The 115,343-nt window shown below is 61.1% G+C and carries 103 protein-coding genes, 3 tRNA genes and 1 pseudogene (1 of these 107 running past the window's edge); 27 read left to right on the forward strand and 80 right to left on the reverse strand.

Features of this window, described 5'->3' with window-relative positions; all coding sequences use genetic code 11:
* The 7 genes from M2A_RS04905 to dusB all read right to left on the reverse strand — a co-directional run.
* Positions 1-995 (reverse strand): potassium transporter TrkG (locus M2A_RS04905; RefSeq protein ID WP_045443869.1); only part of this gene is annotated, 995 nt, incomplete at its 3' end.
* A 6-nt stretch (positions 996-1,001) separates the two neighbouring features.
* Positions 1,002-2,378 carry a Trk system potassium transporter TrkA gene (gene trkA, locus M2A_RS04910; RefSeq protein ID WP_045443870.1) on the reverse strand — a complete coding sequence of 459 codons (1,377 nt, stop codon included), beginning with the start codon at positions 2,376-2,378 and terminating at the stop codon, positions 1,002-1,004.
* 31 nt (positions 2,379-2,409) lie between these two features.
* Positions 2,410-3,804: a nitrogen assimilation response regulator NtrX gene (gene ntrX / locus M2A_RS04915; protein ID WP_045443871.1), complete on the reverse strand. Its 1,395-nt coding sequence runs from the start codon at positions 3,802-3,804 to the stop codon at positions 2,410-2,412.
* A complete protein-coding gene (locus M2A_RS04920) occupies positions 3,794-6,139 on the reverse strand; it encodes a sensor histidine kinase NtrY-like (RefSeq protein ID WP_052379222.1) in 2,346 nt (781 codons plus the stop codon). Before M2A_RS04920 ends, ntrX begins: the two co-directional genes overlap by 11 nt.
* Positions 6,140-6,329: 190 nt before the next feature.
* Positions 6,330-7,772, reverse strand: coding sequence for a nitrogen regulation protein NR(I) (gene ntrC / locus M2A_RS04925; protein WP_045443872.1), 1,443 nt, complete (start codon positions 7,770-7,772; stop codon positions 6,330-6,332).
* Between the two features lie 9 nt (positions 7,773-7,781).
* The gene (locus M2A_RS04930) at positions 7,782-8,954 is read right to left on the reverse strand and encodes a two-component system sensor histidine kinase NtrB (RefSeq protein ID WP_045443874.1); all 1,173 of its coding nucleotides are present in this window, start codon (positions 8,952-8,954) and stop codon (positions 7,782-7,784) included.
* Positions 8,951-9,952 carry a tRNA dihydrouridine synthase DusB gene (dusB, locus tag M2A_RS04935; RefSeq protein WP_244444386.1) on the reverse strand — a complete coding sequence of 334 codons (1,002 nt, stop codon included), beginning with the start codon at positions 9,950-9,952 and terminating at the stop codon, positions 8,951-8,953. The genes M2A_RS04930 and dusB overlap by 4 nt, the downstream gene beginning before the upstream one ends.
* Positions 9,953-10,113: 161 nt before the next feature.
* Here dusB and M2A_RS04940 point away from each other — a divergent pair, with 161 nt between their 5' ends.
* Genes M2A_RS04940 through M2A_RS04950 form a run of 3 tightly spaced genes read left to right on the forward strand, consistent with a single transcriptional unit; the run spans position 10,114 to position 12,253 of the window.
* On the forward strand, positions 10,114-11,283 hold the full coding sequence (locus M2A_RS04940) for a bifunctional 2-C-methyl-D-erythritol 4-phosphate cytidylyltransferase/2-C-methyl-D-erythritol 2,4-cyclodiphosphate synthase (protein ID WP_045443876.1): 1,170 nt from the start codon (positions 10,114-10,116) through the stop codon (positions 11,281-11,283).
* Complete coding sequence (locus M2A_RS04945) at positions 11,280-11,741, forward strand: phosphatidylglycerophosphatase A family protein (RefSeq protein WP_045443878.1); 462 nt, start codon at positions 11,280-11,282, stop codon at positions 11,739-11,741. Before M2A_RS04940 ends, M2A_RS04945 begins: the two co-directional genes overlap by 4 nt.
* A gap of 11 nt (positions 11,742-11,752) precedes the next feature.
* Positions 11,753-12,253 carry a CinA family protein gene (locus M2A_RS04950; RefSeq protein ID WP_045443880.1) on the forward strand — a complete coding sequence of 167 codons (501 nt, stop codon included), beginning with the start codon at positions 11,753-11,755 and terminating at the stop codon, positions 12,251-12,253.
* On the opposite strand, the gene M2A_RS04955 is transcribed toward M2A_RS04950, so the two are convergent.
* The 8 genes from M2A_RS04955 to M2A_RS04990 form a co-directional block, all read right to left on the reverse strand.
* Positions 12,246-12,701, reverse strand: a complete 456-nt coding sequence (locus M2A_RS04955; RefSeq protein WP_045443882.1) for a type II toxin-antitoxin system RatA family toxin — start codon at positions 12,699-12,701, stop codon at positions 12,246-12,248. The genes M2A_RS04950 and M2A_RS04955 overlap by 8 nt on opposite strands.
* Before the next feature lie 5 nt (positions 12,702-12,706).
* A complete protein-coding gene (gene lipA, locus M2A_RS04960; RefSeq protein ID WP_045443884.1) occupies positions 12,707-13,669 on the reverse strand; it encodes a lipoyl synthase in 963 nt (320 codons plus the stop codon).
* A 115-nt stretch (positions 13,670-13,784) separates the two neighbouring features.
* Positions 13,785-14,519, reverse strand: a complete 735-nt coding sequence (locus M2A_RS04965) for a TerC family protein (protein WP_045443886.1) — start codon at positions 14,517-14,519, stop codon at positions 13,785-13,787.
* A gap of 10 nt (positions 14,520-14,529) precedes the next feature.
* On the reverse strand, positions 14,530-15,927 hold the full coding sequence (gene lpdA, locus M2A_RS04970; RefSeq protein WP_045443888.1) for a dihydrolipoyl dehydrogenase: 1,398 nt from the start codon (positions 15,925-15,927) through the stop codon (positions 14,530-14,532).
* Positions 15,928-15,934: 7 nt separating this feature from the next.
* On the reverse strand, positions 15,935-17,242 hold the full coding sequence (locus tag M2A_RS04975) for a pyruvate dehydrogenase complex dihydrolipoamide acetyltransferase (RefSeq protein WP_045443889.1): 1,308 nt from the start codon (positions 17,240-17,242) through the stop codon (positions 15,935-15,937).
* Between the two features lie 10 nt (positions 17,243-17,252).
* Positions 17,253-18,653: a pyruvate dehydrogenase complex E1 component subunit beta gene (locus M2A_RS04980; RefSeq protein WP_045443890.1), complete on the reverse strand. Its 1,401-nt coding sequence runs from the start codon at positions 18,651-18,653 to the stop codon at positions 17,253-17,255.
* Entirely contained in the window at positions 18,654-19,781 is a 1,128-nt protein-coding gene (gene pdhA / locus M2A_RS04985; protein ID WP_045443891.1) for a pyruvate dehydrogenase (acetyl-transferring) E1 component subunit alpha, read from the reverse strand.
* Positions 19,782-19,911: 130 nt separating this feature from the next.
* The gene (locus M2A_RS04990; RefSeq protein ID WP_081875400.1) at positions 19,912-20,241 is read right to left on the reverse strand and encodes an FtsB family cell division protein; all 330 of its coding nucleotides are present in this window, start codon (positions 20,239-20,241) and stop codon (positions 19,912-19,914) included.
* Positions 20,242-20,409: 168 nt separating this feature from the next.
* Between M2A_RS04990 and M2A_RS04995 the strand changes: the two genes are divergently transcribed.
* Positions 20,410-20,793 carry a VOC family protein gene (locus M2A_RS04995; RefSeq protein ID WP_045443892.1) on the forward strand — a complete coding sequence of 128 codons (384 nt, stop codon included), beginning with the start codon at positions 20,410-20,412 and terminating at the stop codon, positions 20,791-20,793.
* A gap of 93 nt (positions 20,794-20,886) precedes the next feature.
* On the opposite strand, the gene M2A_RS05000 is transcribed toward M2A_RS04995, so the two are convergent.
* The 3 genes from M2A_RS05000 to M2A_RS17155 all read right to left on the reverse strand — a co-directional run bounded on the left by M2A_RS05000 (position 20,887) and on the right by M2A_RS17155 (position 24,106).
* Positions 20,887-22,107, reverse strand: coding sequence for a TIGR03862 family flavoprotein (locus tag M2A_RS05000; RefSeq protein WP_045443894.1), 1,221 nt, complete (start codon positions 22,105-22,107; stop codon positions 20,887-20,889).
* Between the two features lie 19 nt (positions 22,108-22,126).
* Positions 22,127-23,404 carry a phosphopyruvate hydratase gene (gene eno, locus M2A_RS05005; protein ID WP_045443895.1) on the reverse strand — a complete coding sequence of 426 codons (1,278 nt, stop codon included), beginning with the start codon at positions 23,402-23,404 and terminating at the stop codon, positions 22,127-22,129.
* Positions 23,405-23,521: 117 nt separating this feature from the next.
* Complete coding sequence (locus tag M2A_RS17155) at positions 23,522-24,106, reverse strand: PadR family transcriptional regulator (protein ID WP_052379223.1); 585 nt, start codon at positions 24,104-24,106, stop codon at positions 23,522-23,524.
* A gap of 281 nt (positions 24,107-24,387) precedes the next feature.
* On the opposite strand from M2A_RS17155, the gene M2A_RS05015 reads away from it, so the two are divergent.
* The 8 genes from M2A_RS05015 (at position 24,388) to M2A_RS05050 (ending at position 32,077) form a co-directional block, all read left to right on the forward strand.
* The gene (locus tag M2A_RS05015) at positions 24,388-26,301 is read left to right on the forward strand and encodes a DUF1302 domain-containing protein (protein ID WP_045443896.1); all 1,914 of its coding nucleotides are present in this window, start codon (positions 24,388-24,390) and stop codon (positions 26,299-26,301) included.
* Between the two features lie 151 nt (positions 26,302-26,452).
* Complete coding sequence (queC, locus tag M2A_RS05020) at positions 26,453-27,202, forward strand: 7-cyano-7-deazaguanine synthase QueC (RefSeq protein ID WP_045443898.1); 750 nt, start codon at positions 26,453-26,455, stop codon at positions 27,200-27,202.
* Positions 27,195-27,836 carry a 7-carboxy-7-deazaguanine synthase gene (gene queE / locus M2A_RS05025; protein WP_045443900.1) on the forward strand — a complete coding sequence of 214 codons (642 nt, stop codon included), beginning with the start codon at positions 27,195-27,197 and terminating at the stop codon, positions 27,834-27,836. The genes queC and queE overlap by 8 nt, the downstream gene beginning before the upstream one ends.
* Positions 27,836-28,201 carry a 6-pyruvoyl trahydropterin synthase family protein gene (locus tag M2A_RS05030; protein WP_045443902.1) on the forward strand — a complete coding sequence of 122 codons (366 nt, stop codon included), beginning with the start codon at positions 27,836-27,838 and terminating at the stop codon, positions 28,199-28,201. Before queE ends, M2A_RS05030 begins: the two co-directional genes overlap by 1 nt.
* 11 nt (positions 28,202-28,212) lie before the next feature.
* Positions 28,213-28,674: a preQ(1) synthase gene (gene queF / locus M2A_RS05035; RefSeq protein WP_045443905.1), complete on the forward strand. Its 462-nt coding sequence runs from the start codon at positions 28,213-28,215 to the stop codon at positions 28,672-28,674.
* Positions 28,675-28,724: 50 nt separating this feature from the next.
* Entirely contained in the window at positions 28,725-29,630 is a 906-nt protein-coding gene (locus M2A_RS05040; protein WP_045443907.1) for a phytanoyl-CoA dioxygenase family protein, read from the forward strand.
* A 175-nt stretch (positions 29,631-29,805) separates the two neighbouring features.
* Positions 29,806-31,200: a sensor histidine kinase gene (locus M2A_RS17160; RefSeq protein ID WP_052379224.1), complete on the forward strand. Its 1,395-nt coding sequence runs from the start codon at positions 29,806-29,808 to the stop codon at positions 31,198-31,200.
* Positions 31,201-31,291: 91 nt separating this feature from the next.
* Complete coding sequence (locus M2A_RS05050; RefSeq protein WP_045443908.1) at positions 31,292-32,077, forward strand: ZIP family metal transporter; 786 nt, start codon at positions 31,292-31,294, stop codon at positions 32,075-32,077.
* A gap of 7 nt (positions 32,078-32,084) precedes the next feature.
* Here the strand turns inward: M2A_RS05050 and kdsA are convergent, their stop codons facing one another.
* The 4 genes from kdsA to tpiA all read right to left on the reverse strand — a co-directional run bounded on the left by kdsA (position 32,085) and on the right by tpiA (position 36,091).
* Complete coding sequence (gene kdsA, locus M2A_RS05055) at positions 32,085-32,915, reverse strand: 3-deoxy-8-phosphooctulonate synthase (protein ID WP_045443910.1); 831 nt, start codon at positions 32,913-32,915, stop codon at positions 32,085-32,087.
* Between the two features lie 101 nt (positions 32,916-33,016).
* Positions 33,017-34,642 carry a CTP synthase gene (gene pyrG / locus M2A_RS05060; protein ID WP_045443913.1) on the reverse strand — a complete coding sequence of 542 codons (1,626 nt, stop codon included), beginning with the start codon at positions 34,640-34,642 and terminating at the stop codon, positions 33,017-33,019.
* Between the two features lie 87 nt (positions 34,643-34,729).
* Positions 34,730-35,125, reverse strand: a complete 396-nt coding sequence (gene secG / locus M2A_RS05065) for a preprotein translocase subunit SecG (RefSeq protein WP_045443916.1) — start codon at positions 35,123-35,125, stop codon at positions 34,730-34,732.
* Positions 35,126-35,281: 156 nt separating this feature from the next.
* Positions 35,282-36,091, reverse strand: a complete 810-nt coding sequence (gene tpiA / locus M2A_RS05070) for a triose-phosphate isomerase (RefSeq protein ID WP_081875401.1) — start codon at positions 36,089-36,091, stop codon at positions 35,282-35,284.
* 328 nt (positions 36,092-36,419) lie between these two features.
* On the opposite strand from tpiA, the gene M2A_RS05075 reads away from it, so the two are divergent.
* Positions 36,420-38,303 carry a peptidylprolyl isomerase gene (locus M2A_RS05075; protein WP_197052845.1) on the forward strand — a complete coding sequence of 628 codons (1,884 nt, stop codon included), beginning with the start codon at positions 36,420-36,422 and terminating at the stop codon, positions 38,301-38,303.
* A gap of 84 nt (positions 38,304-38,387) precedes the next feature.
* Positions 38,388-39,902: an anthranilate synthase component I gene (gene trpE / locus M2A_RS05080; RefSeq protein WP_045443921.1), complete on the forward strand. Its 1,515-nt coding sequence runs from the start codon at positions 38,388-38,390 to the stop codon at positions 39,900-39,902.
* 38 nt (positions 39,903-39,940) lie between these two features.
* Here the strand turns inward: trpE and M2A_RS17165 are convergent, their stop codons facing one another.
* Positions 39,941-41,122 carry a divergent polysaccharide deacetylase family protein gene (locus tag M2A_RS17165; protein WP_052379225.1) on the reverse strand — a complete coding sequence of 394 codons (1,182 nt, stop codon included), beginning with the start codon at positions 41,120-41,122 and terminating at the stop codon, positions 39,941-39,943.
* 309 nt (positions 41,123-41,431) lie between these two features.
* Between M2A_RS17165 and M2A_RS05090 the strand changes: the two genes are divergently transcribed.
* The 7 genes and pseudogenes from M2A_RS05090 (at position 41,432) to lexA (ending at position 46,887) form a co-directional block, all read left to right on the forward strand.
* A complete protein-coding gene (locus tag M2A_RS05090) occupies positions 41,432-42,022 on the forward strand; it encodes an anthranilate synthase component II (RefSeq protein WP_045443924.1) in 591 nt (196 codons plus the stop codon).
* 38 nt (positions 42,023-42,060) lie between these two features.
* Positions 42,061-43,083, forward strand: coding sequence for an anthranilate phosphoribosyltransferase (gene trpD, locus M2A_RS05095; RefSeq protein WP_045443928.1), 1,023 nt, complete (start codon positions 42,061-42,063; stop codon positions 43,081-43,083).
* Complete coding sequence (gene trpC / locus M2A_RS05100) at positions 43,080-43,886, forward strand: indole-3-glycerol phosphate synthase TrpC (protein ID WP_045443931.1); 807 nt, start codon at positions 43,080-43,082, stop codon at positions 43,884-43,886. The genes trpD and trpC overlap by 4 nt, the downstream gene beginning before the upstream one ends.
* Positions 43,887-43,890: 4 nt before the next feature.
* Positions 43,891-44,400: a GNAT family N-acetyltransferase gene (locus M2A_RS05105; protein ID WP_045443932.1), complete on the forward strand. Its 510-nt coding sequence runs from the start codon at positions 43,891-43,893 to the stop codon at positions 44,398-44,400.
* A 2-nt stretch (positions 44,401-44,402) separates the two neighbouring features.
* On the forward strand, positions 44,403-44,882 hold the full coding sequence (gene moaC, locus M2A_RS05110; RefSeq protein WP_045443934.1) for a cyclic pyranopterin monophosphate synthase MoaC: 480 nt from the start codon (positions 44,403-44,405) through the stop codon (positions 44,880-44,882).
* A 10-nt stretch (positions 44,883-44,892) separates the two neighbouring features.
* Positions 44,893-46,095 (forward strand): molybdopterin molybdotransferase MoeA, encoded by a 1,203-nt coding sequence (locus M2A_RS05115; RefSeq protein WP_045443936.1) that lies wholly within the window; start codon positions 44,893-44,895, stop codon positions 46,093-46,095.
* A 90-nt stretch (positions 46,096-46,185) separates the two neighbouring features.
* Positions 46,186-46,887, forward strand: a pseudogene (gene lexA, locus M2A_RS05120) (transcriptional repressor LexA).
* A 29-nt stretch (positions 46,888-46,916) separates the two neighbouring features.
* On the opposite strand, the gene M2A_RS05125 reads toward lexA, so the two are convergent.
* The gene (locus tag M2A_RS05125; RefSeq protein ID WP_052379226.1) at positions 46,917-48,971 is read right to left on the reverse strand and encodes a ComEC/Rec2 family competence protein; all 2,055 of its coding nucleotides are present in this window, start codon (positions 48,969-48,971) and stop codon (positions 46,917-46,919) included.
* 345 nt (positions 48,972-49,316) lie between these two features.
* Here M2A_RS05125 and gltX point away from each other — a divergent pair, with 345 nt between their 5' ends.
* Positions 49,317-50,729 carry a glutamate--tRNA ligase gene (gene gltX / locus M2A_RS05130; protein WP_045443941.1) on the forward strand — a complete coding sequence of 471 codons (1,413 nt, stop codon included), beginning with the start codon at positions 49,317-49,319 and terminating at the stop codon, positions 50,727-50,729.
* A 131-nt stretch (positions 50,730-50,860) separates the two neighbouring features.
* The gene (gene gltA / locus M2A_RS05135) at positions 50,861-52,174 is read left to right on the forward strand and encodes a citrate synthase (RefSeq protein WP_045443944.1); all 1,314 of its coding nucleotides are present in this window, start codon (positions 50,861-50,863) and stop codon (positions 52,172-52,174) included.
* 63 nt (positions 52,175-52,237) lie between these two features.
* On the opposite strand, the gene lpxB is transcribed toward gltA, so the two are convergent.
* From lpxB to M2A_RS05245, 22 genes are all read right to left on the reverse strand, one after another.
* Positions 52,238-53,419, reverse strand: coding sequence for a lipid-A-disaccharide synthase (gene lpxB / locus M2A_RS05140; protein WP_052379227.1), 1,182 nt, complete (start codon positions 53,417-53,419; stop codon positions 52,238-52,240).
* Positions 53,416-54,282, reverse strand: a complete 867-nt coding sequence (locus M2A_RS05145) for an LpxI family protein (RefSeq protein ID WP_045443947.1) — start codon at positions 54,280-54,282, stop codon at positions 53,416-53,418. The genes lpxB and M2A_RS05145 overlap by 4 nt, the downstream gene beginning before the upstream one ends.
* Before the next feature lie 23 nt (positions 54,283-54,305).
* The gene (lpxA, locus tag M2A_RS05150) at positions 54,306-55,103 is read right to left on the reverse strand and encodes an acyl-ACP--UDP-N-acetylglucosamine O-acyltransferase (RefSeq protein WP_045443950.1); all 798 of its coding nucleotides are present in this window, start codon (positions 55,101-55,103) and stop codon (positions 54,306-54,308) included.
* Between the two features lie 2 nt (positions 55,104-55,105).
* A complete protein-coding gene (gene fabZ, locus M2A_RS05155) occupies positions 55,106-55,597 on the reverse strand; it encodes a 3-hydroxyacyl-ACP dehydratase FabZ (RefSeq protein ID WP_045443952.1) in 492 nt (163 codons plus the stop codon).
* Between the two features lie 67 nt (positions 55,598-55,664).
* Positions 55,665-56,699 carry a UDP-3-O-(3-hydroxymyristoyl)glucosamine N-acyltransferase gene (gene lpxD / locus M2A_RS05160; protein WP_045443954.1) on the reverse strand — a complete coding sequence of 345 codons (1,035 nt, stop codon included), beginning with the start codon at positions 56,697-56,699 and terminating at the stop codon, positions 55,665-55,667.
* Between the two features lie 31 nt (positions 56,700-56,730).
* Entirely contained in the window at positions 56,731-57,312 is a 582-nt protein-coding gene (locus tag M2A_RS05165; RefSeq protein WP_045443956.1) for an OmpH/Skp family outer membrane protein, read from the reverse strand.
* 25 nt (positions 57,313-57,337) lie between these two features.
* Positions 57,338-59,656 carry an outer membrane protein assembly factor BamA gene (bamA, locus tag M2A_RS05170; protein ID WP_045443958.1) on the reverse strand — a complete coding sequence of 773 codons (2,319 nt, stop codon included), beginning with the start codon at positions 59,654-59,656 and terminating at the stop codon, positions 57,338-57,340.
* Between the two features lie 22 nt (positions 59,657-59,678).
* Positions 59,679-60,848, reverse strand: coding sequence for an RIP metalloprotease RseP (gene rseP / locus M2A_RS05175; RefSeq protein ID WP_045443960.1), 1,170 nt, complete (start codon positions 60,846-60,848; stop codon positions 59,679-59,681).
* Positions 60,849-60,952: 104 nt separating this feature from the next.
* The gene (locus M2A_RS05180) at positions 60,953-62,155 is read right to left on the reverse strand and encodes a 1-deoxy-D-xylulose-5-phosphate reductoisomerase (RefSeq protein WP_045443963.1); all 1,203 of its coding nucleotides are present in this window, start codon (positions 62,153-62,155) and stop codon (positions 60,953-60,955) included.
* Complete coding sequence (locus tag M2A_RS05185) at positions 62,146-62,985, reverse strand: phosphatidate cytidylyltransferase (RefSeq protein ID WP_045443966.1); 840 nt, start codon at positions 62,983-62,985, stop codon at positions 62,146-62,148. The genes M2A_RS05180 and M2A_RS05185 overlap by 10 nt, the downstream gene beginning before the upstream one ends.
* Positions 62,972-63,706, reverse strand: coding sequence for an isoprenyl transferase (locus M2A_RS05190; protein WP_045443969.1), 735 nt, complete (start codon positions 63,704-63,706; stop codon positions 62,972-62,974). The genes M2A_RS05185 and M2A_RS05190 overlap by 14 nt, the downstream gene beginning before the upstream one ends.
* Positions 63,707-63,766: 60 nt before the next feature.
* Positions 63,767-64,330, reverse strand: a complete 564-nt coding sequence (gene frr, locus M2A_RS05195) for a ribosome recycling factor (protein WP_045443972.1) — start codon at positions 64,328-64,330, stop codon at positions 63,767-63,769.
* 65 nt (positions 64,331-64,395) lie between these two features.
* Positions 64,396-65,139, reverse strand: coding sequence for a UMP kinase (gene pyrH, locus M2A_RS05200; RefSeq protein WP_197052846.1), 744 nt, complete (start codon positions 65,137-65,139; stop codon positions 64,396-64,398).
* Positions 65,140-65,363: 224 nt separating this feature from the next.
* On the reverse strand, positions 65,364-66,290 hold the full coding sequence (tsf, locus tag M2A_RS05210) for a translation elongation factor Ts (RefSeq protein ID WP_045443981.1): 927 nt from the start codon (positions 66,288-66,290) through the stop codon (positions 65,364-65,366).
* Positions 66,291-66,388: 98 nt separating this feature from the next.
* Entirely contained in the window at positions 66,389-67,171 is a 783-nt protein-coding gene (rpsB, locus tag M2A_RS05215) for a 30S ribosomal protein S2 (RefSeq protein ID WP_045443985.1), read from the reverse strand.
* 326 nt (positions 67,172-67,497) lie between these two features.
* Complete coding sequence (gene dnaE / locus M2A_RS05220; protein ID WP_081875405.1) at positions 67,498-70,974, reverse strand: DNA polymerase III subunit alpha; 3,477 nt, start codon at positions 70,972-70,974, stop codon at positions 67,498-67,500.
* Between the two features lie 193 nt (positions 70,975-71,167).
* The gene (locus M2A_RS17955) at positions 71,168-71,308 is read right to left on the reverse strand and encodes a hypothetical protein (protein ID WP_156101674.1); all 141 of its coding nucleotides are present in this window, start codon (positions 71,306-71,308) and stop codon (positions 71,168-71,170) included.
* Positions 71,309-71,463: 155 nt separating this feature from the next.
* Entirely contained in the window at positions 71,464-72,186 is a 723-nt protein-coding gene (locus M2A_RS05225; protein ID WP_045443987.1) for an ABC transporter ATP-binding protein, read from the reverse strand.
* Positions 72,179-73,480 carry a lipoprotein-releasing ABC transporter permease subunit gene (locus tag M2A_RS05230; RefSeq protein WP_439645654.1) on the reverse strand — a complete coding sequence of 434 codons (1,302 nt, stop codon included), beginning with the start codon at positions 73,478-73,480 and terminating at the stop codon, positions 72,179-72,181. The genes M2A_RS05225 and M2A_RS05230 overlap by 8 nt, the downstream gene beginning before the upstream one ends.
* Before the next feature lie 40 nt (positions 73,481-73,520).
* Entirely contained in the window at positions 73,521-74,840 is a 1,320-nt protein-coding gene (gene proS / locus M2A_RS05235) for a proline--tRNA ligase (RefSeq protein WP_045443991.1), read from the reverse strand.
* 140 nt (positions 74,841-74,980) lie between these two features.
* The gene (locus tag M2A_RS05240) at positions 74,981-76,678 is read right to left on the reverse strand and encodes a hypothetical protein (protein WP_156101675.1); all 1,698 of its coding nucleotides are present in this window, start codon (positions 76,676-76,678) and stop codon (positions 74,981-74,983) included.
* Between the two features lie 194 nt (positions 76,679-76,872).
* Positions 76,873-77,235: a hypothetical protein gene (locus M2A_RS05245; RefSeq protein WP_121878889.1), complete on the reverse strand. Its 363-nt coding sequence runs from the start codon at positions 77,233-77,235 to the stop codon at positions 76,873-76,875.
* A gap of 275 nt (positions 77,236-77,510) precedes the next feature.
* On the opposite strand from M2A_RS05245, the gene M2A_RS05250 reads away from it, so the two are divergent.
* A complete protein-coding gene (locus M2A_RS05250; RefSeq protein ID WP_045443996.1) occupies positions 77,511-78,830 on the forward strand; it encodes an NCS2 family permease in 1,320 nt (439 codons plus the stop codon).
* Between the two features lie 282 nt (positions 78,831-79,112).
* Here M2A_RS05250 and chrA read toward each other — a convergent pair whose 3' ends face one another.
* The 22 genes from chrA to M2A_RS05365 form a co-directional block, all read right to left on the reverse strand.
* Complete coding sequence (chrA, locus tag M2A_RS05255) at positions 79,113-80,324, reverse strand: chromate efflux transporter (RefSeq protein ID WP_045443998.1); 1,212 nt, start codon at positions 80,322-80,324, stop codon at positions 79,113-79,115.
* A gap of 74 nt (positions 80,325-80,398) precedes the next feature.
* The gene (locus tag M2A_RS05260; protein WP_045444000.1) at positions 80,399-80,683 is read right to left on the reverse strand and encodes a DUF1467 family protein; all 285 of its coding nucleotides are present in this window, start codon (positions 80,681-80,683) and stop codon (positions 80,399-80,401) included.
* A 10-nt stretch (positions 80,684-80,693) separates the two neighbouring features.
* A complete protein-coding gene (gene mce / locus M2A_RS05265; protein WP_045444002.1) occupies positions 80,694-81,098 on the reverse strand; it encodes a methylmalonyl-CoA epimerase in 405 nt (134 codons plus the stop codon).
* A 78-nt stretch (positions 81,099-81,176) separates the two neighbouring features.
* Positions 81,177-82,844, reverse strand: coding sequence for a ribonuclease J (locus M2A_RS05270; RefSeq protein ID WP_045444004.1), 1,668 nt, complete (start codon positions 82,842-82,844; stop codon positions 81,177-81,179).
* Positions 82,845-82,871: 27 nt separating this feature from the next.
* Positions 82,872-83,639 carry a biotin--[acetyl-CoA-carboxylase] ligase gene (locus M2A_RS05275; RefSeq protein WP_045444007.1) on the reverse strand — a complete coding sequence of 256 codons (768 nt, stop codon included), beginning with the start codon at positions 83,637-83,639 and terminating at the stop codon, positions 82,872-82,874.
* Complete coding sequence (gene nuoN / locus M2A_RS05280; protein WP_045444010.1) at positions 83,640-85,094, reverse strand: NADH-quinone oxidoreductase subunit NuoN; 1,455 nt, start codon at positions 85,092-85,094, stop codon at positions 83,640-83,642. It abuts the gene before it with no gap.
* A 20-nt stretch (positions 85,095-85,114) separates the two neighbouring features.
* On the reverse strand, positions 85,115-86,665 hold the full coding sequence (locus tag M2A_RS05285; RefSeq protein ID WP_045444013.1) for an NADH-quinone oxidoreductase subunit M: 1,551 nt from the start codon (positions 86,663-86,665) through the stop codon (positions 85,115-85,117).
* Complete coding sequence (gene nuoL / locus M2A_RS05290) at positions 86,665-88,596, reverse strand: NADH-quinone oxidoreductase subunit L (RefSeq protein ID WP_045444016.1); 1,932 nt, start codon at positions 88,594-88,596, stop codon at positions 86,665-86,667. Before nuoL ends, M2A_RS05285 begins: the two co-directional genes overlap by 1 nt.
* Positions 88,597-88,600: 4 nt before the next feature.
* The gene (nuoK, locus tag M2A_RS05295; protein WP_045444019.1) at positions 88,601-88,909 is read right to left on the reverse strand and encodes an NADH-quinone oxidoreductase subunit NuoK; all 309 of its coding nucleotides are present in this window, start codon (positions 88,907-88,909) and stop codon (positions 88,601-88,603) included.
* A 32-nt stretch (positions 88,910-88,941) separates the two neighbouring features.
* The gene (locus M2A_RS05300) at positions 88,942-89,559 is read right to left on the reverse strand and encodes an NADH-quinone oxidoreductase subunit J (protein ID WP_045444022.1); all 618 of its coding nucleotides are present in this window, start codon (positions 89,557-89,559) and stop codon (positions 88,942-88,944) included.
* A gap of 39 nt (positions 89,560-89,598) precedes the next feature.
* Positions 89,599-90,090 carry an NADH-quinone oxidoreductase subunit NuoI gene (gene nuoI, locus M2A_RS05305; protein ID WP_045444025.1) on the reverse strand — a complete coding sequence of 164 codons (492 nt, stop codon included), beginning with the start codon at positions 90,088-90,090 and terminating at the stop codon, positions 89,599-89,601.
* Between the two features lie 26 nt (positions 90,091-90,116).
* Positions 90,117-91,142 carry an NADH-quinone oxidoreductase subunit NuoH gene (gene nuoH / locus M2A_RS05310; RefSeq protein WP_045444029.1) on the reverse strand — a complete coding sequence of 342 codons (1,026 nt, stop codon included), beginning with the start codon at positions 91,140-91,142 and terminating at the stop codon, positions 90,117-90,119.
* Complete coding sequence (nuoG, locus tag M2A_RS05315) at positions 91,135-93,198, reverse strand: NADH-quinone oxidoreductase subunit NuoG (RefSeq protein WP_045444032.1); 2,064 nt, start codon at positions 93,196-93,198, stop codon at positions 91,135-91,137. The genes nuoH and nuoG overlap by 8 nt, the downstream gene beginning before the upstream one ends.
* A 3-nt stretch (positions 93,199-93,201) precedes the next feature.
* A complete protein-coding gene (gene nuoF, locus M2A_RS05320) occupies positions 93,202-94,491 on the reverse strand; it encodes an NADH-quinone oxidoreductase subunit NuoF (protein WP_045444035.1) in 1,290 nt (429 codons plus the stop codon).
* Complete coding sequence (nuoE, locus tag M2A_RS05325) at positions 94,491-95,105, reverse strand: NADH-quinone oxidoreductase subunit NuoE (RefSeq protein WP_045444038.1); 615 nt, start codon at positions 95,103-95,105, stop codon at positions 94,491-94,493. Before nuoE ends, nuoF begins: the two co-directional genes overlap by 1 nt.
* A complete protein-coding gene (locus M2A_RS05330; RefSeq protein WP_045444041.1) occupies positions 95,102-96,280 on the reverse strand; it encodes an NADH-quinone oxidoreductase subunit D in 1,179 nt (392 codons plus the stop codon). The genes nuoE and M2A_RS05330 overlap by 4 nt, the downstream gene beginning before the upstream one ends.
* A 2-nt stretch (positions 96,281-96,282) precedes the next feature.
* Positions 96,283-96,894, reverse strand: coding sequence for an NADH-quinone oxidoreductase subunit C (locus M2A_RS05335; RefSeq protein ID WP_045444044.1), 612 nt, complete (start codon positions 96,892-96,894; stop codon positions 96,283-96,285).
* A 50-nt stretch (positions 96,895-96,944) separates the two neighbouring features.
* Complete coding sequence (locus tag M2A_RS05340; RefSeq protein ID WP_439645655.1) at positions 96,945-97,514, reverse strand: NuoB/complex I 20 kDa subunit family protein; 570 nt, start codon at positions 97,512-97,514, stop codon at positions 96,945-96,947.
* A 66-nt stretch (positions 97,515-97,580) separates the two neighbouring features.
* A complete protein-coding gene (locus tag M2A_RS05345; RefSeq protein WP_045444050.1) occupies positions 97,581-97,946 on the reverse strand; it encodes an NADH-quinone oxidoreductase subunit A in 366 nt (121 codons plus the stop codon).
* A 334-nt stretch (positions 97,947-98,280) separates the two neighbouring features.
* Positions 98,281-98,357, reverse strand: a tRNA-Asp gene (locus M2A_RS05355).
* 286 nt (positions 98,358-98,643) lie between these two features.
* Positions 98,644-98,719, reverse strand: a tRNA-Val gene (locus tag M2A_RS05360).
* Between the two features lie 137 nt (positions 98,720-98,856).
* A complete protein-coding gene (locus M2A_RS05365) occupies positions 98,857-99,987 on the reverse strand; it encodes an SMP-30/gluconolactonase/LRE family protein (RefSeq protein WP_156101676.1) in 1,131 nt (376 codons plus the stop codon).
* 77 nt (positions 99,988-100,064) lie between these two features.
* On the opposite strand from M2A_RS05365, the gene M2A_RS05370 reads away from it, so the two are divergent.
* Together M2A_RS05370 and M2A_RS05375 are read left to right on the forward strand one after the other, a co-directional pair.
* On the forward strand, positions 100,065-100,460 hold the full coding sequence (locus tag M2A_RS05370; protein WP_158597141.1) for a winged helix-turn-helix transcriptional regulator: 396 nt from the start codon (positions 100,065-100,067) through the stop codon (positions 100,458-100,460).
* Positions 100,461-100,626: 166 nt separating this feature from the next.
* On the forward strand, positions 100,627-101,931 hold the full coding sequence (locus M2A_RS05375) for an MFS transporter (RefSeq protein ID WP_045444059.1): 1,305 nt from the start codon (positions 100,627-100,629) through the stop codon (positions 101,929-101,931).
* 91 nt (positions 101,932-102,022) lie between these two features.
* Here the strand turns inward: M2A_RS05375 and hbs are convergent, their stop codons facing one another.
* The 4 genes from hbs to M2A_RS05395 all read right to left on the reverse strand — a co-directional run bounded on the left by hbs (position 102,023) and on the right by M2A_RS05395 (position 107,440).
* On the reverse strand, positions 102,023-102,298 hold the full coding sequence (gene hbs / locus M2A_RS05380; RefSeq protein ID WP_045444062.1) for a non-specific DNA-binding protein Hbs: 276 nt from the start codon (positions 102,296-102,298) through the stop codon (positions 102,023-102,025).
* A gap of 234 nt (positions 102,299-102,532) precedes the next feature.
* Complete coding sequence (gene lon / locus M2A_RS05385) at positions 102,533-104,986, reverse strand: endopeptidase La (protein WP_081875407.1); 2,454 nt, start codon at positions 104,984-104,986, stop codon at positions 102,533-102,535.
* A gap of 284 nt (positions 104,987-105,270) precedes the next feature.
* Entirely contained in the window at positions 105,271-106,545 is a 1,275-nt protein-coding gene (gene clpX / locus M2A_RS05390) for an ATP-dependent Clp protease ATP-binding subunit ClpX (protein ID WP_045444065.1), read from the reverse strand.
* Positions 106,546-106,801: 256 nt separating this feature from the next.
* A complete protein-coding gene (locus M2A_RS05395) occupies positions 106,802-107,440 on the reverse strand; it encodes an ATP-dependent Clp protease proteolytic subunit (protein WP_045444068.1) in 639 nt (212 codons plus the stop codon).
* 216 nt (positions 107,441-107,656) lie between these two features.
* Here M2A_RS05395 and M2A_RS05400 point away from each other — a divergent pair, with 216 nt between their 5' ends.
* A complete protein-coding gene (locus M2A_RS05400; RefSeq protein WP_045444071.1) occupies positions 107,657-108,181 on the forward strand; it encodes an EF-hand domain-containing protein in 525 nt (174 codons plus the stop codon).
* A 27-nt stretch (positions 108,182-108,208) separates the two neighbouring features.
* Here the strand turns inward: M2A_RS05400 and M2A_RS05405 are convergent, their stop codons facing one another.
* From M2A_RS05405 to M2A_RS05445, 8 genes are all read right to left on the reverse strand, one after another.
* Positions 108,209-109,345 carry a type III PLP-dependent enzyme gene (locus M2A_RS05405; protein WP_439645657.1) on the reverse strand — a complete coding sequence of 379 codons (1,137 nt, stop codon included), beginning with the start codon at positions 109,343-109,345 and terminating at the stop codon, positions 108,209-108,211.
* Positions 109,346-109,649: 304 nt separating this feature from the next.
* On the reverse strand, positions 109,650-109,940 hold the full coding sequence (locus M2A_RS05410; protein WP_045444074.1) for a YrhK family protein: 291 nt from the start codon (positions 109,938-109,940) through the stop codon (positions 109,650-109,652).
* 102 nt (positions 109,941-110,042) lie between these two features.
* The gene (tig, locus tag M2A_RS05415) at positions 110,043-111,608 is read right to left on the reverse strand and encodes a trigger factor (protein ID WP_045444077.1); all 1,566 of its coding nucleotides are present in this window, start codon (positions 111,606-111,608) and stop codon (positions 110,043-110,045) included.
* A gap of 68 nt (positions 111,609-111,676) precedes the next feature.
* Positions 111,677-111,761, reverse strand: a tRNA-Leu gene (locus tag M2A_RS05420).
* 170 nt (positions 111,762-111,931) lie between these two features.
* Positions 111,932-112,906, reverse strand: coding sequence for a carbon-nitrogen hydrolase family protein (locus M2A_RS05430; RefSeq protein WP_045444397.1), 975 nt, complete (start codon positions 112,904-112,906; stop codon positions 111,932-111,934).
* Between the two features lie 160 nt (positions 112,907-113,066).
* Positions 113,067-113,564, reverse strand: coding sequence for a GNAT family N-acetyltransferase (locus M2A_RS05435; protein WP_045444083.1), 498 nt, complete (start codon positions 113,562-113,564; stop codon positions 113,067-113,069).
* A gap of 120 nt (positions 113,565-113,684) precedes the next feature.
* Positions 113,685-113,918, reverse strand: a complete 234-nt coding sequence (locus M2A_RS05440; RefSeq protein WP_045444085.1) for a hypothetical protein — start codon at positions 113,916-113,918, stop codon at positions 113,685-113,687.
* A 333-nt stretch (positions 113,919-114,251) separates the two neighbouring features.
* On the reverse strand, positions 114,252-115,343 hold the 3' portion of the coding sequence (locus M2A_RS05445; RefSeq protein WP_045444086.1) for a bifunctional ADP-dependent NAD(P)H-hydrate dehydratase/NAD(P)H-hydrate epimerase. It continues 375 nt past the right edge of the window; 1,092 of the gene's 1,467 nt are visible here — the last part of the coding sequence; the start codon falls outside the window, past its right edge; it ends in the stop codon at positions 114,252-114,254.

Genomic DNA, 115,343 nt, shown 5'->3' on the forward strand with positions numbered 1-115,343 from the left:
AGAAAAACAGGGGACGTGCGTTCGATCCAGGCCGCTTCATGGGGCAACCAGCCCGTGGTCGTCACGAGCGAAATAACGGCAAAGAGCGTCGACAGAATGTCCCCGTGACCTGGCGCCTGGATGAGCGTCACAACCCAGATCACCAGCGTTGCCGCCAGAACCAGATTGAAAAAATAGAGAACTTCCGGATCCTCCCGCACGGCGCGAAGCCCCGTACGCACCACCTGGCGGTGCGTGGCGAAACTGATGGCGCCAAGGCACATCAGCACCATGAGCCAGAATTTCGGCGCCACACCTTCATAGGCCGACAGGCCCGCATCGGTTGGCACGAACCCGCCGGTCGAAACGGCAGACAGGGTCAAGCAAACCGCATCGAAGGCGGGAACGCCGCTTGCCCAAATAACCAACAGCCCGACCAATGTCAGTGTCGTATAGATCCGCCCGATCTCCGTTGCCGTCGACCGCAGGCGCTGCAAGGGATTGGTGGTCTCCCCCCGCGTCAAGGGAGAAAGCCGCAGCGACATGCCGCCGATCCCGAACGAGGCAAAGACGGCCGCCCCCAGAAAGACACTGCCCCAGCCGCCCAGCCATTGCAGGATGGCCCGCCAGAGAATGAGAGCGCGGGATTTGTCGTCCAAAGTTTCGAACACCGTCGCGCCGGTCGTTGTGATGCCGGAGACGGATTCGAAAACCGCGCCGGTAAAGCTTGCATCCGGATGAATGGTAAAAAACGGCAAGGCGCCGAAGAAGGACATGGCTGCCCAGCCGGCTGCGATGAAAGGCAAAAGATCGCGCTTTGTCAGCGAGGCTTCCGTCCCCCTGAACGCCATGATCAAACCGCCCGCCGAAAAAAGCGTGAATAGAAAGCTGAGGCTGAAAGCGGAGAAGGCTTTAGCGTCGGCGCTTGCAAAAGCGAAGACCAACGGCACGGCCATGGCGACGGCGATCACAAGGATCAACCAGCCCAGCGCATGCAGGATGTTGGAATAAACCATCGCGCGTCAGAAGAATTCGAGGCTGACCCGGAACATCTGCTCCACGGTCGGCACCTGGTCCGCCCGGGCAAAAATGATCACGCGGTCTTTCGCCGCCACTTCCGTACTTCCCCGCGGGATAACGATTTCCTTACCGCGCACGATGGCGCCGATCAAAATACCATCGGGAAGCTGCACATCGCGAAGCGGCTTGCCGACCAGCGGCGAGGTTTCGAGCGCCTCCGCCTCGATCACTTCCGCCGCGCCGTCATGCACCGAATGGAGGCCGCGGATACGGCCCCGGCGCACATGCTGCAACACGTGCGAGACGGTCGTGGCGCGCGGATTCAAAAAAGCATCGATGCCGAGCGAGCGCATGAGCGGCGAATACGTACGGTTGTTGATCAGGCTCATCGCCCGGCTGCAACCTTCGCGCTTCGCCAGCACACAGGTTAAAATGTTCGCCTGATCGTCATTCGTGAGCGTGACGATGGTTTCGGTGTCGCTAATTCCCGCTTCGCGCAGCAGCTGCGGATCGAGACCATCGCCATTCAGCACAATGGTGCGTTTCAAATGGTCGGCGGCATAGACGGCGCGCTGGCGGTCCCGCTCCACCACCTTGACACGCACGCCGGACTCTTTTTTCTCCAGTTCCCGCGCTACATAGAGGCCGATATTGCCGCCGCCGACAATCAACACCTTGCGGGCCTGTTTTTCCTCATGACCGAAAATGGCAAGCGAGCGTTTGACGTCGCGCGCGTCGGAAGCAAGATAAACCTCGTCCCCGACAAGCATCTGATCGTCCCGGTGCGGCACGAAAAGCGAACCGTTACGCACGATCCCCACGACCCGGGCACGCAGGTCCGGGAACAATTCCGTCAGCTGCTTGAGCGGTGTGTTGACGATGGGACAGTCATCTTCAATGTTGATCCCGACGACATTGACCCGCCCTTCGGCAAAATCAACCGTCTCGAAAGCGCCGGGCATGGCCAGGCGGCGCAGCACGGTGCGGCCGACTTCCAGCTCGGGCGAAATGATCACATCGATCGGCATGTGATCGCGGGCGAAAAGGTCTTGCCAGACAGGCTGCAAATAACTTTGCGCGCGGATACGGGCGATCTTCGTCGGTACGTTGAAGACGGAATGGGCCACCTGGCAGGCCACCATATTCACTTCATCATGGAAGGTAACGGCAATCAGCATATCCGCGTCACGCGCCCCTGCCCTATCCAGCACATCCGGATGCGCGCCGTGGCCCACAATGGCGCGCACATCCAGACTGTCGCTGATGGACTGAACGAGATTGGGCGACTGATCGACGACGGTGACGTCGTTCTTCTCGGCAGCAAGCTGCTTGGCAATGCCAAAGCCGACTTGGCCTGCGCCGCAAATAATGACTTTCATAAGAAAGACCTCATGCGCTCTTGCGCGATACCTATTGAGCCATATCCATGCGCGCTGGAGCCGAAACGCCGAGCGACTTGAGCTTCCGGTGCAGCGCTGAGCGCTCCATACCAATAAATGCGGCGGTGCGCGAGATGTTTCCCCCGAAGCGGCTGATCTGCGCCATCAGATATTCCCGCTCGAAGGTTTCCCGCGCCTCGCGCAGCGACATGGCCATGATGTGCTCGCCGCCCGAGCCATTCATATTCACCGAGGAAGAATTGCTGACTTCGGAGGGCAGCATTTCCGCGCTGATCAGCGTATCGGGCCCGCCCGACGTCAGGATCATCACTCTTTCGATATTGTTGCGCAGCTGGCGCACATTGCCGGGCCAGTCATGGGCTTGAAGCGCAGCCATGGCATCGTCAGAAATGCGCCGGCGCGGCAATCCCGTCGAACGGGCGATCTGCTCGATGAAATGGTTCACGAGTTCGGGAATATCGTCCCGGCGCTGGGCGATGGGCGGAATGGTGATCGGCACCACATTCAACCGGTGAAACAGGTCCTCGCGGAAATGCCCGTCGGCGATCTCCTTGCGCAGATCCTTGCTCGAGGATGAAACCACGCGCACATCCACGCTGACTTTGTTCGCGCCGCCGACGCGGGTAAATGTCTGATCCACGAGAACGCGCAAAATCTTGCCCTGCGTCTCCACCGGCATATCGGCCACTTCATCGAGGAACAATGTGCCGCCATGCGCCTGTTCGAAAACGCCGACCTTACGCGGCCCGTCGTTTCCCTCTTCGGTGCCGAACAGTTCTTCTTCCACCCTGTCGGGGGCCATGGAGGCGGCATTGATGACGACAAACGGATTTGCCGCGCGCCTTGACTGCGCGTGCAAAAGCCGCGCGGCCACTTCCTTGCCCGAACCGGCAGGGCCGGTAATCATCACGCGGCTGCCTGTCGGCGCCACTTTTTCGATGGTTTGGCGGACCTGCACCATGGCGGTGGAAGAGCCGATCATATGGCTGTCGACACCTGCCTTGATTTTCAGTTCTTCGTTTTCGCGGCGCAGCCGGAACGCCTCGATGGCCCGGCGCACAACGAGAATGAGACGGTCCGCCTTGAACGGCTTTTCAATGTAGTCATAAGCACCGATCTTGATGGCGCTCACGGCGGTTTCTACATTGCCGTGCCCGGAAATGATGATCACAGGAAGGTTCGGAAACCTCTCCTGCAAAATACCAAGCAGCTCAAGCCCGTCGAGACGGCTGCCCTGCAACCAGATATCCAGTACGACGAGTGTCGGCACACGCTCTTCAATTGAGGCAAGCGCGCTGTCGCTGCAGCGGGCTGTGCGCGTGCCATATCCTTCATCCGCCAGAATACCGGAAATGAGTTCCCGGATATCCGCTTCATCATCAACTATCAGAATATCAGACGCCATTTGCGGCCTCTTTCTCCTCTGTCGTCAAAACCCGCGCCTCTTCTTGCGCTGCGCGGCTCTCCCCAACGTTTGACTCAAGACCCCGGCTCTGACCGTGAGATGGCAAGGGAAAACGGAGCAATACCTGCGCGCCCGTCTTGCCGTCCGCGCTTTCCGGCGCGTCCCTCATTTCCAGAATCCCGTTATGGTCTTCCATGACCTTTTTGACAATGGCAAGGCCCAGCCCCGTTCCTTTTTCACGCGTCGTGACATAAGGCTCCGTCAGACGCTGGCGGCTTTCTTTCGGCAAGCCGCAACCTGTATCGGTAATCGTCACGACCGCTTCCTGACCGCTCACCTCGACACGCGCCGATATCTTGCCGATCTTCTCTCCCGGCTCCACTTCGCTGCGCCCGGTTTCTTGTTCATGATGCGCGCGCACGGCCTCGAAAGCGTTTTTCAGAATATTGGTCAAAGCCTGGCTGATCAGCCGTCCATCGGCCTCCACCTGCACCGGGGCTGATGGCGGCTCGAACTCATATTGAATTTCCGTATGCGCAACCCGCTGCAAGAACACGGACTGGCGCACCACTTCGCCAAGATCCGTTTCCCGCATCACGGCGCTCGGCATCCGCGCGAAGGACGAGAATTCATCCACCATGCGGCCGATATCGTTTACCTGGCGCACGATGGTTTCCGTACATTGCTCGAAGACATCCGGATCGGTGGTGATTTCCTTGGCGTATTTACGCCGCAGCCGCTCGGCCGATAGTTGAATGGGAGTGAGCGGGTTCTTGATTTCATGGGCGATGCGCCGGGCGACATCCGCCCACGCGGCGTTGCGCTGCGCCAGCACCAGTTCGGTAATATCGTCGAAGGTAATGACATAACCTTCAATGTCGTCCCCCGACAGCTCGCCCGCCACCCGCACATTCAGCGTGCGGTCCTGGCCGCCCACGGAAAGAGACAGCTGCTCCTGCGCCGATTTCTTTTTCGCGCCGGATGCCGCGGCCACCACCTGCGCCATGGCAGGCAAAACCTCAACGAGCGGTTTGCCGTAAAATGCCTCGAACGAGCCGCCGAGAAAACGCTGCGCGGCCTTGTTGGCGTGGTTGATGCGCCCTTCCGCATCGAGGCCGATAACCCCGGCGCTCACCCCGGCCAGCACGGCTTCGGTGAAGCGGCGGCGTTCATCCATCTCGTGGTTTGCGGAAATCAGATCGTTACGCTGTTCCTCGATCTGCGAGGTCATGCGGTTGAAGGCGCGGGACAGCCGGTCGATCTCATCATCATCCCCCGCTTCCTCCACCCGGGTGGAAAGATCGCCGGTGCGCACCCGCTCGGCCGCGCCCATCAGGCGGCCCAACGGCTCGACAATGCGGTTTGCCGCCCAAAGGCCGAGCCATATAGCGGCCAGCAGCACGACAAGCGCCACGGCGATATAGATCAGCGCGAAGGTGACTTGCACCCCCTTCTGGCGGCCTTGCAAGCTCTTATATTCGCTTACGGCGGCCTGCGTCCGGGTGAGGTGATCAAGCACGCGTGAATCGATAAAACGGGCGGCATAAAGATAAGCGCCATTGACGCCCGGCAGTTCCAGAAGCGCGCGGATCTGGTTGCCGTCGCGCACGGTGAAGAGCACGACCTGCCCTTCTTCTGCCTGTTCGAACTGCTCATCCGTCGGCAGGTTCAAAGAGGGGGCGACGCTTGCCGTGGCGCGGGAGAGAATTTTCCCCTCCCGAGAGATGATATAAGCGGCATTGAGTGCGCGCAGCGCCGCCTGGGTGGCGAGCAGTTTTTGAAAGCGCTGCGGGCTCGTCGACAGCGAGGTCGCCTCCCGGCTCAAATCGTTCGCCATCAAGGTGACTTCCGAGCGCAGCACCTGGCTGTGCTCTTCCAGATAGGATTCGGCGACTTCCAGCGAATTGCCGATGATTTCGCGCGTGCGCTCGCCAAACCAAATGTCGAGCCCACGGTTGAGCGTGACGGTGGCGAAGACAGCAACGATAATGGCGGGCATCACCGCAACGACTGAGAACATCGTCACGAGACGGGCATGCAGCTTGGCGCCGGCAATGCCGCTGCGCCTTGCCAGAATGATCCGCCCCACACGCCAAAAAATGAGCGCGCACAGGGTCAGAACGACCGCAAGATTGAGAATCAGGAGGATCAGGACGACGCCGTCATCAGGGGTAAAAGGCGTCGCGCCCGTCAGGATCAGATAGGTGAAGGAGCCCAGAAACACCCCGGCCACGACAATGGCGACCGCCAGAATTGCCGAGATATTGCGCCGCTGGATGAAGCTGAAAACCCGCCTATCCCAGCGGACACCGGTGAGCTGATCAGTCGCCGACATAATGTTTCTGTCCTGCTCCCAACTCATGCCCCCCGAAACCGGCACTGCCAAGCTGTCCTGCCCCCCAATGGCAAGTGTGCTCTGCCGGTCACGGCTGAGGCCGGACTGGCCATATAGTGACCCTTGGGAAGGTACACATCAACAACAATGTGGCAAGTTTACATCAGAAGCACTGCCAGACCGCCTGGCCTCAGCCCAACCCCCGCATCACATGCACGTCAAGTTCGCGGATCTTCTTGCGCAATGTATTACGGTTAATGCCAAGCAGATGCGCCGCCTTGATCTGGTTTCCCTTGGTCGCGGCGAGGGAGAGAGACAAAAGCGGGCGCTCGACATCGCGCAGGATGCGCTCGTAGAGACCGGCGGGCGGCAGGTCTGCGCCGAATTTGGCAAATTCGCGCCCGATGATTCGTTCCACGGCGGAACTCAAGGTTTCCTCGCCCAGCTCGATTTCCACAGCCGGGCCGACGGAGGGCTCGGCAAGCTCCATTTCGATGACCTGCGAGCCGATGCTTTCTTCCGTATAAAGAGCGGCGAGCCGGCGCACCAGATTTTCCAGCTCGCGCACATTGCCTGGCCAGCGGTAGCGCTTGAGATATTCCATGCCTTCCGCATCGATGGTCTTGTGCGGCAGGCCTTGCGCCTCGCCCTGTTTGAGGAAGTGGCGCACGAGATCGGGAATATCTTCGGCCCGCTCGCGCAGTGGCGGCAGGCGGATCGGCACCACGTTCAGGCGGTAATAAAGGTCCTCGCGGAAAAGTCCCTGATTGATGAGCTGGCGCAAATCGCGGTTTGTGGCGGCAACGATCCGCACATCCGTCTTGATCGAGGTGCGCCCGCCCACGGTCGTATATTCGCCTTCCTGCAGCACGCGCAAAAGCCGGGTTTGAGCCTCCATCGGCATGTCGCCGATTTCATCGAGGAAAAGCGTGCCCCCTTCCGCCTGCTCGAACCGGCCGGCATTGCGCTGGCTGGCGCCCGTGAACGCGCCTTTTTCGTGACCGAAAAGCTCGCTTTCGATCAGCTCGCGGGGAATGGCGGCCATGTTGATGGCAACGAAGGGCCCATGGCGGCGCTTGCCGTAATCGTGCAGCGCGCGGGCGACAAGCTCCTTGCCCGTGCCGCTTTCCCCGGAAATCATCACCGTCAAGTCGGTCTGCATCAGGCGCGCGAGAACCCGGTAGATTTCCTGCATCGCCGCCGAGCGGCCGATCAGCGGCATTTTTTCTTCTTCATCGGATTTGGCGCGCGGCAGCGCCGATTCCTTCGGCTCCGACATCGCCCGGTCGACGACACGGATAAGCTCGTTGAGATCGAAGGGTTTGGGCAGATATTCGTAAGCGCCGCGCTCGGCCGCCGTGATCGCCGTCATCAATGTGTTCTGCGCGCTCATCACGACGATCGGCAGATCGGGCCGCGCCCGTTTGATGCGCGGGATCATGTCGAAGGCGTTTTCGTCCGGCATCACCACATCCGTGACGATGAGGTCTCCTTCGCCCTGGCTCGCCCAGCGCCAGAGTGTGGCGGCATTGCTCGTCGCGCGCACGTCATAGCCCACACGGCCCAGCGCCTGGCTGAGCACGGTGCGTATCGCGGTATCGTCATCGGCAATGAGAATTGTTCCGCTGGGCATGGGGACCTCTTATCGGTTGAGCTGGAACTGGGGGGCGGGCACAGCTTTATCTTCGGGCGCGGGGCCTGAATGCATGGGCAGCAGCACGCGGAAAACCGTACGGCGCGGGCCGCTGTCGCATTCGATGATCCCGCCATGATCGCCGACGATTTTTGCGACCAGCGCCAGGCCAAGGCCTGTGCCGGACGATTTCGTCGTCACGAAGGGATCGAAGAGATGCGCCTTGATGTCTTCGGAGACGCCGGGACCGTTATCGATGACGCAAATTTCAAGCGGCAGGCCCACACGTTCCTTCGTGCCGGGAACGGAAATGCGCACGCCGGGGCGGTACGCGGTCGTCAGAATGATTTCGCCGTCATGAGTCCCTATCGCCTCGGCCGCGTTTTTCACGAGATTGAGGAAGACTTGCACGAGCTGGTTCCTGTCGCCCAGAACCGGCGGCAGCGAGGGGTCGTATTCCTCGGCGATCTTGAGATTGCGGGCAAAGCCCTTCTCAGCAAGCTGGCGCACATAGCCGAGCACGGCATGAATATTCACCGCCTCGCGCGGCACCGGGCGCTCATCGGAGAAAATCTCCATCCGGTCCACAAGCTGGCGGATGCGGTCCACCTCATCGCAAATCAGTGTGGTGAGCGTGCGCTCGTCGGGCTCCGCCGTCAGCTCCAGAAGCTGGGCCGCGCCGCGAATGCCCGAAAGCGGGTTCTTGATCTCATGGGCCAGAACCGCCGCCATGCCGACGACGGAGCGCGCCGCGCCGCGATGGGTGAGCTGGCGGTCCATCTTGTGGGCCATGGTCCGCTCTTGCAGGATGACGAGCACCTGCCGCTCCCCTTCTTCCGTGTCACCGATCGGAGTGACCTGAATGTCGACGGATTTTTCACCGAAGCGCGGCGAGGCCAAGTCGACCCCGTATTCATTGACCGAGGCCGCGTTTTCCATCACCTGATCGATCAGGGTGAGAAGCGGACTTCCAAAGGGCACGAATTCGGAAAGCGGGCGGCGGGTGAGCACGGCATCGGAAGACTGGAAAAATTGCTGCGCCGCATCGTTTGTATAATGGCACTTGCCATCGGCTGCGACGACGAGAACCGGATGCGGCAACGCATTCAAAATGCTTTCAGGGCCGGAGCCCCCCGCTCCCGGCCACCCCTTGCCGGGCTTTGCCGCCGTTTTCACGTTCATGCAGCCAGCCTTTCCATCTCATCCATATAATGACGCTCCAGCGCCGCGAGGACTTTGTCCGGTTCGGTTTCCCGCAGCACCGCCGCCTTGATGGGGCCGCTCTGCGTCCCGGCTTTCGCCGCCAGTTCGTCCAGATACCAGGCAAGATGTTTGCGGGCGATGCGGTTGCCGAGCGCCGTGCCGTAAAGGGTGAGCGTGTCTTCGTATTGCGTGCGCACCATCTCCCATTGAGCGGCAAGGGAAGGCTCGGCGGGCACGCTGCCCGTTTCGAGGAATTCGGCAACTTGAGATAAAAGCCAGGGCCGCCCATTCGCCCCCCGCCCGATCATCACGCCGTCGGCGCCGGAAAGCTCGAGACAGCGCGCGGCATCTTCAAGGCTCAAAATGTCGCCATTGGCGATGAGCGGAATGGAGACGGCCTCCTTCACCGGGCGGATCGCCGCCCAATCGGCATTGCCTTTGTAAAACTGGCAGCGGGTGCGCCCATGCACGGTCACAAGCTGCACCCCTGCCGCCTCGGCACGCCGGGCAAGCTCGGGCGCATTCAGCGAGTTTTCATCCCAGCCAAGACGCATTTTCAGCGTTACCGGCACGCGGACCGCCCCCACTACGGCCTCGATAAGCTGCTGGGCATGATCGAGGTCGCGCATCAGGGCGGAGCCGGAAAGACCCGTCGTCACTTGTTTGGAGGGGCAGCCCATATTGATGTCGATAATGTCAGCGCCGGCCGCCTCGGCGAGCGCCGCGCCCTTGGCCATCCATTCCGCTTCCCGCCCGGCAAGCTGAATGACGAGCGGGCCCTCCAGCCCCTCGCCCGCCGCGCGGCGCACCACATCAGGGCGCGCCCTGACCAGCTCCTCGCTTGCCACCATTTCCGACACCACGAGCCCGGCTCCCAGCCGCTCGGCCAGCCGCCGGTAAGGCAAATCGGTTACGCCGGACATGGGCGCCAGGAAGACTGAATTGCGGGCCTCGACAGGGCCAATCTGAATATGCATGGATGGGGCCGCTTTTTTGGGCATATTAATTCACTGCCTATCTATTATGCAATGTACGGTGGTTTTTCCCGGCTGGCAAGGGTTTCCACGGGCGAAACCCTCACAGATCCCCGCCTGCCAAGCCTCTTGCCAAGCGGGGGCTGCCATGGGAAAGGAATACCATGACCGCAGCAGCCCTCATCGTGGCCGCCGGCCGGGGCACCCGGGCGGGAGGGCCGCTTCCCAAGCAATATTGCCCCATTGGCGGCAGGCCGCTGCTTTATCACACCTTGGCGCGTTTTGCCGCCCATCCGGCCATTTCACATATTCAAGTCGTGATACACGGCGATGACCGCGCGCTTTATGAAGAAGCGGCCAGCGGCTTGCCCCGCCTTTTGCCGCCGGTTCCAGGCGGCGCGACCCGGCAGGCCTCGGTTCTCGCCGGGCTGGAAGCGCTGGCAGCACAGTCCCCCGCCCCGCGGCAGGTGCTGATCCATGACGGTGCGCGGCCCTTCATAAGCGCCGGTCTCATCTCCCGCGTGCTTGATGCGCTGGAAGAAGCGCCAGGCGCCCTGCCCGCCCTTGCCGTGACGGACACGCTGCGCCGGGGCGAAAACGGCTTTTGCGGCGAGACGGTGCCGCGCGAGGGGCTCTGGCGCGCGCAAACCCCGCAAGGCTTCCGCTTTCCCGATATTCTGGCCGCGCACCGCGCAGCAGCAGTCAACGACATGAGCGATGATGTCGCTCTTGCCAGCGCAGCGGGCCTTAAAGTGCGTCTCGTCGAAGGCTCGGAGACGAATTTCAAAGTAACGCAGGCAGAAGACTTTGCCCGCGCGGAAACCTATTTGGCGGCACATATGGAAACACGGACCGGCTCCGGATATGACGTTCACCGCTCTTCGGAAGGCAGCGAGGTCATGCTCTGCGGCATTGCCGTGCCCCATAGCCAAAGCCTTGCCGGTCATTCCGACGCCGATGTCGGCCTCCATGCGGCGACGGATGCGCTTTTGGGCGCGCTCAGTGACGGGGATATCGGCAGCCACTTCCCGCCGAGCGATCCGCAATGGAAGGGCGCGGCCTCTCATCTCTTTCTCACCCATGCCGCGGAACGGATGCGGGCACGCGGCGGCGCGCTGCTTCATCTCGATGTGACGCTGATATGCGAGCGCCCGAAAATCGGCCCGCACCGCGAGGCCATGCGCGCCCGCCTTGCCGAAATTCTGGACGTGCCGCTGCACCGCATCTCCGTTAAGGCAACGACGACGGAAGGGCTCGGCTTTACCGGCCGCCAGGAAGGCATCGCGGCGCAGGCTACCGCCACCATCCGCCTGCCTGCGGATGAGTTCTCATGAGGAAGCAAATCGCCTTCCTGCTGGCCACCTGGTTCGGCGCCGGGCTTTCCCCCGCCGCGCCGGGGACGATGGGCTCTATCGCCGCGCTGTTTTTCGCATTACCTGTCTATTGGCTCGAGCTTTCCCCGCTCCTTCTGCTTGGTGCCGCAGCGCTTCTTCTTCCCATCGGCATTTGGGCAAGCGGTATTTATGCAAATGAAACCGGCGCGGATGATCCCGGCGCCGTCGTCATCGATGAAGTCGCGGGTCAATGGATGGTGCTGGCGCTGGCGCCTCTCACCCCGCTTGGCTGGCTTGCCGCCTTTGCGCTGTTCCGGTTCTTCGACATTTTGAAACCCTGGCCCGTCAGCTGGGCGGACCGCACCCTTGACGGGGGCACCGGCATCATGATGGATGACATTCTTGCCGGGCTTTACGGCATGGCCGCCATGGCCCTGGCCACTCATTTTCTGTTCTAAGCGAGCACGACATGGTTTTTCTGCCCAAACATATTCATCTGGCCGAACTGGTGCTGGCCGATTGCGGGGAACGGAAACTCATGCTGGCGACGGCGGAATCATGCACCGGCGGATTGATCGCCGGTCTCCTGACGGAAATTGCCGGGTCTTCTTCCGTCGTCGAGCGCGGCTTCGTTACTTATTCCAACGATGCCAAGCGCGATCTTCTGGGCGTGCCCGGCGACATGCTGGCCGATTTCGGCGCGGTGAGCGAGCCCGTCGCCCGCGCCATGGCCGAAGGCGCGCTCAATCATTCCAAAGCCGATATTGCCGTCTCCGTGACGGGCATTGCAGGGCCCGGCGGCGGCACGCCGATGAAACCCATCGGCCTTGTGCATATCGCCTGTGCCTGCCGGGGGCAAAACATGATGCATGAGATGCACCGTTTCGGGGATATTGGCCGCGGGGAAGTGCGCATGGCCGCGCTGGAAGCAGCGCTCAATCTCGTACGCCGCCAGCTTGGCGCTAGTTAGCGCCCTCGCCGTAAAGCACATAGGCCCGCTCGATAAAGGCTTCCACCATACGGTCCACGGCCTTGGCGAAAACGCCCGCGATCAAAGCTTCGAGCGTGCGGCTCTTGAATTCGAAATCCACCGAGAAATGCACGAAGCAGCCGTTCTCTGCCGGCTCGAAATGCCAGTGATTATCGAGATGATGGAACGGGCCTTTGACGTAGTCGGCATCCACCGTCATCGCCGCCCTGTCCGCCGTCACCCGGCTCGTGAACCGTTCACGGAACATTTTGTACGCGATGAGCAGATCGGCGAGGAGGATTTCCTTATCGCCGGAAATTTCGCGTGAGCGCACCCGTGCGCCATGGCACCAGGGCAGGAACTCGGGATACTTGTCCACGGCAGCGACCAGCGCGAACATGTCGCTGGCGGAAAAGGGAACGTGGCGCGTTTCTTTGTGGGACGGCATGGAAATCAGCGCTGTTTGCTAAGCGAGGCTTCCCGCGCTTCGCGCAGGCGGACGAAATCCTCATCCGCATGATAGGAAGAGCGCGTCAGCGGGCTTGAGGAGACAAGCAGGAACCCTTTCGTCCGCGCGATCCGCTCATAAGAAGCGAATTCTTCCGGCGTCACGAAGCGGTCGACGGCAGCGTGCTTACGCGTCGGCTGCAAATATTGGCCGATGGTCAGAAAGTCGATATCCGCCGAGCGCATATCGTCCATGACCTGCAGAATTTCTTCGCGGCTTTCGCCAAGCCCTGCCATGAGCCCCGACTTCGTGAAGATCGTGGGATCGACCTCCTTCACCCGCTGCAACAGACGCAGCGAATGAAAATAGCGCGCGCCGGGGCGGATGGACGGATAAAGCCGCGGCACGGTTTCCAGATTATGATTGAAGACATCCGGCTTTGCCTCGGCCACTTTCTCGATCGCGCCTTCCTTGCGCAGGAAGTCGGGGGTGAGAATTTCGATCGTGGTGCCGGGCGCGCGGGCGCGGATCGCGCCGATCACATCGACGAAATGCTGCGCGCCGCCATCGGCAAGATCGTCCCGGTCAACGGACGTGATCACCACATGTTTCAGGCCGAGCTTCTCGACCGCACGGGCGACATTTTCCGGTTCTTCTGGATCAAGCGGCTTCGGCAGGCCCGTCGCCACATTGCAGAACGCGCAGGCGCGGGTGCAGGCCTCCCCCATGATCATCATGGTGGCGTGCTTCTTCGACCAGCATTCGCCGATATTCGGGCAGCCCGCTTCCTCGCACACGGTCACAAGGCCGTGGTCGCGAACGATCTTCTTGGTTTCGGTATAGACGGGCGATCCCGGCGCCTTGACGCGGATCCATTTCGGCTTGCGCAGGACAGGCGTATCCGGCCGGTTCGCCTTTTCCGGGTGCCGGGGCCGTTCGCCTTTAACCGTGTCGAGTACCGTTACCATTCTGGTCTCCTCAGGAGCCATTTATCGAGGGCGATGGATAAGCCGCGCCCCCGCTTTTGGCAAGGCCCCGTCCCTCTTCAGATAGAGCCCTTTCCCGTTCATTCCTAGGCCTTTGTCAGCCTGGATTCTCTATTTTCCGCCGTTTGCGCCGGGCCGCCACCCAGAGATTGAGGCTTTCCACCGTGATGGAGAAGGCAATCGCTGCGTAGATATAGCCGCGCGGGATATGGAAATGCAGGCCATCCGCCATCAGCGAGACGCCAACAAGCAGCAGGAAGGCAAGCGCCAGCATCTTCACGGTCGGATGCGCCAGCACGAAATCACCGACCGGTTTTGCCGCAAAGAGCATGACCGCCATAGCAATCACGATGGCGAGCACCATGATCTCCAGATGCTCGGCAATACCGACGGCAGTGATCACGCTGTCGAGCGAGAAAACCACATCGAGCAGCATGATCTGCACGATCGCCGCGGCCATGGTCGTACCGGCTTTGGCTTGCGGCCCGTCATCCGCCCCTTCGAGCATGTGGTGAATTTCCGTCGTGCCTTTGGCGAGCAGAAAAAGCCCGCCGCCGAGAAGCACAATGTCGCGCCAAGAAATGCCGAGATCGAAGACTTCGAACAGCACCGTCGTCAGGCTCGCCATCCAGGCGATGGAAAAGAGCAACGCAAGGCGCATCAGCAGCGCGCCGGCAAGGCCGATCTTTCTGATTTTTTCGCGCTGATGTTCCGGCGCGCGGGCGGCAAGGATCGACAGAAAAATCAGATTGTCGATGCCGAGCACGACTTCAAGCACGGTGAGCGTGAGAAGGCTCGCCCAGGCTTGAGGATCGGTAAGAAGATCGAGCATGGAAGTCCAATCAGAAATTAAGCGGCCGGCCGAAAGCGTCCAGCACCGATTCGTGCATATGTTCGCTCAAAGTCGGGTGCGGGAAAATAGCCGCCATCAAATCGGCTTCCGTGGTCTCGAGCTGGCGGGCCACCACATAGCCCTGAATGAGCTCGGTCACTTCCGGGCCGATCATGTGGGCGCCCAGAAGCTCCCCGGTTTTTTCGTCGAAAACGGTCTTGATGAAGCCGTCCGTCTCGCCGAGCGCAATGGCCTTGCCGTTAGCCTGAAAGGGCGCGCGGCCGACCTTGACCTTGTAGCCTGCTTCCTTTGCCTTCGCTTCCGTCAGGCCCACGCTTGCGACTTGCGGATGGGAATAGGTGCAGCCGGGCACTTTCGTCACATCGAGCGGATGCGCGTCTTTCACGCCGGCAATGCGCTCAGCCGCGAGCACGCCTTCATGGCTGGCTTTATGCGCAAGCCAGGGCGCGCCGACGAGATCGCCAATGGCATAGATACCCTTCACGTCCGTCTCGCACCATTTGTCCACCACTACATGGCCCTTCTCGATCTTTATGCCCATATCCTCGAGGCCGAGATTTTCTACATTGCCGGTGATGCCGACGGCGCTGATGACGCGGTCCACGGTGATTTCTTCCGTGCCCTTCTTCGTCTTCACATGAACGGTCACACTGTTTTCGCCCTTGTCGAGCTTCTGCACTTCCGCGCCTGTGATGATCTTGATGCCGCGCTTTTTGAAAGCGCGTTCGGCCTGTTTGGAAATTTCTTCGTCTTCCACCGGCAGGATGCGGTCCAGCACTTCCACCACCGTCACGTCCGCGCCGAAGCTGCGGTAGAAGCTCGCAAACTCGATGCCGATGGCACCGGAGCCGATCACCAGTAGGGATTTCGGCATCTCCTTCGGCGTCATGGCGTGCTTGTAGGTCCAGATCAGCTCGCCGTCCGCTTCCATACCTTTCAGCTCCCGCGCGCGGGCGCCGGTGGCAAGGATAATGTTCTTGGCCTTGATCTTTTCGGCCTTGCCGTCTTTTTCGACCTCGACGATGCCCTTACCGGCGAGCTTCGCCGTGCCTTCGATGACGCTCACCTTGTTCTTCTTCATCAGAAACTGGATGCCGCTTGACAGCTTGTCCGCCACTTTGCGGCTGCGCTCCACGATCTTCTTGCCATCGAAACCGATCTTTTCCGCCGACAGGCCGAACTCTTCGGCCTGTTCCATCAGCATGTAAACTTCGGCGGAGCGCAAAAGCGCCTTTGTGGGAATACAGCCCCAATTGAGGCAAATGCCGCCGAGCTTGTCCCGCTCGACGATCGCCGTTTTAAGGCCGAGCTGAGACGCCCGCACCGCCGCGATATAGCCGCCGGGGCCGGAACCGATGATCACCACGTCAAAAGATTCATCTGCCATGGCGCCCTCACATCAACATGGTGGCGGGAAATTCCACAAAGCCCTTGAAGGCATCGAGGAAGCGCGCGCCGAGCGCCCCGTCGATCACGCGGTGATCGCAGGACATGGTGCAGGTCATCATTGTGGCGGCCACAAGTTCATCGCCTTTCACGACCGCGCGTTTCTCCCCCGCACCGACCGCCAGGATGGCTGATTGCGGCGGGTTGATGACGGCGGTGAAATTCTTGATGCCATACATGCCGAGATTGGAAATGGAGAAGCTGCCGCCTTCATATTCCTGCGGCTTCAGCTTCCTGTCCCGCGCGCGGGCGGCAAGGTCCTTCGACTCGTTTGAAATAGCAGCGAGGCCCTTTTCATCCGCCTTATTGATGATGGGCGTGATGAGCCCGCCCTCGATGGCAACGGCAATGCCGACATTGGCGTGTTTGTGCATAAGCAGATTGTCACCGGCAAAACTCGCATTGACCTCCGGCACTTTTTTCAGGGCCAGCGCGGCGGCTCGGATGAGGAAATCGTTGACCGACAGTTTCACGCCCTCAGGTGCCCGCTCGTTGAGCTCCTTACGCACGCGCAAAAGCTCGTCGATCTCGCAATCCACGGTGAGATAATAATGCGGGATTTCCTGTTTGGATTGGGTGAGGCGCTTGGCAATCGTCTTGCGCATCTTGTCCATCGGCACTTCCTCGTATGTGCCTTTTTCGAAGAACGCGCGCGGATCGACGGAGGGCGTGAGGCTCGGACCGCCGGCAGATGCTGCGGCGGCTTTCGTGCCGGGCTTTGCCTCTTCCACATCCTTTTTGACGATGCGCCCGCGCGGGCCGCTGCCGGAAAGCGCGGCAAGGTCGATGCCTTTGTCTTCGGCAATGCGCTTTGCGAGCGGACTTGCGAAGATGCGTTTACCGTCCGGTTTCTCAGGCGCCGCTTCCTCTTTCTTCGCAGCTGGCTTCGCAGCCGGTTTTTCTTCCGGCTTTGCCTCTTTCTTTTCTTTCGGCTCGGGCTTCTCCTCTGCCGCCTTTTTCGGCGCAGGCGAAGCTGCTTCCGGATCGAAATTGTCCAGCGCGGATTTGTCCTCGCCTTCTTCCAGAAGCACGGCGATCACTTTGTTGACGGGCACGCCCTCCGTGCCTTCGTCCACCAGCAATTGGCCGACCGTGCCTTCATCCACGGCTTCGACTTCCATCGTCGCTTTGTCTGTTTCGATTTCCGCGATCACGTCGCCGGGGCCGACCTTGTCGCCCTCTTTGACGGACCATTTGGCAAGCGTGCCCTCTTCCATCGTGGGAGAGAGCGCCGGCATGGTTACGGGTATCGGCATGGCTCCCTCCTTAAAGGTAACAGACGGCTTTCACCGCCTTCACCACATCCTTGGCGCTGGGCAGCGCCAGCTTTTCAAGATTGGCGGCATAAGGCAGCGGCACGTCCTTGGCACTAACCCGGGCAACCGGCGCATCGAGATAATCGAAGGCACGTTCCATGATCTGCGCGGCGATTTCCGCGCCCATGCCGCAGACGGGCCAGGTCTCTTCCACCGTCACCACGCGGTTCGTCTTTTTCACCGATTGAATGACCGGCTCAAGATCGAGCGGGCGCAGCGTGCGCAGGTCGATCAGTTCGGCGGAGATGCCCTGCTCTTCCAGCTCCTTCATCGCCTCCAGGCAATAATCGATGCCGCGGCTGAAAGAGACGAGCGTTACGTCGCTCCCCTCTTTCATGACTTTCGATTTGCCGATGGGCACGACCCAATCATCCATGTCCGGCACGTCGAAGGAGCGGCCGTATAGGATTTCGTTTTCAAGGAAGATGACGGGATTGGGGTCGCGGATCGCGGCTTTCATCAGGCCTTTGGCATCCGCCGCCGAATAGGGCGCGACGACTTTGAGCCCCGGAATATGCGCATACCAGGCCGAATAGTCCTGGCTATGCTGGGCGGCCACGCGCGAGGCAGGCCCGTTCGGCCCGCGGAAAACCATGGGGCAGCTCATCTGCCCGCCGGACATGTAGCGTGTCTTCGCAGCGGAATTGATGATCTGGTCCATCGCCTGCATGGCGAAGTTGAAGGTCATGAATTCGACGATGGGGCGCAGCCCGCTCATGGCCGCGCCAATGCCGAGCCCGGCAAAGCCATGTTCCGTGATCGGCGTATCGACCACGCGTTTGGCGCCGAATTCATCGAGAAGGCCCTGGGTCACCTTGTAAGCGCCCTGATATTCGGCCACTTCCTCGCCCATGACGAAGACGCGTTCATCGGCGCGCATTTCCTCGGCCATCGCATCGCGCAAGGCCTCGCGCACCGTCATTTCCTTCATCTTCGTGCCTTCCGGCACGTCAGGTTCCTTAAGCTCGATTTTTACTTCCGGTTTGCCGCCGTCTTCCTCGTCCTCACCCCCATCTTCATCGCTTTCGGCTTCTTCCTGCTTTTTGGCTTTTTTCGGGGCGGGTTTTTCGGCTTTTGTCTCGGCCTTATCGAGATCGCTTTCGTCTTCGCCCTCTTCCAAAAGCAGCGCGATCACGTCATTCACCGGCACGTTCTCCGTGCCTTCCTCGATGAGAATCTTGCCGATCGTGCCTTCATCGACCGCTTCAAGCTCCATCGTCGCCTTGTCGGTTTCGATCTCGGCAATCACATCGCCGGGCGCCACCTTGTCCCCCTTCTTCACCAGCCATTTGGCCAGCGTGCCTTCTTCCATCGTGGGCGAGAGCGCGGGCATGGTTATGTTCTGCGGCATTTAAGCGGCCTCCCCGTCGCTGAGCACATCGGTCCAAAGCTCCTTGGCATCGGGCTCCGGGCTTTCCTGGGCAAAATTCGCCGCTTCGGAAATGATGCCGCGCACCTTCTTGTCTATGGCTTTCAGATCGTCCTCGCTCGCATGTTTGCCTTTCAGAAGCCGCGCGCGCACCTGCTCGATCGCGTCATGCTCTTCGCGCATCTTGTTCACTTCTTCCTTCGCGCGGTATTTCGCCGGGTCGGACATGGAATGGCCGCGATAGCGGTAGGTCATCATTTCAAGGATGTAAGGACCCTTGCCGGCGCGGCACCATTCGGCGGCGCGCGCGCCTGCTTCTTTCACGGCGCGCACATCCATACCGTCCACCTGCTCGCCGGGAATATTGAAGCTGATCCCGCGTTTCGACAGATCCGTCTGCGCGGAAGAGCGCTTCACCGATGTGCCCATCGCATATTGATTGTTCTCGATGATGTAGATGACCGGCAGATCCCAAAGCTCGGCCATGTTGAAACTTTCATAGACCTGCCCCTGGTTCGCCGCCCCGTCACCGAAATAGCAAAGCGTGACGCGTCCGTTTTCTTCATAGCGGTTGGCGAAGGCGAGCCCGGTGCCGAGCGGCACCTGCGCGCCGACAATGCCGTGGCCGCCATAGAATTTCTTTTCCACGGAGAACATGTGCATGGAGCCGCCTTTGCCCTTGGAAAAGCCACCCTCGCGCCCCGTCAGCTCCGCCATGACGCCTTTCGGGTCCATGCCGCAGGCGAGCATGTGGCCATGGTCGCGGTAGCCGGTGATCACCTGGTCGCCTTCCTCGATGGCCATTTGCATGCCCACCACCACGGCTTCCTGACCGATATAAAGATGGCAGAAGCCGCCGATGAGGCCCATCCCGTACATCTGCCCCGCCTTTTCCTCGAACCGGCGGATGAGCAGCATGTCCTCGAAGGCCTTCATTTCCTGCTCAGGCGTGAACTCAGGCACCTCGGGTTTTCCGCTGCCCGGGCTTGCGCCGCCCGCGCGTTTGCGCGCCGGGCTCTTCTTCGCCGCCGTTTTTTTGGCTGCGGTTTTCTTCGAGGCAGATTTCCGGGACGCGCTTTTGGTTTTCGGCGCCGCACGTTTGGCAGACATTGGGGGGCCTCCCTTTCAAGGCGTGCTCATGCTCGTATGAACGCACGAATACCTTAAAAGTTAGGCATTAAAAGTTTGATTTGCATAAAGAAATTATGACTTAACCGTTTTTCAGTTAAGTGCCGTAACGTCAGCGCAGGTCACGGAATATCGTAATTTCGTCGGGGCGCGCATAGCCGAGCGAGGCGCGGGCCCGCTCATCCAGCAAATCCGGATCGAGACTTTCCGGGCGCAAGAGCGCCACATGCCGCTCCAGTTCCTTGCGGGTCTGGCGCTTGGTTTCCAGCTCCTCTTCAAGGGCAGAAAGCTCCTGCTCGTTTTCCAGATATTTCTGCACGCCCTGGCCGCCGATCGTCGCGTGATACCCGAAATAAAGCGCCAAAACACCGCCGAGAACCGGCAAAAGCAGGTATCTCAGACGAAGCGGTTCACGGGTGCGAATCAGTTCAAAGCGGCTCATAAGGCTAGAGAATCACAGAGTGATTCTCCCGGTCAAGATTCGAGATTCGCTTTTGGAGTCAAGGATTCGATTTTTCTGTGGAAAGCCGCTTTTCCGCAAACTGGCGCATTGCCCAAGCCTCCCCATATCTACTCTCAGCCGCAATCAGGTCAGCAAATGGGGGCTCTCATGTTCAGTCACGTCACGCTCGGCACGAACGATTTTGCCAAGGCACTTGTCTTTTACGACGCCGTTTTCGGTGCGCTCGGCATTCCGAAATTCTTCGAGGTGGACGGTTCCGCCGCTTATGGCGAGGAAAAAGGCCCGAAGGTTTTCATTCTCACGCCCTTCGACGGCAATCCTGCGAGGCCGGGTAACGGCGTCCATGCCGCCTTCCTCGCCAAATCCCGCGCGCAGGTCGATGCCTTCCACGCCGCCGCCCTTGCCCATGGCGGCAGTGACGAAGGCGCGCCGGGGCTCCGCCCGCATTACCATCCAAATTATTACGGCGCCTATGTGCGCGATCCGGACGGCAATAAAATTCAAGCCGTCTGCCACAGCTCGAAGGGGTGAGGCCAAGCGGGGCGCCCCGCGCTTTATTTATTCCTGTCATGGCCCGGTTTATCCGGGCCATGACAAAGGGAGAAGTAAAGAAACAAAAGAAAATTAGTCAGCCAGCCATCTTGCCGCGCCCTCGCCCGCTGTCCGCCCTGTAGCGAAAGACGCGGTGAGCAGATAGCCGCCGGTCGGCGTTTCCCAGTCCAGCATTTCACCGGCGCAAAAGACGCCCGGCAGTTTCTTCAGCATGAAGCGCGTTCCCATTTCACTGAAAGGCACCCCGCCCGCACTGGAGATCGCCTCGTCAATGGGGCGCGGGCTTAAGAGCGGCACCGGCAAGTGTTTGATCGCGGCGGCAAGGCGGGCCGGATCATCGAAAACATGCTTACCCGTCGTTTCCCGCAAGAGCGCCGCCTTGGCGCCGGCAAGGCCGAGCTTGCGCTTCAAATGCGTGGCCATGGATTTCTTGCCGCGCGGCTCGCCAAGACGTTCGGCCACCTCGCGCTCGCTGCGCCCCGGCAGAAGATCGATTTCCAGCACCGCTGTCCCGTCCCGCTCCAGCGCCTCCCGCAGAGCGGCGGAGAGCGTATAGACCGCGCCGCTTTCAAGCCCGTGCTGGGTGATCACGCATTCACCCTTCACTTGGCGGCCGCCAAAAGAAAGCGTGACGGGTTTGAGCGGCGCGCCCGCGAAGCTCTCTTTCAGATGCGCGCTCCAGGCGACATCGAAGCCGCAATTGGCCGGGCGGAAGGGCGAAAGCGCGATGCCTTTTTCCTCAAGGTGCGGCGCCCAGGCCGCGTCCGAGCCAAGCTGCGGCCAGCTTGCCCCGCCGAGCGCCAGCACCACGGCGCGCGCTTTGACGGTGCGCTCGCCTTCGGGTGTTTCAAACAAAAGCGCGCCGTCTTCCCGCCAGCCTTTCCATTTATGCCGGACATGGGTGGTAAGCCCGTTCGCCCGCAAACGCCGCAGCCAGGCGCGCAGCAGCGGCGCGGCTTTCATCTCTGCTGGAAAGACCCGGCCCGATGTGCCGGTGAAAGTCTCCACGCCAAGGCCGTAAGCCCATTCGCGCAGGCGCTGCGGGGAAAGCGCGCGCAAGGGTTCGTCCAACGGCGCATTGGCCGCTCCGAAGCGCGTCAGAAACGCTTCCAAAGGTTCGGCATGGGTGAGGTTGAGGCCGCTCTTGCCCGCCATCAGAAATTTGCGGGCAAGCGAGGGCATGGCGTCGTAAAGATGCGGGACGATGCCCCGTTCCGTCAGCGCCTCGGCGGCCATCAGCCCCGCAGGGCCGCCGCCGATGATGACAACAGGCAGCGGCTCTTGCGTGGTCATAGGTTTTCCTTCGGCTCTCTCAGCCCTTTAGGATGGAACGGCCGGCATATTCAGCGGCCGGGCCAAGCAGCTCTTCGATGCGAATAAGCTGATTGTATTTCGCCAGCCGGTCGGAACGGGCAAGCGAGCCGGTTTTGATCTGGCCGCAATTCGTCGCCACCGCAAGATCGGCAATCGTCGCATCTTCCGTCTCGCCGGAGCGGTGAGACATGACGGCGGTGAAGCTTGCCTTATGCGCCATCTCCACCGCTTCCAGCGTCTCGGTCAGCGAGCCGATCTGGTTGACTTTGACGAGGATGGAATTGGCGACCCCCTGTTTGATGCCGTCGGCAAGGCGCGCCGGATTCGTGACGAAAAGATCATCGCCCACAAGCTGCACCTTATCGCCGATCTTTTCGGTCAGCAGTTTCCAGCCTGCCCAATCGTCTTCGGACATGCCGTCTTCGATGGAGATGATCGGATAACGGCCAACAAGGTCCGCCCAATAATCGGCCATCTGTCCGGCATCGAGCTTTTTGCCTTCGCCTTTCAGGTCGTAGATGCCGTCCTTGTAGAATTCGGTCGAGGCTGCATCGAGAGCGAGATAGATGTCCTCACCGGGCTTGTAGCCGGCTGCCTCGATGGCCTTCATGATGAAGCCGATGGCGGCATCGGTAGAAGCGAGGTTCGGCGCGAAGCCGCCTTCATCGCCCACATTCGTGTTGTGGCCTTCGTCCTTCAGGCCCGCCTTCAGCTTCTGGAAGACTTCCGCGCCCATGCGCACCGCGTCCGCCACGTTTTCGGCGGCGACGGGCATGATCATGAATTCCTGAATGTCGATGGGATTATCCGCGTGCTCGCCGCCATTGATGATGTTCATCATCGGCACCGGCAGAATGCGCGCGGCAGGACCGCCGAGATACCGGAAAAGCGGCAGGCCGGTCGAATCCGCCTGCGCCTTTGCCAGCGCCAGCGAGACACCCAGAATGGCATTGGCGCCGAGGCGGGCTTTGTTCGGCGTGCCGTCGAGCTGGCACATGATCCGGTCGATCGCCACCTGCTCGCCCGCGTCCATGCCGGAAATGGCGTCGAAGATTTCGCCGTTCACCGCTTCCACGGCCTTGCGCACGCCCTTGCCGCCGAACCGGGACTTGTCCCCGTCGCGCAGCTCCACCGCCTCATGGGCGCCCGTGGAGGCGCCGGAGGGCACTGCCGCCCGGCCCACCGCGCCGTCATCCAGCACCACATCGACCTCGACCGTCGGGTTGCCCCGGCTGTCCAGAATTTCACGTCCGATAATGTCGATGATGGCTGCCATGGGTGCCCTGCTCCGCTTTAATGAATTCGCGGGCGATACATACCCAAGGAAGGGGCGCTGGAAAAGCCTCAAATGCCTCAAAGCAGTTTGGGGACCGCTCTTGCGATCCCCAAACCGTTAAACGCTCACCCTTTCGCGCTCACGCGCAATGTTTGGGGGCGCCTCCTCCCAGCGGTGGGTCAGTGCCGCGGACAGCTTGCCCCGTTCCTTTTTGGCATAATCCATAATGGCATCCATGGATGCCCGGGACATGCCCAGAACGAAGCGCAGCCCTTCGCGGTTTTGCTCCTCCGCCTCCTCGATCATCGATTCGACCGTATCGAGCCGGTCCACAGAGAATTTGATCCATTGATCGAGAATCTGGTCGACCCGTTCCGGCGGCATATGCTGCGCAACCGTGAGGATAAAAAAGACTTCCGAATGGAAACTGTGCCGCAACTCGACGGAATTACAGGCCACATCCAGGAATTTCTCCTTACCGGCCTGCGTGACTTCGTAGATCTTCTTGTTCGGCCGGCCCTCCTGCTCGACCTTTTTGAACGTCACCAATCCCTCTTTTGCCAGATCGTTCAGCGCCGGATAGACGCCGCTTGCACTCACATCGAGAAACGGTGACAGAACGAACTCAAACTCTTTTTTTATGTCATATCCAGTGGCCGGGCCGCGCATCAGCACTGCCAGGACCATTTCCTTTGCATTCACGAACGAGTCCTCCCCGACTGTTCTACTAACGCGGTTATTGTGACCAGCATTTCCGTCACAATCAACCTAACTGCATTTATCCCTGAGAATTGGGGATACACAATTTTGCATTATGCTATTTTTATATGAGATATTTTATGATATCAGCGCGCCTGACTAAAGGCGAAGCTTCTCCTCCTCCTCCTCGATGCTTTTCCTTCAGTCGCATTCCTCTGGCGGGCGGCTCCCCCTCGGGCCGCCCGCATCAGATGAGAACAATAACGGGTAGTGGGTGAGGTAACATGCGTAACTACAGCTTCGCGCAGGAGCGCCATAAGGCGCGTTCCGCCGCGTATTTTGCCGGTCTTTTGGCCGGTGTTTCGTTTCTGGCTCTCAGCGGCCAGGCTTCCGCAGAAAGTTTCGAGATCGGCAATGTCGACGTGAATGTCGATTCCACCGTCTCCCTCGGGGTCTCCTTGCGCGCCAGCGACCGGGACTGCGAGATGGTCAATGTCGTCAATGGCGGCTGCCGCACGGCAAATGGCAGCACGCAGAGTGTCAATTCCGATGACGCAAATTTGAACTTCGACCAGTGGGATTTCACCTCCATCACGGCCAAGGCGACTCACGACATTTCCGCCAGCTGGCAGAATTTCGGCGCCTTCGCGCGGGTGAAATATTTCTACGACCATGTCTATGCGCAAAACGACATGCGTCACCGCAAGCTCAATCACGATGCGCGCCAGCGGCTGAACAACGGTATCGATCTGCTCGATGCCTTCGTTTACACCGACTTCGCCGTGGACGATGTTTTCGTCACGCTGCGTGCCGGCAAGCAGGCGCTCAACTGGGGCGAGAGCCTTTTCATTCCGGGCGGCGTCAACGCTTTCCAGGCGGTGGACGTGGCCGCGCTGCGCACGCCGGGCTCGGAGCTCAAGGAAGCCTTCCTGCCGATGCCGATGCTTTCCGCGCAGCTGGCTTTCCCGAACAATCTGTCGATGGAAGCCTTCTGGCAGTTCGACCATGTGGAAACGGAACTCGACCCGGCCGGTTCCTTCTATGCGACGACGGATATTGCCGGTCCCGGTTCCCTGCCCGCGCTTTCCGCCGCGCAGGTCGATGATCTGAGCGCTTTTGCGGGCGCGGGCGCCTTTCCGCCGAACCCGCTTCTGCCCATCGCGCTGCCGCGCGGGGAAGATCAGGGCCGCAACGACACGAACCAATATGGCCTCGCGCTGCGCTACTATGCCGAAGACGTCAATCAGGGCACGGAGTTCGGGCTTTACTACACCCATTACACCTCCCGCCTGCCCTTCCTGACCTTCCGCAACGGGCCGCAGAACTTCGCTCAAACCTGCACGGCGCTTTTCGGCAGCCCCACCTGCCTGAACAACGCGGCAGCCATTCAGGGCGCCTTCTCTTACGGCGCGAACCAGGGCACCTATTTCTATCAGTTCCCTGACAGCATCGAGACGTTCGGCGCGAGCTTCAGCACGCTTTTCGACGGCACCGCCGTTGCTGGCGAGCTGGCCTTCACGCCGCGTATGCCGCTGGCCACCACGGACCAGCAGCAGAATGCCAGCCAGACGGACGGCCAGGGCGCCACGCCCTTCCTGACGGGCGGCGCCGCCACCACGACGAGCCGTCTCGATCCGGTCGGCCCCGGCGAGGCGACACAGGCCATCGTCTATGAGGAAACGCTGACGGGTCAGATCAACACGATCGACTCCTTTGCAACCAGCCACTGGCTGCCGCAGTTCATCGGCTCGGACAATGCGACCTTCCTCACCAATGTGGGCTTCATGTATGTGCCGGATGCCGAAGACCATCCGCTGAACCGCTCCGGCTCGCTGCGCGGCATCGAGAACCCGTTCGGCGCGGCGCTCTTTGCCAATGGCGTAACGGAAGTTCAGTACGGCACGGCGTTCTCCGCCGGTTACCGCCTGGTGGTGGCCGCCGATTACAATAACGCCTTCGGCCTGCCGGTGACGCTGAGCCCCAATGTCGCCTGGCGGCATGACGTGACGGGCTACTCGCCCGGCCCCATCGGCCCCGGCTTCGTCTCGGGCCTGAAGGCGGTGACACTCGGCCTCAACGCCTCCTATCAGAGCGCCTGGCGCGCCTCGCTTGGCTATACGAACAGCTTCGGCGGCGGCTTCCGCAACGCGCTCAACGACCGGGATTTCGTCTCGGCCAGCATTTCCTATGCCTTCTAACGGCTTCTGACAGGGAAGGCGCAACATAAGCGCTGCAAAGCCCCGGCGGGTCCGCTTGCCGGGGCTTTTTCATGCCCGCTTGTCCCCCGCCCCTCTCGTTACTTGACGGATGCGCCCCCATCTGCACAACAGCGGGAGGAAAGGACGAGCCATGACCTCAAAAGCGAGCCCAACGGAAAGCCCCGCAAAAGACGGCGCAAAACGTGCCCTGGTGCTGTTTTCCGGCGGCCAGGATTCCACCGTCTGCCTCGCCTGGGCCCTACAGCGCTTCGAGGCGGTGGAAACGGTCGGCTTTTCCTATGGCCAGGCCCATAGCGTGGAAATGACCTGCCGGGAGAAGGTGCGCGCTGAGATCGCCCGGCACTTTCCGGGTTGGGCCTCCCGGCTCGGGCCCGATCATGTACTGGACCTTGCCGAGCTTGGCCGGATTTCCGAGACGGCACTGACCAGCGATATGGAAATCGAGATGGGCGAGAACGGCCTGCCCAATACCTTCGTGCCGGGCCGCAATCTGCTGTTTTTGACTTACGCAGCGGCGCTGGGCTACCGGCGCGGCGCGCAGGCGCTGGTGGGCGGCATGTGCGAGACCGATTATTCGGGCTATCCCGATTGCCGCGCGGCTACCATGAAGGCCATGGAAAGCGCCCTGAGCCTGGGCATGGACAAGGCCTACACCATCGAAACGCCGCTCATGTGGCTCGACAAGGCCGCGACCTGGGCGCTGGCGGAGAAGCTGGGCGGGGAAACACTTATCGAGATCATCCGCGAGCAGACCCATACCTGCTATCGCGGCGAGCGGACGCATCGCCATGAATGGGGATATGGCTGTAATGATTGCCCGGCCTGCGCGCTGCGCCGGCAGGGATATGAAGCGTGGATGAAGCGGCAGGCTCATGTATAGCGTCAAAGAAATCTTCTATACGCTGCAAGGCGAAGGCGCCAATGCCGGGCGTCCCGCCGTCTTTTGCCGTTTTGCCGGGTGCAATCTGTGGACCGGGCGCGAGGAAGACCGCGCCAAAGCCGTCTGCACCTTTTGCGATACGGATTTCGTCGGCACGGACGGGCAAAATGGCGGCAAATTCGCGGACGCCGAGGAACTGGCCGCCCGCATCGCCTCCTTCTGGCCGACGGACGGGGCCCGGCCCCAAGGCGCGCCGCTCGTCGTGTGCACCGGCGGAGAGCCCTTGCTTCAGCTCGATGAACCCCTTATTGAAGCGCTTCACGCGAAAGGTTTTTCCATCGCCGTGGAAACCAACGGCACGCTTGAAGCGCCATCCGGCATCGACTGGATTTGCGTGAGCCCGAAAGCGGATGCGCCCCTCGTTCAGCGCAGCGGACAGGAACTTAAACTCGTCTACCCGCAGGAAAAGGCGCGGCCGGAAGATTTCGACGCGCTCGCCTTCGAGCATTTCTTCCTGCAGCCCATGGACGGGCCCGGGAAAAAGGAAAACACGAACGCGGCTGTGGCCTATTGCATGGCCCATCCCAAATGGCGGCTCAGCCTGCAGACACACAAGTTCATCGGGATCGACTGATGCGTATCTATAAAGAGTTCACTTTCGAGGCAGCCCACTACCTGCCCTCCGCCCCGCCCGGCCACCCGAACAGCCGGCTGCACGGCCATTCCTTCCGCGCCGTCGTCTGGCTGGCGGGCACGCCCGATCCCGAGACGGGGCTCATCCGCGAGTTTTCCGAATTCCGCGACGCCTTGGAAGATGCGCGCCAGGCGCTCGACCATCACTGCCTCAACGAGATCGAAGGGCTGGCCGCGCCGACGCTGGAATGCCTGACCATGTGGATCTGGCGGCGGCTGAAAAACTCCCTGCCGCAAATCGCGCGGGTGGAAGTTCACCGGGACACCTGCAAGGAAGGCTGCGTCTATGAGGGCGAAGCCGATTAGGAGATAGTCCGATGGCGGAATATACCAAAGACCTGACGCAGCTCGGCGCGAAAACCGCCGCTCCCGCGACCCCCGAAGAAGCGGAGCTGGAGCGCGTGCCCAACCCCCATGCCGACACGGATTATCTTGCCCGCTTCACCTGCCCCGAATTCACCTCGCTTTGCCCGGTAACAGGGGCGCCCGATTTCGCCCATCTCGTCATCGACTATGCGCCGGGCGACTGGCTCGTGGAGTCGAAATCGCTGAAGCTCTATCTCCAGTCCTTCCGCAATCACGGCGCGTTCCATGAAGATTGCACGGTCGCCATCGGCAAGCGCCTGGCCGAAACGCTGAAACCCAAATGGCTGCGCATCGGCGGCTACTGGTATCCGCGCGGCGGCATCCCCATCGATGTCTTCTGGCAGACGGGCACCCTCCCCGAAGGACTCTGGGTGCCCGACCAGGGCGTTTCGCCTTACCGGGGCCGGGGCTGAATTTCCGTTTCTCTCAGCTTCTTGCTACAAAGAAGCGGGAGGAACGCATTATGCCAAAGCTCGAAACCCTGCCCGCCAATGCGCCGGCGGATGACATTCTCACCATTCTCAAGCGCGACGGAGCGCTCATCCTGAAGGATGTGCTCAGCCCCGATGAGGTAAAGGCGGCGCTCGGTGAGCTCATGCCTTACATCGAGGCGACCGATTACGGGCGGGACGATTTTACCGGCCGCAAGACGACGCGCACCGGCGCGCTTGTCGCCCGCTCCCAAAAGGTGCGGGACATGGTGATGCATCCGGCGATCCTGGAAGCGGCTCAAAGCTTCCTCAAACCCTTTTGCGAGCGCATCCAGCTCCATCTCACCCAGGTCATCCGCATCCGGCCCGGCCAGCCCAAGCAGCCCATTCACCGGGACCGCTGGGCCTGGGGCACTTACATGAAAGACCTGGAGCCCCAGTTCAACACGATCTGGGCCATGACGGATTTTACGAAGGAAAACGGGGCGACGCAGGTTTGCCCCGGCTCGCTCGGCTGGCCCGATAATTACCAGCCGAAAGATGAGGAAATCGGCTATGCGGAAATGAGCGCAGGCTCCGTGCTGATTTATTCCGGCGGGGTCTTTCATGGCGGCGGCGCCAACACCTCGAACGGCGACCGGATCGGCATCAACCTCACTTACACGCTGGGCTGGCTCCGCCAGGAAGAAAACCAGTATCTCTCCTGCCCGCCGGAAATCGCCAAGACCTTGCCGCCTGAGCTCCAGGCCCTGATCGGCTATGCCATGGGCAGCTATGCGCTGGGCTATTACACCCCGCCCCTGCCCGCTGGCGAAGGGCCGGAACTGGTGCCGCCGGATTTTGCGCTTGGCAAGATGGACGGCACGAGCGCCCAGTTCGGCTCCGATGAGCTGCGCGAACTGGTCGGCGCTTCCATCCGCGGGGAAGAGAAAGCCTGAATTCCTAACGCCCGTTAGGCATAAAAGCCGTGGCTATAAAATAGCCAGGCGCGGCTGCGCGCTCAGCTTTTCAGCACACCAAGTATTCGCAAATCGCGATTAGGATTCTTTCAATATTGATCTTGCTAGAATTGCCGGACCGGTATGATTTTATGCCGACGGCGCGAGACAGCGAATGAAAGAGACCGCACCTAACAGCGCTCCAGAGGTTGAAGAAGCCATTACCGGGGACGCAGCGCCTGCGGCCCATGCCACGCAGCAGGACTTCAACGAGATTTTGCGCGACGGCCTCTGGCTGATCTTCGCCTTTGTAGGCGCGGCTTATCTCGGCATCACGTTCATGCATATGACCTTTCTCGAGCCGGCCATGGCCAAGGTCATGATCCCGATTGCCGCGGCCAGTTCCACTCTCGGCTTCGGCCTGTCTTTTCTTCTCAAGCGGCACACGGTTCCCCATCAATGGGCGCATCCGCTGCTCTGCGCCGGCACGCTCATTCTGGCCTGCAATGTTACGGCCCATGTCGCCGTGTCGCAGGACCCGGCGGAGCTCACCAATTACCTTTTCATCATGGTGGCGATCGGGCTCTTTTTCCTGTCGCCCTTCTGGCTGGCGCTCAGCATTTCCGTCTATGTCGGCCTATGGACGCTTGCCGCCTTTGCCGTTGCCTCGAACGATGTGCTGATGAGCCATCTCTATTTTGAGTTCAACGCCTTCGTGCTCACCATTGCCGCCTTCACGATCCGCCGCCGTGCACACCGGCGCAACATCATCCTGCAAAAACAGATCATGGCGCGCGAGCAGGAACTGGAAGGCGCGCTGCGCCAGGTTTACCTGCAAAACATGGCCGAGAAACACAGCCGGGCAAAAAGCGAGTTTCTCGCCAACATGAACCATGAGCTGCGCACGCCGCTCAATGCGATTATCGGCTTTGCTGAAATCATGAAGGGGCAGATGTTCGGTCCCCTGAGCGAGCGCTACCGGGAATATGTGGACGACATTCTCATGTCGGGCCGCAACCTGCTCAATGTCGTCAACGACATACTCGATCTGTCGAAAATCGAAACGGATGCCGCCGATTGCGAGACGGAACCCTTCGATCTCAGCGAGCCGCTCGAAAGCTCGCTGAACCTTGCTCAATCCCGGCGCCGGGCGAGCGATCTGACCTTCGTCTTCGAGCCCGGCCATCATGCCGCGACCGTTTATTCGGACCGCCGGCGCCTGAAGCAGATACTGATCAACCTGCTTTCCAACGCGGTGAAGTTCACCCCGGCGGGCGGCACCATCACGCTGCGCTCCAGCGAGTTTTCCGACGGGCGCATCCTTTTCGAGATCGAGGATACCGGCATCGGCATGAGCGAGGAACAGATTGCCATGGCGCTCGACCCGTTCTGGAAGGCGGATTCCGCCTATGCCACGCAGTTCGGAGGCACCGGGCTCGGCCTTACCATCGCCCACCGCTTCGTGCGTCAGCTCGGCGGTGATCTGACGATCCACAGCACACCCGAGCACGGCACCAATGTGCAATTCTGGCTGCCCATGCAGCGCCCGGAGCTTGCCCAAGCCGGATAAGGCGCCGGCTGCGAGGCCGAATTAGAGAGTTTGGGCTTCCCCAATCGCGATTGTTATAATATAACGCCCGCACATTACCGGGAAACGGCGCGTGCTTGGTGTTTTTCAACAATATGGCGTCTTGGCGAGCTTCGTTGCCGCCTTTATCAGCCTATGCGGGGTGGCAAGTGTCTGGCTTGCCCGTGAGCGCGTACTCGGCTGGAGCAATTTGCTCGCCGCCTTCGGCGCGGGGCTGCTGCTCACCACGGTCCTGACCCACCTCTTCCCCGAAGCCATGCAGAGCACCTCCCATGCCCCGCTTTATGCGCTGGGGGGCTATGTGCTTTTGCTGCTGATTGCGGGGCTGACGGATTCGCTGTTTCCCCACAGCGCGCATCACCACCCCGCCGTCTCCATGCCAGCGCTCACCGCCTGGCTCGGCATTGCCTTCCACTCCTTCGTAGATGGCGCGGTCTATACGGTGACCTATGAAAGCGGATTGGAAACCGGGCTGATGACGATGGGCGGGCTGACCGCGCATAAATTCATCGACGCGGTCATTCTCTTTGCGCTGATGAGTTTTTACGTCTCCGCCCGCCGCGCGCTGATTTATACCGTGCTCGGCGCAGTTTTGATGACGCCGCTCGGCGCGGTGCTTACGGTTCTCTGGCTGGACGGCGCGCATTACGGAGCAGGGTTTGCTGCTCCCTTAACGGCCGCACCGCACGATCACGGCGCGATGCTCGGGCCGCTGCTTGCAGCCGCAGGCGGCACGCTGCTTTATGTCAGCGCCTCGCATCTCGTGCCGCATATGCTGGAGGCAAAGCGCCGCCTGGCGCTGCCGCTTTTTCTCATCGGCTGCGCGCTCTCGCTTTTCATGGAGCACGCGCTCCACTAGAGGCGGCTTAAAGCTGCTTGGAAAGTTCGTCGAAGGCTTTCAGGTTTTTCAAAAGCGCTTCCATATCGCTGAGGTAAACCGCGTTCGGCCCATCGGACGGTGCATTGTCGGGATCGTCATGGGTTTCCATGAAGACACCGGCCACGCCCACCGCCACGGCGGCGCGTGCCAACACCGGCACATATTCGCGCTGCCCGCCCGTGGAAGCGCCCTTGCTGGCCGGCTGCTGCACGGAATGGGTGGCATCGAAAATCACCGGCGCGCCGATCGAGGCAAGCTCGGGCAGCGCCCGCATGTCCGAAACCAGCGCGTTATAGCCGAAGCTGACACCACGCTCAGTCGTCATGACATTGGGATTACCGGACTCCGTTACCTTCTCCACAACATTTTTCATGTCCCAAGGGGCAAGGAACTGGCCCTTCTTCACATTGACCACTTTGCCGGTTTCTGCGGCCGCAACCACAAGATCCGTCTGGCGGCACAGGAAAGCCGGGATTTGCAGAATATCGACGACGCTTGCCACTTCCGCGCATTGCTCGGGGCTGTGCACATCGGTGAGCACCGGCACGCCGAACTCTTTTTTGATTTCCTCGAAGACCGGCAGCGCATTGGCAAGACCAATGCCGCGCGCGCCCTTGATGCTGGTGCGGTTCGCTTTGTCGAAGGACGCTTTGAAGACGAAACCGATGCCCAGCTTTTCCGTGATCTCCTTGAGCGTGCCCGCGATCATCATCGCATGTTCGCGGCTTTCCATCTGGCAGGGGCCGGAGATGATGCTCAAAGGCTTGTCATTGGCAAAATGCACATTGCCGACGGTCACGGTACTGTTGGGTTTCATAAATCTCGACCTTTAAGCCCGCTTGGCGGGCATGTCCTCACGAGTGCCGGCAGATCCGGCCCGCCCCACTCTAATGCAAAACCGGGCCGATTCCACCATGCTCACACGAGGCGGCTCTGCGCCAAGGCCGCTTCGACGAAAGATTTGAAGAGCGGATGGGGATCGAAGGGCCGGGATTTCAACTCCGGGTGGAACTGCACGCCGATATACCAGGGATGATCCGGCAGCTCGACGATCTCCGGCAGGAGCCCGTCCGGCGAGGTGCCGGAGAAGAGCAAGCCCTTTTCCTCCAGCCGCTCCCGGTAAGCCATGTTGACCTCGAAACGGTGACGGTGGCGCTCACTGATCTCTGTGCCGCCGTAAATCTCCGCGACTTTTGAGCCGGGCTTCAGCGCCGCATCGTAAGCTCCGAGGCGCATCGTGCCGCCGAGATCTGAATCATAGCCGCGCTTGACCAGTTCCTCGCCCTGCATCCATTCGGTCATCAGGCCGACCAGCGGTTCTTCCTGCGGGCCGAACTCGGTGGAGCTCGCCTTCTCGATCCCGGCCATATAGCGGGCCGCCTCGATGACGGCCATCTGCATGCCGAAGCAGATGCCGAGATAAGGCACGGCGCGGGTGCGGGCGAAATGCGCCGCCGCGATCTTGCCTTCCGAGCCGCGCTCACCGAAGCCGCCCGGCACGAGAATGCCGTTCACATCTTCCAGGTGATGCATCTGCTCCGGGTCTTCGAAAATCTCGGATTCCAGCCATTTGATATTGACCCTCACCTTATTGGCGATGCCGCCATGGGTGAGCGCTTCGATCAGCGACTTATAGGCGTCTTTAAGGCCGGTATATTTGCCGACAATGGCAATGGTCACTTCGCCTTCCGGCTCGCGGATGACATGGGAAATGTTCTGCCAGCTCGTCAGGTCCGGCACCGGCGCCTCGATGCCGAACACGCCGAGCACTTCGGTGTCGAGACCTTCCAGGTGATAGCGATAGGGCACGTCGTAAATCGTATCGACATCGATGGCCTGAATGACCGCCGTCTCGCGCACGTTACAAAAGAGCGCGATCTTGCGCCGCTCTTCCACCGGAATGGGCCGGTCGCAGCGGCACATCAGAACATCGGGCTGAATGCCGATGGAGCGCAGTTCCTTGACCGAGTGCTGGGTGGGTTTCGTCTTCATTTCCCCGGCGCTCGGAATGAAAGGCATGAGCGTCAGGTGGATGAAGCAGGTGGCGCCGCGCGGCAGCTCGTTGCCGAGCTGGCGGATCGCCTCGAAGAAAGGCAGTGCCTCGATATCGCCGACCGTGCCGCCGATCTCGCAAAGCACGAAATCGACCCCCTCATTGCCGTCGAGAACGAATTGTTTGATGGCGTCGGTCACATGCGGGATTACCTGCACCGTGCCGCCCAGATAATCGCCCCGGCGTTCCTTGGCGATAATGTCCTGATAGATGCGGCCCGTGGTGATGTTGTCGCCCTTCGAGCAGGGCCGGCCGGTAAAGCGCTCATAATGGCCGAGGTCGAGATCTGTCTCCGCCCCGTCATCGGTGACGAACACTTCCCCGTGCTGGAACGGGCTCATCGTGCCCGGATCGACGTTGAGATAGGGGTCCAGCTTGCGCAAGCGGACGGAAAACCCGCGCGCTTGCAGAAGCGCGCCGAGTGCTGCGGATGCAATGCCTTTCCCTAGGGAAGAAACCACGCCGCCGGTGATGAATATATACCGCGTCATGGACCCTTATCCTATACGAAGCCAATGCGATTCGAAGCGCGGAAATAGCTTTCGCACGTCAAAAACTCATTTCTTGGAAAACGTCGGTTAATCGGCGCTCGGCACCTGCGGTTCTTCGGAAACCGGCGCGGCGGGCGCCGCCGCCCCCTCGCCTGCCTCATCCGCGGAAGGAACGCCGGGAACCGGCGTTTCAGGCGCTTCGACCGGCTCCTCGCTCACCCCGGCAGGAACCTGCTCGAGAATGGACGAGCCTTGCTTTTCCGCCTGGGCAAGCAGCGTTAGGCCGATGCTGGTCGCAAAGAAAAGCGCGGCCAGGACCGCCGTGGCCCGGGTCAGCGCATTGCCCGCGGCCCGGTTGCTCACCATGCCGCCGCCGCCACCGCCACCGATACCCAGCGCGCCGCCTTCCGACCTTTGCAAAAGGACGGTTGCGACAAGCGATACCGCAATCAGCAGATGTATAACGATCAAAATGGTGGCCATGACGACGTATCCTTTGCCCGCGGGCCTGACAGATGCGGTGTTTACGCAGATGCCGCGCTTTTAAACCAAGACCCGGCGGAATACCAGCCCGCGAATAGCGTTAATCGAGCCGAAACGGCGCTTTTGCGGGAGGCAAAGCGCCGAACCTCCCGGAAATCAGAGATAGGCGCCGATAATCCCGAAAAAGTCCGCCGCCTTGAGGCTCGCCCCGCCGACCAGCGCGCCGTTGACATTGGGCACGGCCATCAGCTCTTCGGCGTTGGAGGGTTTCACCGAGCCCCCGTAAAGGATGCGGATTTTCGCGCCTTCTTCCCCGAAACGGGCGACGAGACGCTTGCGGATATGAGCATGGACCTCCCGGACCTGCCCGGCGGTGGGCGTGCGGCCCGTGCCGATGGCCCAGACGGGCTCATAAGCGATAACGGTGTTCTTAGGCGTCACCTGATCTGAAAGCGAGCCTTTGAGCTGGGCGGTGAGGACTTTCAGGGTCGCGCCCTGATCACGCTCGGCTTCCGTTTCCCCGATGCAGACAATGGCCGTGAGACCGGCCCGGTAAACGGCCTGCGATTTCTCCCGCACATCCTTGTCGCTTTCCCCGTGGTCGGTGCGGCGCTCGGAATGGCCGACAATGATGAATTTGCCGCCTGCATCCTTAACCATCTCGGCGGAGATATCCCCGGTATGGGCGCCCGACTCCTTGGCGTGGCAATCCTGCGCGCCGATTTTCACGGCGCTACCCTTGGCCGTATCGGCCAGGGAGGCGATCAGCGTGGCGGGCGGGCAGATCAGCACCTCGCAAGGCACGCGCCCGGCGCCCGCCAGTTTTTTCGCCAATGCCGCCACTTCCCGGCGGCTCGCTTTCAGCCCGTTCATCTTCCAGTTGCCGGCAACAAGTGCTTTGGGCGGCCTTGCCTGCCGCTGCGGTGCCTTTTTCGCGGCGCCATTCGCCGATTTGCTCGCTGCCATGGTCAACTTATCCCCTCTGGCCGGTACGGATGATAGAACGGGAAGCGCTCAAGCGGTCACGCGATGGGCGCCGCGACTCTCCCCCGGAACTTTGCTTAGGCGCCGTTTAGCAAACCGCCGGGAAAAGGCCAATAGGTTAAGTGGCTCAAGAGCTTGTGCCCGCACACGCCCGCCCCTATCATGCCCGGCCTTGCGGGGGATTTTCTGACGCGGGAACATGACGGCCTGATTGCGGAATGAAGGGCGCGGCCCTTTACCCCTTTCCGGCGACCTATCCGTCCGGGCAGCGATGCTGCGAACCGGCCGGGGCAACACCAGGGACCTATCAATGCTCGACACGTTACGTAAAAACGCCAGCGGCTGGGTTGGGATGATCTTCATCGGCCTTATTGCGCTCAGCTTCGCCGTTTGGGGGGTCGCGGATATCTTTCGCGGGTATAGCAGCGATGTGGTCGCCGAGGTGGGCACGCAGGAAGTTCCCGCCAACCGGTTCCGGATCGAATATCAGCAGCAGCTCGAAGAGCTTTCCGACCGGCTGGGCCGGCCCATCGGCCCGGTGGAGGGCCGGGAATACGGGCTCGACCGGCAGGTGATCGCCCGGCTCGTGGGCATGGCCGCGCTGAACGCGCAGGTCGAAGAGATGGGCCTTGCCGTGGCGGACGAAACCGTGGCGAAGGATATTTACGAAGACCCGAGCTTTCACGGGCCCTTCGGCCGCTTCGATCAGCAGACCTTCGATCTCATTCTGGCGCAGAACCGGATCGACGAGCGCACGATGATCAACGACCGGCGCGAGTTCCTGGAACGGGACCAGCTTTTGAGCGCGGCGATTTCCGGCACCCATGTGCCGGACGCGCTGACGGAACTGATCTACGGCTACCGCAATGAAAAGCGCCTGGCCGAATACATTATCCTGACCCCGGACATGGCGAGCGATCCGGAACCACCCACGGAAGAGGAAATCGAAGAACTGCACGAAAAGGCCGCGGCAAACTTCTCTACGCCCGAAACACGCAGTTTCGATGTGTTGGTGATCCGCCCGGAAACCATCACCGCCTCCATCGACATCAGCGAGGAAGCGCTGGCAGACGCCTTCGAGGAACGGCGCGACCAATATGACGAACCGGAAACGCGCACGCTTTACCAGATCCCTTTCGCGGAAATGGAAGCGGCGGAAAAAGCCGCCTCGAACTTGCGCCAGGGCGACACGCTTGAAAACGTGCTGGCGCCCACCGGCCTTTCCGAAGAGGACGTGCTGCGCGAGAACCTGACCCGCGGCGATCTTCTGAGCAAGGAGGTGGCGGATGCCGCTTTCGCGCTTGAAGAAGGCGCAGTGAGCGAGCCGCTGCAAGGTGCGCTCGGCCCCGTGGTCATCAAGGTTCTCTCCGTCACCCCGGCAAAGCCCGCCAAACTTGCCGATGTGCGCGAGGAATTGACCAAGCAGCTTGCCTCGGAGCAAGCCGTGCAGGACGTTTTCGATATCTATAACCGGGTGGAAGATGAGCGCGCCGCCGGCGTGCCGCTTGCCGACATTGCCGCCCAAGTGGGCATTCCGCTCGAACGGGTGGAAAGCGTGACGCGCGACGGGCTGAAAGCAAACGGCGAGCCTGCCGACATCCCCGATCTCGTCAAACTGCTCGAAACCGCCTTCTCCATGGAAGAAGGCGAAGAGGTGGATGCCATCGAGACGGAAGACGATGGCTATTACTGGATCGATCTGACCGGCGTGAACCCGCCTGCGGTCAAGCCGCTGGAGGAAGTGCGCGATCAGGTCGTCGAGCTGTGGATGCGCGAAAAGCGCCGGGGCGAGCTTGTCGAGCTGGCCGAGAGCCTTTCAGCGCGCGGCAATGGCGGCGAGCCTTTCGAGGTAATCGCCGGGGAATTCGACCGGGCGGTGCTCACCTCCCCGCCGCTTTCCCGCCGCTCCAGCAACGAGACCTTCTCGCGCTTTGCCGTTGCCAATCTCTTCGGCACGCCGGAAGGCAAGTTCACCTTCGGCTCCGTGGGCTATGGGGACAGCCTGCTTCTGATGAAGGTGAAAGAGGTGCGCACGCCTTCGGTGGAAGACAACAAGGAAGCCGTCGCCTCGCTGGAAGAAACGCTGCGGGAGACCATGCAGGACGATATTGTGGGCACGCTCGTTGCGTCCCTGCAGGAGAAATACGGCATCAGCGTCAACCAGACCCTGATCAACCGCATCATCGGAAACTAAGTGCAACGGGCGGTATTTCTGCTAGAAAGCCGCCCGTAGCGCACACCTGAGTATAAGGGATGCGGGGCCCCGCATCGACTCGTCATGATTGAACCCGATTTCGGCAGCTTCGAGACAACCTATCAGGCCGGGAAACCCCAGCTTGTGTGGACGCGCCTCGTTGCCGATTTGGAAACGCCGGTCTCCGCCTATCTGAAGATCACCGCGAATGCGCCGAACAGCTTCCTGCTGGAATCGGTGGAAGGCGGGGATACACGCGGGCGCTATTCCATTATCGGGCTGAACCCGGACATCATCTGGCGTTCCAAAGGCAATAAAGCAGAAATCAACCGGAAGGCGGCGTTCGATGCGAAGGCGTTCGAGCTTTGCGCGGAGGACACGCTGACCTCGCTGCGCGCACTTCTTGAGGAAAGCCGGCTCGACATTCCCGAAGTCCTGCCGTCCATGGCGGCGGGGGTTTTCGGGTATCTGGGCTATGACGCCGTGCGGCTGATGGAGCATCTGCCGGATGAGAACCCGGATGCGCTCGGCCTGCCGGACGGGCTTTTCGTGCGTCCGACGGTGATCGCGGTGTTCGATTCCGTCAAAGACGAAGTCATTCTGGTAACGCCCGTGCGCCCCGACACCTCGGTGAACGCGAAAGCCGCCTTTGTGCGCGCCAGCGAGCGGCTGAACGCGGTGATCGAGAACTTCGACCGCCCGCTTGCGCATGTCGAGGAGGCCGCCGATGCAGCGGCCATTCCCGAGCCCGCTTCCAACACGCCGAAAGAGACGTATTTTTCGATGGTCGAGCAGGCGAAGGAATATATCCTTGCCGGCGACATCTTTCAGGTCGTGCTCAGCCAGCGCTTCGAGGCGCCGTTCGATCTGCCGCCCTTTGCGCTTTACCGCGCGCTGCGCCGGATCAACCCCTCGCCTTACCTTTACTTCCTGAATTTCGACGGCTTTTCCATCGTCGGCTCGAGCCCGGAAATTCTGGTCAAGGTGCATGACGGCGAAGTCACGATCCGCCCCATTGCGGGCACACGCCGGCGCGGGGAAACCCGCGCGGAAGATGCGGCGATCGAAGCCGATCTTCTTTCCGATCCCAAGGAGCGGGCCGAGCATTTGATGCTGCTCGATCTCGGGCGCAACGATGTGGGCCGTGTCGCCAAGATCGGCACGGTGGAAGTGACCGACCAATTCGCCCTGCAATATACGTCGCACCTCATTCACATCGTCTCGAATGTGCGCGGCGAGCTCGATGATGCCCGCTATGACGCGATTTCCGCGTTGATTGCCGGTTTTCCGGCAGGCACCGTCTCGGGCGCGCCGAAAGTGCGGGCGATGGAAATCATCGACGAGCTCGAACTTGAAAAGCGCGGGCCTTATGCCGGTTGCGTCGGTTATTTCTCGGCGGGCGGCAACATGGATACGTGCATCGTGCTGCGCACGGCCATCGTCAAAGACGGCAAGATGTATGTGCAGGCGGGCGGCGGCGTTGTCGCCGATTCCAGCCCCGAAGGCGAATATACGGAAAGCGTGAACAAGGCGAAGGCGCTTTTCCGGGCCGCCGAAGAAGCGGTGCGCTTTGCCTCGCAAACGGGCCGCGGGCAGTAAGCCGGCAACAATTAAAGAATAGTCAGGGTAAAGAGCGCTTAGCCGCGCGCAGCGCTCTGCGCAATGATTTCGGAGGCCGGCACAAGCCTGATGCCCTTGGCAGCCAGGCTGCGCACCCAGATGTCCAGCATTTCAAGCGTCAAATCGTGCGGATGGGCAATAGCGACGGCCCGTCCGTTTTTACGCGCCTTTTCTTCCAGAAGCTGCAACTGGTGCAGCAAATGGTCCGGCCCTTCGGCATGGTCGAGGAAGACATCGCGCGCCATGCCCGGCACGCCCGCCATACGCCCGACTTCCCCGGCGCGGGAGCGTTCGCTGGTCAGCGAGTCCACGAAAAAGAGACCCTTTTCGCGCAGCACCCGCATGACGGGGATGAGCGCGCGCACATCTTCGGTGAAGCGGCTGCCCATGTGATTGTTGACGCCGCTATAGCCGCTGAAGGCAGCGAGATTGTAGCGCACCGCCTCCTCGATCTCCGCCGGGCTCATGCCGGTGGTGAGCGCCTTGGGGCCGGGGTCTTCATCGCCCAGCGGCTCCATGGGCAGATGCAGCATCACCTCATGGCCTGCCTCGCGCGCCTCGGCGGCAAGGCGCGAGGTCGCCTCCCCATAGGGCAGGAAGGAAAGCGTGACGGCTTTGGGCAGCTTCAAGGCGCGGCGCGCGGCGGCCGCATTCAGCCCCAAATCATCGAGGATGAGAGAAATCTGCGGCGCGTCCGGCCCGAGAAGCGGCGTTTGCTCCGCGATGGCTTCGTTGGCGGGCGGCGCAAGGGCCGCGACCTGTTGCTCTTCTAAAGGCGCGGCGGCCGGTGCGCTTGGCGTCTTGGTGACGGAACCGGTCACAAGCTCGCCCTCCGGCAGACGGTCTTCAAAGACGGCAGCGACCTGCTGCTCTGCCGGTTCTTCGGCTGCAGGCTGCGCGGCGGGAGATGGAGCGGCCCCGCCTTTAAGACCAGCGAAGCGCAGGCCGCCGAGATCGCCTTTACGGTGGCGCAGCGGCTCGGCGATCAGGAAGGCCGGTTCGACGGCATTGGCAGGCTCGATGACACGGGGGAGCGGCAGAATATCGGCGGACGCAACTTGCGGGCCGGGCGCCAGCGGCACGGAGAGCGAGGGCCCCTCTTTCTTCAAACCCAGAGCCATCGCCACATCGGGAAGGGCAAGACCGATCCCCGCCCCGGAGATGAGCCCCACGGCGAAAAGCAGCGCGGCAAGAAGCAATGCCTCCTGGGCCAGACCGGCGCGCCGGCTGGTTCTCCTCAGATTTGGCCCGGGCTGCCGCCTTTGCCCCGGCTGGGTGGCCCCCATATACTGTGTCATGTCACGCGGATAAGACCATATTTAGAGGCGATCCGGCAAGCGCCGCACCGCCCGGTATCTGTGGATTTCTTACCCCATTGACCCTTAAAATCGCCTTAGCGCCTTGTGCCCGGCCATGGAGCGCACCTATAAACGGGAACCTTCCGCCCCTATATGCATTTGGCCGCTTTTGCGGAGGTCCGGCCCATCTAATTCTGAGCGAGTACGCCCATGCTCCTGCTGATCGATAATTACGACAGCTTCACTTACAATCTGGTGCATTTTCTCGGCGATCTGGGGGTCGAAACCGAAGTGCGCCGCAACGACACGCTGTCGGTGCGCGACGCGCTGGCGCTGAAGCCGCAGGGCATCATGATTTCGCCGGGCCCGTGCGATCCGGATCAAGCGGGTATCTGTCTCGATCTCATCAAATCGGCCGCCGGGACGTTGCCGATCTTCGGTGTCTGTCTCGGCCATCAGGCGATCGGCCAGGCCTTCGGCGCGAAGATCGTGCGCGCGCCCTCGCCCATGCACGGCAAGATCTCGCCCGTTCATCACACGGGCAAAGGCGTCTTTGCCGGGCTGCCGAGCCCGCTGGAAGTGACACGCTATCATTCGCTGACCATAGAGCCGGAAAGCCTGCCGGACTGTTTGGAAGTCACCGCGAAGACCAATGACGGCGTCATCATGGGGGTGCAGCACAAGGAACTGCCCATTCACGGCGTGCAGTTTCACCCAGAAAGCATCGCCTCACAGCACGGGCACGACATTTTGCGCAATTTCCTCGAGCTTGCGGGTATTGCCGTTACCGAAACCGCCTGAGACCCTGCCGCCCAAAGACCAGAAACAAAGAAGACCCCATGACGGATTTCAAAGCGCTGATCGCGAAAGTCGCCGACGCCCATCCTTTGACTGCTGACGAAGCGACGGCGGCCTTCGAGGCGATGATGACAGGCGCGCTGACCCCGGCGCAGATCGGCGCTTTTTTGATGGCGCTGCGGGTGCGCGGGGAAACGGTGGAAGAGATTGCCGCGGGCGCGGCGATCATGCGCGCCAAGGCGACGCATGTGAACGCCCCGGAAGGCGCCATCGACACCTGCGGCACGGGGGGCGATGCCTCCGGCACCTACAACATTTCAACCGCGGTTTCCTTCGTGCTTGCCGGCTGCGGCGTGCCCGTTGCCAAACATGGCAACAAGGCGCTTTCCTCACGCTCCGGCTCGTCGGAAGTTCTGGAAAAGCTCGGCGTCAAACTCGACATTACGCCCGCCCATATCAGCCGCTGCATCGAGGAGACGGGCATCGGCTTCATGTTCGCCGCTTACCATCACGCGGCGATGAAACATGTGGGTCCGGTGCGCGTGGAACTTGGCACACGGACGATCTTCAATCTGATGGGCCCGCTTTCCAACCCGGCAGGTGCGAAGCGCCAGCTGATGGGCGTCTTTGCGGAAAAATGGGTGGAACCGCTTGCCCATGTGCTCAAGAAACTCGGCTCGGAACATGTCTGGGTCGTGCATGGCTCGGACGGGCTCGATGAGATCACCACCACGGGGCCGACCCATGTGGCGGAACTGAAAGACGGCAAGGTGCGCCGCTTCACCGTGACGCCGGAAGAGGCAGGCCTGCCACCCGCCGACCCCGAAGCGCTGAAGGGCGGCGATCCGGCGGAGAATGCGGGCGCGCTGACGCGGCTCCTCGACGGGGCGCCCGGCGCCTACCGCGATATCGTGCTCATCAACAGCGCGGCGGGATTGATCGTTGCCGGAAAAGCGCAAAATTTGAAAGAAGGCGTTGCCATGGCCGCTGCATCCATCGATGAAGGCCGGGCGAAAGAGGCACTGAAACGTCTCGTCGCTGTATCGAACGAGCTTGAGCCATGAGCGATATTCTGGAGCGCATCGGCGCCTATAAACTGGAAGAGATCAAGGCAGCGAAAGCGACCAAACCCTTAAGCGCGCTTGAAGCGGAGATCGAAAGCCAATCGCCGGTGCGCGGGTTTTACAAGGCGCTGCAGAAGACGGAAGCGCAAGGGCGTTATGGGCTGATTGCCGAGATCAAGAAGGCAAGCCCGTCCAAAGGTCTTATCCGCGAGGACTTCAACCCGCCGGAACTTGCCAAGGCTTATGAAAAAGGCGGGGCGGCCTGTCTTTCCATTCTCACCGACACGCCTTCGTTCCAAGGCGCGCCGGAATATCTCGTCGCCGCCCGCGCGGCAACCGCCCTGCCCGTCATCCGCAAGGATTTCATGTACGACACTTATCAGGTGGCCGAGGCGCGGGCGCTGGGCGCGGATTGCATTCTCATCATCATGGCGGCGGTCAGCGACGCACAGGCGCTCGAACTTGAAAGCGCCGCGCATGGCTATGACATGGACGTGCTGGTGGAAGTGCATAACGAGGAAGAGCTGGAACGCGCAGGCGTGCTTTCCTCGCCGCTGCTCGGCATCAATAACCGGAATTTGAAGACCTTTGAGACGACATTGGAGACGACTAAGCGTCTCGTACCCTTTGTCCCCAAAGGCAAACTGATTGTCGGGGAAAGCGGCCTCAACACGCCCGCCGATCTTGCCATGCTTTCCGCTTGCGGCGTGAACAGCTTCCTGATCGGGGAAAGCCTGATGCGTCAGGCGGATGTGGAACAGGCAACGCGCGCATTGCTTCGCAAAGAAGAGATGAGAGCCTGACCCGATGAGTTACCAAATCCGCCTTGCCACGCTTGACGACGTTCCCGCTCTCGGCCCCGTCGAGGTGGCGGCGGGACAGCTCTTCAAGACCGTCGGCATGGGGCATCTTTCACATAAATTCATGGAACCGGAAATGGCGGCCGCCTTCGTGCGGGCGAAAGGCTGTTTCGTGGCCGAGGCGGAAGACGGCGCGCTGGCAGGCTTCGCCATGTCTTCGCCGCTCGACCATTCGGTTTTCGTGCATGAAATATCCGTCGATCCGGCACATGGCCGGCGCGGAATTGGGCAGCGGCTGTTAAACGCCGTTTCCGATTGGGCCAAAGCGCTCGGCAAACCGGCAGTGACGCTTTCCACCTTTAAAGACGTGCCCTGGAACGCGCCTTATTATGGCCGCCAGGGATTTGCGGTGGTAGAGCGGGAAGACTGGTCGCCGGCCTTTTTCATCATTCACGCGCATGAAGAAGAAAGCGGCCTTCCCATCGACCGGCGCTGTTTCATGCGCAAGGAGCTTTAAGCATGGCGGGCAAGCTTTCCCATCTCGATGACAAGGGCGCGGCGCATATGGTCGATGTCTCGGCCAAGGACGTGACGCAGCGCACCGCAACCGCCAAAGGGCGCATCGAAATGGCCCCCGAAACGCTTGCCCTCATTCTCGACAACAAGATCACCAAGGGAAACGTCATCGAGATCGCGCGCCTTGCCGGGATCATGGCGGCGAAAAAGACCGCGGACCTCATCCCCCTTTGCCATCCCTTAATGCTCTCCAAAGTCTCCGTCGAGCTTGAAGCGGACAAAGAGGCCTCTGCCATCGAAGTGAGCGCCACGGTGAAAGTGAGCGGACAGACGGGCGTCGAGATGGAAGCGCTGATCGCCGTCAATGTCGCGTGCCTCACGATCTACGACATGGCGAAAGCGGTGGACCGGGGCATGCGCATCACCGACATTCGCCTGACGCATAAATCGGGCGGCAAATCCGGCACCTTCGAGGCCGGTTAAAAGGTTCCTCATGGCTCTTCTTCCCGTTGCCGACGCGATCGAGAAAATCGGCACTGCCATTGCCCCGCTTGAAGCGGAGCGCGTTTCGCTGGCCGAAGCGGGGCACCGGGTGCTGGCGCGCGAGCTTGCCGCCTTGCGCACGCAGCCGCCTTTCGATGCCTCGGCCATGGATGGCTATGCGCTGAAGACAGAAGATGCCGCAAGGGTTCCGGCGGAGCTGAAAGTGATCGGTGAAGCGCCTGCCGGGCGCGCCTTTGAAGGCAAGGTCAGGTCCGGCGAGGCGGTGCGTATTTTCACCGGCGGGCCGTTGCCGGAAGGTGCCGATACGATCGTCATTCAGGAAGATACGGAGCGTAGCGGCGACACTCTGCGCATTCTGGAAGCGGCCCTTCCCGGCAAACATATCCGCCGCGCCGGGCTCGATTTTAGCGAAGGCGAGACCGTGCTCAAAAAAGGCGCGCTGCTCGGGCCCGCCGCGCTTTCTCTTGCCGCCGCCGCAAACCATACCGCGCTCGATGTTTACCGGCGCCCGCGCGTTGCTTTTTTTGCGACGGGCGATGAGCTGGTGCCCCCCGGCGAGGAGCCGGGCCCTTCGCAAATCGTCGCCTCGACGGGCGCGGGCCTTGCCGCCCTCATCCGCCGCTGCGGCGGCGTGCCGCTCGATCTCGGGATTGCGCGGGACAACAGGGAAAGCCTTCTGGAAAAAGCGGAAGCGGCGCAAGAGGCCGATATGGTGGTCACGCTTGGCGGGGCCTCTGTCGGTGAGCACGATCTCGTGCAGGATGTTCTGGGCGAAGCCGGGCTCGATGTTGCCTTCTGGCGCATTGCCATGCGCCCCGGCAAGCCTTTGATGTTTGGCGCGCTAAAGGACAAACCCTTTCTCGGCCTGCCGGGCAACCCCGTGTCCGCCCTTGTCTGCGCCGAGCTTTTTCTCAGCGCCGCGCTGATGCGCCTTCAGGGGCGGCAAGCGGCGCACCCCCGGCTTCTGCCCGCCCGCCTTGCCGTGCCGCTCAAAGCCAATGACACGCGCCAGGATTATATCCGCGCAGCGCTTGAGGAGGAGGACGGGGAATGGCGCGCCGAGCCGCTTTCGGTTCAGGACAGTTCCATGCTCTCCGGCCTTGCCCGCGCGGGCTGCCTTATCGTGCGCCCGCCCCATGCGGCAGCCGCGGAAGCCGGGGCGCTGGTTAATGTCCTGCCCCTTGAAGGGTAATTTTATCCACAGAAGGGTTGACGCGGAAAAAGAACCAAACTAGAACAAGTGAAATGTTTATCGTTTGTTCTAGATATTGGGGCCGCACCCATGCTCACACGCAAGCAGCATGAACTTCTGATGTTCATCAACGAGCGCCTGAAAGAAACAGGCGTTGCGCCTTCCTTCGACGAAATGAAGGAAGCGCTGAATTTGCGCTCGAAATCGGGCATTCACCGGCTCATCACGGCGCTGGAAGAGCGCGGCTTTATCCGCCGCCTCGCCCACCGGGCCCGGGCGCTGGAAGTGCTGAAACTGCCCGATGCGGCAGCCCCGAGCCTGGCGCGCGGGCGCGGCTTCGAGCCGGAAGTGATCGAGGGCGGCGGCGCCCCTGCTGCGAGCCTGGCGCCTGCCCCTGCCAACGAGAACGACGCTCTGCCCGTCTCCGTCATGGGCCGGATTGCCGCCGGTACGCCCATCGAAGCGCTGCAGGAGGAAAGCCATCAGGTTTCCGTGCCGCTTGCCATGCTCTCCAACGGGGAGCATTACGCGCTGGAAGTAAAAGGCGATTCGATGATCGAGGCCGGCATTCTGGACGGCGACACCGTGGTCATTCAGCGCTGAGATACGGCCAATAATGGGGAGATCGTGGTGGCGCTGGTCGATGGCTACGAAGCGACGCTGAAGCGCCTGCGCCGGAAAGGCGATTCCATTGCACTGGAAGCGGCGAACCCTGCCTATGAAACGCGGATCTTCGGCCCGGACCGGGTGAAGGTTCAGGGCCGCCTTGTCGGCCTGATGCGCCGCTACTAAGCGCGCCGCAGCCCTCTAGGGGCGTGACATTAATAGGGGCGTGTCCAGGGCCGGGTGCCTTGCGCGCCCCTAACCGTTTCCGCTGCCAGCTTTCCCTCGTTCCAATAAAGCGCCTGGGTGCCGCTGCGCGACAAGTCACCGTAATCGAGCACCAATTGAGCGCGGCAGGCTTTGTCATCAAGCCCCCAGCCCACATCCCTTTCCATCACGACAATATCTGCCCACGGACAATCTTCGACGAGCGCCCGTTCGTCCTTGATATGGGCAATGCGCGGGGCGCCCGGCGCCTCGTAAAGGCAGGCAAGCGCATCGCAGCGCCAAAACATGTTTTCCGATGCAGAGCGGGGGCTGCGTGTATCGCCTTCCTGCCGCAGCCAGATGGAGGCCTGAAAGGCCGGGCGCGATGCATTGAGATTGAGCCTGCCGTCGTCCCCGCGCACTGCGATGAGGCGGGCGTTTTCGGAGATGAGAATATCGGGGCGCGGCGCAAGCGCCCAAAGCAAAAGCCCGCCCGCAAGAAAGAAGCTGCCTGCAAAGCGCACCTGCCCCTTCCATAAAGCAAGCCAGAGCCCGCCCAGAGTGATGAGTCCCAAGGCGGCTTCCGGCCCGCCCGGCACGCCGCGCACCGCGCCAGGCCAGGCGGCAACGGTGGCGGCTGCGGCAAGCAGCCCTTCAAGCCCGAGCTCCATAATGGCGAGCGGCCAGGCCTCGAGCCCGAAAGGCATGAGCGCGAAAGCGGCAACGGCAAAAGGCATGACGAGCAGCGCGACAAGCGGCATGGCGAGGAGGTTGCCTGCGAGGCCATAAGCTGCAACGCGGTTGAAATGAAACGCGGCAAAGGGCGCCGTGGCGAGCCCGGCAATGAAACTCGTCAGCAAGAGCCCGGCCCCATAAAGCAGCGCAAGCTGCAGCGGCCCGCGGGCGCGCCAATCCGCCAGCAAGGCGTTGAGCTGGGCGGCGCGGGTTTCATAAACCGCGACAAGCGCCGTCACGGCAGCAAAAGACATTTGAAAACCGGCGGAGAGCACGCTTTCGGGCCGGAGCACCAGAAGCGCAAAAGCGGCGAGCGCCACATTGCGCATGGTCATGGCCGGCCGGTCGAGCATAAGCGAGAGCAGCACGAGTGCGACCATTATAAAGGCGCGCTGGGTCGCGGTGCTCATGCCGGAAATGACGAGATAGGCGCCAGCGCCGGCAAGCGCGAGCGCGGCGGCCCATTTCTTCACCGGGTAATACAGCGCAAGGCGCGGCACCAGCGCCATGAAAAGGCGCAGCCCCCCGAAAAGCGCGCCCGTCAGAAGCGCCATGTGAAGGCCGGAAATCGCCAGCACATGGGCAAGGCCTGAGGCGCGCAAATTCTCTTCTACCTCTTCCGGTAAATAAGCCCGCTCGCCGGTCATTAGCGCGACGGCGACAGCGCCGGTGTCGGGCGACATAGCGGCGAGCACCCGCGCGCCGATGGCCTGGCGCAGCGCATGCAGCGCGCGGCGGGCCGAGATGAGTATCCCTTCCGCCCGCCCGAGAACTTGCGGCGCCCCCAGCATGACCCCGCCCGCGCCGATCCCCTCGAACCAGAGCACCCGGCCGTAATCGAACCCGCCGGGCGCGGCGGGCAGGCTATTGGGCCAAAGCTTCACCGGCCCTTCGATCCGGTCGCCGGGCCGCAGAGCGAGCGCATGCGGGTCCGAGCCCCGGTATGTGAGGCGGACCTTGCGGGGCGGGTCCGGCACATGTTCCAGCGCCTCGATTTCCACATCGGCGCGCAGCCGCCCCTCGCCCTCCCGGCTCACCGCGCTCACCGTGCCTTGCAAGGTGCCGTAGGAAAGCTCACGCGTAAGCGGGGAATGATCGATAAGAGCAACGCGCAGCCCCGCCAGCGCAAAGCCAAGCGCGGCAAGCCCCGCCGCGATCAGCACAAGGCGCAAGAGCGGGCGCGCCGCAAGGCGCCACTGCGCCAGGAAGGCGGCAAGGGCAAGGAGCGCCGCCCCGCCCCAGGCCGGCTCGAACGGCAGGCTGAAATAAAGGAGAATCCCGAACCCCAGAAAAACCGGCGCCCAGAGGCCGAACCTGTCCGATTCCCGCAAGAGCCCGTCCCAAAGGGAAAAAACCGGCCCGCTCAGCCGCGCCCATATCCACCTTCCGGCCCAGCTTTTGGATCCGGAGGGCCAAATATCTCTGGCATCGAGCGCGATATTCCCCTCCTTGAGAACAAACCACGAATATTTTAGCTTTCAGGCCCCGAAACGCAGGAAAAAGTATGCGCGGAACGCTACCACGCCCCCTTTGCCTGTGGTAAGAACGGCAGCCTGTTTACGCCCCTGCCGCAACGGTTCCCTTGGCCTTGAGCCAATCCGCGGCTGGGCCTTCACGCCACACCAGGACTGAAATTCCAGCGGGTCGCCCCGCTGAAAATAAAGCTGAACGTTAGAATGACCGGAACTCAAAAAGTCGTCACCCGTTTCGCGCCGTCGCCGACCGGCTATCTGCATATTGGCGGCGCCCGCACGGCGCTGTTCAATTGGCTGTTCGCGCGCCATCACGGGGGCCGGTTTCTTCTGCGTATCGAGGATACGGACCGCGAACGCTCCACCCAGGGCGCCATCGATGCGATTTTCGAGGGGCTGAACTGGCTGGGGCTCGGCTGGGACGAAGAGCCGGTCTACCAGTTCTCGCGCCAGGAAAAGCACCGGGCCGCCGCCGAAAAACTGATTGCCGAGGGCAAAGCTTATTATTGCTATTGCTCACCGCAAGAGCTTGAAGAGATGCGCGAGAAGGCCCGCGCCGAAGGGCGCCCGCCGCGCTATGACGGCACCTGGCGGGACCGGGACCCCGGCGAAGCGCCGGCAGGCGTCAAACCCGTGGTGCGCTTCAAGGCGCCGCAGGAAGGCGAAACCGTGGTGCGCGACCATGTGCTGGGCGATATACGCATCGCCAATAATCAGCTCGACGATCTCATTCTGCTGCGCTCGGACGGCACGCCGACCTATATGCTCTCCGTGGTGGTGGACGATGTGGATATGGGCATCACCCATATCATCCGGGGCGACGATCACCTGACCAATGCGGCGCGCCAGAGCCAGCTTTATGCGGCCCTCGGCTGGACGCCGCCGGAATTCGCCCATGTGCCGCTCATCCATGGGCCGGACGGCGCGAAACTTTCCAAGCGCCACGGCGCGCTTGGCGTGGAAGCCTACCGGGACATGGGCTATCTGCCCGAGGCGATGCGCAATTATCTCGTCCGGCTCGGCTGGAGCCACGGCGATGATGAAGTGTTCTCGACCGAGCAGGCGATCGAATGGTTCGGCCTTGAGAATATCGGCAAGTCGCCGGCGCGGTTCGATTTCGCGAAACTGGAAAACCTCAACGGCATCTATATCCGCCAGGGGAACGACGAAACGCTGGCGGACCAGACGCTGCAGCTGATGAACCGGCTGGAGGGCTGGCCGGAGGATGCAGGCCTGCGCGCCAAGCTCATCGAAGCCATGCCGGGCCTCAAAGAGCGGGCAAAAACCCTGATTGAACTTGGCAAGGGCGCCGAATACCTTCGGGTGACGCGGCCGATCCCGCTGGATGAAAAAGCTCAGAAACTGCTGAATGATGACGCCCGCGCCACGCTGAAAAAGCTGCATGAAGTGCTCGCCGCCCTGCCCGACTGGGAGACCGGGGCGCTGGAAGCGGCGGTGCGCCAGTTCACGGAGGATATGGGCCTCAAACTCGGTAAAGTCGCGCAGCCTTTGCGCGCGGCGCTGACCGGCGGCAGCACGTCGCCCGGGATATTTGATGTTTTGGTTTCACTCGGCCGGGAGGAATCCCTCGGCCGGATCGAGGATCAGGCGGGTTGAAACGCCTGCTCCGATCCGCCGTTTTACACTCGGGCCGGTAAAACCGAGTAGCAGCGGCATAACAAGATGTTGCACTATGCCCGCCGCGGTACCGCGCCGCAGCCGGGTCCAGGAGAAGGATAGGGACAACGATGACGAAAACGGGAACCGACGCTGGAGCGAAGCAGACGGCCAAACTGGAAGTCGGCGGCAAGACCTACGACCTGCCGGTCTATGAAGGCTCGATTGGACCAAGCGTCATCGATGTGAGCGCCCTTTACGGCCAGACGGGATATTTCACTTACGATCCCGGCTTCACCTCGACGGCGAGCTGCGAGTCCGACATTACCTATATCGATGGCGACAAGGGCGAACTGCTTTACCGGGGCTACCCGATCGAGCAGATCGCGGAAAAAGGCAACTTCCTGGAAACCTGCTACCTGCTGCTGAACGGCGAATTGCCGACGAAGCAGGAATATGACGAGTTTTCCTACGCCATCTCGCGCCACACGATGGTGCATGAGCAGATGCAATATTTCCTGCGCGGTTTCCGCCGGGATGCGCATCCGATGGCCATCATGGTCGGCATGGTCGGCGCTCTGTCCGCCTTCTATCACGACAGCACGGACATCAACGATCCGCAGCAGCGCATGATTGCCAGCCGCCGCATGATCGCCAAGATCCCGACCATCGCCTCCATGGCCTATAAATATTCGATCGGCCAGCCGGTGGTTTATCCGCGCAACGATCTTTCTTATGCGGAAAACTTCCTGCATATGTGTTTCTCCGTTCCGGCGGAAAAATACAATGTGAGCCCCGTGCTTGCCGATGCAATGGACAAGATCTTCATTCTGCATGCGGATCATGAGCAGAATGCCTCCACCTCGACGGTGCGTCTGGCAGGCTCCTCCGGCGCCAACCCCTTCGCCTGCATCGCGGCGGGCATTGCCTGTCTCTGGGGTCCGGCTCATGGCGGCGCCAATGAAGCAGCGCTCAACATGCTGCAGGAAATCGGCTCCGTCGACCGCATCCCCGAATATGTCGCGAAAGCCAAAGACAAGAACGACCCCTTCCGTCTGATGGGTTTCGGTCACCGGGTTTACAAGAACTACGACCCGCGCGCCAAAGTCATGCAGCAGACTTGCCATGCGGTGCTGAAAGAGCTCGGCATCAATGACGATCCGCTGCTCGATGTGGCCATGGAACTGGAACGCATTGCGCTTTCGGACGAATATTTCATCGAGAAGAAGCTCTACCCGAATATCGACTTCTATTCGGGCATCACGCTGAAAGCGATGGGCTTCCCGACCACGATGTTCACGGTGCTCTTCGCGCTGGCCCGCACGGTCGGCTGGATCGCCCAGTGGAACGAGATGATCGAGGACCCGAAGCAGCGCATCGGCCGTCCGCGCCAGCTCTTTACTGGCGCTACACAGCGCGAATATGTCGATACCGCCAAGCGCTAAGCGCTACGGCAAGTCAGTATAAAGGGCGCCTTTCGGGGCGCCCTTTTTGTTGTTCCGGCGGTTTTACGTCTTTGCCGCGCCCGGCAAGAGCTCCAGCACGGCTCGGGCGGCGCGGGTGCTGGCAGGCTCGCCGCCCACCCCCATGATCTCGCGCATCTCATCGAGATCAGCGAGCGCCTTTGCCCGCTCCGGCGTTTCTCGCATCAAGGGCAGCAGCGCGCCCGAAAGCGCCTCCGGCGTGCAAAATTGCTGCAGGAATTCACGCACCGCCGGGCGGTCGAGAATGAGATTGGGCAGCACCACCGACGGCACCTTAAGGGCACGCGACACGGCCCAGGCGGCAATGGGGTCGATCTTATAGCCGATCACCATGGGAAGGCGGGCAAGACCAAGCTCGAGCGCGACGGTACCCGAGGCGGCAAGCCCTGCATTTGCCGCTGCAAAAGCCCCGAGTTTTTCCGCCTCGCCTTCGACAAGCACAGTGCGGACCGGCCAGTCTTCGACTTCCTTTTCGATGAGCGGGCGAACATGGGACAGCGCGGGGATCACGACTTCGAGCCCCGGCAATTGCTCGCTCAAGCGGCGGATCGTCTCTCCGAACAGCGCGATAAGCCGTTTGACTTCATTGAGCCGGCTGCCCGGCAGCATGACGAGCAAGGGCGTTTCTGGCGCAATCCCATGGCGTGCACGGAAGGCAGGCCCCGCCTCCCCGTCCGGCAAGCGCTCGATGGCTGGATGGCCGACATAAACGCAGTCGAGCCCCGCATGGGCCTTGAAGAATTGCGGCTCGAAGGGAAGCAGCGCCAACACGCGGGTGAAGTGTTTGGCCATGGAGGTGGCCCGGCCCTGGCGCCAGGCCCAGACCGTGGGCGAGACGTAATCGATGATGGGAATGTCCGGCGCTTTCTTGGCGATACGGCGGGCGACATTATGGGTGAAATCCGGGGCATCGATCATGACGATGAGATCGGGCTTCGTTGCCACGGCATGAGCGGCCGTCTCGCGCATACGGCGGAGAATGAGCGGCAGGCGCGGGATCACCTCGCGCGGACCCATCACGGCAATATCCGTCATCGGAAAGATCGAGCTGATGCCCTGCTCGCTCATCCGCTCGCCGCCGACCCCGCTAAAGGTGAGCGGGCGCGCGGACAGTTTTTGCAGCGCCGCCATGAGCGGGCCGCCCAGCGCATCGCCGGAGGGCTCGCCCGCCACCAGCATGATATGGAGCGGTTTTTCTTCGCTCACGCCGGAGCCTCCAGCGCCTGAATGAAGAGCCCCAGCTCATCGGCCCGGGCGACGACCGCGCGCATATCGACGACAAGCGCGCCGCCCGCTTCAACCGCGATGCCGGCAAGGCCCGCGGCGGCGGCATTCTCCACTGTCATGACGCCGATGGTCGGCAGATCGACGCGGCGTTCCTGCTGCGGCTTTGGCAATTTGACGAGCACGCCCGCCCGCGCGCCTTTCTTGCCGCGCAGGCTCGCCGGCAGCGCCGCGACACGCGCCAGCATCGCATCCGTGCCTTCCGGCCCTTCAACCGCAAGAACGACATTGCGGCAGATGACCGTACCCTGGCCCATGTCAAAAGGACCGATGGCCGCAAGAAGCTCTTTGCCGCGCGCAATGTCGGCCTCGTCCGCCGAGTCTGGGCAGGCTTTGGTCCACCCCCCCATCGGCGCACGCAGATCCGTCAGCACGCTTTCGGCGGGAACAACGGAAAACCCATGTTCCTTTTCGAAATAATCGACAAAGCCGCGCAGCAAGGCATCATCGCCATTACGCAAAAGTTTCAAAAAGCGCGGAAGGAATTTTGCGCCGCCCCAGTCAAGCCGCAGGGCGGAGAGTTCCGGACGGGCTAGAGGCCCGATCATCACAAGGTCGCGGCACCCGGCTTTCTTAAGCGCGCGCACCGTTGCCCCCAATTTGCCGAGCGGTATCCAAGCATGAGGATAGGCTTCGATGCCGCGCTCTGTTTCGTCCGGCACGCCGACAATGAAAACCTCGCGGCCTTCCTTGTGCGCCGCCTGCGCAACGGCGAGCGGCAGCTGCCCCTTGCCGGCAACAATGCCGAGGGGGGACTGATCGCTATTTTTCGGATTGCCGCTCATCGGCCGCCTCCGGCGCGCACCACTCAGGCTGCTTCGTGCCGCGGCGTGCAAAGGGAACGGTTCGTGTCACCTTTGATAAAGGCGACGATTTCCTGCACAGCGCCGACATCCTTATAGGTCTCTGCGACTTGCTCCAAACGCTCGCGCAAGGTTTTCTCTTCGGCAAAGAGCATCTTGTAAGCGCCGCGCAACGCATGAATTTCATCCCGTGAAAAACCGCGCCGGCGAAGCCCGATCACATTGAGACCGGCCAGATGCGCCCGGTTGCCAAGCGCCATGCCGTAAGGAATGACATCGTTCTCGATGGCGCTTGCCCCGCCCACAAAGGCATGAGCGCCGATACGGGTGAACTGATGCACGGCCACACCGCCGCCCAGAATGACGTAATCGCTGATCAGACAATGCCCGGCAAGAAGAACGGCGTTAGAGAACACCACATGATCGCCGATGATGCAGTCATGGCCGACATGCGCGCCAGTCAGGAAGGCATTGTGATTGCCCACACGGGTCACCATGCCGCCGCCTTCCGTCCCCGGATTCATGGTGACATGCTCGCGGATCAGATTGTCCGAGCCAATTTCAAGCCGGCTCGCCTCGCCTTTGTATTTCAGATCCTGCGGCTGATGGCCGATCACGGCGAAGGGAAAAATCTTCGTACGCGGACCGATACTCGTATGCCCTTCGACAACGACGTGAGAGAGAAGCTCCACCCCATCTCCCAGCGAGACGTGCGGGCCGACGAGACAGTAAGGCCCGATTTTTACATCGGCGCCGATAGACGCGTTCCCGTCGATAATCGCCGTGGGATGGATGTCACTCATAATTATTCTTCCGGTTCCACAATCATGGCACTGTAATCGGCCTCGGCAACCACTTTGCCATCCACTTTGGCATCGCCATGGAATTTCCAAACCGTACCGCGGTTTTGCATCTTGCGCACATGCACTTCCAGCCGGTCGCCCGGTACCACAGGTCGACGGAAGCGGGCTTTGTCGATTGTCATGAAATAGACGACTTTGTGTTTTGAGCCCTTTTTGGCAGCGTTAACGACCAGCGCGCCGGCGGTTTGGGCCATGGCTTCGACGATCAAGACACCCGGCATGACGGGAAAATCGGGGAAGTGCCCCTGAAAGAAATTGTCGTTGATCGTAACGTTCTTGATGCCGATGGCCGATTCAGATCCCTTCATATCGATGATCCGGTCGATCAGCAACATGGGGTAGCGGTGCGGCAGCAATTCCATGATGCGCTTTATATCAGCTGTCTCCAGCTCTTGCGTTGCTTCCGGATTTGCCGCATCGGATGTGTCTGTCATGCTCTCGTCTCGACTGTCAAAGGCCGGGTTTGCCTTGCCCAACATGCGGCGCTTCCCGGCTGCGCTCTCAGTTTTTCTTCTTCGGACGGCCCAGTTTCTGAACGGCGACGATTTCCCGGCGCCACTGACTGACCGGCTTGGCTGGCGTTCCGCCCCATTGTTCGCCCGCCGGTACGTTGTGAATGACGCTGCTGCGGGCCGCAATTTGGGCCCCCATGCCGATCGTCAAATGCCCCGTCACACCGACACGCGCCGCCAAAACGACAAAATCTTCAAGAACCGAACTGCCCGCCACACCAGACTGGGAGACGATGATGCAGCCCCGGCCAACCGAAACGTTGTGCCCGATTTGCACAAGATTATCAATCTTCGTGCCCTCGCCAATCACCGTGTCGGGACCGGCACCGCGGTCGATTGTGGAGTTTGCGCCGATCTCCACATTGTCCTGAATGATAACGCGCCCGAGCTGCGGCACTTTTTCATGATGCGGCAGCCCCATGGCAAATCCGAACCCGTCCTGGCCGATCTGTACGCCTGGGTGAATGATCACCTTATCGCCGATCATCGCATGGGAAATCGTGGCATTAGGGCCGATATAGCTGCTGCGCCCGATGGTGCAGCCACGGCTGATAACGGCATTGGCACCGATAATGCTGCCCGCGCCGATTTCCGCATGCTCGCCCACGACGGCGCCCGGCTCGACAATCACGCCGTCGCCGAGCTTGGCGGTCGGGTGCACTGTGCCTTTGATATCGCTTTCACCGAAATGCGCACTGCCGCCGCTGCCTGGATAAAATGCCTGGGCTGCCAGCGCATAGGCCCGGTAAGGATCGTTGCTGAGCAAGAGCGCCATGCCGTCCGGCGCCTTGTCCTGATGCTTCGGCGAAAGAACCGCTGCTCCTGCCTTCGTTTCGCGGAAAGCATCGGCATATTTCGGGTTGTCCAGAAAGGTCAGATCCGCAGGGCCTGCCCGGTCGAGCGGCGCCACATCATAGACAGGCCTGTCGCCATGCGCCGGATCGGCAAGATCGGCTTTGATCCGGGCCGCGAGCTCCGCCAGCGTAAACGGCCCAGACCTGTCGAAGAAACGTGTATCCGCCATGATTATTCCGGTTTACGCGGCAGCCTTGCCGTTAGCGCTGTTTTTGAAGTTCTGCGGGATCGACCGGCGTGACTTTCAGTTTCGGCAAACGCTCGTTCAATACCTGCATGATCTCGGCCGTCACGTTGAGGTCCACACCGCCGGCAAGCACCGAAGACTGGTCGAGCATGACCGTGCCGCCATGACGGTTCATAACTTCCACGAAGATCGGCTTCAGCACGGCTTCGATTTCAGCTTGTGCGCGGGCCTGACCGACCTGCAAGGCCTGCAGTTTCTTGTTGGCATCGGCCTGCGCTTCTTGCTGGCGTTTCTGCAGCGCGGCAATGCGCTCCTTATAGGTTTCGACGCCGAGCACTTCTTTCTGTTCCGCCAGCTTGCGCGCTTCGGCAATAAAACCTTCGAGCTGCTTGGAGCTGTTCTCTTCAATCGTTTTAGCCTGCGCCTGGACCTGCGCATTCACATCCTGACCGACTTTCGACTCGGCAAAGAGCGCCTGGAAATTGACGATCAGAATAACGGCCGGTTCTTTAGCGGCGAGCGCCTGCGGAACGCCGGCACCAAGCATTGCCACACCCAGAACGAGCGATGCCAGCAGACGATTGATCTTTTTCATTCTCTTTAACTCCCCACCCTAACTTTTAAAAACGCGTACCGGCGCTGAAGCGGAAGACTTCTTCGCGGTCATAGGATTCCGATTGCAGCACCTGCGAGAGGTCGATACGGACCGGCCCGAACGGCGATTGCCAGTAAACGCTGAGGCCTGCCGTTGCACGCAGAGCCAGCTCGTCTTCAGGGCGGCGGCCTTGCGCAAGATAGAGCGCTTCCTGGTCGACAAGACCGACCGTGCCGACATCCGTGAAGAGACTGGTATCGATATCGAGCGCCTCGGGCAGGAAGTTCGGGAAGGTCAGCTGCGCGGTCCCGATGGCGTAGGCCTGCGCCCCGAGCGAGTCCCCCGTCACCGTATCGCGCGGACCGACACCGGCGCGTTCAAAGCCGCGGAACTCCGAGCCGCCGATGAAGAAGCGGTCGTTGATGATCACGTCATCGCCGAGCCCATCGATATAGCCGCCATTGAAGCGCAGGCTGCCGAGGAATTCCTTGGAGAACGGAATATAGGCGCGGGCCAGAATTTCATTGCGCAGATAAGTAACCGAACCGCCGACACCGGCATATTCCTGGTCGATATTAAAGTCCCAGCCTGCCGTCGGCTCCACCGGATCGTCCCGGCGGTCGAGATAATAGTTATAGCCGACCAAAGACTTGATGTCGGAGCGCGGGTCCACCAGCGGAACGTTGATGCCGTTAATGTTCACCGTGCGCACATTGCGGATTTCCTCGCGGCGCAGCGCGTAGCGCGTCGTGATGGAGCCGTTTTCCGAGGTCGGAAAACCGAAACGGAAGCCGAAGCCGGTCACGCGGCTGTCGAAAGAGGCTTCATCGCGCAGGTCCGTCTCCGTCCCGAAAATATCGATACCGGCAACGAGATTGCGGTCGAGGAAGTAAGGCTCGGTAAAGCGCAGGTCCACCGAGGAGCGCGTGCCCGAAAGCGAGAGACGCAGACGCAGGAACTGGCCGCGGCCCATGAAGTTACGCTCGGAAAGAGCGATATCGGCAACCGCATTATCAACGGAGGAGAACCCGAAACCGAGCGAGAGTTCACCGGTCGATTGTTCCTCGACATTGACGTTGATGACGGTCTTGTCTTCCGCCGAGCCCGGCTCTTCCACCACATCGACGCTGGAGAAGAAACCAAGCGCGCGGATCGATTTTTCGGATTTGTCAAGCAGCACGCGGTTGAAGGCGTCGCCTTCGGCCATGCGCATCTCGCGGCGCACCACCTTGTCGAGCGTACGCACATTGCCGTTAATGTTGATGCGCTCCACATAGACACGCGGGCCTTCGATAATCTCATATTCCACATTGGCGATGAGATTTTCTTTGTCGCGGCGCACGCGCGGGCGCACTTCGGCAAAGGCATACCCTTCTGAGCCTGCCGCGAAAGTCAGCGCATCGACGCTTTCATCGATGAGACCGGCATCATAGGTATCGCCTTCTTCCGTGAGCACCAGCGATTCAAGGCGCTCCTGATTGAGCTTTTCAAGCTCGGTCGTCACCGTGGAGGGGCCGAACTGATATTGCTCGCCTTCTTCCACCGTAAAGGTAATGAAGAATTCGGAGCCGTCGCGTGCCAGATCGGCAACCGCCGAAATAACGCGGAAGTCGGCATAGCCTTCGGACAGATAATGCCGGCGCAGCAATTCCCGGTCGAAAGTTAACCGGTCCGGATCATAAGAGTCAGAGCTTGAAAGGAATTTCCACCAGGCGGACTCGGACGTCGAAATCACTTCGCGCAATTTACTGTCCGAGAAAGCTTCGTTGCCGATGAAATTAATGGCGCCGATGCCGGTAACCGGGCCTTCGTCGATTTCGAAGACGAGATCGATACGGTTCTGCGGCAGCTGAATGACTTTAGGCTCGACCCGGGCGGAGAAGCGGCCGGAGCGGCGCAAAAGATCCACGATGCGCTGCACATCGCCCTGCACTTTCGCGCGCGTATAAATCGTGCGCGGCTTGAGCTGGACTTCGTTGTTCAGATCATCGTCCTTGACCGCGTTGTTTCCTTCAAAGGCGACGCGGTTGATAATCGGATTTTCCGTTACCGTCACGACCAGCGAATTTCCCTGGCGGCGGATGACCACATCGGCAAAAAGGCCGGTGGCAAAAAGCGTTTTGACCGAGTTGTCGACCTGCGCGGCATCATACTCGCTGCCTTCCTTGAAAGGCATGTAGGAACGCACCGTGCTGGCCTCGATACGCTGATTTCCTTCCACGCGAATGCGCTCGATGACGTCTTCGGCAACGGCAGGGCCGGTTGCCGCCACCGTTACCAACGCGCAGATCGCAAGAGAAAGGGCCCAGCCCCATTGGGCAGCCTTCTGGCACAACACTCTCATATGCAGTTCCCCGTCCCCTCGATCAACTTAGCAAATTGCTGAAAAACTCGACCACCCGCAGGTTTACGAGATCGTTCCAGGTTGCAAAAACCATCAGCATCATCACAAAGGCAAGGCCGATGCGAAAGCCGATTTCCTGCGCCTGTTCCCCCAAAGGCCGCCCTCGAACGGCCTCAACAGCGTAGAAAAGAAGATGTCCGCCATCCAGCATGGGAATGGGGAGCAAATTCAAAAGACCGATGCTCACCGACAAAATCGCCGCCAGATTGATCAGCGCATCGAAGCCGATCGTCGCGACTTGCCCGGAGACCTGCGCGATGCGCAGCGGCCCGCCGAGCTGGCTCGTGTCCTGCTGGCCCATCACCATGCCGCCCAGATATTCACCCGTGCGGGCAACCACGAACCAGGTTTCCTCAACGCCCTTCCAGAGCGCGCTCACGGGGCCGTAGCGCACATGCTCGACCTCGCCCTTTTCGATATTCCGGCCAATGCCGAGAATGCCGATCTTCTGTTCATTGCCGAACCGGTCGGTGATCTCGGTGGCGCGCGGCGTGGCGGTCAGCGTCAGCGGCTCACCGTCCCGCTCCACCGTGACGGAAAGCGGCACGCCTGCGCTCATCGACACGATACGCTGCATGTCGTTGAAACCTTCGATCCTCTGCCCGTCGATCTGGCGGATGATATCGCCCGTCTGGAAACCGGCCTCTGCCGCAGCGCTGTCCGGTTTGACTTCGTCCACACGGGCAGCGGTGATGGTTTGGCCGACAAACATGAAGATGCCGGCAAAGAGCACGATGGAGAGAAGGAAATTTGCGAAGGGACCGGCGGCAACCACGGCGGCGCGCTGGCCGACGGTTTTGGCGTGCAGCGTGTTTGCCCGCGCCGCCTCATCCAGCTTGTTCATGCTTTCGCGGTCCGGCGTACTGGCCGCGCTTGAATCGCCCAGGAACTTCACATAACCGCCGAGCGGCAGCCAGCCGATTTTCCAGCGCGTGCCTTTCTTGTCGGTCCAGCCGGCAAGCTCGCGTCCAAAGCCAATGGAAAACGTTTCGACGGTGACACCGCACCAGCGCCCGACGAGAAAATGTCCAAGCTCGTGGAAAAAAACCACGAGCGTGAGCACGAAAAGGAAGGGGACCACATATGACAGGAAGGACCCGCTTGCCCCGCCGATGCTTGCCAGCAATTCCATTTACTCTCCGGTCCTCCCTTGTCCGGCCTTTACTCATAAGGCGCGGACATTACTGTCTTGTTTCGGCCGAGCAGCCGAATCCTGCAAAAGCGCCTTAGCCTAAGTCAGACCGCGCATTTTTGCACCCGTTCCGCGGCTTTTTGCCTAACGAAACGGTCGATTTCCATCACACCTTCCAGTGTATCCGGCGCTGCCATCCCCCCGGCAAGATCGTCCATCAAGCGTTCGACGAGCTGGACAATATCCAAAAAACCCAGCTTTCCCGCCAAAAATGCCGCGACGGCGACCTCATTTGCAGCGTTGAGGATAGTAGGCGCGGCGCCGCCGCTTTGCAAGGCGTTCCGGGCGAGTGTGAGCGCTGGAAATCTTTTTAAATCAGGGGCTTCGAAGGTGAGCTTGCCAATTTGTGCGAGGTCGAGACGGGCCGCGGGCGTCTGCATGCGGGCGGGCCAGGCAAGGGTGTTGGCGATGGGAATGCGCATGTCGGGCGTGCCAAGCTGCGCCAGTACCGAACCATCCGCATAAGCCACCATGGAATGGATGATGGACTGAGGATGGACGAGAATGTCGATCCGCGCTTCCCCCACCGGAAAAAGGTGATGCGCCTCGATCAGCTCCAACCCTTTGTTCATCATGGTGGCCGAATCCACGGAAATTTTCGCGCCCATGTCCCATTGCGGGTGGGCGACGGCCTGAGCAGGCGTCGCCCGGCGCATCTCTTCAAGGCTCGCGGTACGGAAAGGGCCGCCAGAGGCGGTGAGCACGATCTTATCCACCCGGTCGAGCGCTTCCGCCTCCAGCACCTGGAAGATGGCGTTATGTTCGCTGTCGACCGGCAGCAGCCTCGCGCCGCTGCGGGCCACGGCCTGAAGAAAGAACTCCCCCGCACAGACAAGGCATTCCTTGTTGGCAAGCGCGACATGCGCGCCCTGCTCGACCGCTGCGAGCGTCGGATGAAGGCCTGCCGCGCCGACGATAGCGGCCATCACCCAGTCCGCCGGACGGCCCGCCGCCTCAATCAGCGCCGCCTCGCCTGCCGCCGCCTCGATGCCGGTACCGGCCAGCCCTTCGCGCAAGGGCTCATAAAGGTCCTCGCGGGCGATAACGGCGACCTCCGGGCGCAAGCGTAGAGCCTGTTCGATCAGCGCATCCACATTGGCATGGGCACTCAGCGCCACAATCTCATAGGCGGCACGGTCCCGTTCGATCAGATCGAGCGTGCTGCAGCCGACCGAGCCCGTCGCGCCCAGCACCGAAATGCGGCGCGGCACGGCGTGAGTTTGGGGCACGGGGTCCTCTAAGGCCATAAAATCGTCCTCGATACGGGCATGCCTTGAAGCTGGAACAGGAAGGCAAGGAGAGCAAGCGCGGCGCAGGCGAAAATCAGCCCGTCCACCCGGTCGAGCAGGCCGCCATGGCCGGGGATCAGCGTACCGGAATCCTTCACCCCGGCCCGTCTTTTCAGCGCGGATTCGGTGATGTCGCCGGCCTGGGCAATGGCGGCAAGAGCCGCGCTCAAGAGCATCAGCGGCAGATGCCCCTGACCGAGATAAGCGCCCATGCCAAGCCCCACCAAGCTGGCGCCCGCCATTCCGCCCAGGAGCCCCGCCCAGGTTTTATTCGGCGAAAAACGGGGGGCCAGCTTCGGCCCGCCGATCCCGCGCCCGGCGGCATAAGCGCCGGTATCCGTCGCCCAAACGGCCAGCACCAGCCAGAGCACCAAAAGAAGCCCGTAATCAGGCGCGGCCCTCAGCCAGCCAAGCGCCAGAAGCGGTAGGAGAAGATAGCCATAGGCAGCAAGCACGGGGAGAAGCGGTTTTGCGCGGGCGGCCTGAATGGCGGCTGCTAGAAAGGCAAGCGCACTCAGCGTGAAAAGTCCGGCAAGCCCGCCGAAAGCGCCCAAAACCGCAAGCCCGCCAATGCCGGCAGCGCAAAGCCCGGCAATCAAAACCATATCGTCTCCGCTGCCCGTGAGACCAGCCCATTCGCGGACAAGGATGACAGCGGCAAGCGCCAGCAGTGCCAGAAACGGCCAGCCGCCCAGCCAAAGCAGCAGCAGGACGGCGGGAATGAGCACCGCGGCGGACAGCACACGGCGGGTCAACTCGCTGGATTGGCCTGGTTTATCGTCCGCCAAATCGGCGCTCCCGGCTTTGATATTCCCGGAATGCGGCCTCCAGATCCTTCCGGCTGAAATCCGGCCAGAACACGTCGGTAAAGACCAGTTCGGCATAGGCGCTTTGCCAGATCAGGAAGTTGGAAAGTCGCTTCTCGCCGCTTGTGCGGATAACGAGATCGGGGCTCGGCACGCCCGCCGTATCGAGATGAGCTTCCACCGTCTCCGGCGTGATGGCCGCCGGGTCGAGTTCACCTCGCTGCGCCTTCGCAGCGATGCGGCGTACGGCATTCGTGATCTCGCTCTGGCCGCCATAATTAAAGGCAATAATCAGTTTCAGGCGGGAATTACCGGCGGTCAGTTCCTGCGCCTCATCGATCATTTTCAGGATATCGGGCTCGAGCCCTTCGCGGTCGCCGATGATGCGGATATTGACGCCGTTCTGATGCAGCTCGGCGAGGTCCTTGCGGATGAAGTAGCGCAAGAGTTCCATCAAATCGCCGACTTCCTCGGGCGGCCGCTTCCAGTTCTCCGAGGAAAAGCCGTAAAGGGTCAGATATTCCACCCCAAGCTCGCCGGCATCGCGCACAATCTTGCGCACGGCCTCGACACCTGCCTTGTGGCCGAGCTTGCGCGGCAAATGCCGCTTTGCCGCCCACCGGCCATTGCCATCCATAATGATGGCGACATGGCGCGGCGCGGGCGCATGCGCGCTGTCTTGGCTATGGTCGGCGTCCAGCATCAAGCTCGTTCATCCCGCTTCGGCTTTGCGGCGCGCGGGGGCCTGCCCCGCCCGCACCGGTCAAACCTGCATAATTTCCGCTTCCTTGGTGGCAAGGGCGGCGTCGACTTCGCCGATATATTTATCGGTCATTTTCTGCACCCGGTCGGAGGCGGATTTGTGCTCATCCTTGCTGATTGAACCGTCCTTCTCCAGCCGCTTCAACTCATCCATGCCGTCGCGGCGCACATTGCGCACGGCGACGCGGGCCTGCTCGGCATATTTGGCGGCGACCTTGGTCAGTTCCGCCCGGCGTTCCTCGTTGAGTTCGGGAATGGGAATGCGGATAAGCTGGCCATCCGTTGCCGGATTGAGGCCGAGGCCGGAGGAGCGGATCGCCTTTTCCACCGGGCCTACCATGCTCTTGTCCCAGATCTGAATGGTGATCATGCGCGGCTCGGGCACCGTCACGGTGCCGACCTGATTGACGGGCGTTGCCTGCCCGTAAGCTTCAACGGTAATGGGGTCGAGCAGGCCGGCAGAGGCACGCCCCGTGCGCAAGCCTCCGAATTCCGTTTTGAGCGATGCAACGGCCCCTTTCATGCGGCGTTCGATATCCGCAAAGTCCAGTTCCTGGTCGGCCATGTTTCTTTCTCCGGTATTTTCAAAGGGAAGGCGGTGTGCCCCGCTCCCCGCCTTAAACACGCGCCCTAAGCGGCGCTGCTTTTGACAATGGTGGACCGTCCGGTACCGTTCAGCACACTGACGAAACCGCCCGGTTCGTGAATGGAAAAGACCACGATGGGGATATTGTTGTCCCGCGCCAGCGCCACGGCGGAGGCGTCCATCACTTTCAAATCCTGCGACAGCACATCCATGAAGGTCAGCTCTTCATAGCGCTCGGCATCGGGATTGGTTTTGGGATCAGCAGTATAGATGCCATCGACCTGCGTGCCCTTCATCAGCGCGTCGCAGCCCATTTCGCTGGCCCGCAAGGCGGCCGCCGTATCGGTGGTGAAGAAGGGATTGCCGGTGCCCGCGGCAAAGATCACGACGCGGCCCTTTTCCATATGCCGCACGGCCTTGCGGCGAATGTAAGGCTCGCAGACCGACATCATGGGAATGGCCGATTGCACGCGGGTGGAAACGCCGAGCCCTTCAAGCGCGTTCTGCATGGCCAGCGCATTCATGATGGTGGCGAGCATGCCCATATAATCGGCGCTCGCCCGTTCCATGCCCTGCGCTGCGCCGGAGAGCCCGCGGAAGATGTTCCCCCCGCCGATGACGAGACAAACCTCGGCGCCGATTTCAACCGCCTGTTTGATTTCCCGGGCGATGCGCCCCACGGTTTCCACATCGATACCGTATTGCGCGGAGCCCATCAGCGCCTCACCGGACACTTTCAAAAGAACGCGCTTGAAGCGTAAGTCGCCTTTCTTTCCGCCGGTACTCACCTCGCCCACCTCTTCTCTGCCAATTCTCGCCTGAATAGCGGCATTTTAGCCGCGCCGCCCGATTCGCCGCCCCTTGCGAGCAAAGCCGCAAATGGCGGATATGGCAAGGGCGCCCTGGAGCCTTTCCCCTCGCGGGTCAGATCCAACGCGCCCCGGACACCAGCGCCGGCCCTCACCATAGCGGCGCGGGCGGCGGCTGGCGACACTCACCTGATCAGCCCCGCTCAGCCTTTGGCTGCGGCGGCGACTTCAGCGGCGAAATCCGCCTCTTCTTTTTCGATGCCTTCACCCAGCGTGTAGCGGACGAAGCCAACCACCGAAACCGGGGCGCCGATATCGCCTTCAGCTTTCTTGACCGCCTGCTCGACCGTGTTTTCACCGTCGATCACGAAGGTCTGCGCCAAAAGCACGACTTCCTGATAGAATTTGCGGATACGCCCTTCGATCATCTTTTCGATGATGTTGTCCGGCTTGCCGGATTCCTTGGCTTCCGCGATCAGCACGGCGCGCTCGCGCTCGACGATGTCGGCATCGAGATCTTCCGGGCTCAGCGCCAGCGGCGAGGTCGCGGCCACATGCATGGCGATCTGCTTGCCAAGTTCGGCGAGCTTGTCCTTGTCGCCCGCCGATTCCAGCGCAACGAGCACGCCGATCTTGCCGAGGCCGGGAACGACCTGGTTGTGGACGTAAGGCACCACGACGCCATTATCGACGGAGATGGCAGCCGTGCGGCGCACGGTCATGTTCTCGCCGATCGTGCCGATGGCTTCGGTCACGTAATCCTGCACCGATTTGGAAGAACCGGGATAGGTTGCCGCAAGCAGCTTGTCGAGGTCGCCGCCCGCTTCCTTTGCAGTTTCGGCGATGGCCGTCACCATTTTCTGGAAGTTTTCGTTCCGCGCCACGAAGTCCGTTTCCGAGTTCACTTCCACAAGCGCGCCCGAATTGCCCTCGGCCACAACGCCGACCAGGCCTTCGGCGGCCACACGGCCTGCCTTTTTGGCGGCTTTCGCCAGACCCTTGGTGCGCAGCCAATCAACGGCGGCATCCATGTCGCCGCCCGTTTCGGTCAGCGCCGTTTTGCAATCCATCATGCCCGCGCCAGACTTTTCGCGGAGCTCTTTCACCATGCCGGCGGTGATGTCAGCCATAATCTTCCTCATTCATTTGGGGGGCGCCGCGCGCCCTTACGATTGAAGAGGCGCCCGTCTCCGGGCGCCCATCTCTATCGTCCGTGACCAGCCGGAAATTACTGACCGGCCGGTGCCTGGGCTTCTTCGCTTGCCGGAAGTTCTTCGGCAAGCGGCTCGACGGCTGCCCCGATATCGACGCCCGACGATCCCTGGCTCTGGGAAATGCCTTCGATCACGGCCTTGGAAATCAGGTCGCAATAAAGCGAGATCGCGCGGGCCGCATCGTCATTGCCCGGGATCGGGTATGTGACATTGTCCGGGTTGCAATTGGAATCGACGATCGCGATGACCGGAATGCCGAGATTCTTGGCTTCCTTCAGCGCGTTCTCTTCCTTGTTCGTGTCGATCACGAACATGATGTCGGGAATACCGCCCATGTCCTTGATCCCGCCAATAGCGCGCTCGAGCTTTTCGCGCTCACGGGTGAGCTGCAGCAGTTCCTTTTTCGTGAAACCGCGCGTCTCGCCGGCGAAGAGCTCTTCCAGCTCGCGCAGGCGGCGGATCGAATGGGAAACCGTTTTCCAGTTGGTCAGCGTGCCGCCGAGCCAACGGTGGTTCATATAGTACTGCGCGCAGCGCTTGGCGGCATCGGCGATCGGCTGGGACGCCTGACGCTTGGTGCCGACGAAGAGCACGCGGCCGCCCGAGGCAACCACGTCGCGCACGGCGACGAGGGCTTGATGCAGCAGCGGAACGGTCTGCGCCAGATCGATGATATGAATGCCGTTGCGCGCGCCGAAGAGGAACGGCTCCATCTTCGGGTTCCAACGGTGGGTTTGGTGACCAAAATGCACGCCTGCTTCAAGCAGTTGACGCATGCTGTAATCGGGGAGTGCCATGACGCCCTATCTCCTTTTCCGGTTAAGCCTCCGCAGGCTGTGGCCATCTCCCGAACCGTTTCAGGAGGCAGCACCGGATCGACCGCTTTCTATGTTGGAGATGTGACCGGATGACGACGAAACGCCTATCCGTCCCACATATCCGGTGAAAGGGCCGGAGCCTGCGTGTGGAATGAGGCGGGGTATAGGCGCGTTCCCGGCAAAAAGCAAGCCCGGCCAGCGGTTTATCCGCTCAAAACCGCAGTTTCCCGGCAAGGCGCGGGCAGCGGGGCCGGTTTTGCTGGTTTTTGCTCCCAAAGCCCCTTCAAAAGTCCCGGAAAAGCGGCCTAAACGTCCTGCACCTCGACCACGCCGGGAATGGAGCGGATGGCGCCGCGAATGGCCGGGGTAATATGGAAGCGTTCTTTCAGCTCCATTTCCACTTCCCGGCCTTCCGTCATCAGCACCAGCGAGACGGCGCCCCGCCCCTTCTCCGACAAGCGGGAGCGGACGGCGGAAAGCGGCTCCGGCTGATCCAGGAATATTTTCAGGCCCGCGGCCGTGTTCGCCGCCACTTCCTCGATGGGGCGCACGGACTGGGCGCGCAGCCGCAGATCATCGTCCTGCCGGTCGATCTCGACGCTCATCACCACGGCCTGGCCCGGCTCCAGAAGATCGCCTGCCTGATTGAGCGCTTCGGAGAAGACCAAAATATCGAACTGGCCCGTCGCATCGGAAAGCGTCACGAAGGAATAGGCATTGCCGCGCTGGGAGCGCCGGTCGCGCCGGGCCGAGACGATGCCCGCCACCCGCTCGGCCTTGTTGCCACGCGCGGCAAGCTGCTGATAGGTCACGACCCCTGCCCGCTTCATCGCCACCTGATAATCGTCAAGCGGATGGCCGGACAGGAAGAAGCCGAGGGCGCCGAATTCCTCGTTCAGTTTTTCGATGGGTGTCCAGGGCTCGGCGTGATTGAGAGACGGATTGTCCAGCGCCTCCCCGCCATCACCGAAGAGCGAGTTCTGCTGGCTGCTGCGCTCTTCGGCAGCTTGCGCGGCAAGCCCCATCAGCTTGTCCACAGAAGCGAGAAGCTGGGCGCGGTGCGGGTTGAGGCAGTCGAGCGCGCCGGCCCGGATCAGGTTTTCCAGCGTGCGCTTGTTGACCCCGCGCGGGTTGATGCGCCGGGCAAAGTCGTAAATGTCCTTGAAGGAGCCGCCTTCCTTGCGCAAGGCCACCAGCTCTTCCATCGCCTGGGCGCCGACATTCTTGATCGCGCCCAGCGCATAGACGATCTCGCCGTTCTTCACCGAGAAACTGGCTTCGCTTTCATTGACGCTGGGCGAGCGGACATTGATGCCCATGCGGGCGGCATCCTGCTTGAAGATGTTGAGCTTGTCGGTGTTGTTGATATCGAGGTTCATGGAGGCAGCCAGAAACTCGACAGGATAATTCGCTTTCAGATAGGCCGTTTGATAAGCGATGAAGGCGTAAGCGGCGGCGTGGGATTTGTTGAAGCCGTAGCCGGCGAACTTGTTCACCAGCTCGAAAATGTAATCGGCCTGCTTGCGCTCCACGCCTTTTTCGACGGCCCCTTCCACGAAACGGACTTTCTGCTTGTCCATTTCCGCCTGGATCTTTTTGCCCATGGCGCGGCGCAGGAGGTCGGCTTCGCCCAGCGAATAGCCGGACAAGATCTGCGCGATCTGCATCACCTGTTCCTGATAGATGATGACGCCGTTCGTCTCGGTAAGAATGGGTTTGAGCCAGTCGTGCAGATAGTCCGGCTTTTCATGGCCGAGCTTACAGGCAATATATTTGGGGATATTGTCCATCGGGCCCGGGCGGTAGAGCGCCACAAGCGCGATAATGTCTTCCAGACAGTCGGCCTTCATCTTGCGCAGCGTGTCGCGCATGCCGGTGCTTTCCAGCTGGAAGACGCCGACCGTGTCGCCCTTTTCAAGCAGCTTGTACGTAGTCTCGTCATCGAGCGGCAGGTTGGAGAGATCGATATCGATGCCGCGCTGCTTGATGAAATTGACGGCGGTCGTCAGCACGGTCAGGGTCTTGAGCCCCAGAAAGTCGAACTTGACGAGACCGGCCGGTTCCACCCATTTCATGTTGAATTGCGTGACAGGCATGTCCGAGCGCGGGTCGCGGTAAAGCGGCACCAGCTCATCGAGCTTGCGGTCGCCGATCACCACGCCCGCCGCATGGGTGGAGGCATGGCGGTAGAGCCCTTCGAGCTTCTGGCCCGTCTCCAGGAGTTTGGCGACGATTTCTTCGCGGTCCCGTTCCTCGCGCAGCTTCGGCTCGCCCTCGATCGCCTCGTTCAGCGTGACGGGATTGGCCGGGTTGTTCGGCACGAGCTTGCAGAGCCGGTCCACCTGGCCGTAAGGCATTTGCAGGACGCGGCCGACATCGCGCAGCACCGCGCGGGCCTGCAGCTTCCCGAAGGTGATGATCTGTGCCACACGGTCATAGCCGTATTTATCCTGCACATAGCGGATCACCTCATCGCGCCGGTCCTGGCAGAAGTCGACGTCGAAATCCGGCATCGACACACGTTCCGGGTTGAGGAAACGTTCGAAGAGCAACCCGAAGCGCAAGGGATCGAGGTCGGTGATGAGCAGCGCATAGGCAACCAGCGAGCCGGCGCCTGAGCCACGGCCCGGCCCCACCGGAATATCGTGTTCCTTCGCCCATTTGATGAAGTCCGACACGATCAGGAAGTAGCCCGGAAAATCCATCCGGATGATGACGTCGAGCTCGAAATTGAGCCGTTCCCAATAGTCTTCTTCGGGCGCCGCCATCTCGATTTCCGCGAGGCGCTTTTTCAACCCCTCTTCGGCCTGGCGGCGCAATTCATCGGCTTCCGAGAGGCCCTCGCCCGTGTCGAAGCGCGGCAGAATGGGGCTGCGGGTAAGCGGGCGGTAGGCGCAGCGCCGGGCGATCTCCAGCGTGTTTTCCAGCGCCTCGGGCAGGTCGGCAAAAAGCTCGGCCATCTCCGCCTGGCTCTTGAAATAATGTTCCGGCGTCAGGCGGCGGCGCTCGTCCTCGGACACATAAGAGCCCTCGGCGATACAGATCAGCGCGTCATGAGCCTCGAATTCCTCGCGCTTCTTGAAGTAAGGCTCGTTGGTGGCGACCAGCGGCAGATCGAACTTATAGGCCGCCTCGACCAGCGGGCCTTCGGCGGCGATTTCCTCTTCCAGCCCGTGGCGCTGCAATTCCACATAAAGCCGGTCGCCGTAAATCCCGGCGAGCCGCTGCAACATCGCCTCGCCCGCCGCGACCTGGCCGCCCGCCATCAGCTTGTTGACGGGCCCGGCCGGTCCGCCTGTCAGGCAGATCAGCCCTTCGGACAATTCTTCGAGATCGGCCAGGGTGACATGGGGCTCGAGCGTCTGATCCGTCTCCAGAAATGCCCTTGAGGAGAGCTTCATCAGGTTCAGATAGCCCTGCTCGTCCTTCACCAGCAGCGCGAGGCGCCCGGAGGGCTCCCATTTCGCGGTACGTCCGGCAAGCGGATCGGCGGGGCTTTCATCCATATCCACCGCGAACGTGGTGCCGATAATCGGCTGCAGGCCCGCGCCCGCCATGGTCTCGGAAAATTCCAGCGCGCCGAAAAGGTTGCCCGTATCGGTCACTGCGACGGCGGGCATGGCCTGGGTCTCGCAGAGCCCGACCAGTTCCTTGATGCGGATCGCCCCTTCCAGGAGCGAGTAGGCCGAGTGAAGACGCAGATGGATAAACCGGCAGGGATTGGCGTCGATGCGTTTTAGGGCATCTTCCGCTGAAAGGGTGTCGGTTTGAGCATCGGACATGAGGGCTTCCTGCGTGCCTTATAAATTTCGGCCTTAGTCCCCTCGCAAACCGGTCCGGCCATCCCCTCTCCGGCCGGTCGCGCGGGGCCGTCTTGCGGCGCGTCTTTGCGCCCGCCAGTCAGCCTATTGTCGGCCCCGCATCGCCTCTTGTCATGCCCGGTCTGCCCTTAAGCGCCGGGTTTTCTGTGGATAGTTAGCTCAAAAGCGTGGCCGCGACCGAGGACCAGGTGAGCAGCATCCAGCCGAGCCCGGCAATCGAAATCAGGGCGGCGGTGTCCTGTGCCCAGGCTTTCCAGTTCTGGCGGCGTTCGTCGCGGTTCAGATCCGTGTACATGGCAGCTCCCCTTGAAGTGCTCCGGCGCTATTGCCGGTCCGTGGCCCGTGTTGGAAAGCAAATGTTCATGATTTGTTCTTTTCTGTCAACAAAAAGTTTCCGCCCGGCAAAGGGTTAAGAAAACGGCAGAAAAGCTAAGGTTTTAGAAGGCGGCGTCAGAGGCTGTGATAGTGCTTGGCGATTTCCGCGCCCTCGCGGATCGCCCCGTCATGGATCAGCACCAGCCGGTCCATCTGCCCCGCAAGATCGAGGTTATGGGTGGCGATAAGCGCCGCCGCGCCCTCCGTCCGCGTCACGTCCAGAAGCTCGGCGAAAACGGCGCGGGAGGTGCCGGGATCGAGATTGCCCGTCGGCTCGTCCGCCAAAACGACCTTGGGATGATTGGCAAGCGCCCGGGCAATGGCAACGCGCTGCTGCTCGCCGCCCGAAAGCTCCGGCGGGCGGTGGGTAAGCCGCGCACCGAGGCCGAATTTAGAGAGCAGCCGCTCGGCTTCCTGCATCGAGCTTGCCTTGGAATAACCGGCGATCATATGCGGCAGCGCCACGTTTTCCTGCGCGGTGAATTCAGGCAGCAGATTGTGGAACTGATAGACGAAACCGATATCGGCGCGGCGCACCGCCGTGCGCCCGGCATCATCGAGCGCGGTACAGTCCCGCCCGCCGATTTCAACGCTGCCCCCGGTCGGCCGCTCAAGCAGCCCGGCAATATGCAAAAGCGAGGATTTGCCTGCGCCTGAATGGCCGACAAGGGCCACCATTTCGCCTTCGCGCACTTCGAGATCGAGATCCTCGAAAACCCGTAGCGTTGCCCCGCCCTGTTCGTAAATCCGGGCAACCTTTTCCAGCCTCAGCGCCACACGCGCAATCGCTTCACTCATAGCGCAGCGCCTCCACCGGATCGAGGGAAGCGGCCCGCCAGGAGGGATAAAGCGTCGCCACCACCGAAAGGAAGAGCGACATGCCCACCACGGCCATCACCTCGCCCGGCTCCACCACCGCAGGCAGGCGCGAGAGGAAATAGATTTCCGGCGAGAAAAGCTCCGTGCCCAGGAGATTGGAGAGGCCCTGGCGCAGATTTTCGATATTCAGGCAGAAGACGAGGCCGAGCACGAAACCGGCCAGCGTGCCGCTTACCCCGATGCTCGCCCCGGTGATGAAGAAGACCCGCATCACCGAACCGCGCGAGGCGCCCATGGTCCGCAGCACCGCAATGTCGCGCCCCTTGTCCTTCACCAGCATGATGAGGCCCGAGACGATGTTGAGCGAGGCAACGAGCAGAATGAGCGTCAGGATCAGGAACATGACATTCCGCTCCACCTGCAGCGCGCTGAAAAAGCTCTGGTTGAGCTGCTGCCAGGTATAGACCTGCAAGGAGGGCCCGGCGGCCTGGGAAACGGGCAGGATGAAGTCGCGCACCTCGTCCGGGTTCTCGATCTTCACCTCGATAGCGGTCACGGCGCCCTCGCCGGTCTTAAAATAGCTCTGGGCATCGGCCAGCGGCATGAAAATGAAGCTCGCATCATATTCCGACATGCCGACTTCGAACACGGCCTTGATCGGATAGGAACGCACGCGCGGGGCGGTGCCGAACGGCGTTGCCGCGCCGCGCGGGGAAAGCAGCGTCACATTGTCCCCAAGCCTCAGCCCCAGCGAGCGGGCAAGGCGCGAGCCGATGGCAACGCCGCCGCCCTCATCGAAACCGTCGAGCGAGCCGGCCAGAATGCCGCCTGAAACGGGGCCGAGCGCCTTCAGGTCCTCCTCGCGGATACCGCGCACCAGCGCGCCGCTGCCGCCATTCGCGCTTGAGGCCATAACCTGGCCTTCAACGAGCGGGCTGACATAAGTGACCCCGTCCACTTGACGGATCGATGCAACGCGTTCATCGAAGTCACTGATATCACTTACATAACCGCGCACCATCATATGGCCGTTCAGGCCCAGGATCTTGCCCAGAAGCTCGATGCGGAAGCCGTTCATCACGGACATGACGATAATCAGCGTCGCCACGCCCAGCATGATGCCGACAAAGGAAAACCCGGCAATGACGGAGATGAAGCCTTCCCGGCGCCGGGCGCGCAGATAGCGCAGCGAGAGCAGCCACTCGAAGGGAGAAAACGGCGCGGTCGCCTGTTTTTTCAGCGCCTCACCCATGCCGTTTTCCGCCTCCTGCATTCCCGCTCCTCACGTAATACTTTAAGACCCGGCTGCTTACTCAGCCGATCAGCTTTTTGACAGCCGCATCCGCGCTCAGCTCCTCGCGGTTGCCGGTGGCGCGTTCTTTCAGCTCGACCACACCGTTCTTGAGACCGCGCGGCCCCACCACAAGCTGCCAGGGCAGGCCGATCAGGTCCATGCCGGAGAACTTGGCGCCCGCCCGCTCGTCCCGGTCATCGTAGAGCACCTCGACACCGGCCTTCGTCAGCGTCGCATAGAGCTTGGCGCAAGCGGCATCCGTGTCCGCATCGCCCGATTTCAGATTGATGAGCCCCACTTTGAAAGGCGCCACGCTTTCCGGCCAGATGATTCCATCCTCATCATGGGAAGCTTCAATGATGGCGCCAAGAAGGCGGGACACACCAATGCCGTAGGAGCCCATCTGCACCGGCACATCCTTGCCGTCGGGCCCGGCAACAAGCGCGCCGAGGGGCTCGGAATATTTCGTGCCGAAGAAGAAGATATGTCCCACCTCGATGCCGCGGGCGGACAGGCGGTTGCCCTCCGGCACATCCGCCTCGAATTTCGCCGCATCGTGCTTTTCATCGGTCGCGGCATAAAGCGAGGTGCGCTGCTCGATGACCGGCGTGAGATCGGCCTCGTAGTCCACCTCATCACCGGGCGCGGGCATATCCACCAATGTGCGGTCGCAGAAAACCTCGGATTCGCCCGTTTCCGCCAGAATGATGAATTCGTGGCTCATATCCCCGCCGATGGGGCCCGTATCGGCGGCCATGGGAATGGCCTTCAGGCCCATGCGCGAGAAGGCGCGCAGATAAGAGATAAACATCTTCTGGTAGGACCGGCGCGCCGCCGCTTCATCCAAATCGAAGGAATAAGCGTCCTTCATCAGGAACTCTCGCCCCCGCATGACGCCGAAGCGCGGGCGGATCTCATCCCGGAACTTCCACTGGATATGATAGAGATTGCGCGGCAGATCGCGGTAGCTCTTCACCTCCCGGCGGAAGATATCCGTGATCATTTCCTCGTTCGTCGGCCCGTAGAGCATCTCGCGCTCATGGCGGTCCTGAATGCGCAGCATCTCCTTGCCGTAGCTGTCATAGCGGCCCGACTGGCGCCAGAGATCGGCCGATTGCAGTGTCGGCATCAAAAGCTCGATCGCCCCTGCCCGGTCCATTTCCTCGCGCACGATCTGCTCGATCTTTTTCAGCACCCGGTGGCCGAGCGGCAGCCAAGCATAGATGCCGGCGCTCGTCTGGCGGATCATGCCGGCGCGCAGCATCAGCCGGTGCGAGACGATCTGCGCTTCGGCGGGATTTTCTTTCAAGGTGGGCAGGAAATAATTGGAAAGGCGCATGAGTTCTGACTGACCGGTTGGAGGGAGGCGGGCCCGCGCGGCAGCCGCGCGGCAAGTGGGCAAGTATTAGGGGCTAGACCGGCTTGAGGCAATGGGGCAAAGGCCGCCCTAAGCGGGTTGCTGACAGCCGGTATCCGCCGTCAATCAACCACGATCTCTGGCCCTTCTTGCGCCAGCGTGCCGCCGGAGGCGAGCTGCTCGGCTTTCAGCCGCGTGAGATAAGCCCGCATATCGACATCCGGCGGGGATTTGACGCCCCGGCCCGTATAGACCTCATGCGGCCCCGCCTCGAGTTCGGCGGGCGTATAATCCATGGAAACGTCATAGGTCCGGTCGATCTGGTTGCGCAAAAAGCGCTGGGCTTCGTACCAGCGCTGCTTGGCCGGCCCATCCGGGCAGGAGGAAAGCTCCTCGGCGCTTTGCGCGCCCCAGCGCCGCTCGACACATTGATAAGGATCGAAGGAAAGATCGAAGAGCCGGTTCATTACGTCTTCGGTGCTCAAGGTCACTGGCTTGCCGTTGGTGCGGATATAGGTGGTCTTGCAGCTTTCGCTCTGCGCCTCGAAAGCGGCGATGAGATCGCCTGCCAGGTCATTCCCCTCATAAGACACCGTGCTCACGCCCTGGCGGTGCATTTTCACCATGGCCTCGATCTGGTCGCGCATCTCCTTGAAGGAGGTTTTGAGGCGGGCATCGCGGGAAGGCGTCGAATAAAGCTCCCAATAGCCGTAGGTGCCGTAAATATTTTCCGGCAGGCGCGCGGGCGCCTCCATGCGGTGGATATTGTTCATCAGCGCCTGCTCGACCGCGTCTTTGCGCGCGCGGATGTCGTAGCAAAGCGAGCGCATCATGGCCTGCATCTCGCTGACCGGGTTCAGCGTCAGATCGCCCTTGGCCATGACCGAGCGGATATAATGGTAATAATCGAGCTCCTCGCCCTTATGGACGAACGTGGCATTGCGCCAATTGCCGCTCGGATTGGTCTCAGTACCCAGATATTGCTCAAGGGAAAAGTCTTCGAGCTCGCTATTCAGCGGCGCTTCGATATGCCCGCCCACATAAGTCCCGTCAGCCCGGCGCGTCGCCCCCACAAGGCGCTGGGGACGCCAGTTCTTGAAATTCGTGCCGAGCTCCGGCTTCGTGCGCAGGAAGTTGCGCCCGTAAAAAGAGCGGGAGACGGAATTGTCCGGGTGGGCGGAGATATTGAGAATGCGCCCGTCATCTTCCACCCGCCAGACCATGGCGACATGGCCGTTCACATCGTAAAGCACCGTGCCGGGGCGGATGCTCTCTCGGGTGATTTCGGGCGAATAAAAGTCGGTGAAATTCTGCGCGTCATCCGCGTCCGCATGATGGCGGTACATGGCGGTGGAAACCGCATTGCGCATCTCCACGATGAGCGGCAGCGCGGGCACGCCCTGCGCCGTTGCCGGCACGGTCTTTCTTGCCGTGACGCGGTTGCCGTTCGAGGTGTAGCGGATATCGGAGAAATAGCCGGTCGTGGAGTTCACACCGATCGCATAGGAAAACGGCAGCCCGTTCTTCCAGGCATAATAGGCGCGCAGTACATAAGGAAAGTCCGCGCAGTCTGAGCGGAAGCGCAGGCCCCGTGGGTCGGTGCTACGGTAAGGGTTCGCCGGGCTTCGCAGGCACTCATCCACCGTCCAGCAATCGGCAGCGCCAAGCGCCTCGACGAATTCGCTGAAGCCTCTCTCGTCCGCCGGGGACCATTCGGTCTTCGTGATCTTCCAATTATAGGAGCGGGCCGCCGCCTCGCCGGGGCCGCCCAAGGCGCCGCCCAGAAGAAGCGCGCCGCTCAACGCGGCTAATCCCGCCATGCGCGCCAATCTTTGGCTAAGACTTCTGGCCCCTTGCCCGCCTGATTTTTCCGGTCCTGCCTGCCCGGCCCTTCTGGCCGCGGCGATGCCTGTCGCGCGCATGATGCCCCCGCATGTGATGTGCAGGCAGGGTGCGAGGCTCACTGTCCCAAGTCAAGACAGTGGCTGCCGGTCAGGGCGGGCGGTGAAAACGATTATTTCTTGGCGTTGCGGGCCGCACACGCCGCATAAAGAGCCTTTTCGTGCAGCCAGACCATTTCCTCGCCATCGAGCAGGACTTTGCCCGTCTCCGGCTCATAGGTAATGGTGGCGACAGGCAGACCGGTCTGGCCTTTATATTTATCGGACAGGCTTTCCGGCGTGATTTCCACGTCGAACTGATAGATCGGCCGCAGGCTGTAAGATGACGGGTTCAGATCGGCGCTCGCCACCTGCTTGCCCGTGGTGCTGACGCCCGGCTGATAGGCCACATTGGCCGCCGGCACATGCTCCGTGACCAGAGCGCAGGCCGGATCGCTGATTTCAACGATTTCAGGGCGTGTACGTGAAGCTTCCAATTTACTGGCGCTAACGCCAGGTTCCGTGGAAGTGCCATCTCCTTGGGAGACCATGCCAGCGAATAGGATCGCGGCGAGCTGTGCTTGTCCGTTCATCATCCCCAGATTAATGCCGGTTCTTTAAAAAAGGCTTTGCCCCAGACGGCGCCTTTTCAAAAAGTATATGAAACACTTTCCGATAAAGCTAATCGATTCTGCCTGAACGGCAGATGAAAAGCCTCAGCGGCATATAAAAAAAGCCTAACGCGGGCGGGGACCGGGGGATATAAGTCAAAATGGCGCATGCTGATGATTTCCGCACATACTTTCAGATTTCTGCGCGCGGATCGGGCCTGCGGCAAGAGATAACAGCCGGTCTCACTACCTTTCTGACCATGGCCTATATCGTCGCCGTCAATCCGCTGATCCTGGCGGAGGCCGGTATGGACAAGAATGCGGTCTTCGTCGCCACTTGTCTTGCAGCTGCCTTCGGCTCCCTTTTAATGGGACTATATGCAAACTTGCCCATCGCCCAGGCGCCCGGCATGGGGCTCAACGCCTATTTCGCTTTCACCGTTGTACCCGCGCTGGGCGGCGACTGGCGCATCGCGCTCGGCTGTGTCTTTTTCTCCGGCCTCATCTTTCTGGCGCTTTCCGCCTCGCCTTTCCGCGAAAAGATGATCAACGCCATTCCCGCTTCCCAGAAACAGGCCATCGCAGCGGGGATCGGACTCTTTCTTGCTTTTATCGGGCTGCAGAATGCCGGGATCGTCACCGCCTCTCCGGCCACGCTCGTCAAGCTAGGCGATATGTCCCGGCCCGAAGTCTGGCTCGCAGCAGGCGGTTTTCTTGCCATGGGCGCACTTTATGCGCGCAAGCTGCCGGGCGCGGTGCTTGGCGTCATTCTGCTCCTCACGCTGATTGCCGGAACTACCGGGCTGAGCACGCCGGATGCGGGAGCGGATGGCGGCTTCATCTCCCTGCCGCCCTCGCTCCTGCCCACCTTCCTGGAGCTCGATTTGGCCGGCGCGCTTGGCGTGGGGCTCGTCACGGTCATCTTCGTCTTTCTGCTGGTCGATCTTCTGGACACAGCGGGCACGCTTGTCGCCGTCGCCGCCCGGGCCGGGTTCATCGACGGGCAAGGCCGCCTCATCGGCATGAAAAAGGCCATGATCGCGGATTCGGCGGCGACGTCCGTCGGCGCGCTGCTCGGCACCTCCACTACCACCTCCTATATCGAAAGCACCTCGGGCATCGAGGCGGGCGGGCGCACCGGCCTCACCGCCATCGTCACGGGCCTTGCCTTTCTGGCCTGCCTCTTCTTCGCGCCCCTGATCGGGGCAGTGCCGGGCTTTGCAACAGCCCCCGCCCTCATTCTCGTCGCCTGCCTGATGATGCAGGGCCTCGGGAAAGTCGATTGGGGCGAGACGAGCGAAGCTATTCCCGCCACCGTCACGCTGATTGCTATTCCCCTCACCTTTTCCATCGCGACGGGGATCGGGCTCGGGATCATCACCTATGCCGCGCTCAAGGCGCTGACGGGGCAGGCCCGGCAGGTCCATCCCGTCCTTTGGGGGCTGGCCGCGGCCTTCGCCATCAAGCTCGCCGTGGCATAAACTTACGCTGACACCCCTGTAAGTATGCCGCTTATTACCCGGAAAGTGTCATAGTTCTTTAAAAATTGCGTAGACACACTCTGCACCCCTCCATATACTCCCGGCATACAAAAAGGGGCCTGCCAAAGAGCAGTCCAAGTTTAGGGAGGAGAACACCCGGCACGAAACAAAAGTTTCGTCCCTCTTCTGAGGCCCGGGTGGGCGAGTGACTGGAGCAAGGCGCGGTATCCGCAGCCTTGCTTTCTTTTTTTGGGCGACACGTGTCTGCCAATTTCCGAAAATCTAGAGCAGCACCGCCCCGGCCAGCGCCGCCGCCGCCACGACCAGCCATTGCGGCACTTTGGCGAAATAAAGCGCGCCGAGACCGCCAATGGCGATGAGCGCTGCAGGCAGGCTCTTTACCCCTTCCAGAAGCACCGGGTCGTAAAAGGCCGCTGCCAGCAGGCCGACAACCGCCGCATTCACCCCGGCAAGCCCCCGGCGCAGCGCCGCATTCTCCCGCAGCCCCGCCCAGAACGGCAGAACGCCGAGCAACAACAAGGCGGAAGGCAGGAATATCGCGATAAGCGCCAGCGCCGCCCCGAGCGGGCCGGTAACCGCCCCTTCCGAGGCATATCCCAGAAACGCGGCGAAGGTGAAAAGCGGGCCCGGCACCGCCTGAGCCGCGCCATAACCCGCCAGAAAATCCGCCTCGCTCACAAAGCCGGTCGAGACCATCTCGCTTTGGAGAAGCGGCAGCACCACATGGCCGCCGCCAAAGACGAGAGAGCCTGCCCGGTAGAACTTGTCGATCAGCGCCGCCGCAGGGCCGCCCTCGATGGCCGCGAGCGGCAGAAGCGCCAGCAGCGCGGCAAAGGCGGCAAGGGCGGCGAGCGCCCCTTTGCGCGGCAGGGTATTGAGCACGCCCGGCGCCTCCCCCGCGCCATTCGAGTCTTCCTTAAGGAAAAGCCAGCCCAGCGCTCCGCCCCCAAGAAGTACCAGGACGGGGGTCATGGGATGGGGCGCGAGGACCAGCGGAAAGAAGCCAAGGATGGCAAGCGCGCCGCGCGGCAGATCCGGCGTCAGGCTTTTTGCCATGCCGATCAGCGCCTGGGCGACGACGGCGGCAGCGGCCGCTTTCAGCCCGAGGAGCCAGCCCGTCTCGGCCGAAGGCTGCAGCACGGCAAGCCCGGCAGCGAACCCGGCAAGCAGAAGCGCGGAGGGAAGTGTGAAGGCGGTCCAGGCCGCCGCCATGCCGGGAAGGCCGGCCCGGTGCAGGCCGATTCCCATGCCCACCTGGCTGGAGGCCGGGCCCGGCAGCACCTGGCAGAGCGCCACGAGATCGGCGTAAGCCGCCTCGCTCAGCCAGGCGCGCCGCGAAACGAATGCCTCACGGAAATAGCCCAGATGCGCCACAGGCCCGCCAAAGCTGGTGAGCCCCAAAACCAGAAATGCTTTGAAAACGTCCCAGGCGCTGCCTTGCGCTTGGGGTCCTGCCGCCCCTTCTGCCGCCATCTTCCCTCGCCGCTTTTATCCCTCTTGATAAGGCCCCAAGTATGACAGGCACATCACAGAGCGGGGATAAGTCTCTAGCGCACCGGTTCGAATTTCGGGAAGAAGGGAATGTCGTCCAGCGTCATGCCGGAATAATAAAGCAGCCAATGAACGGCAAGATAGATCACGGCAGCGGCAATGGTCGTCGCGATCACCTTGCGCAGCAGAAGCGGCCTGACCGGCGCGCCGTCTTCGGTGCCGGGCACCGTCTGCCCCATTTCCCCTTGCGAGCGCACGCCCCAGGGAAGCACGGCAAACAGCACCAGCCACCAGATCACCGCGTAAATGGCGGCAGCTTGAATGAAATCGGTCAGGCTCATTCCTACGTCCTTAAACCTGCTCCAGCTCGATCAAGGTGCCGTTGAAATCCTTCGGGTGAAGGAAGATCACGGGCTTGCCATGGGCGCCGATTTTCGGCTCGCCCGTGCCGGTGATGGTCGCGCCTTTTTCGCGCATCTGATCGCGGGCGGCCATGATGTCTTCCACTTCGTAGCAGACGTGATGGATGCCGCCTTTCGGGTTTTTCTTCAGATAGCTGAGGATCGGAGAATCGTCTCCCAGCGGCTCCAGCAATTCGATCTTGGTGTTTTCCAGTTCGACGAAAACGGTCGTCACGCCGTGGTCCGGCTGCGGCACGGCCTCGGACACTTTCGCGCCCAACGTGTCGCGGTAAACGGCGGCGGCTTCTTCCATATTGGGAACGGCGATCGCTACATGGTTCAAACGGCCCAGCATCGAAACTCTCCTTCAGAACAGCAAATATGTGTTGCCGCAAAACTAGAGCGCTTGGCCTAAAGGGGCAAGCACAGGCTCTCAGACCCGCGTCACGATCACTTCGACGGCGGCCTTCTTTCCCCACTCCCGGCGGATCGCCCCGCGCACCGCCCGGCGCAAAAGCTCGGCGACCGCTGCGTCATCCTTGCGTTTGCGCAAGGGAAGCCTGTCCAGCACATCGTCGATGGCATCGAGCGCGCGTTCCTCGAAGGAAATGCCGCTGCCATCTTCCTCTGGCAGACCGAGAAGACGCACCTGCGGCTCGCCCAGCACCTTGCCCTGCCCGTCAAGGACCAGCGTGACGAAGACGGAACCGGCAAAAGCAAGTTTCCGGCGCTCCTGCACCGCCGGGTCCCAGGAAGGCATTAGAATGTCGCCATCGAGATAAAGCCGCCCATTCGGCGCTTCATCGATGATCTCCGCCGGGCCGGGCGCAAGGCGCAGCATCAGACCGTTTTTCAAAACCATGGCCTGCGGCACCTGCAGCTCGCGGGCAAGTTCGGCATGTTCAAGCAGATGCCGCGCCTCGCCATGCACCGGAACGGCGATTTCCGGTTTGATCCATTGATACATGCGCGCCAGTTCATCCCGGCACGGATGACCGGAGACGTGGACAAAATGATCCTTCTCCGTGATCACGCGGATGCCGCGTTCGGCCAGCAGGTTTTGAAGCTCATAAATTTCCACGTCATTGCCGGGGATCATCCGCGAGGAAAAGATCACCGTGTCGCCTTCCGACAAGGTGACATGGGGGTGGTTGTCCATCGCAATGCGCGCAAGGGCGGCGCGCGGCTCGCCCTGGCTGCCGGTGCAAAGATAAAGCACGTTTTCCGGCGGCAGATAGCCCGCCTCATCTTCCGGCACGATGGGCGGCAGGTTTTGCAAATATCCCGTCTTGCGCGCCGCTGTCGTCACGCGGTGCATGGCGCGCCCTGCGAGCACCACATGGCGCCCGCAGGCTTCCGCCGCGCGGATAACGCTTTCAAGGCGGGCAACATTCGAGGCGAAGGTCGTCACCGCCACACGGCCCTTCATATCCTTGATGAGTTCCGTCAGCCCCTTGGCGACATCGGCCTCCGAGCCGGATTCGCCCGGCGAGAAGACATTGGTGGAATCGCAGACCATCGCCCGCACGCCTTCCTGCCCAAGCTCCGTCAGCCGCTTGATATCGATATCGCCGCCGACCACGGGATCCGGATCGATCTTCCAGTCACCCGTATGCATGACAAGGCCGAGCGGCGTGCGGATGGCAAGCGCGTTGGGCTCAGGGATCGAATGGGTAAGCGTCACCAGCTCGATGTCGAAGGGGCCGAGCGTGAACCGGCTGCCGAGCTCCACGATCTTGAGCGGCACTTCCTGCTCGATGCCCGCCTCGATGAGCTTGGCTTTGACGAGTTCAGCGGTAAAAGGCGTCGCATAGACATCGCAGCGCAGCGATGGCCACAAATGGGCAACCGCGCCGATATGGTCTTCATGGCCGTGGGTAAGGACAATGCCGAGCAGGTCCTCCCGGCGCTCTTCGATGAAGGCCGGGTCCGCCATGATGACATCGATCCCCGGCGTGCGCAGATCCGAGAACGTGACGCCGAGATCGACCATCATCCATTTGCGTGCGTCCGGCGGACCGAACCCATAAAGATTGAGGTTCATACCGATCTCGCCGGTGCCGCCCAGCGGCAGGAAGACCAGTTCGTTCGCCTCGCTCATACCCGTACCATCTGCCATGAACCGATCTTACCTTGTCCCGAAAAAGACGTCGCCCGCAGAAATAGCCCTTTCAGCGCCCGTGTCGAGCCTGAGGCGCAGCGCCCCGTCCTCATCAAGGCCGATGAAAGTGCCCGTCACCGTTTCTTCCGGCAGGCGCGCGGTGATGGTGCCGCCAAGCCCTGCGGCCCGCGCGGCCCAGGCATCGCGCAAAGGCTTGAACCCCTCCGGGCCTTGCCAGATTTTCAGCCATTTATCGAAGGCGTGGGCAAGAACCGCAACCGCCTCGCGCGGGCTGACCTGCTGCCCCGTTTCCGCCGCAAGCGAAGTGGCTGGAAATTCCGTGCCCTCAGGGAACTCAGCGAGGTTGAGGCCGATGCCGACGGCAAGCCAGCTTACCTCACCGCTCCCCTGCGTCGCGCTTTCCAGAAGGATGCCGCTTGCCTTCTTGCCGCCCAGCAAAAGGTCGTTCGGCCATTTGAGGCGGATGATATCGCTGAAGGCAGGCCCCGCGATAGCGGAGGCGGTATCATGCAGCGCCAGCCCCGCGACGAAAGAAAGCTCGCCCGCCTTGGCCGGGCTGCAGCGCGGCTGCAGATAAAGCGTGCACATCAGATTGCCCGAAGGCGAAGCCCAGGCCCGCCCGCGCCGCCCGCGCCCGGCAGTTTGCCGTTCGGCGACGATCCAGACAGGCCCCTGCTCGCCCTGCTCTCCCATCCGCCGCGCCTGCGAATTCGTGCTGTCCAGTTCCTCGAACCAGGCCAGCCTATATCCTTGCGGCAGAGCGGGTCCGTCCATCTATGGCAGCAATGCCCCGGCAGCGGCCTGCGCAAGCGCGATGAGCGGCGCCGGATAAACGAAGAAGAAGAGCGTGACAATGCTGGACGCCCCGAGCACCACGCGCAGCTCACTTGCAAGCGGCGCCTCGAATGGTTGCGCCGGTTCGTCGAAATAGATCACCTTCACCACACGCAGGTAATAGAAGGCGCCGACGACGCTCGAGAGCACGCCGATCACGGCCAGCGTATAAAGCCCGGCCTCGATGGCGGAGAGGAAGACGAAATATTTCGCAAAGAACCCGGCAAGCGGCGGCACGCCGGCGAGCGAGAACATCAGCATGGAAAAGAGGAAGGCCAGCACCGGCTGATGGCGCGAGAGGCCCGCCAGGTCCGCGATATCCTCCACCATGCCTTCTTCCTTGCGGCGCATCGCCAGGATGCAGCAGAAAACACCGAGATTCATGACGAGATAGATCGTCAGATAAATGATGATCCCGCGTACGCCCTCTTCCGTGCCCGCAGCAAGGCCCACCAGCGCATAGCCCATATGGCCGATGGAGGAATAGGCCATAAGCCGCTTGATATTGGTCTGACCGATGGCGGCGAAAGCGCCGAGCAGCATGGAGGCGATGGAAATGAAGACCACGATCTGGCGCCACTCAGCGCTCGCATCGGGGAAAGCCCCCATCATCACGCGGATGAAAAGCGCCATGGCCGCGATCTTGGGCGCGGAGGCAAAGAAGGCCGTAACCGGCGTCGGCGCGCCTTCATAAACGTCCGGCGTCCACATATGGAAGGGCACGGCGGAAACCTTGAAGGCCAGCGCCGCCAGAATGAAGACAAGGCCGAAGATGAGGCCGAGCGACATGCCCTCAGTGCGGATGATGCCTGCAATGAGATCGAAATTCGTCGTGCCGGTGAAGCCGTAAACGAGCGAGGCGCCATAAAGCATCATGCCGGAGGCGAGCGCGCCGAGAACGAAATATTTCAGGCCCGCTTCCGTCGAGCGCGCGGAATCGCGGTTGAAGGCGGCGATGATGTAAAGCGAGAGCGACTGCAGCTCGAGGCCGACATAGAGCGAGATGAGATCGTTCGCCGACACCATCATCAACATGCCCAGTGTCGCCAGCACGATCAGCACCGGAAACTCGAACCGGTCCATATTTTCCCGGCGGATGAAATTATAGGACATGACGATGGCGCCCGCCGAACCGATCAGCACCAGCACTTTCATGAACTTGCCGAAGCCATCCGTCACGAAACTGCCGCCGAAAGTCAGGACGCGGCTGTCGGGCTGGCCGATCACCACGATGGCAGCGACGGCGAAAAGCAGCACCGCGCCGATGCTGGCAAGGCGCGTGGTGCTGGCCTTGGTGTAAGCGCCAAGCATGAGCAGGCCCAAAGCGCCGACGGCCAGAATGATTTCAGCCAGCGCGGGGTTCAGATCGGGAACGGGCACGAGTGCGGTTTCCATATTTCTCTCTCAAACTCGGGCTATTGACCGCCCAGCAGGCCGGCAAGGTTGGTGAACCCTGTGGTGCCGCCCGCGGCCGTAAATGTTTCCAGCGCTTCTTCGTAACCGGCGATCAGGTTTTCCACCGACACGGCGGTGACGTCCATAATCGGGGCCGGATAAACACCGAAGAAGATGGTCGTGACGACAAGCGGCGCGAGGGTCAGAACCTCCCTGCGGTTCAGATCCATGATGTTTTTCAGCGTCTCTTTTTCCAGCTCGCCGAAAATCACCCGGCGGTAGAGAAAGAGCGCATAGCAGGCCGCCAGAATGACGCCGAGCGCGGCAACGGAGGCAACGCGCGTGTCCACCTGGAACGTGCCGACAATGGTCAGGAATTCACCGACGAAACCGCTGGTGCCCGGCAGGCCCACATTCGCCATGGTGAAGAGCATGAAGGCAAAGGCATAGAGCGGCATGCGCTGCACGAGGCCGCCATAAGCGGCGATCTCACGCGTATGCATCCGGTCGTAAATCACGCCGACGCAAAGGAAGAGCGCGCCCGACACCCAGCCATGGCTCAGCATCTGGAAGATACCGCCCTGCACGCCCTGCTCATTCATCGCGAAAATGCCCATCGTCACGAAGCCCATATGAGCGACGGAGGAATAAGCGATGAGCTTCTTGATATCCTCCTGCACCAGCGCGACAAGCGAGGTGTAAACGATGGCGATGATCGAGAGCGTGAAGACCAGCGGCGCAAAGAGGTCCGAGGCGATGGGGAACATCGGCAGCGAGAAACGCAGGAAGCCGTAGCCGCCCATCTTCAAAAGAATGCCCGCCAGAATGACCGAGCCCGCGGTCGGCGCTTCCACGTGCGCGTCGGGCAGCCAGGTATGGACCGGCCACATCGGCATCTTCACCGCGAAAGACGCGAAGAACGCAAGCCAGAGCCAATATTGCATCCCGTAAGGGAAGTCATAGGCCAGCAGCGTCGGAATATCGGTCGTGCCCGCCTGCCAGTACATCGCCATGATGGCGAGCAGCATCAGCACGGAGCCGGCAAACGTATAAAGGAAGAACTTGAAGCTCGCATAGACGCGGCGCGCCCCGCCCCAAACACCGATGATCAGGAACATCGGGATGAGACCGGCTTCGAAGAAGAGATAGAAGAGCACCAGGTCCAGCGCGCAGAAGACGCCGATCATCAGCGTTTCGAGCACCAGGAAGGCGATCATATATTCCTTCACCCGGTGCTGGATGGATTCCCAGCTGGCGAGGATGCAGAGCGGCATCAGGAACGTCGTCAGAATGACGAAGAGCATGGAGATGCCGTCGACACCCATATGATAGGTAACCGCGCCGCCCAGCCATTCGGCCTGTTCCACCATCTGGAAGTCGGCGGTGCTGGGATCGAAGCGCACCCAGATGATCAGGGAGACAAGAAACGTTCCGCACGTCACCCAGAGCGCGGCCCAGCGCACGTTCTGGTCGGACACTTCCGCCCGGCTCGGCACGAGCAGGATCAAGAGCGCGCCCAGCAGCGGCAGAAACGTTACGAGCGAAAGGATCGGAAACTGCCCGTCCAACATCAAAGCGCCCCTCCGAACATGAAGTAGGTGATGAGCGCGGCAACACCGAGCAGCATCGCAAATGCATAATGATAGAGATAGCCGGACTGCACCCGCACGACCCCGCGTGTGATGTCGGAGACGCGCGCGGCGATCCCGTCCGGCCCCATCCCGTCGATGATCCGCCCGTCACCCTGTTTCCAGAGCGTGCGGCCGAGGAAGAAGGCGGGACGCACGAAGATGAAGTCGTAAAGCTCGTCAAAGTACCACTTGTTGAGCAGGAACTTGTAGAGCGGCTCGTGGGTCTGCGCGAGTTCCTTGGGCAGATCCGGGCGGCGGATATAGAAATACCAGGAGACGGCGAAGCCGAGCACCATCGCCGCGAAAGGCGACCAGACGACCCAGCCCGGCACATGATGGAAGTGTTCCATCACCTCGTTGCCGCTGGCATGGCTGATCGTGCCTGCCCAGAAGTTGAGATAGGCATCGCCCACAAAGAAATTCGAGAACATCATCCCGGCGAAAATCGCGCCTGCCGCCAGAATGGCGAGCGGCACCCACATGACGGCGGGCGATTCATGCACATGCGAGAGCACTTCGTTCGACGCCCGGCTCTTGCCGTGGAAGGTCATGAAAATCAGACGCCAGGAATAGAAGGAAGTGAAGAGCGCGGCGACCACCAGCAGCGTGAAGGCATACATATGCGCGCTGGAGTGAGACGCGTAAGCTGCCTCGATGATCGCATCCTTGGAGAAGTAACCGGCGGTGAACGGGAAGCCGGTCAGCGCCAGGGTGCCGATGATCATCATGAAATAGGTAAGCGGAATGAGCTTATAAAGCCCGCCCATCTTGCGCATGTCCTGCTCGTCCGACATGGCGTGGATGACGGAGCCCGAGCCGAGGAAGAGCAGCGCCTTGAAGAAGGCATGCGTGAAGAGATGGAACATGGCCGCTTCATAAGCGCCGATCCCGGCAGCGGCGAACATGTAGCCGAGCTGCGAACAGGTCGAATAGGCGATGACGCGCTTGATGTCGTTCTGCACGAGGCCGACCGTCGCTGCGAAGAACGCGGTCGTTGCGCCCACCACGGTCACGAAGGCCAGCGCGTCCGGCGAATATTCGAAAACCGGCGACATGCGGCAAACGAGGAAGACGCCCGCCGTCACCATGGTCGCGGCATGAATGAGCGCGGAGACCGGGGTCGGACCTTCCATCGCGTCCGGCAGCCAGGTGTGGAGCAGGAACTGCGCCGACTTGCCCATGGCGCCCATGAAAAGCAGTAGCGCGATGGTGGTCACGACCGGCACGTCATAACCGAGGAAGCGGAACGTATCGCCCGCCATATCCGGGATCGCGGCAAAAATCGCATCGAATTCCACCGAACCCACCATCAAGAAGACGGTGGAAATACCGAGCAGCAGACCGAAATCGCCCACCCGGTTGACCACGAAGGCCTTGATCGCGGCAGCATTGGCGCTCGGGCGCTTGTACCAGAAGCCGATGAGAAGATAGGAGGCAAGGCCCACCCCTTCCCAGCCGAAGAAGAGCTGGATGAGGTTGTCTGCCGTCACCAGCATCAGCATGGCGAAGGTAAAGAGCGACAGATAGGCGAAGAAGCGCGGCTGATGCGGATCGTGGCTCATATAGCCGACGGAATAGATATGCACGAGCGAGGAGACGGAGGTCACGACCACCAGCATCACGGCGGTCAGCGTATCGATGCGCAAACGCCAATCGGCTTCCAGCGCGCCGCTATCGATCCAGCTGAGCACCTGCACCGTTTCGGCATTGCCCTGCAGTGCCACGGAGACGAAAGCCACCCAGGACAGGATCGCGGAAATGACGAGCAGACCCGAGGTGATCACCTGCGAGGCTTTGACGCCGATCTGACGGCCGAAAAGGCCGGCAATGAGACACCCGATAAGAGGCAGAAACACAATCGCGGAATACATCGGGTCAGCCTTTCAGAACGTTGATGTCTTCAACGGCAATGGAGCCGCGATTGCGGAAGTAGATAACGAGGATCGCCAGGCCGATCGCCGCCTCGCCTGCCGCGACGGTCAGCACCAGAAGCGCGAAAACCTGCCCCACCAGATCGCCCAGATGGGTGGAGAACGCCACCAGGTTGATGTTCACCGCCAGCAGCATCAGTTCGATCGACATCAAAATGATGATGACGTTCTTCCTGTTCAGGAAGATCCCGAAAATGCCGAGCGTGAACAGAATGGCTGCCACGATCAGATAATGTGCGAGGCCGATTTCCATCAGCGCTTCCCCTCAAACGTTCCCGGACGGGCTTAAATGCCCTGGCCCGGTTCAACTTTCTTCACTTCGACGCCCGTCTGCGGCGTACGGGCCACCTGGTCGGCAATGACCTGGCGCTTCACGCCTTCCCGCTTGCGCAGAGTCAGCACGATGGCGCCAACCATGGCGACCAGCAGGATCATGCCGGCCGCCTGGAAGTAATAAACATATTGGGTGTAGATGACCCGCCCCAGCGCTTCGGCATTGGTCACGCCGCTATCGGCGGCAGGCGCGGGTGCCGCGGCAAGGCTTGCGGCATCCGGCGCGAAAACCCAGGTGCTCGCCACGAGCCCAAGTTCCAGCAACAAAATGATGCCGATCATCCCGCCGAGCGGCAGATAGTTCAGCATTTCCGAGCGCAGGCTCTTGAAGTCAATATCGAGCATCATGACCACGAACAGGAAGAGCACGGCCACGGCGCCCACATAAACGATGACCAGGATCATCGCCACGAACTCGGCGCCCATCAAAACGAAGAGCCATGCCGAGCTGAAAAACGCCAGGATCAGGAAGAGCACCGAATGCACGGGATTGCGGGCGGAAATCACCATAAAGGCCGCCGCAATGGTCACCGCCGCAAACAGGTAAAACGCGATGGTCGCCACGATCATGTCCTATCCCCGATCCCTTCTTTCTCTCTCACGCGCTGCTTAACGGTAAGGCGCGTCGAGCGCGAGGTTTTTCGCAATCTGCCGTTCCCAGCGGTCGCCGTTCTCGAGCAGTTTTTCTTTCGTGTAGAACAGCTCTTCGCGCGTTTCCGCCGCAAACTCGAAATTCGGCCCTTCCACGATCGCATCCACCGGGCAGGCTTCCTGGCAGAAGCCGCAATAGATGCATTTGGTCATGTCGATATCGTAGCGGATGGTACGGCGCGTGCCGTCATTGTTGCGCGGTCCCGCTTCGATGGTAATGGCCTGTGCCGGGCAAATCGCTTCACACAATTTACAGGCGATACAGCGCTCTTCGCCGTTCGGATAACGGCGCAGCACATGTTCCCCGCGGAAGCGCGGCGAGAGCGCGCCCTTCTCAAAGGGATAGTTCAGCGTCGCCTTGGGCTTGAAGAAATAGCGCAAGGCCAGCCAGAAGCTCGAAACGAACTCTGTCAAAAACAGCGACCGGACCGATTGATCAAGCCAAGCCATAATCGTTTCCTTTCCCGATCCCTGCCTTACGCCGGCAGCAGATCGAAACCAACAAGAACACCCGCCGTCAAAACGACCCAGAAGAGCGAGATGGGCAGGAAAACTTTCCAGCCCAGCCGCATCAGCTGGTCATAGCGGTAGCGGGGAACGAACGCCTTCACCATCGCAATCAGGAAGAAGATGAAAAGCGTTTTGATCCAGAACCAGAAGAAGGGCGGTATCCAATTAAAGGGCGCCACATCGACCGGCGGCAGCCAGCCGCCGAGGAAAAGGATCGTCATGAGCGCGCACATGGTCAAAATCGCCACATACTCGGCCATGAACATCATCATGTAAGGCGTGGAGGAATATTCCACGGCATAGCCCGCCACCAGCTCCGATTCCGCTTCCGGCAGATCGAAGGGCGGGCGGTTGGTTTCCGCCAGCGCCGAGATAAAGAAGATCACGAACATCGGCAGATGCCAGAGCCAGTACCAGTTGAAAAGGCCCCAATTGCCATCCTGCGCGCGCACGATCTCGGAAAGGTTGAGCGTGCCCGCCGTCATGAGCACGCAGACGATGACGAAGCCGATGGAGACTTCATAAGACACCATCTGCGCAGCCGAGCGCAGCGCGCCGAGGAAGGGATATTTCGAGTTCGACGCCCAGCCGGCCATGATGATGCCGTAAACGCTGAGCGAGGAAAGCGCGAAGAGATAGAGAATGCCGACATTGATATCGGCGATCACCACGCCGTCCGACATCGGGATCACCGCCCAGGACGAGAGCGCCAGCACCACGGAGACGAACGGCGCGAGCAGGAAGACGCCCTTGTTGGCGCCTGCGGGCACGACCACTTCCTTGAAGATGAATTTTGCCAGGTCCGCGAAGGATTGCAGCAGGCCGAAGGGGCCCACCACGTTCGGCCCGCGGCGCAGCTGCACCGCCGCCCAGACTTTACGGTCGGCATAAAGAATGAACGCAATCAGCACGAGCAGCGGCACCATGAGCAGCAAGCTCTGCCCCGCCATGATCAGACCCGGAAGGCCGTATTCCCAAAAAATCTCAGCCATTGGTTCCGGTCGCCCCCTCGCCTTGCACGCTTTGCAGCGCGGCACATTCGGCCATTACCTTGCTTGCCCGCGCAATCGGGTTGGTGAAGTAGAAATCGCGCACCGCCGCATGGAACGGCGCATCGGCCATTTCCCGCGTGCCGCCTTGCGGCAGATCGCCCGCCTGCGGCTGCACATCGCGCATCTCGAAGCTCGGCGCATCACCGCAAAGCGCGGCGCGCAGCTGCGAGAGATTGTCGTAAGGCAGTTTCTGGTCCAGCACTTCGGAGAGCGCCCGCAGGATCGCCCAGTCCTCGCGCGCATCGCCGGGCGGGAATGCGGCCCGCTCGCCGAGCTGTACGCGCCCTTCGGTATTCACCCAATGCGCGCTCTTTTCGGTATAGGCCGCGCCCGGCAGGATGACATCGGCGCGGTGCGCGCCGCGATCGCCGTGCGTGCCCTGATAGACGACGAAGGCATTGCCGAGACGGGCCGTGTCGATTTCATCGGCGCCGAGCAGATAAACGAAGTCGATCTCACCGGCGCTTGCCCCTTCCAGAATGGCATTCGTGTCCTTACCGCCTTCGCCTGGCAGGAAGCCGAGGTCGAGGCCGCCGACACGGGCCGCTGCCGTGTGAAGCACGTTGAAGCCGTTCCAGTCGGCGCTGACGCCGCCTGCCGCCCGGATGATGCCGATGCAGGTTTCCAGCACCGCCTCGCCGTCGGGCCGGGCAAGCGCGCCCTGGCCGAGGATCAGCATGGGCTTTTCGGCAACCTGCAAAATGCGGGCGAAAGGATGCGTGCCGTCGGCGATTTCTTTCAGCGTCTGCGCGCCCGCGCCCAGATATTCCTTGTCGTAGGTCAGGTCCGCGTCTTCACCGATCAGCCCGACGGGGAAACCGCCTTCGAGCCAGCGCTTGCGGATACGCGCGTTCAGCACCGGCGCTTCAAGACGCGGGTTGGAGCCGACGATGAGCAGCGCATCCGCTTCTTCGATCCCGGCGATGCCGGAATTGAAGAGATAGGCCGCGCGGCCCTTGCCGCCGATCTTCGCCCCGTCCTGACGGCAATCCATATTGGCCGAGCCGAGCGCGCCCATCAGATCCTTGAGCGCCTTCATGCTTTCCGCGCAGGCAAGATCTCCTGCGATGGCCGCCATTTTTTCCGGCGCGCTGGCCTTCACTTTTTCCGCGATCTTGGCAAAGGCTTCCTGCCAGCTTGCGGGGCGCAGCTTGCCGTTCTCGCGCACATAAGGTTTGTCGAGGCGCTGCGTGCGCAGCCCGTCCCAGATGAAGCGCGTCTTGTCGGAAATCCATTCCTCGTTCACGTCGTCATTGTTGCGCGGCATCACACGCATGACTTCGCTGCCGCGCGCATCGACGCGGATATTCGAGCCGACCGCATCCATGACATCGATGGTTTCGGTCTTGCGCAGCTCCCAGGGGCGCGCGGTAAAGGCATAAGGCTTGGAGGTCAGCGCGCCGACGGGGCACAGATCGATCACATTGCCTTGCAGTTCGGAGGTCAGCGCCTTTTCCAGATAGGTCGTGATTTCCATATCTTCGCCGCGGCCGATGGCGCCGATTTCCGGCACCCCGGCAACTTCCGTGACGAAGCGCACACAGCGCGTGCAGTGAATGCAGCGCGTCATGATGGTTTTCACGAGCGGGCCCATTTCCTTGTCTTCGACCGCGCGCTTGTTCTCATCGAAGCGCGAGGTATCGACGCCATAGGCCATCGCCTGGTCCTGCAGATCGCATTCCCCGCCCTGGTCGCAGATCGGGCAATCGAGCGGGTGGTTGATCAGCAGAAATTCCATCACGCCTTCGCGGGCGCGTTTGACATATTCGGTATTGGTGCGGATCACCATGCCGTCGGCGGCAGGCATCGCGCAGCTTGCCACGGGTTTGGGCGAGCGTTCCATTTCCACCAGGCACATGCGGCAATTGCCGGCAATCGACAGGCGCTCGTGGTAGCAGAAGCGCGGAATTTCCGCGCCCGCATCCTCGCAGGCCTGCAGAACGGTGGCGCCCTGCTCTACTTCGACTTCAATGCCATCGACGGTCAGCTTCGGCATGTTCTACTCCGCAGCCACGGTTGCCGCGCCCTGGCGCGAGTCAATCCGTTCTTCGATTACATGGCGGAAATGCCGGATCAGCCCCTGCACGGGCCAGGCCGCCGCATCTCCGAGTGCGCAAATGGTGTGCCCTTCCACCCGCTTGGTCACGTCGAGCAGAAGATCGATTTCGCTTTTGTCCGCCTCGCCGCGCGCCATGCGCTCCACGACGCGCCACATCCAGCCCGTACCTTCGCGGCAGGGCGTGCACTGACCGCAGCTTTCGTGCTTGTAGAAAGCGGAAATACGGGCGATCGCCTTGATCACGTCGGTGGACTTGTCCATCACGATCACGGCGGCGGTGCCGAGCCCGGACTGCACTTCCTTCAGCGAGTCGAAATCCATCAGCACATCGTCGCAAATGCTTTTTGGGATCATGGGCACGGACGAGCCGCCCGGAATGACGGCAAGCAGATTGTCCCAGCCGCCGCGCACGCCGCCCGCATGTTTGTCGATCAGCTCGCGCAGGGAAATGCCCATTTCCTCTTCCACGTTGCACGGCTGGTTGACGTGGCCGGAAATGCAGAAAAGCTTCGTACCCGTATTATTGGGCCGGCCGAGACCGGCGAACCAGGTCGCGCCACGCCGCAGAATGGTCGGCGCAACGGCAATGCTTTCCACGTTGTTCACGGTGGTGGGCGCGCCGTAAAGACCGGCATTGGCCGGGAATGGCGGCTTGAGGCGCGGCATCCCCTTCTTGCCTTCCAGGCTTTCGATCAGCGCCGTTTCCTCGCCGCAAATATAAGCGCCGGCGCCGTGATGCACATAAAGATCGAAATCCCAGCCGGAAGCCGCGGCGTTCTTGCCCAGAAGCCCTGCCTCATACGCCTGATCGACAGCGGCCTGCAGACGCTCGCGCTCGCGGATGAATTCGCCGCGCACATAGATGTAACCCGCATTGGCGTTCATCGCGAAACCGGCAAGCAGGCAGCCTTCGATCAGCTTGTGCGGATCGTGGCGCATGATCTCGCGGTCCTTGCAGGTACCCGGCTCCGACTCGTCCGCATTGACGACAAGGTAATGCGGGCGGCCATCGGATTCCTTCGGCATGAAGGACCATTTCAGGCCGGTCGGGAAGCCCGCCCCGCCGCGCCCGCGCAGGCCCGACTGTTTCATCTCCTCGATGATCCAATCCTTGCCCTTGGCGATAATGTCCTTCGTGCCATCCCAATCGCCCCGGCGGCGGGCGCCATCGAGGCCCCAGTCGTCATAGCCATAGAGATTGGTGAAGATGCGGTCCTGATCTTTAAGCATTACTTGCCCCCCGCACCCGGCACTTCCGTCAGCGTGGTCAGCCCGCCGATCGGTTCGGATGTTTTGCGGCTCGATTGCGGCCCCGGTGTCACGTCCTTGCCTTCGCGCAGCGCCTTGATGATTTCTTCCATCTTCGCGCCGTCGAGGTCTTCATAATAATCGTCGTTGATCTGCACCATCGGCGCGTTCACGCAGGCGCCGAGGCACTCCACTTCCATCCACGACATTTTGCCATCGGCGGAAAGCGTTTTTTCCGGGCCGATATGTTTCTTGCAGGCGTCTTTGATCTCATCCGCCCCGCGCAGCCAGCACGGCGTCGTGCCGCAAACCTGCACGAAATGCTCGCCCACCGGCGTCAGGTTGAACATCGTATAGAAGGTCGCCACTTCCAGCGCGCGGATATAGGCCATGCCCAGCATGTCCGCGACATAGCGGATCGCCGGTTCCGGCAGCCAGCCGCCATGCTGTTTTTGCGCCTGCCAGAGCAGCGGAATGATCGCGGAGGCCTGGCGGCCATCGGGATATTTCGCAATCTGCCCTTTCGCCCACTCCAGATTTTCCGGCGTGAACTCGAAACTCTCAGGCTGGTTCGGGTCAAGCCTGCGCACACTCATCGGTCAACCTCCCCGAACACAATGTCGAGCGAGCCAAGCACGGCGGCAACATCCGCGAGCATGTGGCCTTTGCAAAGATAATCCATCGCCTGCAAATGCGCGAAACCGGGCGCGCGGATTTTGCAGCGATAGGGTTTGTTGGACCCGTCGGACACGAGGAACACGCCGAACTCGCCTTTCGGCGCTTCGACGGCGGCATAAACCTCGCCCTCGGGCACATGAAAACCTTCCGTATAAAGCTTGAAGTGATGGATGAGCGCTTCCATGGAGCGTTTCATCTCACCGCGTTTCGGCGGCACCACTTTGTTGTTCACGGCGCTGACGGGGCCGCCCGGCATCTTCTCGATGCACTGCTTCATGATCTTCAGCGACTGGCGGCATTCTTCCACGCGCACCAGATAGCGGTCATAGCAGTCGCCGTTCTTGCCGACGGGAATGTCGAAATCGAGCTCGTTATAGCACTCGTAAGGCTGCGACTTGCGCAGGTCCCAGGCCATGCCCGAGCCGCGCACCATGACGCCGGAAAAGCCCCAGGCCTGCGCTTCTTCCGCCGTCACCACACCGATGTCCACATTACGCTGCTTGAAGATGCGGTTGCCGGTCAAAAGCGCTTCCAGATCGTCCAGAACTTGTTCGCACGGATCGCAAAAATCATAGATGTCCTGCAGCAGCTTTTCCGGCAGGTCCTGATGGACGCCGCCGGGGCGCACATAGGCCGCGTGCATGCGCGAGCCCGACGCGCGCTCATAGAACACCATCAGCTTTTCGCGCTCTTCAAAGCCCCAGAGCGGCGGCGTCAGCGCGCCCACATCCATGGCCTGCGTGGTGATGTTGAGAAGATGCGAGAGCAGCCGCCCGATTTCCGAATAAAGCACCCGGATATATTGCCCGCGTTTCGGTACTTCGAGGCCGAGAAGCCGCTCGGTCGCGAGCGCGAAGGCGTGCTCCTGGTTCATCGGCGCCACATAGTCGAGGCGGTCGAAATAGGGCACGGCCTGCAAATAGGTTTTGTGCTCGATCAGTTTTTCGGTGCCCCGGTGCAGGAGACCGATATGCGGATCGACACGCTCGACCACTTCCCCGTCCAGCTCCAGCACAAGGCGCAGCACGCCGTGGGCCGCCGGGTGCTGCGGGCCGAAATTGAGGTTCATGTTCCGGATTTGCTGCTCGGCCATGCTCAGCGCTCCTCGCCCGTGGCCTTTTCATCGCCGGGCAGCACATAGTCGGGCCCTTCCCATGGCGACATGAAATCGAAGGTACGGAATTCCTGCTTCAGTTTCACAGGTTCATAGACCACGCGCTTGAGCTCTTCGTCATAGCGCACTTCCATAAAGCCGGTGAGCGGAAAGTCCTTGCGCAGCGGATGGCCGGAAAACCCGTAATCGGTGAGAATACGGCGCAGGTCCGGATGTTCGGAGAAAAGAATGCCGTAAAGATCGAACGCCTCACGCTCGAACCAGTCGGCGGCGGGAAAGACGCTGACGGTGCTCGGCACCTGGCCTTCTTCGTCCGTTTCCACCTTCACGCGGATGCGCTGGTTCTGCGTCATGGAAAGCAGGTGATAGACGACATCGAAGCGCTTCAGCCGGTCCGGATAATCGACGCCGCAAATGTCGATCAGCACCGTGAACCGGCAGGCCGGATCGTCCCGCAGGAATTTCACCACCCGGGCGATGCGCTCGCGCACCGCATGAATGGTCAGCTCACCATATTCGACCGAGAAACCGACGACGGAATCGTCCAGGCTGGCCGAAATATGTTCGCCGAGGTCTTGCAGACTTTCGTCCATCAACATGATCTCAAACTGTTTTGCGGCGCCGGATGGCCCCGCCGTGAGGATTAGCGTTCAATCGTACCCGTGCGGCGGATCTTCCGCTGCAGCGCCAGAATGCCGTAAAGCAGCGCTTCTGCCGTGGGCGGGCACCCCGGCACATAAATATCCACCGGCACAACCCGGTCGCAGCCGCGCACGACCGAATAGGAATAGTGATAATAGCCGCCGCCATTGGCGCAGGAGCCCATGGAGATGACGTAACGCGGCTCGGGCATCTGGTCATAGACCTTGCGCAGCGCGGGGGCCATCTTGTTGGTCAGCGTCCCGGCGACGATCATCACGTCGGACTGGCGCGGGCTGGCGCGCGGGGCAAAACCGAAACGCTCGCTGTCATAGCGCGGCATCGAGGTCTGCATCATTTCCACCGCGCAGCAGGCAAGCCCGAAGGTCATCCACATCAAGGAGCCGGTCCGTGCCCAGTTGATCAGATTGTCCGCCTGCGTCACCAGAAAGCCCTTGTCGGCAAGCTGGTCCGACACCTGCTTGAAATAAGGATCATCGGCGCCGATGGGCTGGCCGGTGCGGGGGTCCACCAAGCCCTTGGGGGCGTCTGCGATGACCGTCTGATTGTTCATGGCACCACTCATTGCCGCAAGTTCATCAAAAGACCCGGACCTTTTAGCCCGGGCCTGCCGTCACAACTATTCCCACTCAAGGGCGCCCTTCTTCCACTCATAGGCAAAGCCGATGGTGAGAATGGCGAGGAAGATCATCATCGACCAGAAACCGAACATGCCGATATCGCCGAGCGCCACCGCCCAGGGAAAGAGGAAGGCGACTTCCAAGTCGAAAATAATGAAAAGGATGGCGACGAGATAAAAGCGCACGTCGAACTTCATGCGCGCATCGTCGAAAGCATCGAAGCCGCATTCATAGGCGGAAAGCTTTTCCGTGTCGGGCTTCGACGGCGCCACGAGATAAGGCAGCACAAGAAGCGCAATGCCGATAACAGCCGCAATCCCCATGAAGATGAGGATCGGCAGATATTCGCTTAACAGCTCTTCCATTCCCAGCATCCTTGCCGCAGCGGCGAGGCCCCAATGATTCGGATGTCATAGAACGAAATAAGCCGATTGAAGGCTTATGTCGACTCTACTGCGTGCCACCCCTTGAAATTTGGCCGGAGTATATCCATGCCCCCCGCGCGACGCAAAGGGCGATTACCCTAAATCCTTTGTTCCCGTTCAAGTTTTTTAACTTCGCCGCATTCTTAGCGAAGCGTGAACAGAGCATCGGCATGAAGGATCGAAACGCGGATCGCGATCCCCTGTTCCGGGCAGGGAGAAACCCTCCGGATGCAATTTTTGAGAAGCATTTTCAGAGGTAAATTTCAGGGGGCAATGGCGGGAGTGACGGGGCTCGAACCCGCGACCTCTGGCGTGACAGGCCAGCGCTCTAACCAACTGAGCTACACCCCCCTGATTGGGGTCGCCGCCCTGAAGATGACGCGTCATGTACGTGAGCGCCGGACAGCTGTCAAGCAGCTAAAGCGCGTTTCGCGCGCCTTAGCCGTGGAAAACCCCTTAACGGCTCATTGAAGGATCAGTATCGCCGATCGGGAGGCATTTTCCAATGCTTGCAGGCGGTTTGAGGAGATTTCAAGCGCACCCGCTCGCCGCCCCGATTTGCGATTCGCAGCGTGTCTGCGCTTCAGGCGCCTTTCAACGATCCGGCGCTGCCAGGCCGGTGATGTCAGGGAGAAAATGGTGGGCGGTGACAGGTTCGAACTGCCGACCCTCTCGGTGTAAACGAGATGCTCTACCAGCTGAGCTAACCGCCCCCATGAGCGGGGCGAACATAACTTGCCCCGCGCCTGCGTCAACTGGAAAACGATAGGAACCCGCCGGCCCGGACATGCAAGCCAGGTCAACCCGCCCCGCATGCCCGCTCCGCCCCTCCTGCTACCTGCCGGGCCCTCTACCTGCCGGGAATACCCGCAATATCCGCTTTGAAGCGGTAAAGGTAATAAGGCGCGTGGCTTTCGATATGCGCCTTGCTTTGCAGCATCTGGTCCGGGATCGCGCTATCGGTGAAGTAGAAATAACCATCCCCCGAATAGGAGATGCCATCCGCCCAGCGTACCTTGTCGCTGGCGATCAGTGTTTCGAGGCGGCCCTGCGGCGACAGGCGCGCAATGCCGCCATGCTCCACATCGGTGATATAGACATTGCCCTGACGGTCGATGGAAAGCCCGTCACTGAGCGGTTTGCTGCCCACCCGCTCCACGGCGCGGGCGAGCGCCTCCGCGTCCGTCTCCGGCGCATTCAAAAGCGCCGCCGGCACACGGTAAAGCCCGTCATGGGTCATGGCAGCGTAATAGACATACTCACCGGCCTCATCGATCACGATGCCATCGACGCCTGGTTTCAGTGCAACCAGCCCACCGAAAAAGGTCATGCGCTTGACCGGGTTCTCGATAATCCAGTCCTGCGCGGTAACGGAAGGATGCCCTTCCAGCACGCGCCAGGCCTTGCCGCTCGCCACCTCGTAAACGACCAGCGCCGGGTTCTGCCGGAAGAAGCTGACATCGGCGATATAGACATAGCGCCCGTCCGGCGAGACGGTGAGATCGTTGAGGAAAGAGCCCGCCTCTCCCGTGTCGCCTAAGCGCTTGTCATGGACGATCTGGCCGCTTGCCAGATCGAAGGCCACGAGCCGCGCCCCGGCGAGCCCGTGATTGCCATGATCGATCACCCAGAGCCGCCCCTGCTGATCGACGCTGAGGCCGAGCGGGGTGACGAAGCCTTCCGCCGAGATGTTCTCATTGGGATAGGCAACCGCCTCTCCGTCCTTCCATTCGTAAAGGCGCGGGCCTGCCGGGCGCGATTCCGGATGGACGGTGAAAAAGAGGCGCCCGTCTGCCGAGGCCGCGACATTGCCGAAGGGTTCGGGAAAGACCGCCGCCACTTGCAGCGCTTCTTCGGGCAGGACCGGCGGCGTGCTCAAATCGGGATAAGGCTCCCCGCCCCCATAGCGCAGATAAAGCGCCGCGCACACCGCACCCAGAAATGCTGCCACCGCCGCGCCGCTCTTGATCCATACCCGCATAATCGGCTCCTTGCTCTTGATGATCACGGCGCTTAATGTCGGCGGTACGGTATGAAAATAAAAGTAGGTACCTTAAAGTGACTACCTCTTGGACCTCGGAAGACACTTTCTGGCAGAAGCTGGAGGAAGCGGGCGCCAATCCGGAATGTGATGTGCGCCGCCTGCTGCGTGTGGTGCTCAACCGCTGGGCACCGCTCATCCTGCTCAATCTCTCAAGAGAGCCGCTGCGTTTCGGGGAGCTGCGCCGGCGCATTCCCACTCTCTCGCAGAAAGTCATGACGGAAAATCTGCGGGCGCTCGAGGAAGCCGGCATTCTGCGCCGCGAAGTGACGGACAGCTCGCCCCCGCAAGTCACCTATAGCTTGCTGCCGGATGCGGCGCCTCTGATCGAGCGGCTGATGGGCATTGCCGACTGGGCCCATGCGCATAGCCTCTCCCATCCGCTGCCCCAGCCTGAACGGCCTCGAACCTGAGCGGGCGAGGGGCGCGAATTTGCCGCTTCCATGAAACCGTCATAGCCTGATCACCGTTCATCGGTTGAATAGCGGGGCCATCCGGTCCAGTTTGTCGGCCAGTTCGGCCACCCCGCCACCGGGGGTATCCCCGTTTCGTCCGCAGCTCTGCTCAGAGGTTTCCTTAATGGCGCGCAGCCTTGCTCCCCTTTTCTCCCTGCTTCTGGCGACCTCCATTCTGCTGATCGGCAACGGCCTGCAAGGCACGCTCATTCCGGTGCGCGGGGATATCGACCAATTCTCTGAAATGGCCCTGGGGCTGATCGGCGCGGCCTATTTCGCCGGTTTCGTTTTCGGCTGCTGGCATTGTCCGCGGGTGGTGCAATCGGTCGGCCATATCCGCTCTTTCGCGGTGTTCGCCTCGATTGCCTCGGCCACCCCGCTCATCCACCCGATCCTGCCGGACGAGACGGTCTGGTTCATCCTGCGCGCCCTTTCCGGCTATTGCTTTGCCGGGCTTTACATGGTCATCGAAAGCTGGATCAACGAAACCTCGACGAACGAGACGAGGGGCCGGCTGCTCGGCATCTATCTCGTCGTCAATCTGCTGTCGGTGACGGCAGGCCAGCTCCTGCTCAATCTTTCCGCGCCGGAAGGCTTCATTCTCTTCGCCGTCGCCTCGGTCTTGACGTCTGTGGCCCTTGTCCCCGTCGCCCTCACCAGCACGGTCCAGCCCGCGCCCATTGAATCGACGAAAATAGATTTCAAAGGCCTGTGGGCCGTCACCCCGGTCAGTACGCTGGGCTGTTTCATCGTCGGCATGACAAGCGGCCCCTTCTGGACGCTCGCCCCCGTCTATGCGCGCCAGGCCGGGCTCGACATTGCCGGTATTTCCTATTTCATGACGGCGGCGATTATCGGCGGCGCGGCCGCCCAGCTTCCCCTGGGGCGGCTTTCAGACCGGATGGACCGGCGCATCGTCATTGCCGGCATTGCCGTGGGCGGCGCGATCGGGGCGGTGCTCCTGGCTTTCTTCCAGATAGCCTCGAACCTTTTTTTCCTGCTCGGCCTCTCGACCTTTTTCGGCTTCTTCGCGCTGACACTCTATTCAATCTGCATGGCCCATGCGAACGACCACGCCAAGCCCAGCCAGTTCGTCACGGTCTCAAGCGGGCTGTTGCTGCTCTATGCGCTCGGCGCGGTGGTCGGTCCGCTCATGATCTCCTTTGCCTTGCCTTATACGGGCACCTGGTTCGTCTTCGGCTTTGCGGCGATCTTCTATGTCCTCTTCACCGCCTTCGTGGTGCTGCGCATCATGGTGAAAGCGCCGGTGCCCGAGGAGCAGCGAGAAGACTTCGTGGCCGTGCCCATCTCACGCACTGGCCCCGCCCCTGTCGAACTCGACCCGCGCGGGGAAGAAGGAGAAGAGCGGGAGAGCGAACTTGGCGAAGGCGATCTCGACGAGGCGGCGGAGCTCGGCCGGCAGGCTTGATCCCCAGTCTTTTCCCCGGCCTTTAGGGCAAATCCAGACACAAAAAAGGCCGGCATCGCTGCCGGCCTTTTTCATGGATAAGTCCGCGCCCTTAAGCGTTGACGGAGTCCTTCAGGCCTTTACCGGCTTTGAACTTCGGCTGCTTGGAGGCGGGAATCTGGATCTTTTCGCCGGTCCGCGGGTTACGGCCTTCGGACGCTGCCCGCTTGGACACGCTGAAGGTGCCGAAGCCGACGAGCCGCACTTCGTCGCCCTTGGTCAGAACGTCGGTGATGGAGTCAAAGACGCAATCAACGGCTTTCGTCGCGTCAGCCTTCGACAGGCCGGTATTGTCCGCAACTACAGCAATCAGGTCATTTTTATTCACGTTGGGCCCCTCTCTGGTCGAGAAAATCTCTGCGCAATTGGTAGGGAGACTCTAGCCCTCCGAAGGAAGAGCGGCAAAGCAAATCAGGCGGTTTTCCACGGGTTTCTGCCATTTTCCGGCGAAGTTCGACCGCTTTGGGGTGCGAAAAGGCAAAAAAGAGCCCCCGACACCGGTAAAAGCGTCAAGGGCTCTGTCCTACTTATAGGATGAACCGGCCTATCTGCCGGTCCCGGCTCAGTGCGCCGTCACCGATTCGACATTGTTGTCGCCCTTGGACGAGTGCTGCGCGAGATACGCTTCCTCATCCCATTCGATGGGTTCGGGCTGGCTTGTCAGCGCATGTTCGAGCACTTCATCCACGGTCGAAACCGGCACGATTTCCAGCGCGTTTTTCACGTTGTCCGGAATATCCGCCAGATCCTTAGCATTGTCCTGCGGGATCAGCACCTTCTTGATGCCGCCGCGCAGCGCCGCCAGGAGCTTCTCTTTCAGACCGCCGATCGGCAGCACACGCCCGCGCAGCGTCACCTCACCGGTCATCGCCACATCCTTGCGCACCGGAATGCCGGTCAGCGTGGAGACGATGGCCGTTGCCATGGCGACACCCGCCGAGGGACCGTCCTTGGGCGTTGCCCCTTCGGGCACGTGGACGTGAATGTCCTTGCGGTCGAAGAGCGGCGGTTCGACGCCGATCTTGGTGGCGCGCGATTTCACATAAGAATTCGCGGCCGAGATCGACTCTTTCATCACATCGCGCAGGTTACCCGTCACCGTCATGCGGCCCTTGCCGGGCACCATGACGCTTTCGATGGTCAAAAGCTCGCCGCCCACTTCCGTCCAGGCAAGGCCGGTCACGGCCCCCACCTGGTCTTCGCGTTCGGCCTCGCCGTAACGGTATTTCTGCACACCGGCGAAATCGGCCAGATTTTCCGCGTTAACGGAAATCGACTTTTTGTCCGTCGTCAGAATTTCCTTCACCGCCTTACGCGCCAGGTTGTTGAGCTCGCGTTCAAGGTTACGCACCCCTGCCTCGCGCGTGTACGTGCGGATCAGGAGGCGCAGCGCCTCGTCGTCGATCTCCCATTCGCCCTTGCGCAGGCCATGGTTCTTGACCGACTTGGGCAGCAAGTGCCGGCGGGCGATTTCCACCTTCTCGTCTTCGGTGTAACCAGCGATACGGATGATTTCCATACGGTCCATCAAGGGGCCGGGAATGTTCAGCGTATTCGCCGTCGTCACGAACATCACATCGGAAAGGTCGTATTCGACTTCCAGATAATGGTCCATGAAAGTGGAGTTCTGCTCCGGGTCGAGCACTTCGAGCAATGCCGCGGAAGGGTCGCCCCTGAAATCCGCGCCCATCTTGTCGATCTCGTCGAGCAGGAAGAGCGGGTTCGTGTGCTTCACTTTCTTCATGGACTGCACGATCTTGCCCGGCATGGAACCGATATAGGTGCGCCGGTGGCCGCGGATTTCCGCTTCATCGCGCACACCGCCGAGGCTGAGGCGCGCAAACTCGCGGCCCGTCGCCTTGGCAACAGACTTACCGAGCGAGGTCTTGCCGACGCCGGGCGGGCCGACGAGGCAGAGGATCGGCCCCTTCAGCTTGTTCGTGCGCTGCTGCACGGCAAGATACTCGACGATCCGTTCCTTGACCTTCTCAAGCCCGTAATGATCCGTGTCGAGAATTTTCTCGGCATTCTTCAGGTCTTTCTTCACGCGGCCCTTGGTCTTCCATGGAATGGAGAGCAGCCAGTCGAGATAGTTGCGCACGACGGTGGCTTCGGCGGACATCGGGCTCATCTGCTTGAGCTTCTTCAACTCGCCCAGCGCCTTCTCGCGCGCTTCCTTCGAGAGTTTGGTTTTCTCGATGCGCTCTTCGAGTTCGGCCACTTCGTCGCGGCCTTCCTCGTCGCCGCCGCCCAGTTCCTTCTGAATGGCTTTAAGCTGCTCGTTCAGATAGTACTCGCGCTGCGTCTTCTCCATCTGGCGCTTCACGCGGCCACGGATTTTCTTTTCCACTTGCAGGACGCTGATCTCGCCTTCCATCAGCGAATAGACGCGCTCCAGCCGCTCGGCGACGGAGGGCATTTCCAGCAATTCCTGCTTTTCCTGGATCTTGATGTTCAGGTGGCTGGCGATCGTGTCGGCAAGTTTCGAATATTCATCGATCTGCGTGACCGAGCTCAAAACTTCCGGCGGCACTTTCTTGTTGAGCTTCACATAGCTCTCGAATTGCGCAACGACGGTGCGCGCCAGCGCTTCCATCTGTTCGCCTTCCGCTTCGATTTCCGGAAGCTCGGTCACTTCGGCTTCATAGAAATTCGAATTGTCGGTGAATTCTTCGATGCGCGCGCGGCTCGTACCTTCCACCAGCACCTTCACGGTGCCGTCGGGCAATTTGAGCAGCTGCAATACCTGGCCGATCGCGCCGATATTGTAAATGTCGTCGATGGCGGGATTGTCGTCGCTCGCGTCCTTCTGCGTGACAAGCAGGATCTGTTTATCATCCTGCATGACCTCTTCCAGCGCGCGCACGGATTTTTCCCGGCCGACGAAAAGCGGCACGATCATATGCGGGAAAACCACGATATCCCGGAGAGGCAGAACCGGCAGCGGGCCGTTTTTCCGCGCGGTGCTTTCTCCCTCGTCCGTATTTTCCGGGAAGATGTCGTTGCTGTCGCTCATACTTTCATCCTGTTCTCGGACGCCCCGGGAGGCGGGGCGTTGCCGGTGTTTGTCGGCTCCCAGTCCATCCGTTCCATTATGACAATTATTGCTGAACGAATGCTGATCAAACTCTAGTCAGATTCGACGCCATCACGCCATGGATAGGCCGGAATTTACCGGAAAAACAGGGCTTTAGGAGTGGTTTCCGCCCCGTTTCCAATGGAAACCGTTAAATGAAAAATGGCCCTGAAAGCTAAAGTTTCAAGGCCATCTTCCAGATTATGGAAAATTTCAACCGCGGCCTATGAGGCGCTCGATTCCATGTCGCCCTTGCGTTCGGCATAGATGAAAAGCGGACGGGCTTTTCCTTCCACGACCTCGGCGGAGATAACGACCTCCTCCACCCCTTCCAGAGCGGGAAGCTCGAACATCGTATCGAGCAGAATGCCCTCCAAAATGGAGCGCAGCCCGCGCGCGCCGGTTTTGCGTTCGATCGCCTTTTTGGCAATCGCCACCAGCGCCTCGTCGGAGAAGGTCAGGCTGACATTCTCCATCTCGAAAAGCCGCTGATACTGGCGCACGAGCGCGTTTTTCGGCTCGGTGAGAATCTTCACCAGCGCATCCTCATCGAGATCGCGCAGCGTGGCGATCACGGGCATACGGCCGACGAATTCGGGAATGAGACCGAATTTGAGCAGATCTTCCGGCTCCAGTTCCTGCAGCAGATCGCCGGCGCGCCGCTCGTCCGATGCCTGCACCTTGGCGCCGAAGCCGATGGCCGAGCCTTTGCCGCGCTGGGCGATGATGCGTTCAAGACCGGCGAAAGCGCCGCCGCAGATGAAGAGGATATTGGTCGTGTCCACCTGCAGGAATTCCTGCTGCGGATGCTTGCGCCCTCCTTGCGGGGGAACGGAAGCGACCGTGCCTTCCATGATCTTCAGCAGCGCCTGCTGCACGCCCTCGCCCGAGACGTCCCGCGTGATGGAGGGATTGTCGGACTTGCGCGAAATCTTGTCCACTTCGTCGATATAGACGATGCCGCGCTGGGCGCGGTCGACATTGTAATCGGCTGCCTGCAGGAGCTTGAGAATGATGTTCTCCACATCCTCGCCCACATAACCGGCTTCCGTCAGCGTCGTCGCATCGGCCATGGTGAAGGGCACATCGATGATGCGCGCCAGGGTTTGGGCCAGCAGCGTCTTGCCGCAGCCGGTCGGGCCGATCAGCATGATGTTGGACTTGGCCAGTTCCACGTCCGAATTCTTGGCGGCGTGGTTGAGGCGCTTGTAGTGATTGTGAACTGCCACGGCGAGCACGCGCTTGGCGTCCTCCTGGCCGATCACATAATCGTCCAGCACATCCTTGATTTCCTGGGGCGTCGGCACGCCGTCGCGCGACTTCACGAGAGAGCTTTTGTTCTCCTCGCGGATAATATCCATGCAAAGCTCAACGCATTCATCGCAGATGAACACCGTCGGCCCTGCGATAAGCTTGCGCACTTCGTGCTGGCTCTTCCCACAGAAAGAACAGTAAAGGGTGTTCTTGGAATCGCCGCTACCGCCGCTGACTTTGCTCATGAAAACTCCTTGGCCCCTTTCTTTCGGGTCTAAAGTCTGAGATTGAGGCCGGTTTGCCGCCTATTAAAGCCTGAAACCGGCCGCCAATCCAAAGATGACTACCCATGATATGGGCCGACTCATGGCCTCTGTCACCTTTAAGACATACGACCATGTTACGGGCGGAGGGATCAAGAATTCATTAATGGCTTATTCATCAAGTACTTAGCCACAATGGCGGTTTTCGTATTCCCGTCTTGATCGCGCTCCGTTCCCCTTATTTCTCTTCTTCGGCCAGACCGAAGGCTTCGCGCGTTTCGCCAACCTGGTCGATGATGCCGAATTCCTTGGCCCGTTCCGGCGACATGAAGTTGTCCCGCTCCAGCGCTTCCTTGACCGTGTCGAAGCTCTGGCCCGTGTGTTTCACGTAGATATTATAAAGACGATCCCGAAGGGAAATCGTTTCACGGGCGTGAATCTCGATATCCGTGGCCTGGCCCTGATAGCCGCCAAGCGGCTGGTGCACCATGATGCGGGCATTGGGCAGGGCAAAGCGCATGTCCTTTTCGCCGGCAGCCAGCAAGAGCGAGCCCATGGAAGCGGCCTGGCCGATGCAGACGGTCGACACTTTCGGGCGTACATATTGCATCGTGTCGTAGATCGCCAAACCGCTCGTCACCACGCCGCCGGGCGAGTTGATATACATGGCGATTTCTTTTTTCGGATTGTCCGCTTCCAGAAACAGCAACTGCGCCGTGATCAGCGTGGCCATGTAGTCTTCCACCTGGCCGGTCACGAAGATGATGCGCTCTTTCAGCAGGCGCGAATAAATATCATAGGCGCGTTCGCCGCGGCTCGTCTGCTCGACGACCATGGGAACCAGCGTACTCATATAGGTATCGATCGGGTCTTTCATCTATTTGTCCTGCCAGTCGATTGAGGGCGCACCGCTTGAGGGGAAGGGTTGAAGGACGCCATCCCCGCCCTTCATTGAATAGTTCGATTCGGTAAATGGATCGTAGATCACTATACCTCAAGGGGCGATCACGCAAACTCGTGCACGATCCGGGCGGAATCATGCAAAATAGCCCCTTAACAAGAAACCTAGCGCAAGTCATGTGAGGGAGACGCAATGAAACCGGCATCCTCGACCTTTTCCATTCTGACCATGGGGTTACTTGCCGGTGGCTTGCTGACCGGCTGCGGTTCGGACCGCCCGGACGGGCGTCTGCCGGGCGAGCCCATTGCCAATCCGAAGGAAACGGCGGTCTTGCGCGCCGATGCCAATGGCGACCGGCACGTCACCACCGCCGAATATGATGCCTATGTGCGCCAGTTCTTCATCGATACGGATACGAACGGCAGCGGTTATATCGACGAAGATGAATGGAGCAAAGCCCAGGACGCCGCCGGCGGCTATGGCATCGCCCGGGCCGGATTTCTGGCCGTCGATCTGAACGGCGACGGGCGGATCAGCGTTTCCGAGCTGACCTCCCTGCCGCGGTTTGCGTTTTACGAAATCGATACGGACGGCGATGGCACGATCACACCGAAGGAACTTGCCGCCCTGCCCGCCATTCGCGGCAAGGAACGCGGCGGTCTTGCCCGGCCGGACGGTTCGGAAGGACGCACGGGAGATCCCGGCCTGCCTTATTAGAGGCAGACCGGACCCGTCATCAGCCCTTTAGAGGCAAATCGTCCGCAGCGGCGGAAAGCCGTTGAAGTTCACGGCCGAGTAGCTCGAGGTATAAGCGCCGGTGCTCAGAATATGCACCTTGTCGCCGATATTGAGCGCGAGCGGCAGGTGATAATCGGCCTTGTCGTAGAGCACATCCGCGCTGTCGCAAGTCGGGCCGGCAATCACGACGGGGCCGGTGGCTGTGCCGTCATGCGCCGTACGCAGACGGTATTTGATCGCCTCGTCCATCGTCTCCGCGAGGCCGGAGAATTTTCCGATATCGAGGAAGACCCATCGCCGGCTGTCGGCGCTGCCCTTCGTGGAGATCAGCACGACTTCGGACTGGATGACACCGGCATCGCCGACCAGGCCGCGGCCCGGTTCGATGATGAGGCGCGGCCAGTCGTCGCCAAACTCTTTTTCCACCGCCGCGCGGATGATGCGGCCATATTCCATGAGCGCCGGCACATCGCGCTGATAGCGGGCGGGGAAACCGCCGCCAAGGTTCATCAGCGTCAGGCGGATGCCGGAACGCTCCAGCGCTTCGAAGACGCGGGCCGCGCGGGCGATCGCGTTCTCCCACTGCGCCAGATAGACCTGCTGCGAGCCGACATGAAAGGAAACACCGATCGGGTCCATGCCGAGATCGGCGGCGCGGCGAAGCAGCCGCACGGCTTCTTCATCCGGACAGCCGAATTTATGCGAGAGCGGCCAGTCGGCGCCCGCGCTGTCGGTCATCAGCAGGCGGCAGAAGACCTGCGCGCCCGGTGCGGCCTGCGCAAGTTTCAAGAGCTCGGCTTCACTGTCGAAAGCATAAAGCCGAACGCCTTTTTCGTAGGCATAGGCGATGTCGCGCAACTTCTTGATCGGGTTGCCGTAGGATATGCGCGAGGGATCGGCCCCGGCATTGAGGCAGAGATCGATCTCGGCAGGGCTTGCCACATCGAAATTCGAGCCATGGGCTTCGAGCCGCCCGATGACTTCCTCGGCCGGGTTCGCTTTCACCGCATAGAAGACTTCCGTCTCCGGCAGTGCCTGGCGCAAGCCCTCATAGGTGGAGGAGATGATATCGAGGTCGACGACCAGCACCGCCTCGTCATGGACGTGGCTGGCCAGATAATGATCGACCTTGGCCGACAGGATCGGCTCCTTGCCGCCAGCGGCGGCATAGGCACCGAAGAGGTTCACCACCTCGGCGTCCAAATCGTGTTCGATATCGATATAAGTGGAATCAGGGCGCAGGACTGCCTCGCCCTCAGCGGTTGGTGACATTCGTCAATCCCTTTCAAGCATGGCTGCCTTACAGCCAATCGTTCGAGAGGGACGCCTTCCGTCGTTGCTTAAACCATCCAGGGGCCAGAGGCACGTGCGTGTGCGTCGCGAAGGCGGGATGTAAAGCCGCCGCCCTCCAATTGCAAGCGGCATTTTCGTCAAAGCGCAAAAAACTTTATGACGGCTCGCCCGCCGGTTCCTCACCGGGGGCAAGATCACCGGGTAGCGGCAACCGGGCAAGATGAAACTCGCGCAGAACCCGGACGGTCGGCTTGGCGGCAAAGGCGAGACTGCCGGCCAGAAGCATCCAGGTGCCGGGTGTCATGAGCTGGGGGAAGAAGAAACAAATACTGCCCGCGACGAAGAACAGCGCGGCGGAAAAATCCACCAGCGTGAATATCCGCTCATAGCGGCCATAGACTTCCCGGTGGCGCGGCGTTGCCGTGTAGAGCCTGTTGTTGAACATATCCGATCTCCTTGGCGCTTTCGTCCCCTCACGGAGCTTCAAGAAGTCAAAAGCCCGGCGCGAAGGCCGGGCTTTTTCATCGTAAGATCAAGGGATTGAGTCTCAATCCTCGTCTTTTTTCTTGGCCGCGGTCTTCTTTGCAGCCGTCTTCTTGGTTGCGGTTTTCTTGGCCGCCGTTTTCTTCTTGGCGGCGGGCTTCTTCTCGCCCTCGTCGCCTTCGTCTTTCTTCGCGGCGGTCTTCTTGGCAGCCGTTTTCTTTTTAGCGGCCGGCTTTTTCTTCTCGCCGTGATCGTGGTCGTGGTCATGATCATGGTCGTGATCATGGTCGTGATCATGCTCGTCCTGCATGCTGGCCAGCAGCTCGTCCTTGGAGACGGGCTTTTCGGTCACATCGGCCAGTTCCAGGATGAAGTCGACGACCTTCTCCTCGAAAAGCGGCGCGCGGATCTGGGCAATCGCCTGCGGGGTCTTGGTGAAATACTCATAGACCTGGCGTTCCTGGCCCGGGAACTGGCGCGCGCGCTCGGCGATCGCCTGGTTCACCTCGGCATCCTGCACCTGGATCTTGTTCTTCTCGCCCACTTCGGCAAGCACCAGGCCAAGGCGCACGCGGCGCTCGGCAATGCCTTTATATTCCTCGCGCAGCTTGTCTTCCGGCTCGTCCGCATCGGCAACGGTCTTGCCCTGATGCTCCAGCTCATGCTCGAACTGCTGCCAGATCTGCTCGAACTCCTGCTCGACCAGCGTCGGCGGCAGTTCGAAAGAATGCAGCGCATCAAGCTCGTCGAGCAGCACCCGCTTCACGTTTTCACGGGAAACGCGGTCGTAGTCTTTCTTGATCTGCTCTTCGATGGCCTCGCGCAGCTTCTCGAAATTCTCCATGCCGAAGCGCTGGGCGAATTCATCATCGAGCTTGGCGGCGGCCGGGGCCTGCACTTCCTTCACCTTCACCTCGAAGACCGCATCTTTGCCCGCCAGGTGTTCGGCGCCGTATTCTTCCGGGAAGGTGACTTTCACTTCCACGTCCTGGCCGGCTTCCGTGCCCAGAAGCTGATCTTCGAAGCCGGGAATGAATTGGCCGGAGCCGAGGACGAGACGGGCGTCTTCCGCAGCGCCCCCTTCGAAGGGCTCACCATCCAGCTTGCCGACGAAATCGATCACGACCTGGTCTTTTTCCTCGGCCTTGCCGTCTTTCTTCTCGTAGGAAACCTGCTGCTCGGCCAGACGGTCGATCGCTTCTTTAACGTCGTCTTCGGGCACTTCGGCCACCGGACGCTCCAGCTTCACTTTAGAGAAATCGGCCAGCTCGATTTCCGGCACGATCTCGAAGCTCATCTTGAAGACGAGGTCGGCCTTGCCTTCGACCATCGGCTCGACTTCACCCTCGATATCGATCGAAGGTTGAAGAGCCGGGCGCAAGCCCTTGTCTTCCAAAGCTTTTTGACTGCTCTCAGAAACCGTCTGCTGGATAACTTCCGTCATCACCTGCTTGCCGAAGGTCCGGCGCAGATGGCTCATCGGCACCTTGCCGGGGCGGAAGCCTTTCAGCCGCACTTGCCCTTTGAGCTCTTCGAGCTTGGCGGACAATTTGTCTTCGAGGTCCTGCGCCCCAACCGTAATTGTCAGCTCGCGCTTCAGACCGTCTGCACTGGATTCGGTGACCTGCATCTCTTCTCTTATCCATTTTGGCTGCCGGGGAGACTGTCTCGGCTTTTCGCCGCCTTACCGCTTTCGTGTGGTGCGGGTGGAGGGACTTGAACCCCCACGCCTTGCGGCACGAGAACCTAAATCTCGCGTGTCTACCAATTCCACCACACCCGCAATGGCACGAAAAGACGGCGCAATCCCGCCCGGGGAGCCCCCCGCGATCCGGGCGGCTCCTTGGAAATTGGCGCCCTCTATAGCAAGGGCGCCGGGCTATGGCCAGAGAAATACTAAGAGAATTGGCGCCTCCCGGGCTCCGGGAAGCGCCTTTTGCGCCTATGGCACAGCTATGGGCGCGCGTTGCGGGAAAAATCGTAGGTCTTGAGCCGCCCGGTGCGCTTGGCCCAGCGATAGACGGAGGCTCCGGCCGGGTTCTGATGCAGCCAAAGCGCCTTCGGAAAGCCTTCCAGATTGGGAATCCAAAACCGGTCCGGCGGGGCTTTTTTGGGCGAGGTGGCGCCGAGCTCGATCTCACCGCCGACAATGCCCGCCCCTTCGGTGTAATGACGCCGGGCGACCACCGCCCCTTCCCCATCAATAATCTGCGTCTCGCCCATAAGCTGGGTGCGGGTGGGCACGGAAATGCGCGTGCCCGGCAGCACCAGGAAACCGCCTTCGAGCATGCCCGTATGGCCTGCATGGAGCAGCGGCGCGCCAACGAGGGAAGCAAAGCGCGGCGGGGTAATCTCCATGGCCTTGCCATTGGCCTTGTGAAAGCGCCGCTCGAAGGATTTCCAGAAATTCCAGCCGGGCGCGCTCCACCAATGCGAGCCCGTCATCATCAACCCCACCTTGCCCGCCAAGCGGCGCACGGTCGCGGTGCGGATCAGCTCCCAGCAAACGGCCGTGCCGACCGGGCCCATCGCGGTTTCGAAATACCCGTCATCGCTGCCGCCCGTATAGAAGGCGTTTTCGACCATGGTGGGCCGGTCTTTGTCATGGCGGTGCACGGTGCCGTCCGGCTCGACCAGCGTATAGGTGTTGTAGACATCGCCGTCGCGCATCTCCAGATAGGAGCCGCCGATCATCGCGCCATATTTTGCGGCCTTGGCTTTGAGCATATCGAGGGCGGGGTTTTCCGGCGGCAGCGAGCATTCGAACAGCCGCTCGTCATAGACGATGCGGGTGGTGAAGAACTCCGGCAGCGCGATGATTTCCGCCCCCTTCGATCCAGCTTCATCGATGAGGCGGCTGGCCTGGTCGATGTTGAAATTCAGATCGGCGACTTTCGCTTCCATCTGGATTGCGGCAACGCGTGTCATCATATCCCTCCCAATACCGGCCCTTCCGCGCAGCCAATGCCGGCGCGGCAGACCTGTTTTCTCCTCAAAGACAGCTTGTCACTTAAGGAAGAGAGGGTGCGGTCACATTTTCTCTATCTGCGCAGGGCGCAGAAAACGGGAGATTGCGGAAGATGCGCTCTTAAAGAGCCCGCTCCATCCAAAGCACGTCCCAGTACCGCCCAAACTTGCGGCCTACCTCACGGAACAGGCCCGCCTCTTCAAACCCCATGGCCCGGTGGAGGGCGCAGGAGGCTTCATTCGGGAGCGTGATTCCGGCAAGGGCGCGGTGCGTGTCCGCCTGCCCGATCTCGCCGAGCAGCCTTTCATAAAGCGCCCGGCCGAGCCCCGCCCCTTGCGCCGCCGGGTCGAGATAGATGCTCACTTCGACGGAGGTATCATAGGCCTGTTTAGGGCGGAAGGGCATGGAACAGGCCCAGCCCAGCGTTTGGCCCTCCCGCTCGGCGACGAAACACTGATAACGGCCCTTATCGGTGAAAAGCGAAAACCAGTCCGCCTTGCGCGCGGCCAGTGTCTTTTCCTCGATATCGAAGGTGATGGGCGTCTCGCGGATATAATGATTGTAGATGCGAAGAAGCGCGGGAAGGTCCGCCTCTTTTACATGGCGTATGACGGTCATGGGGGCCGCGCTCTTTCAGCTTGTCTGTCTTTCTTGGGCACCCGCCGCAAGACGGGTCCCCACAGGACAGACTATCCGATCGAGCCATGGGAGGGTAAAGGGGAAAGACGGAATAGGGCCTTATTTCAGCGCGGCGGCCAGCTCATTCGGGTCGATCCTGAAGGCCTGCACCTTGCCCCGGCTTCGGCGGTAAAGCACGGTGGAGATCCGGCGGTAGGCGAGATAGGACGCGCCTTCGATCAACTCTTCTTCGGTTTCGATGTCGTAGCGGCCCGCGGGCAGCTCACCGCTGATCCCCGATAAGAACACCGGCTTCTTGAAAGTGACGGTGGTTTTTTGAATGCGCGTTTCCATGGAAAAACTCCGAGGAAAGGCTCGCAGGGCAGATTGCGGAGGAGACACTCTCCCCTCCGCATTGCCAAATTAGGACTTTGCGCCCTGCTGAGCGGGTTCAGCCGGCTGCGCTTCTTTCGGCGCGGCCTCTTTGGGTTCTTCTTTCTTTCCCTCGGGCTTGCTGCCTTCGGATTTCGTCTGATTGGAAGAGAATTTATTAAAGGACATAAAAATGCCTTTCAGTAAAGCGGCAATAATTTACCGCTCTCATTAATATGGCCCTCGTTTATTTATTAACAATACGCGGACCAATATTTATTTTTTCTTTGAAAACTAGGGTTATTGGAAGATTTTCTAAAATAAATCGCGCAAAACCACCGGCAGCATCTCCGGCAAATCCTCCGCGATCAATCCCGGCCCGAACGCCCGGCCCGCTTCACCGTGCAGCCAGACCGCGGCGCAGGCTGCCTCGAAGGGCGCCATGCTCTGGGCGAGAAGCCCGGTGATGATCCCGGCCAGAACATCGCCCGAGCCTGCCGTTGCAAGCTCAGGGCTCGCATTGGTGTTGATGGCGGCGCGCCCGTCCGGCGCGGCGATCACGGTATCGGGGCCTTTGAGCACGACAATCGCACCGGCTCTGCGGGCGGCAGCGCGGGCCCGCTCCAGCTTCGAGCCTTCGATATCCTTGAAGAGCCGCTTGAACTCGCCTTCATGGGGCGTGAGCACGGCGGGACCTGCAAAATATCCCTCGATGGCAACGAAGAGATCGCGCGGCACTTCCTCGAACGAAGTCAGCGCATCGGCATCGAGCACGACGGCGGCGCCTGAGAGAAGAATGGCGAGCACTTTTTCGCGCGTCGGCCCGCCAATGCCCGCGCCCGGGCCGATCAGCACCGCATTGCGGCGCTTGTCTTCCAGAAAAGCCGTCAGCTCATCCGGCGTGTTCACCGCGCGCACCATGACGGCGGTAAGCTGGCTTGCATTCACCATCAGTGCCGATGAGGGCGAGGCGAGCGTGACGAGGCCCGCGCCCGCCCGCAAGGCAGCCCGCGCGCCGAGCCGGGCCGCCCCCGTGGTGGACATGCCCCCGCTCACCACGACGCCGTGTCCGCGCGTATATTTGTGATCGCCGAACTCGGGGCGCGGAAAACCGCCGAGCCAGAGCGAGGGGCAGTTTTCATAGGTGTGCGGCAAAAGCTCGCCCAGCGCCTCTTCGCCGATGCCGATATCGCGCAGCAAAAGCTCGCCGCAATGACGCCGCCCGCCGAGCAGATAATGGCCGGGCTTCGCCCTGAAAAACGTCACAGTCAAAACCGCCTTGAAGGCCGCGCCCAGCACCTCGCCGGTATCACCGTGAAGGCCGCTCGGCATGTCCACCGCGACGACGGGAGTGCCAGCGCGGGCCGCCGCTTGAATAAGCTCGGCGGGGACGCCTTCAACAGGGCG

Source organism: Tepidicaulis marinus, assembly GCF_000739695.1.
Taxonomy (GTDB): domain Bacteria; phylum Pseudomonadota; class Alphaproteobacteria; order Parvibaculales; family Parvibaculaceae; genus Tepidicaulis; species Tepidicaulis marinus.

Coding starts and splice junctions, on each gene's coding strand:
- M2A_RS05105 (WP_045443932.1), top strand. CDS start 43,891: ATGAGTTACCAAATCCGCCTTGCCACGCTTGACGACGTTCCCGCTCTC.
- lpdA (WP_045443888.1), bottom strand. CDS start 15,927: ATGGCAGATGAATCTTTTGACGTGGTGATCATCGGTTCCGGCCCCGGC.
- M2A_RS05335 (WP_045444044.1), bottom strand. CDS start 96,894: ATGGACGAAAGTCTGCAAGACCTCGGCGAACATATTTCGGCCAGCCTG.
- M2A_RS05090 (WP_045443924.1), top strand. CDS start 41,432: ATGCTCCTGCTGATCGATAATTACGACAGCTTCACTTACAATCTGGTG.
- M2A_RS05145 (WP_045443947.1), bottom strand. CDS start 54,282: ATGAGCGGCAATCCGAAAAATAGCGATCAGTCCCCCCTCGGCATTGTT.
- M2A_RS04930 (WP_045443874.1), bottom strand. CDS start 8,954: ATGAACGTGAAAACGGCGGCAAAGCCCGGCAAGGGGTGGCCGGGAGCG.
- M2A_RS05075 (WP_197052845.1), top strand. CDS start 36,420: ATGCTCGACACGTTACGTAAAAACGCCAGCGGCTGGGTTGGGATGATC.
- M2A_RS05225 (WP_045443987.1), bottom strand. CDS start 72,186: ATGAGTGAAGCGATTGCGCGTGTGGCGCTGAGGCTGGAAAAGGTTGCC.
- nuoI (WP_045444025.1), bottom strand. CDS start 90,090: ATGGCTTGGCTTGATCAATCGGTCCGGTCGCTGTTTTTGACAGAGTTC.
- trpD (WP_045443928.1), top strand. CDS start 42,061: ATGACGGATTTCAAAGCGCTGATCGCGAAAGTCGCCGACGCCCATCCT.
- M2A_RS05430 (WP_045444397.1), bottom strand. CDS start 112,906: ATGACACGCGTTGCCGCAATCCAGATGGAAGCGAAAGTCGCCGATCTG.
- gltX (WP_045443941.1), top strand. CDS start 49,317: ATGACCGGAACTCAAAAAGTCGTCACCCGTTTCGCGCCGTCGCCGACC.
- proS (WP_045443991.1), bottom strand. CDS start 74,840: ATGCGCCTTTCCAATTATTTCCTGCCCACCTTGAAAGAAAATCCCGCC.
- tsf (WP_045443981.1), bottom strand. CDS start 66,290: ATGGCTGACATCACCGCCGGCATGGTGAAAGAGCTCCGCGAAAAGTCT.
- M2A_RS05190 (WP_045443969.1), bottom strand. CDS start 63,706: ATGCTGGACGCCGACCATAGCCAAGACAGCGCGCATGCGCCCGCGCCG.
- rseP (WP_045443960.1), bottom strand. CDS start 60,848: ATGGAATTGCTGGCAAGCATCGGCGGGGCAAGCGGGTCCTTCCTGTCA.
- M2A_RS04950 (WP_045443880.1), top strand. CDS start 11,753: ATGGTTTTTCTGCCCAAACATATTCATCTGGCCGAACTGGTGCTGGCC.
- moaC (WP_045443934.1), top strand. CDS start 44,403: ATGGCGGGCAAGCTTTCCCATCTCGATGACAAGGGCGCGGCGCATATG.
- M2A_RS04990 (WP_081875400.1), bottom strand. CDS start 20,241: ATGAGCCGCTTTGAACTGATTCGCACCCGTGAACCGCTTCGTCTGAGA.
- eno (WP_045443895.1), bottom strand. CDS start 23,404: ATGGCAGCCATCATCGACATTATCGGACGTGAAATTCTGGACAGCCGG.
- M2A_RS04980 (WP_045443890.1), bottom strand. CDS start 18,653: ATGCCGCAGAACATAACCATGCCCGCGCTCTCGCCCACGATGGAAGAA.
- M2A_RS05435 (WP_045444083.1), bottom strand. CDS start 113,564: ATGACCGTCATACGCCATGTAAAAGAGGCGGACCTTCCCGCGCTTCTT.
- bamA (WP_045443958.1), bottom strand. CDS start 59,656: ATGAGAGTGTTGTGCCAGAAGGCTGCCCAATGGGGCTGGGCCCTTTCT.
- M2A_RS05285 (WP_045444013.1), bottom strand. CDS start 86,665: ATGTTGGACGGGCAGTTTCCGATCCTTTCGCTCGTAACGTTTCTGCCG.
- ntrC (WP_045443872.1), bottom strand. CDS start 7,772: ATGCCCAGCGGAACAATTCTCATTGCCGATGACGATACCGCGATACGC.
- M2A_RS04920 (WP_052379222.1), bottom strand. CDS start 6,139: ATGTCGGCGACTGATCAGCTCACCGGTGTCCGCTGGGATAGGCGGGTT.
- M2A_RS04965 (WP_045443886.1), bottom strand. CDS start 14,519: ATGCTCGATCTTCTTACCGATCCTCAAGCCTGGGCGAGCCTTCTCACG.
- kdsA (WP_045443910.1), bottom strand. CDS start 32,915: ATGAAACCCAACAGTACCGTGACCGTCGGCAATGTGCATTTTGCCAAT.
- pyrG (WP_045443913.1), bottom strand. CDS start 34,642: ATGACGCGGTATATATTCATCACCGGCGGCGTGGTTTCTTCCCTAGGG.
- lipA (WP_045443884.1), bottom strand. CDS start 13,669: ATGGTAACGGTACTCGACACGGTTAAAGGCGAACGGCCCCGGCACCCG.
- M2A_RS05270 (WP_045444004.1), bottom strand. CDS start 82,844: ATGAGCGAGGCGAACGAACTGGTCTTCCTGCCGCTGGGCGGCACCGGC.
- lpxA (WP_045443950.1), bottom strand. CDS start 55,103: ATGAGTGACATCCATCCCACGGCGATTATCGACGGGAACGCGTCTATC.
- M2A_RS17160 (WP_052379224.1), top strand. CDS start 29,806: ATGAAAGAGACCGCACCTAACAGCGCTCCAGAGGTTGAAGAAGCCATT.
- M2A_RS05340 (WP_439645655.1), bottom strand. CDS start 97,514: ATGAACAATCAGACGGTCATCGCAGACGCCCCCAAGGGCTTGGTGGAC.
- M2A_RS05000 (WP_045443894.1), bottom strand. CDS start 22,107: ATGACCACGCAAGAGCCGCTGCCTGTTGTCATCATCGGCGGCGGCCCT.
- rpsB (WP_045443985.1), bottom strand. CDS start 67,171: ATGGCACTCCCCGATTACAGCATGCGTCAACTGCTTGAAGCAGGCGTG.
- M2A_RS05250 (WP_045443996.1), top strand. CDS start 77,511: ATGGCGCATGCTGATGATTTCCGCACATACTTTCAGATTTCTGCGCGC.
- M2A_RS05240 (WP_156101675.1), bottom strand. CDS start 76,678: ATGGCGGGATTAGCCGCGTTGAGCGGCGCGCTTCTTCTGGGCGGCGCC.
- M2A_RS05040 (WP_045443907.1), top strand. CDS start 28,725: ATGCCAAAGCTCGAAACCCTGCCCGCCAATGCGCCGGCGGATGACATT.
- frr (WP_045443972.1), bottom strand. CDS start 64,330: ATGGCCGACCAGGAACTGGACTTTGCGGATATCGAACGCCGCATGAAA.
- M2A_RS04945 (WP_045443878.1), top strand. CDS start 11,280: ATGAGGAAGCAAATCGCCTTCCTGCTGGCCACCTGGTTCGGCGCCGGG.
- M2A_RS05115 (WP_045443936.1), top strand. CDS start 44,893: ATGGCTCTTCTTCCCGTTGCCGACGCGATCGAGAAAATCGGCACTGCC.
- M2A_RS05180 (WP_045443963.1), bottom strand. CDS start 62,155: ATGGCCTTAGAGGACCCCGTGCCCCAAACTCACGCCGTGCCGCGCCGC.
- nuoG (WP_045444032.1), bottom strand. CDS start 93,198: ATGCCGAAGCTGACCGTCGATGGCATTGAAGTCGAAGTAGAGCAGGGC.
- M2A_RS05330 (WP_045444041.1), bottom strand. CDS start 96,280: ATGGCCGAGCAGCAAATCCGGAACATGAACCTCAATTTCGGCCCGCAG.
- tig (WP_045444077.1), bottom strand. CDS start 111,608: ATGCAGGTCACCGAATCCAGTGCAGACGGTCTGAAGCGCGAGCTGACA.
- M2A_RS05230 (WP_439645654.1), bottom strand. CDS start 73,480: ATGCAGGAGGCGGAAAACGGCATGGGTGAGGCGCTGAAAAAACAGGCG.
- queF (WP_045443905.1), top strand. CDS start 28,213: ATGGCGGAATATACCAAAGACCTGACGCAGCTCGGCGCGAAAACCGCC.
- M2A_RS05345 (WP_045444050.1), bottom strand. CDS start 97,946: ATGGAAGAGCTGTTAAGCGAATATCTGCCGATCCTCATCTTCATGGGG.
- clpX (WP_045444065.1), bottom strand. CDS start 106,545: ATGAGCAAAGTCAGCGGCGGTAGCGGCGATTCCAAGAACACCCTTTAC.
- M2A_RS05300 (WP_045444022.1), bottom strand. CDS start 89,559: ATGATCGTGGCGACCATCGCGTTTTACCTGTTTGCGGCGGTGACCATT.
- dusB (WP_244444386.1), bottom strand. CDS start 9,952: ATGCATATTCAGATTGGCCCTGTCGAGGCCCGCAATTCAGTCTTCCTG.
- M2A_RS05395 (WP_045444068.1), bottom strand. CDS start 107,440: ATGAAAGACCCGATCGATACCTATATGAGTACGCTGGTTCCCATGGTC.
- M2A_RS05260 (WP_045444000.1), bottom strand. CDS start 80,683: ATGAGCCTGACCGATTTCATTCAAGCTGCCGCCATTTACGCGGTGATC.
- fabZ (WP_045443952.1), bottom strand. CDS start 55,597: ATGACAGACACATCCGATGCGGCAAATCCGGAAGCAACGCAAGAGCTG.
- M2A_RS04940 (WP_045443876.1), top strand. CDS start 10,114: ATGACCGCAGCAGCCCTCATCGTGGCCGCCGGCCGGGGCACCCGGGCG.
- mce (WP_045444002.1), bottom strand. CDS start 81,098: ATGCTGGGCCGTTTGAACCATGTAGCGATCGCCGTTCCCAATATGGAA.
- trkA (WP_045443870.1), bottom strand. CDS start 2,378: ATGAAAGTCATTATTTGCGGCGCAGGCCAAGTCGGCTTTGGCATTGCC.
- nuoL (WP_045444016.1), bottom strand. CDS start 88,596: ATGTATTCCGCGATTGTGTTTCTGCCTCTTATCGGGTGTCTCATTGCC.
- ntrX (WP_045443871.1), bottom strand. CDS start 3,804: ATGGCGTCTGATATTCTGATAGTTGATGATGAAGCGGATATCCGGGAA.
- tpiA (WP_081875401.1), bottom strand. CDS start 36,091: ATGGCAGCGAGCAAATCGGCGAATGGCGCCGCGAAAAAGGCACCGCAG.
- M2A_RS05375 (WP_045444059.1), top strand. CDS start 100,627: ATGGCGCGCAGCCTTGCTCCCCTTTTCTCCCTGCTTCTGGCGACCTCC.
- trpC (WP_045443931.1), top strand. CDS start 43,080: ATGAGCGATATTCTGGAGCGCATCGGCGCCTATAAACTGGAAGAGATC.
- nuoH (WP_045444029.1), bottom strand. CDS start 91,142: ATGGCTGAGATTTTTTGGGAATACGGCCTTCCGGGTCTGATCATGGCG.
- M2A_RS04995 (WP_045443892.1), top strand. CDS start 20,410: ATGTTCAGTCACGTCACGCTCGGCACGAACGATTTTGCCAAGGCACTT.
- M2A_RS05365 (WP_156101676.1), bottom strand. CDS start 99,987: ATGCGGGTATGGATCAAGAGCGGCGCGGCGGTGGCAGCATTTCTGGGT.
- queE (WP_045443900.1), top strand. CDS start 27,195: ATGTATAGCGTCAAAGAAATCTTCTATACGCTGCAAGGCGAAGGCGCC.
- secG (WP_045443916.1), bottom strand. CDS start 35,125: ATGGCCACCATTTTGATCGTTATACATCTGCTGATTGCGGTATCGCTT.
- M2A_RS04975 (WP_045443889.1), bottom strand. CDS start 17,242: ATGCCGATACCCGTAACCATGCCGGCGCTCTCTCCCACGATGGAAGAG.
- M2A_RS05165 (WP_045443956.1), bottom strand. CDS start 57,312: ATGAAAAAGATCAATCGTCTGCTGGCATCGCTCGTTCTGGGTGTGGCA.
- gltA (WP_045443944.1), top strand. CDS start 50,861: ATGACGAAAACGGGAACCGACGCTGGAGCGAAGCAGACGGCCAAACTG.
- nuoE (WP_045444038.1), bottom strand. CDS start 95,105: ATGAGTGTGCGCAGGCTTGACCCGAACCAGCCTGAGAGTTTCGAGTTC.
- dnaE (WP_081875405.1), bottom strand. CDS start 70,974: ATGTCCGATGCTCAAACCGACACCCTTTCAGCGGAAGATGCCCTAAAA.
- queC (WP_045443898.1), top strand. CDS start 26,453: ATGACCTCAAAAGCGAGCCCAACGGAAAGCCCCGCAAAAGACGGCGCA.
- M2A_RS05440 (WP_045444085.1), bottom strand. CDS start 113,918: ATGGAAACGCGCATTCAAAAAACCACCGTCACTTTCAAGAAGCCGGTG.
- M2A_RS17955 (WP_156101674.1), bottom strand. CDS start 71,308: ATGTACACGGATCTGAACCGCGACGAACGCCGCCAGAACTGGAAAGCC.
- nuoN (WP_045444010.1), bottom strand. CDS start 85,094: ATGGAAACCGCACTCGTGCCCGTTCCCGATCTGAACCCCGCGCTGGCT.
- lpxD (WP_045443954.1), bottom strand. CDS start 56,699: ATGGCGGATACACGTTTCTTCGACAGGTCTGGGCCGTTTACGCTGGCG.
- M2A_RS05410 (WP_045444074.1), bottom strand. CDS start 109,940: ATGTTCAACAACAGGCTCTACACGGCAACGCCGCGCCACCGGGAAGTC.
- lon (WP_081875407.1), bottom strand. CDS start 104,986: ATGAGCGACAGCAACGACATCTTCCCGGAAAATACGGACGAGGGAGAA.
- chrA (WP_045443998.1), bottom strand. CDS start 80,324: ATGGCGGCAGAAGGGGCGGCAGGACCCCAAGCGCAAGGCAGCGCCTGG.
- pdhA (WP_045443891.1), bottom strand. CDS start 19,781: ATGTCTGCCAAACGTGCGGCGCCGAAAACCAAAAGCGCGTCCCGGAAA.
- M2A_RS05030 (WP_045443902.1), top strand. CDS start 27,836: ATGCGTATCTATAAAGAGTTCACTTTCGAGGCAGCCCACTACCTGCCC.
- M2A_RS05275 (WP_045444007.1), bottom strand. CDS start 83,639: ATGGACGGACCCGCTCTGCCGCAAGGATATAGGCTGGCCTGGTTCGAG.
- M2A_RS04955 (WP_045443882.1), bottom strand. CDS start 12,701: ATGCCGTCCCACAAAGAAACGCGCCACGTTCCCTTTTCCGCCAGCGAC.
- nuoK (WP_045444019.1), bottom strand. CDS start 88,909: ATGGAAATCGGCCTCGCACATTATCTGATCGTGGCAGCCATTCTGTTC.
- trpE (WP_045443921.1), top strand. CDS start 38,388: ATGATTGAACCCGATTTCGGCAGCTTCGAGACAACCTATCAGGCCGGG.
- M2A_RS05400 (WP_045444071.1), top strand. CDS start 107,657: ATGAAACCGGCATCCTCGACCTTTTCCATTCTGACCATGGGGTTACTT.
- nuoF (WP_045444035.1), bottom strand. CDS start 94,491: ATGCTTAAAGATCAGGACCGCATCTTCACCAATCTCTATGGCTATGAC.
- M2A_RS05015 (WP_045443896.1), top strand. CDS start 24,388: ATGCGTAACTACAGCTTCGCGCAGGAGCGCCATAAGGCGCGTTCCGCC.